Annotated in this window: 105 protein-coding genes and 2 pseudogenes (1 of these 107 running past the window's edge); 41 read left to right on the top strand and 66 right to left on the bottom strand. The window is 60.6% G+C overall.

All coding sequences use genetic code 11. The features are described from left to right. The 3 genes from UB31_RS28165 to UB31_RS28155 form a co-directional block, all read right to left on the bottom strand. Window positions 1–658 carry the 5' portion of a carbohydrate ABC transporter permease gene (locus tag UB31_RS28165; RefSeq protein WP_045013225.1) on the bottom strand. It extends 203 nt beyond the left edge of the window, so the window shows 658 of its 861 coding nt (coding positions 1–658); it begins with the start codon at window positions 656–658; its stop codon lies beyond the left edge, outside the window. After that, window positions 655–1,632, bottom strand: coding sequence for a carbohydrate ABC transporter permease (locus tag UB31_RS28160; protein WP_245306083.1), 978 nt, complete (start codon window positions 1,630–1,632; stop codon window positions 655–657). The genes UB31_RS28165 and UB31_RS28160 overlap by 4 nt, the downstream gene beginning before the upstream one ends. Window positions 1,633–1,696: 64 nt before the next feature. Further along, complete coding sequence (locus tag UB31_RS28155; protein WP_045013223.1) at window positions 1,697–3,265, bottom strand: ABC transporter substrate-binding protein; 1,569 nt, start codon at window positions 3,263–3,265, stop codon at window positions 1,697–1,699. Between the two features lie 336 nt (window positions 3,266–3,601). On the opposite strand from UB31_RS28155, the gene pdxR reads away from it, so the two are divergent. From pdxR to UB31_RS28140, 3 genes are all read left to right on the top strand, one after another. Continuing rightward, window positions 3,602–5,110 carry a MocR-like pyridoxine biosynthesis transcription factor PdxR gene (gene pdxR, locus UB31_RS28150; protein ID WP_045013222.1) on the top strand — a complete coding sequence of 503 codons (1,509 nt, stop codon included), beginning with the start codon at window positions 3,602–3,604 and terminating at the stop codon, window positions 5,108–5,110. Between the two features lie 190 nt (window positions 5,111–5,300). Continuing rightward, on the top strand, window positions 5,301–5,903 hold the full coding sequence (locus UB31_RS28145; RefSeq protein WP_245306082.1) for a pyridoxamine 5'-phosphate oxidase family protein: 603 nt from the start codon (window positions 5,301–5,303) through the stop codon (window positions 5,901–5,903). A 310-nt stretch (window positions 5,904–6,213) separates the two neighbouring features. Further along, window positions 6,214–6,939 (top strand): LuxR family transcriptional regulator, encoded by a 726-nt coding sequence (locus UB31_RS28140; RefSeq protein ID WP_045013220.1) that lies wholly within the window; start codon window positions 6,214–6,216, stop codon window positions 6,937–6,939. Between the two features lie 90 nt (window positions 6,940–7,029). Here the strand turns inward: UB31_RS28140 and UB31_RS28135 are convergent, their stop codons facing one another. Then, window positions 7,030–7,929, bottom strand: a complete 900-nt coding sequence (locus tag UB31_RS28135; protein ID WP_045013219.1) for a LysR family transcriptional regulator — start codon at window positions 7,927–7,929, stop codon at window positions 7,030–7,032. A gap of 121 nt (window positions 7,930–8,050) precedes the next feature. Between UB31_RS28135 and UB31_RS28130 the strand changes: the two genes are divergently transcribed. The 5 genes from UB31_RS28130 (at window position 8,051) to UB31_RS28110 (ending at window position 13,510) form a co-directional block, all read left to right on the top strand. After that, window positions 8,051–9,421: a 2-hydroxycarboxylate transporter family protein gene (locus UB31_RS28130; protein WP_045013218.1), complete on the top strand. Its 1,371-nt coding sequence runs from the start codon at window positions 8,051–8,053 to the stop codon at window positions 9,419–9,421. 18 nt (window positions 9,422–9,439) lie between these two features. Then, on the top strand, window positions 9,440–10,315 hold the full coding sequence (locus tag UB31_RS28125) for an HpcH/HpaI aldolase/citrate lyase family protein (RefSeq protein WP_245306081.1): 876 nt from the start codon (window positions 9,440–9,442) through the stop codon (window positions 10,313–10,315). A gap of 1 nt (window position 10,316) precedes the next feature. Beyond that, on the top strand, window positions 10,317–11,555 hold the full coding sequence (locus tag UB31_RS28120) for a CaiB/BaiF CoA transferase family protein (RefSeq protein ID WP_045013217.1): 1,239 nt from the start codon (window positions 10,317–10,319) through the stop codon (window positions 11,553–11,555). Between the two features lie 237 nt (window positions 11,556–11,792). Further along, window positions 11,793–12,425 (top strand): acyl-homoserine-lactone synthase, encoded by a 633-nt coding sequence (locus tag UB31_RS28115; RefSeq protein ID WP_045013216.1) that lies wholly within the window; start codon window positions 11,793–11,795, stop codon window positions 12,423–12,425. Window positions 12,426–12,565: 140 nt separating this feature from the next. Then, window positions 12,566–13,510, top strand: coding sequence for a LysR family transcriptional regulator (locus UB31_RS28110; protein WP_045013308.1), 945 nt, complete (start codon window positions 12,566–12,568; stop codon window positions 13,508–13,510). Here UB31_RS28110 and UB31_RS28105 read toward each other — a convergent pair. The 31 genes from UB31_RS28105 to UB31_RS27960 all read right to left on the bottom strand — a co-directional run bounded on the left by UB31_RS28105 (window position 13,489) and on the right by UB31_RS27960 (window position 41,776). Beyond that, window positions 13,489–13,725 carry a DUF2274 domain-containing protein gene (locus UB31_RS28105; protein ID WP_045013215.1) on the bottom strand — a complete coding sequence of 79 codons (237 nt, stop codon included), beginning with the start codon at window positions 13,723–13,725 and terminating at the stop codon, window positions 13,489–13,491. The two genes, UB31_RS28110 and UB31_RS28105, sit on opposite strands and share 22 nt — an antisense overlap. A 10-nt stretch (window positions 13,726–13,735) precedes the next feature. Beyond that, window positions 13,736–14,893 carry a TraB/TrbI/VirB10 family type IV secretion system protein gene (locus UB31_RS28100; protein ID WP_082078652.1) on the bottom strand — a complete coding sequence of 386 codons (1,158 nt, stop codon included), beginning with the start codon at window positions 14,891–14,893 and terminating at the stop codon, window positions 13,736–13,738. Between the two features lie 62 nt (window positions 14,894–14,955). Beyond that, entirely contained in the window at window positions 14,956–15,954 is a 999-nt protein-coding gene (trbG, locus tag UB31_RS28095; RefSeq protein WP_045013213.1) for a P-type conjugative transfer protein TrbG, read from the bottom strand. Beyond that, window positions 15,951–16,634, bottom strand: a complete 684-nt coding sequence (gene trbF / locus UB31_RS28090) for a conjugal transfer protein TrbF (protein WP_045013212.1) — start codon at window positions 16,632–16,634, stop codon at window positions 15,951–15,953. The genes trbG and trbF overlap by 4 nt, the downstream gene beginning before the upstream one ends. Next, window positions 16,634–17,821: a P-type conjugative transfer protein TrbL gene (gene trbL, locus UB31_RS28085; RefSeq protein WP_045013211.1), complete on the bottom strand. Its 1,188-nt coding sequence runs from the start codon at window positions 17,819–17,821 to the stop codon at window positions 16,634–16,636. The genes trbF and trbL overlap by 1 nt, the downstream gene beginning before the upstream one ends. After that, a complete protein-coding gene (gene trbK-alt, locus UB31_RS28080) occupies window positions 17,821–18,192 on the bottom strand; it encodes a putative entry exclusion protein TrbK-alt (protein ID WP_050044853.1) in 372 nt (123 codons plus the stop codon). The genes trbL and trbK-alt overlap by 1 nt, the downstream gene beginning before the upstream one ends. Beyond that, window positions 18,192–18,923, bottom strand: coding sequence for a P-type conjugative transfer protein TrbJ (gene trbJ / locus UB31_RS28075; RefSeq protein ID WP_045013210.1), 732 nt, complete (start codon window positions 18,921–18,923; stop codon window positions 18,192–18,194). Before trbJ ends, trbK-alt begins: the two co-directional genes overlap by 1 nt. After that, on the bottom strand, window positions 18,920–21,361 hold the full coding sequence (gene trbE / locus UB31_RS28070; protein ID WP_045013209.1) for a conjugal transfer protein TrbE: 2,442 nt from the start codon (window positions 21,359–21,361) through the stop codon (window positions 18,920–18,922). Before trbE ends, trbJ begins: the two co-directional genes overlap by 4 nt. Before the next feature lie 3 nt (window positions 21,362–21,364). After that, window positions 21,365–21,634, bottom strand: coding sequence for a VirB3 family type IV secretion system protein (locus UB31_RS28065; RefSeq protein ID WP_045013208.1), 270 nt, complete (start codon window positions 21,632–21,634; stop codon window positions 21,365–21,367). Further along, window positions 21,634–21,897, bottom strand: a complete 264-nt coding sequence (locus UB31_RS28060; protein ID WP_502691289.1) for a TrbC/VirB2 family type IV secretion system protein — start codon at window positions 21,895–21,897, stop codon at window positions 21,634–21,636. Before UB31_RS28060 ends, UB31_RS28065 begins: the two co-directional genes overlap by 1 nt. A 62-nt stretch (window positions 21,898–21,959) precedes the next feature. Then, window positions 21,960–22,880 carry a P-type conjugative transfer ATPase TrbB gene (trbB, locus tag UB31_RS28055; protein WP_045013206.1) on the bottom strand — a complete coding sequence of 307 codons (921 nt, stop codon included), beginning with the start codon at window positions 22,878–22,880 and terminating at the stop codon, window positions 21,960–21,962. A gap of 188 nt (window positions 22,881–23,068) precedes the next feature. Further along, entirely contained in the window at window positions 23,069–23,509 is a 441-nt protein-coding gene (locus UB31_RS28050; protein WP_045013205.1) for a CopG family transcriptional regulator, read from the bottom strand. A 9-nt stretch (window positions 23,510–23,518) separates the two neighbouring features. Then, window positions 23,519–25,510: a conjugal transfer protein TraG gene (locus tag UB31_RS28045; protein ID WP_045013204.1), complete on the bottom strand. Its 1,992-nt coding sequence runs from the start codon at window positions 25,508–25,510 to the stop codon at window positions 23,519–23,521. Window positions 25,511–25,740: 230 nt separating this feature from the next. Then, window positions 25,741–26,439, bottom strand: coding sequence for a YkgJ family cysteine cluster protein (locus UB31_RS28040; protein WP_045013306.1), 699 nt, complete (start codon window positions 26,437–26,439; stop codon window positions 25,741–25,743). Window positions 26,440–26,497: 58 nt separating this feature from the next. Beyond that, entirely contained in the window at window positions 26,498–26,917 is a 420-nt protein-coding gene (locus tag UB31_RS41710) for a hypothetical protein (protein ID WP_063775645.1), read from the bottom strand. Window positions 26,918–26,984: 67 nt separating this feature from the next. Then, window positions 26,985–28,241 (bottom strand): arsenic transporter, encoded by a 1,257-nt coding sequence (locus tag UB31_RS28030; protein WP_045013203.1) that lies wholly within the window; start codon window positions 28,239–28,241, stop codon window positions 26,985–26,987. Beyond that, complete coding sequence (locus UB31_RS28025) at window positions 28,241–29,515, bottom strand: MFS transporter (protein ID WP_045013202.1); 1,275 nt, start codon at window positions 29,513–29,515, stop codon at window positions 28,241–28,243. Before UB31_RS28025 ends, UB31_RS28030 begins: the two co-directional genes overlap by 1 nt. A gap of 32 nt (window positions 29,516–29,547) precedes the next feature. Continuing rightward, window positions 29,548–30,003 (bottom strand): DMT family transporter, encoded by a 456-nt coding sequence (locus tag UB31_RS28020; RefSeq protein WP_082078650.1) that lies wholly within the window; start codon window positions 30,001–30,003, stop codon window positions 29,548–29,550. A 51-nt stretch (window positions 30,004–30,054) separates the two neighbouring features. After that, the gene (locus UB31_RS28015; RefSeq protein WP_045013303.1) at window positions 30,055–31,167 is read right to left on the bottom strand and encodes a metallophosphoesterase family protein; all 1,113 of its coding nucleotides are present in this window, start codon (window positions 31,165–31,167) and stop codon (window positions 30,055–30,057) included. Window positions 31,168–31,238: 71 nt separating this feature from the next. Next, complete coding sequence (locus tag UB31_RS28010) at window positions 31,239–31,889, bottom strand: hypothetical protein (RefSeq protein ID WP_045013201.1); 651 nt, start codon at window positions 31,887–31,889, stop codon at window positions 31,239–31,241. 170 nt (window positions 31,890–32,059) lie between these two features. Beyond that, window positions 32,060–33,403 carry a sigma-54-dependent transcriptional regulator gene (locus UB31_RS28005; protein ID WP_045013200.1) on the bottom strand — a complete coding sequence of 448 codons (1,344 nt, stop codon included), beginning with the start codon at window positions 33,401–33,403 and terminating at the stop codon, window positions 32,060–32,062. After that, window positions 33,400–34,893: a sensor histidine kinase gene (locus UB31_RS28000; RefSeq protein WP_050044851.1), complete on the bottom strand. Its 1,494-nt coding sequence runs from the start codon at window positions 34,891–34,893 to the stop codon at window positions 33,400–33,402. Before UB31_RS28000 ends, UB31_RS28005 begins: the two co-directional genes overlap by 4 nt. 122 nt (window positions 34,894–35,015) lie before the next feature. After that, the gene (locus UB31_RS27995; protein WP_045013199.1) at window positions 35,016–36,779 is read right to left on the bottom strand and encodes a relaxase/mobilization nuclease domain-containing protein; all 1,764 of its coding nucleotides are present in this window, start codon (window positions 36,777–36,779) and stop codon (window positions 35,016–35,018) included. 235 nt (window positions 36,780–37,014) lie between these two features. Continuing rightward, window positions 37,015–37,926, bottom strand: a complete 912-nt coding sequence (locus UB31_RS27990; protein WP_245306080.1) for a lytic transglycosylase domain-containing protein — start codon at window positions 37,924–37,926, stop codon at window positions 37,015–37,017. Continuing rightward, window positions 37,923–38,432 carry a S26 family signal peptidase gene (locus UB31_RS27985; RefSeq protein ID WP_045013300.1) on the bottom strand — a complete coding sequence of 170 codons (510 nt, stop codon included), beginning with the start codon at window positions 38,430–38,432 and terminating at the stop codon, window positions 37,923–37,925. Before UB31_RS27985 ends, UB31_RS27990 begins: the two co-directional genes overlap by 4 nt. Beyond that, a complete protein-coding gene (locus UB31_RS27980; RefSeq protein ID WP_045013299.1) occupies window positions 38,429–38,893 on the bottom strand; it encodes a DUF2840 domain-containing protein in 465 nt (154 codons plus the stop codon). Before UB31_RS27980 ends, UB31_RS27985 begins: the two co-directional genes overlap by 4 nt. Before the next feature lie 367 nt (window positions 38,894–39,260). Beyond that, on the bottom strand, window positions 39,261–40,148 hold the full coding sequence (locus UB31_RS27975; protein ID WP_156175592.1) for a replication initiator protein A: 888 nt from the start codon (window positions 40,146–40,148) through the stop codon (window positions 39,261–39,263). 17 nt (window positions 40,149–40,165) lie between these two features. Further along, entirely contained in the window at window positions 40,166–40,444 is a 279-nt protein-coding gene (locus tag UB31_RS27970; RefSeq protein ID WP_045013197.1) for a helix-turn-helix transcriptional regulator, read from the bottom strand. 132 nt (window positions 40,445–40,576) lie between these two features. Further along, the gene (locus tag UB31_RS27965; protein WP_349643876.1) at window positions 40,577–40,984 is read right to left on the bottom strand and encodes a DUF2285 domain-containing protein; all 408 of its coding nucleotides are present in this window, start codon (window positions 40,982–40,984) and stop codon (window positions 40,577–40,579) included. 172 nt (window positions 40,985–41,156) lie between these two features. Further along, entirely contained in the window at window positions 41,157–41,348 is a 192-nt protein-coding gene (locus UB31_RS42700; protein WP_082078648.1) for a transcriptional regulator domain-containing protein, read from the bottom strand. A gap of 140 nt (window positions 41,349–41,488) precedes the next feature. Continuing rightward, a complete protein-coding gene (locus tag UB31_RS27960) occupies window positions 41,489–41,776 on the bottom strand; it encodes a DNA -binding domain-containing protein (RefSeq protein WP_045013195.1) in 288 nt (95 codons plus the stop codon). 230 nt (window positions 41,777–42,006) lie between these two features. On the opposite strand from UB31_RS27960, the gene UB31_RS27955 reads away from it, so the two are divergent. Continuing rightward, a complete protein-coding gene (locus UB31_RS27955) occupies window positions 42,007–42,234 on the top strand; it encodes a helix-turn-helix domain-containing protein (RefSeq protein WP_045013194.1) in 228 nt (75 codons plus the stop codon). 60 nt (window positions 42,235–42,294) lie between these two features. Here the strand turns inward: UB31_RS27955 and UB31_RS27950 are convergent, their stop codons facing one another. The 6 genes from UB31_RS27950 to UB31_RS27925 form a co-directional block, all read right to left on the bottom strand. Next, window positions 42,295–42,618 (bottom strand): DUF736 domain-containing protein, encoded by a 324-nt coding sequence (locus UB31_RS27950; protein WP_045013298.1) that lies wholly within the window; start codon window positions 42,616–42,618, stop codon window positions 42,295–42,297. 529 nt (window positions 42,619–43,147) lie between these two features. Beyond that, the gene (locus UB31_RS27945; protein WP_050044849.1) at window positions 43,148–43,687 is read right to left on the bottom strand and encodes a hypothetical protein; all 540 of its coding nucleotides are present in this window, start codon (window positions 43,685–43,687) and stop codon (window positions 43,148–43,150) included. A gap of 182 nt (window positions 43,688–43,869) precedes the next feature. Beyond that, window positions 43,870–44,322 carry an ester cyclase gene (locus UB31_RS27940; protein ID WP_045013193.1) on the bottom strand — a complete coding sequence of 151 codons (453 nt, stop codon included), beginning with the start codon at window positions 44,320–44,322 and terminating at the stop codon, window positions 43,870–43,872. Between the two features lie 199 nt (window positions 44,323–44,521). Next, window positions 44,522–45,460 carry a DUF2493 domain-containing protein gene (locus tag UB31_RS27935; protein ID WP_045013192.1) on the bottom strand — a complete coding sequence of 313 codons (939 nt, stop codon included), beginning with the start codon at window positions 45,458–45,460 and terminating at the stop codon, window positions 44,522–44,524. 320 nt (window positions 45,461–45,780) lie between these two features. Beyond that, entirely contained in the window at window positions 45,781–46,830 is a 1,050-nt protein-coding gene (locus UB31_RS27930; protein WP_045013191.1) for a DUF7146 domain-containing protein, read from the bottom strand. A gap of 1 nt (window position 46,831) precedes the next feature. Next, window positions 46,832–51,181 carry a strawberry notch-like NTP hydrolase domain-containing protein gene (locus UB31_RS27925; RefSeq protein WP_045013190.1) on the bottom strand — a complete coding sequence of 1,450 codons (4,350 nt, stop codon included), beginning with the start codon at window positions 51,179–51,181 and terminating at the stop codon, window positions 46,832–46,834. 238 nt (window positions 51,182–51,419) lie between these two features. On the opposite strand from UB31_RS27925, the gene UB31_RS27920 reads away from it, so the two are divergent. Both UB31_RS27920 and UB31_RS27915 read left to right on the top strand, forming a co-directional pair. Next, the gene (locus UB31_RS27920; RefSeq protein WP_045013189.1) at window positions 51,420–51,614 is read left to right on the top strand and encodes a hypothetical protein; all 195 of its coding nucleotides are present in this window, start codon (window positions 51,420–51,422) and stop codon (window positions 51,612–51,614) included. Then, entirely contained in the window at window positions 51,611–51,949 is a 339-nt protein-coding gene (locus UB31_RS27915) for a hypothetical protein (protein ID WP_045013188.1), read from the top strand. Before UB31_RS27920 ends, UB31_RS27915 begins: the two co-directional genes overlap by 4 nt. Before the next feature lie 142 nt (window positions 51,950–52,091). Here the strand turns inward: UB31_RS27915 and UB31_RS27910 are convergent, their stop codons facing one another. From UB31_RS27910 to UB31_RS43050, 6 genes and pseudogenes are all read right to left on the bottom strand, one after another. Further along, the gene (locus UB31_RS27910) at window positions 52,092–54,221 is read right to left on the bottom strand and encodes a ParB/RepB/Spo0J family partition protein (RefSeq protein ID WP_045013187.1); all 2,130 of its coding nucleotides are present in this window, start codon (window positions 54,219–54,221) and stop codon (window positions 52,092–52,094) included. An 840-nt stretch (window positions 54,222–55,061) separates the two neighbouring features. Then, the gene (locus UB31_RS27900) at window positions 55,062–56,654 is read right to left on the bottom strand and encodes a phosphotransferase (RefSeq protein ID WP_045013185.1); all 1,593 of its coding nucleotides are present in this window, start codon (window positions 56,652–56,654) and stop codon (window positions 55,062–55,064) included. Next, a complete protein-coding gene (locus tag UB31_RS27895) occupies window positions 56,651–58,816 on the bottom strand; it encodes a hypothetical protein (RefSeq protein WP_156175590.1) in 2,166 nt (721 codons plus the stop codon). The genes UB31_RS27900 and UB31_RS27895 overlap by 4 nt, the downstream gene beginning before the upstream one ends. Window positions 58,817–59,021: 205 nt before the next feature. Continuing rightward, window positions 59,022–60,080, bottom strand: coding sequence for a hypothetical protein (locus UB31_RS27890; protein ID WP_045013183.1), 1,059 nt, complete (start codon window positions 60,078–60,080; stop codon window positions 59,022–59,024). 60 nt (window positions 60,081–60,140) lie between these two features. Next, window positions 60,141–60,488, bottom strand: a complete 348-nt coding sequence (locus UB31_RS27885; RefSeq protein ID WP_045013182.1) for a hypothetical protein — start codon at window positions 60,486–60,488, stop codon at window positions 60,141–60,143. 538 nt (window positions 60,489–61,026) lie between these two features. Continuing rightward, window positions 61,027–61,149: pseudogene (locus UB31_RS43050) on the bottom strand (antirestriction protein ArdC); the annotation flags it as partial. Between the two features lie 481 nt (window positions 61,150–61,630). Here UB31_RS43050 and UB31_RS27880 point away from each other — a divergent pair. Beyond that, window positions 61,631–61,894 (top strand): hypothetical protein, encoded by a 264-nt coding sequence (locus UB31_RS27880; protein ID WP_045013296.1) that lies wholly within the window; start codon window positions 61,631–61,633, stop codon window positions 61,892–61,894. Window positions 61,895–61,921: 27 nt separating this feature from the next. On the opposite strand, the gene UB31_RS27875 is transcribed toward UB31_RS27880, so the two are convergent. After that, on the bottom strand, window positions 61,922–62,536 hold the full coding sequence (locus tag UB31_RS27875) for a hypothetical protein (protein WP_045013181.1): 615 nt from the start codon (window positions 62,534–62,536) through the stop codon (window positions 61,922–61,924). A gap of 172 nt (window positions 62,537–62,708) precedes the next feature. Next, window positions 62,709–63,641 carry a non-homologous end joining protein Ku gene (gene ku, locus UB31_RS27870; RefSeq protein WP_045013180.1) on the bottom strand — a complete coding sequence of 311 codons (933 nt, stop codon included), beginning with the start codon at window positions 63,639–63,641 and terminating at the stop codon, window positions 62,709–62,711. 145 nt (window positions 63,642–63,786) lie between these two features. Between ku and UB31_RS27865 the strand changes: the two genes are divergently transcribed. Genes UB31_RS27865 through UB31_RS27845 form a run of 5 tightly spaced genes read left to right on the top strand, consistent with a single transcriptional unit; the run spans window position 63,787 to window position 66,733 of the window. Beyond that, window positions 63,787–64,185, top strand: coding sequence for a hypothetical protein (locus tag UB31_RS27865; protein ID WP_197090865.1), 399 nt, complete (start codon window positions 63,787–63,789; stop codon window positions 64,183–64,185). A 46-nt stretch (window positions 64,186–64,231) separates the two neighbouring features. Then, a complete protein-coding gene (locus UB31_RS27860; protein WP_045013178.1) occupies window positions 64,232–64,681 on the top strand; it encodes a hypothetical protein in 450 nt (149 codons plus the stop codon). A gap of 3 nt (window positions 64,682–64,684) precedes the next feature. Beyond that, window positions 64,685–65,410 carry an SOS response-associated peptidase gene (locus UB31_RS27855; RefSeq protein ID WP_045013177.1) on the top strand — a complete coding sequence of 242 codons (726 nt, stop codon included), beginning with the start codon at window positions 64,685–64,687 and terminating at the stop codon, window positions 65,408–65,410. Next, window positions 65,407–66,510 carry a DNA polymerase IV gene (gene dinB, locus UB31_RS27850; protein ID WP_045013176.1) on the top strand — a complete coding sequence of 368 codons (1,104 nt, stop codon included), beginning with the start codon at window positions 65,407–65,409 and terminating at the stop codon, window positions 66,508–66,510. The genes UB31_RS27855 and dinB overlap by 4 nt, the downstream gene beginning before the upstream one ends. Then, window positions 66,476–66,733 (top strand): hypothetical protein, encoded by a 258-nt coding sequence (locus tag UB31_RS27845; RefSeq protein ID WP_045013175.1) that lies wholly within the window; start codon window positions 66,476–66,478, stop codon window positions 66,731–66,733. The genes dinB and UB31_RS27845 overlap by 35 nt, the downstream gene beginning before the upstream one ends. Window positions 66,734–66,876: 143 nt before the next feature. Here UB31_RS27845 and UB31_RS27840 read toward each other — a convergent pair whose 3' ends face one another. The 4 genes from UB31_RS27840 to UB31_RS27825 form a co-directional block, all read right to left on the bottom strand. Next, entirely contained in the window at window positions 66,877–71,343 is a 4,467-nt protein-coding gene (locus tag UB31_RS27840; RefSeq protein WP_156175589.1) for an NACHT domain-containing protein, read from the bottom strand. Between the two features lie 655 nt (window positions 71,344–71,998). Continuing rightward, entirely contained in the window at window positions 71,999–73,366 is a 1,368-nt protein-coding gene (locus tag UB31_RS27835; RefSeq protein WP_045013173.1) for an exonuclease domain-containing protein, read from the bottom strand. Window positions 73,367–73,379: 13 nt separating this feature from the next. After that, window positions 73,380–73,895, bottom strand: a complete 516-nt coding sequence (locus tag UB31_RS27830) for an ImmA/IrrE family metallo-endopeptidase (RefSeq protein ID WP_045013172.1) — start codon at window positions 73,893–73,895, stop codon at window positions 73,380–73,382. Then, the gene (locus tag UB31_RS27825) at window positions 73,892–74,260 is read right to left on the bottom strand and encodes a helix-turn-helix domain-containing protein (protein WP_245306075.1); all 369 of its coding nucleotides are present in this window, start codon (window positions 74,258–74,260) and stop codon (window positions 73,892–73,894) included. Before UB31_RS27825 ends, UB31_RS27830 begins: the two co-directional genes overlap by 4 nt. Before the next feature lie 120 nt (window positions 74,261–74,380). On the opposite strand from UB31_RS27825, the gene mblB reads away from it, so the two are divergent. The 10 genes from mblB to UB31_RS27770 all read left to right on the top strand — a co-directional run bounded on the left by mblB (window position 74,381) and on the right by UB31_RS27770 (window position 87,479). Then, window positions 74,381–75,514, top strand: coding sequence for an anti-phage 6A-MBL system MBL-fold protein (gene mblB, locus UB31_RS27820; protein WP_502691286.1), 1,134 nt, complete (start codon window positions 74,381–74,383; stop codon window positions 75,512–75,514). A 23-nt stretch (window positions 75,515–75,537) separates the two neighbouring features. Then, window positions 75,538–77,814: an anti-phage 6A-MBL system cap2_3 protein gene (cap2-3, locus tag UB31_RS27815; protein WP_197090864.1), complete on the top strand. Its 2,277-nt coding sequence runs from the start codon at window positions 75,538–75,540 to the stop codon at window positions 77,812–77,814. Next, window positions 77,811–78,992: a patatin-like phospholipase family protein gene (locus tag UB31_RS27810; RefSeq protein ID WP_045013168.1), complete on the top strand. Its 1,182-nt coding sequence runs from the start codon at window positions 77,811–77,813 to the stop codon at window positions 78,990–78,992. The genes cap2-3 and UB31_RS27810 overlap by 4 nt, the downstream gene beginning before the upstream one ends. Continuing rightward, complete coding sequence (locus UB31_RS27805; RefSeq protein WP_050044848.1) at window positions 78,989–79,942, top strand: ComEC/Rec2 family competence protein; 954 nt, start codon at window positions 78,989–78,991, stop codon at window positions 79,940–79,942. Before UB31_RS27810 ends, UB31_RS27805 begins: the two co-directional genes overlap by 4 nt. Window positions 79,943–79,951: 9 nt before the next feature. Beyond that, window positions 79,952–81,496 (top strand): T6SS phospholipase effector Tle1-like catalytic domain-containing protein, encoded by a 1,545-nt coding sequence (locus UB31_RS27800; protein ID WP_045013167.1) that lies wholly within the window; start codon window positions 79,952–79,954, stop codon window positions 81,494–81,496. A gap of 353 nt (window positions 81,497–81,849) precedes the next feature. Continuing rightward, entirely contained in the window at window positions 81,850–82,581 is a 732-nt protein-coding gene (locus UB31_RS27790; protein ID WP_045013165.1) for a hypothetical protein, read from the top strand. A gap of 374 nt (window positions 82,582–82,955) precedes the next feature. Then, window positions 82,956–83,894: a hypothetical protein gene (locus UB31_RS27785; protein ID WP_245306074.1), complete on the top strand. Its 939-nt coding sequence runs from the start codon at window positions 82,956–82,958 to the stop codon at window positions 83,892–83,894. A gap of 181 nt (window positions 83,895–84,075) precedes the next feature. After that, on the top strand, window positions 84,076–84,330 hold the full coding sequence (locus UB31_RS42265; protein WP_197090872.1) for a hypothetical protein: 255 nt from the start codon (window positions 84,076–84,078) through the stop codon (window positions 84,328–84,330). A 13-nt stretch (window positions 84,331–84,343) separates the two neighbouring features. After that, window positions 84,344–85,090: a DUF3223 domain-containing protein gene (locus tag UB31_RS27775; RefSeq protein ID WP_045013163.1), complete on the top strand. Its 747-nt coding sequence runs from the start codon at window positions 84,344–84,346 to the stop codon at window positions 85,088–85,090. A gap of 31 nt (window positions 85,091–85,121) precedes the next feature. Continuing rightward, window positions 85,122–87,479 carry an nSTAND3 domain-containing NTPase gene (locus tag UB31_RS27770; protein ID WP_245306073.1) on the top strand — a complete coding sequence of 786 codons (2,358 nt, stop codon included), beginning with the start codon at window positions 85,122–85,124 and terminating at the stop codon, window positions 87,477–87,479. A gap of 47 nt (window positions 87,480–87,526) precedes the next feature. Here the strand turns inward: UB31_RS27770 and UB31_RS27765 are convergent, their stop codons facing one another. Together UB31_RS27765 and UB31_RS27760 are read right to left on the bottom strand one after the other, a co-directional pair. Next, the gene (locus UB31_RS27765; protein WP_045013162.1) at window positions 87,527–89,998 is read right to left on the bottom strand and encodes an AAA family ATPase; all 2,472 of its coding nucleotides are present in this window, start codon (window positions 89,996–89,998) and stop codon (window positions 87,527–87,529) included. Then, window positions 89,995–90,240, bottom strand: coding sequence for a hypothetical protein (locus UB31_RS27760; RefSeq protein ID WP_045013161.1), 246 nt, complete (start codon window positions 90,238–90,240; stop codon window positions 89,995–89,997). Before UB31_RS27760 ends, UB31_RS27765 begins: the two co-directional genes overlap by 4 nt. Before the next feature lie 633 nt (window positions 90,241–90,873). Between UB31_RS27760 and UB31_RS27755 the strand changes: the two genes are divergently transcribed. Then, a complete protein-coding gene (locus UB31_RS27755; protein WP_156175587.1) occupies window positions 90,874–92,766 on the top strand; it encodes an esterase/lipase family protein in 1,893 nt (630 codons plus the stop codon). Between the two features lie 170 nt (window positions 92,767–92,936). On the opposite strand, the gene UB31_RS41700 is transcribed toward UB31_RS27755, so the two are convergent. Together UB31_RS41700 and UB31_RS39965 are read right to left on the bottom strand one after the other, a co-directional pair. Beyond that, complete coding sequence (locus UB31_RS41700; RefSeq protein WP_156175586.1) at window positions 92,937–93,104, bottom strand: hypothetical protein; 168 nt, start codon at window positions 93,102–93,104, stop codon at window positions 92,937–92,939. Between the two features lie 9 nt (window positions 93,105–93,113). Further along, the gene (locus UB31_RS39965; RefSeq protein WP_156175585.1) at window positions 93,114–94,220 is read right to left on the bottom strand and encodes a hypothetical protein; all 1,107 of its coding nucleotides are present in this window, start codon (window positions 94,218–94,220) and stop codon (window positions 93,114–93,116) included. 451 nt (window positions 94,221–94,671) lie between these two features. Between UB31_RS39965 and UB31_RS27745 the strand changes: the two genes are divergently transcribed. From UB31_RS27745 to UB31_RS41695, 4 genes are all read left to right on the top strand, one after another. Next, complete coding sequence (locus tag UB31_RS27745) at window positions 94,672–95,274, top strand: hypothetical protein (protein ID WP_045013159.1); 603 nt, start codon at window positions 94,672–94,674, stop codon at window positions 95,272–95,274. 324 nt (window positions 95,275–95,598) lie between these two features. Next, the gene (locus UB31_RS27740) at window positions 95,599–96,444 is read left to right on the top strand and encodes a GIY-YIG nuclease family protein (RefSeq protein WP_156175584.1); all 846 of its coding nucleotides are present in this window, start codon (window positions 95,599–95,601) and stop codon (window positions 96,442–96,444) included. A 10-nt stretch (window positions 96,445–96,454) separates the two neighbouring features. Further along, complete coding sequence (locus UB31_RS27735; RefSeq protein ID WP_045013157.1) at window positions 96,455–97,207, top strand: DUF3800 domain-containing protein; 753 nt, start codon at window positions 96,455–96,457, stop codon at window positions 97,205–97,207. Between the two features lie 802 nt (window positions 97,208–98,009). Beyond that, window positions 98,010–98,183, top strand: coding sequence for a hypothetical protein (locus UB31_RS41695; protein WP_156175583.1), 174 nt, complete (start codon window positions 98,010–98,012; stop codon window positions 98,181–98,183). Between the two features lie 402 nt (window positions 98,184–98,585). Here the strand turns inward: UB31_RS41695 and UB31_RS27730 are convergent, their stop codons facing one another. Then, window positions 98,586–99,935, bottom strand: a complete 1,350-nt coding sequence (locus UB31_RS27730) for a tyrosine-type recombinase/integrase (protein ID WP_007614457.1) — start codon at window positions 99,933–99,935, stop codon at window positions 98,586–98,588. A 567-nt stretch (window positions 99,936–100,502) separates the two neighbouring features. On the opposite strand from UB31_RS27730, the gene UB31_RS42260 reads away from it, so the two are divergent. Then, window positions 100,503–100,778 carry an AbrB/MazE/SpoVT family DNA-binding domain-containing protein gene (locus UB31_RS42260; protein WP_045003440.1) on the top strand — a complete coding sequence of 92 codons (276 nt, stop codon included), beginning with the start codon at window positions 100,503–100,505 and terminating at the stop codon, window positions 100,776–100,778. Further along, a complete protein-coding gene (locus UB31_RS27720) occupies window positions 100,765–101,154 on the top strand; it encodes a type II toxin-antitoxin system VapC family toxin (protein WP_045003442.1) in 390 nt (129 codons plus the stop codon). Before UB31_RS42260 ends, UB31_RS27720 begins: the two co-directional genes overlap by 14 nt. A 209-nt stretch (window positions 101,155–101,363) precedes the next feature. On the opposite strand, the gene UB31_RS27715 is transcribed toward UB31_RS27720, so the two are convergent. The 3 genes and pseudogenes from UB31_RS27715 to UB31_RS27710 all read right to left on the bottom strand — a co-directional run bounded on the left by UB31_RS27715 (window position 101,364) and on the right by UB31_RS27710 (window position 104,090). After that, a complete protein-coding gene (locus tag UB31_RS27715; RefSeq protein WP_045003444.1) occupies window positions 101,364–102,041 on the bottom strand; it encodes a membrane protein in 678 nt (225 codons plus the stop codon). A 215-nt stretch (window positions 102,042–102,256) separates the two neighbouring features. Next, a pseudogene (locus UB31_RS42690) lies at window positions 102,257–102,346 on the bottom strand (transcription elongation factor GreA); the annotation flags it as partial. A gap of 166 nt (window positions 102,347–102,512) precedes the next feature. Beyond that, the gene (locus UB31_RS27710; protein WP_050044846.1) at window positions 102,513–104,090 is read right to left on the bottom strand and encodes a M20/M25/M40 family metallo-hydrolase; all 1,578 of its coding nucleotides are present in this window, start codon (window positions 104,088–104,090) and stop codon (window positions 102,513–102,515) included. 155 nt (window positions 104,091–104,245) lie between these two features. Between UB31_RS27710 and UB31_RS27705 the strand changes: the two genes are divergently transcribed. Next, a complete protein-coding gene (locus UB31_RS27705) occupies window positions 104,246–105,187 on the top strand; it encodes a LysR family transcriptional regulator (protein ID WP_197087249.1) in 942 nt (313 codons plus the stop codon). Between the two features lie 269 nt (window positions 105,188–105,456). Here UB31_RS27705 and greA read toward each other — a convergent pair whose 3' ends face one another. The 3 genes from greA to UB31_RS27690 all read right to left on the bottom strand — a co-directional run bounded on the left by greA (window position 105,457) and on the right by UB31_RS27690 (window position 106,982). After that, window positions 105,457–105,939, bottom strand: coding sequence for a transcription elongation factor GreA (gene greA, locus UB31_RS27700; RefSeq protein WP_045003446.1), 483 nt, complete (start codon window positions 105,937–105,939; stop codon window positions 105,457–105,459). Window positions 105,940–106,007: 68 nt separating this feature from the next. Further along, complete coding sequence (locus UB31_RS27695; protein WP_045003447.1) at window positions 106,008–106,490, bottom strand: hypothetical protein; 483 nt, start codon at window positions 106,488–106,490, stop codon at window positions 106,008–106,010. Window positions 106,491–106,616: 126 nt separating this feature from the next. Next, window positions 106,617–106,982 (bottom strand): hypothetical protein, encoded by a 366-nt coding sequence (locus tag UB31_RS27690; RefSeq protein ID WP_045004182.1) that lies wholly within the window; start codon window positions 106,980–106,982, stop codon window positions 106,617–106,619. Window positions 106,983–107,261: 279 nt separating this feature from the next. Between UB31_RS27690 and UB31_RS27685 the strand changes: the two genes are divergently transcribed. The 3 genes from UB31_RS27685 (at window position 107,262) to UB31_RS27675 (ending at window position 110,713) form a co-directional block, all read left to right on the top strand. Beyond that, the gene (locus UB31_RS27685; protein WP_045003448.1) at window positions 107,262–107,498 is read left to right on the top strand and encodes a DUF3551 domain-containing protein; all 237 of its coding nucleotides are present in this window, start codon (window positions 107,262–107,264) and stop codon (window positions 107,496–107,498) included. 332 nt (window positions 107,499–107,830) lie between these two features. Next, on the top strand, window positions 107,831–109,372 hold the full coding sequence (locus UB31_RS27680; RefSeq protein ID WP_045003449.1) for a peroxidase family protein: 1,542 nt from the start codon (window positions 107,831–107,833) through the stop codon (window positions 109,370–109,372). A 336-nt stretch (window positions 109,373–109,708) separates the two neighbouring features. Continuing rightward, complete coding sequence (locus tag UB31_RS27675; protein WP_045013291.1) at window positions 109,709–110,713, top strand: methyltransferase; 1,005 nt, start codon at window positions 109,709–109,711, stop codon at window positions 110,711–110,713. Between the two features lie 114 nt (window positions 110,714–110,827). Here the strand turns inward: UB31_RS27675 and UB31_RS27670 are convergent, their stop codons facing one another. Both UB31_RS27670 and UB31_RS27665 read right to left on the bottom strand, forming a co-directional pair. Next, a complete protein-coding gene (locus UB31_RS27670) occupies window positions 110,828–111,346 on the bottom strand; it encodes a hypothetical protein (RefSeq protein ID WP_045003451.1) in 519 nt (172 codons plus the stop codon). A gap of 40 nt (window positions 111,347–111,386) precedes the next feature. Then, window positions 111,387–112,934, bottom strand: a complete 1,548-nt coding sequence (locus UB31_RS27665) for an acetolactate synthase large subunit (RefSeq protein WP_045003453.1) — start codon at window positions 112,932–112,934, stop codon at window positions 111,387–111,389. A 282-nt stretch (window positions 112,935–113,216) separates the two neighbouring features. Here UB31_RS27665 and UB31_RS27660 point away from each other — a divergent pair, with 282 nt between their 5' ends. The 3 genes from UB31_RS27660 to UB31_RS27650 all read left to right on the top strand — a co-directional run. Beyond that, window positions 113,217–113,795 (top strand): L,D-transpeptidase, encoded by a 579-nt coding sequence (locus tag UB31_RS27660; protein WP_045003455.1) that lies wholly within the window; start codon window positions 113,217–113,219, stop codon window positions 113,793–113,795. A gap of 83 nt (window positions 113,796–113,878) precedes the next feature. Beyond that, window positions 113,879–114,694, top strand: a complete 816-nt coding sequence (locus tag UB31_RS27655; protein WP_045003457.1) for a DUF2927 domain-containing protein — start codon at window positions 113,879–113,881, stop codon at window positions 114,692–114,694. A gap of 89 nt (window positions 114,695–114,783) precedes the next feature. After that, on the top strand, window positions 114,784–115,343 hold a 560-nt coding region (locus tag UB31_RS27650), incomplete at its 3' end, for an IS5/IS1182 family transposase (protein WP_045009489.1).

Raw genomic sequence — 115,343 nt, 5'->3', positions numbered from 1 at the left:
ATTCCGACCAGTTCAAAATAAAGATGAACAAGGTCGTCGCCAACAGGCCGCCCCGAATGAGAGGAATGGTGACAAAAATATGCGCCATCAGCCGCGACCGCCCGTCAATCATGACCGCTTCTTCGATTTCACGAGGGAGGTCATCAACAAAGCTCTTCAGCATCCAGGTCGAAAACGGCAGCGTACCGGCAACGTAGATCGCGATCAGTCCCCGGTACGTGTCGATCAATCCCACGTTCGAGTAGATAATAACGAATGGCACCGCAATCGCCGCTGGCGGAAACATCCGTCCCGACAGGATAATCAAAGGCGTCGCCTTTCCCCCGTTCGCGTACCGGGATATGCCGATAGCCGCGCAAAGGCCTATCACCACCGATAGAACCGTTCCGGCAACCGAGGCGAGAAGCGACCCGAACACTGAATTTGTCGCGGCCTGGCTTACGCCGCCAACGCCATAGGCGCGGATCGCGTCCGGGTCGAACAGCGTCTTGAAATTGACCATAGTGGGATGCGATGGAACCCAGATCGCGGGCGAGGCGTTCCAATCCGTCGGCGGCTTGATCGCGGTCATGACGATCCAGAACACGGGAAACAGACTGATAATCAGTGCGCCGAACAATACGAAAGCCAGCGGCCAAGTGAGCTTGCGCCCCGTCATCGCCTCGCCTCCAGTAGTTGGTTGCGGATCGGCGCAAGCAACAAGTGGATCAAGGCTAGGGTGCCGAGAAGAACGAGAAATGCCGCCGCGGCGCCGTAGGCAAGTTGGAAGTCGGCGAACGCGAGCTTGTAGATGTAGAGGCTAATAGTCTCGGTCGACGTGCCCGGCCCCCCCCGCGTCAACATGAATACCTCGTCGAACAGTTTTACGATCTCCATCGCTCGGATGACAAAAGCGACGATGATGACCGGCTTGAGCATCGGCAGCACGATCCGCCAGAACACCTGACGCGGCGTGGCCCCGAGGATAACAGCGGCACGCACCGGATTTTCCGGTATTGCATTGAGCCCGGACAACAGGATCAGAAAGAACAACGGCGTCCAATGCCAGACTTCCGTGATGATAACCGCCGAGATGGCGAGCGGCGTGCTCCTGAACCATTGCGGCCCTGCCCCTGATCCAAAGACCAGCATCAGCAACTGATTGATCGGGCCGTTCGACTGGAAGAGCATCCAGAAGGTATAGCCGACCACAACGGGAAGGATCATCATCGGCGTCAGAAACGCTGAAAACAGGATTGCCTTGCCCCTGAATTCGCGGAGAAACAACACCGCCAACGAAAGGCCCAATACGAATTCAAGCGCCAAGCAGACCGTCGAGATAAGCAAGGTGCGCACCACGGCCTCAACGAACCGCGTGTCGTAAACCAGCAGTTCCTTGTAATTGTCGAACCCCACGAGCGTCGCCTGCAGTAACGAGCCGTGAGTTGGCGTCCAGTCGGTGAAGCTCATGTAAAAGGCGACAACAAGCGGAACGACCAGCACTAATAGCGAGACAATCTGGCCGGGAAGCATCAAGAGCTGTCCAAGCCGGTTGCTAGGCAGGCTGCCGCGCGCCGAGGTAGCCTCCTGCACGTCCTCTCGCGCCAAGGCGGAACTGCCCGATGATACCCGTAACTCGCTCAAATCGTTCACCGTGTCAGATCCAGATAGCGTTCACCGGCGCAAGACGACGCCGATGAACATTGTTGATAAACACTCAGCTCCACTTGCTCGCGCCACTGGCTTTTCTGATCGGCTCGGCGAGATTCTTTGTGAGCGCCAGCCAGGACTGCTTCACCTTGTCCTTGCCGATACGTCGGGTAATACGGTCAAACGCTCGTGAAGCGTCGTCGAGCGCGACCTTCGGCTTCTTGTCTCCGGTCATGCAAGCATGCACCTCCTTGTCGAGCGCGTCCTGGTATTCGAACCCACCCGGCAGACAGAAGTCTGGCACGGTGTTGACCATGTTGTCGTACAGGGTCTGCAGGTATTCCGGCGAATACGCATCCTTCAACCGCTGCGTGGGCGCCAGCATGTGGTTCTTGCGATAGGGATCGGAATAGCCACCGAGATACGGAATGGCGTCCGCCGAGATGGTCGGCGACGTCATCCACTGGGCGTAGGCGTAAGCGAGTTCAGGATTTGCGGAATATTTGGAGACCGCGTAGCCGTAGCCCCAGCAGAACAAGCCGGCGTAGAGCAGACTGCCGTCCTTGAGTTTGTCGGCCGGCATGACCGTGGCCGCAATTTTTCCTGTCGTGGCCGGTCCGGTCGACGGCGCCTTCGAATATTTGTAGCCCGACGGCCAGACGATGTTCATGAAACCCTCGCCACGACCGAACGCATTGTAGTTCGACGACCAGATGAAGCTGAACGCATCGGGATGGAGATACTGATTGACCGCCAGCATATCTTCCAGGGCGGCCAGACCTTCATCCGAATTGAACGTCGGATTCATATCCTGGTCGAAGTACAGCCGTCCCTTCGAGATCAGCCGCTGCATGAACATCCATTTGACATAGTAGCGCGACCGATATTCCAGACTGCCATAGAACTTGTTGGCGGGGTCATGCATGAATTGTGCAAGATTGTAATACTCACCCCACGTCTTCGGCACGCCCAGCGGATAGCCGAATTTGTCGGCAAACGCCTTCACTTTAGCCGGATTCTTCAGGTGATCGTCGCGGCACAGCAGCGTGATCTGATCACCGTCGTTCAGAAGTCCGGCGACGCGGCCGTTATAGAGCTGGGCATGATGGCTGGCGGGAAAGACGACTCCCCATTCCTTGTCGAAGATCTCGGGGTTGTGCTTCTCGACCCAGTCGGTGAGATCGAAAATGACGCCAGAGTCGATCCAGTCCGGATAGGACATCGCCGTCGGCATCATCACGTCGTAGCGGCCGGTCTTGGCAACCGCCTCCTGCATGCCCTTGGTATGAACGACTTCATCGGGCTCCTCGATGAACTCCAGCGTGATGCCGAGCTCGTTCTTCCACTTCTCGACATAGGGCGTCATGTTGCCGATCGAACCGGTCGGGATCAACAACGTCAGGGTCTTCTTGGTCGCCTTTGCGGCCGCTTCCTTGGCGAGCGCCCACGCCCTCTCTTCCGATCCGCCAATGGCTGCGAACGCCTTCGACGCGCCGAGCGGCGACTGCAACACAGCGTTGGCGACAAACGTCGAGACGCCAAGCATGGTCAGAGAACGCACGAAACTGCGTCGATCGATTTCGCCGGCCTCATACTTTCCAATCGTCGTTTTGATCTCATCAATGTTGCGGTTCATGTCATCCCCTGCCGATAGGCTTCCGATGGTGGTTTGCACAACTTAGTGGCAACATGCTCAAGTCATCACGCATCCCGGCGAATGCGCGTATTTGATCATCCCGGCCGAGACACTTTCAGCCGAACAACCGCGACCCTAGACACCTGTCGGATAGCTCTCCATCAAAGCGAAACGAGTTGCTTCCGACCGGCCCTTAGCTCATCTTGTGAAATTAACGGTATGCGAAACATCCGGCAGCGAGCAGAACCATTTTGATTTTAAGATTGGTACCAATCAATTTGTGCTCGCGGCCGACGGAAGCACGATCGACGCGATTGATACGGTGGGATTTTCTTGATGTCTAAGACAGCAGTCACCGGATCATTGATCGGATTTCAATTGGAAGACGGCTCTGCTCTTCCAAAGTATCAGCAGATCGCCGACCACCTGCGCGGTGCTATTGAGAGTGGGCGCATACCGGCGGGCATCAAGTTGCCGTCGACGCGCGTTTTCGCCGAGGAGATCGGCGTATCGCGCAACGTGATCTTGCAGGCTTTCGATCGACTCATCGACGAGGGCTTCCTGTCCAGCCGTATTGGCGACGGGACTTATGTACTGGAGCCCACTGGCAGGCCTGGCCGGTCGCCGCTCGAAAGAAAGTCTTCATCAACCGTGGGAGAACGATATCCGTTCAGATCGTTGTCACGCAGGGGCAAGAGCCTTACAGCGTCGGCCACGGATGCCTTCCCGGAACGTCCGACGACATTCATGCCGGACCTTCCGGATCTGCGCGAATTTCCAATCAAAACCTGGCTACGCCTGCTAAACGAGACGTCGGGTCGGCTTCGCGGTGAGATTCTCGCCGATACATCCAATGCCGGCTACGAGCCCCTGCGGCGGGCTATTGCGCGGCATCTCAACATCTTCCGCGGTATGACCTGCACTTCTGAGCAGATCATTATCACCACGGGTTCTCAGCAGAGTCTTGATCTGGTCAGCCGCATGCTGTTCGACCCCGGCGATCCAGTTTGGCTCGAAGAACCCGGTTATGTCGGCACCCGTTCGATATTTAGGGCCAATGGCGCTTCGCTGTGTCCTGTCGAGGTCGATGCCCAAGGCCTCTGCGTCGAAGAGGCGCTTGCAAAACACCCTTCGCCGCGCCTGATTTTTACGTCGTCTTCGCGTCACTATCCCTTGGGCGCAACGCTTTCGCTCCAGCGACGCTCTGCCCTCATCGAACTTGCGAGCCGTTGCGGCGCCTGGATCGTCGAAGATGATTACGATAACGAATTTCGCTATGCCGGTCACACGCCCACCTCGATCCACGGGCTGGACAGCGGACAACGCACCATCCATCTGGGGACGTTCTCGAAGATTCTTCTTCCGTCATTCCGCTTAGGCTACGTCGTGGTGCCGCCGGACCTTGCCGAACCCTTTGCCAAGGCGCGGGCCGTGGTCGATCGCCACGCCTCGCTCATTGAGCAAATGGTCCTTTCGGAATTCATGCACCGTGGTCTGTTCGTCGCCCATATCCGACGGATGCGAAGCCTTTATAGAGCGCGCCAGGTTAGGCTGATTGGTGGACTAAACGATATTTTCGAGAATAGGCTTCGTCTTTCTTCAACCGACACCGGTATGCATGTCATCATACCGCTCGACCATGCCGCTGACGATCAGGAGATCGCGCGCAAAGCTATGGACTATGGCGTTGTGCTCCGTCCGTTGTCACCCTACTACGCAGGTCGAACGAAGCGTCAGGGGCTTCTGCTTGGCTTTTCAGCTTACAACGTTGACGAAATTGAACAGGGACTCGCGCGCTTGTCCAAACTAAGAACGACAATAGATCCCGTGCTTGCGATTTTATAGTGAGCTTGGCACCAATTGGCTCCGTTCATTTTTTGTAAATGGCTCCAAGAGGCGGACCCTGTTTTAGGTATATCAATTTCGCGGGAATCGGCCCGTGATGGCGGTGTAGAACAACATGAATGCGAGCAATGAGACTTCCAAGCCCGTGGAAGCACCGAGTGAGCGGACACGACTGAAGAGGTATCATTGGTTGGCTAAGTACGACCGAGATACGATCAATGCGATTATCGACGCCGGTATCGTCTGCCAGATCGGTTATGTGATCGATTCGATGCCCTATGTGACGCCGACCAATCACTGGCGTATCGATGACTACGTTTATTGGCACGGCTCCTCTGCCAGTCGGATGCTGAAAACGCATCAGGAAGGCATCCCAGTCTGCTTTAGCGTCACGCATTTGGATGGGATCGTCTTCTCCCGCGCGGCATTCAACCATAACGTCAATTTCCGTTCAGTGATGGCGTTCGGGAAGGCTGAGTTCTGTGAGGACAAGGTCAAGCGTCATGCACTCGAGGTCTTTACCGACAGGCTGGCACCTGGTCTTTGGGACTATGCACGCAAGCCGGCCGAGCAGGAATGGAAGGCGACCAAGCTCATCCGAATGAAGCTAGACGAGGTATCGGCCAAGGTCAGCGACGGCCTTCCCGATGAGGAGCCGGAAGATTACGCCTCCGATAAGTGGGCCGGATCAGTCGGGCTGCGGCTGGTACAGCTTCCGCCCGTTCCGGATCCGAAGCTGCGGGAAGGCATCGAACTGCCAAGCTTCATCAAGAATTTTCGCTATCTAAAATAACGCCTGCCTTTTGGCCGAAAGATCAAAGGCAAGTTTCCATAATCGCTAACTATGCGAATCGATCCAACTTGAGAACGGCGTGAGCCACTTTCACGCCAGTCCGGGTGATCCATACTGGAGACCACGGCCTAACGACAGGAGAACGAGTTGGCGTCTCGAGGCTGATTTGAGCCGCCCCTTTGGCTTCCGCTCAAGCGTTCGTTTTAGGAACTTCACGACTGCCGGAGACGACCGGTACCAGCGATTCTTGGCATCACGAAGTGACGCCCCTCCTAGGATCGAGACTGGAGTTCAACTAGCCGGCACAACCATGCATCGAATCTTCCAAAGGTTTGTGGACCGACTATCAAGCTCTCCAAGTCCAGATGTTCTTCACCAAATCATGGACGAGGCTGCGACGGCGCTTGGCCTTTCGTGTTTCGCATACCTTTCAGTGCCGCAGCGCCCAAGCGCCGAGGCGCACCTCATTTCGAACTATCCCACAGCTTGGACCACCCAATATTTGAAAAGCCACTACGAGCGCTTCGACCCCGTAATCACTCGAGCGCTCGGTCATCCAGAACCCTTCGAGTGGGGTCTCGAAATAGGCTCGATGACCCGATCTAAGGCGGAGCGCGAGTTATTTGAGGAAGCGGCCAAATTTGGCATCCGCCACGGATTCACGGTTCCAATTCATGATTATCGTGGTCCGGTGGCCGCTGTGACCTTTGCTGCCAACGACCGGCTTCCGCAGTTCGAACGCGCGATCAATGAGCACGCGAAGGCCCTTCAGCTTATGGCGATGTATTTCCATGCCCATGCCCGACGCCGGATCGGTGCTAGGCAGATGATCCATGAGGTATCGTTGTCACCGCGCGAACTGGAATGCCTTGAATGGGCCGCTCAAGGCAAGTCAGCCTGGGAGATCGGGCGTATTCTCGGCATTTCTCGACATACCGCGGCCACTCATCTCGATAACGTCAAGACTAAGCTCGGCGTTCGGACCATCATTCAGGCTGTCGCCCGCTTCATGGCATCAAGATCGACTATTAAATAACTCCTCCGCTTTGGAGTGTATAGCGGACTAACGTCGGACATTGCGCCAAGTGCGAAAAGTACCAGGAACGGCCTTCAACTCTTGACTTGATCATCGCCGTACCCTCGACAACTGCGTCTTGACTATGGCGTAGAGCGCGGTGGCCGCCGGAGTAAGGGTTTCATTCCTGCGGCAAACCAGTGCAATCGTACGATAAAGTACAGGTTCGACGAGCGGCACCTCAATGAGGCCTGTCGTCACCGTCGTTGCGTTCATTGCAGCCGGCAGAATAGCAGCTCCGACGTTTTCCCGCGCGAGCGCGATCGCGCTTGGGGTGCTCTCGACGACGAAACGGCCACGGAGGTTCAAACCCGCCTTGGTCAATTGGGTTTCGACGATGCGACGATTGCCGCTGGATCCTCCTAGCGTGATCAGATCGATGCCTTCCAGATTAGCCCATGTCATCTTTCTGAGCTTTGCAGCGGGATGCGATCGACTGCAAACCAGAACAAACGGGTCCCGCATCAGCATGTCCTCCACCAGATCCGGGTGCGGGTCCTGCTGGATGTGGATACCAAACTCCGCCTGCCCCTGATGGACGGCCTCGGTAACGAGTGCACCGGACCGCTCCAGTAACTGAACACGGTTTTCCGGATACTTTCGCGCATAGCGGCGCAACGCCAATGGCAATTGCCGGAAGGCCACGGATTGCAGGGTCGCGATCTTGACGTCGCCGACGCCGAGCCGGGACGAAGTTCGCAGCCGATCGAGACCATGGACGAGGTCGTCAACGATGCGTCGCGCCAATGGGAGAAAGTCCCTGCCCATCGGACTCAACGCCGTCGAGCGCGTGGTCCGGTCCAGCAGCCGCAATCCGACAAATGCCTCGAGGGATTGAATGCGCCGGGTCAGCGCCGTCTGTGTAATGAAGAGATGCTCGGCGGCGCGATTGAAGCTGCCGAGTTCAGCGACATGAACGAAGGCCTGCACACCATCAATGGGTATTTTCATGCGAAATACTCATAATAAATTGCGATTATTGCATTTTACGCAACCATCGCCCTCCCGCAAGATGATTCGAGACGACCGGGCTGACAACCGGGCGCGCAAATGACCGGTCAGGGAGGGAACGATGACGACCAACGCGGTTGCCGACCCACACGCGGCAACCCGTAGTGCGCCGGCGAACGGGAAGCACCGCGCGAGCGCCCTGCAGCGTCTGATGGAAATCAGGGTCGGCATCATCCCCTTGCCGATCTACGCGCTCCTGGTCGCGTTAATCGCGGCATTCTCCATCAAGGGCAAGATTTCCGGCGAGGTGACGGTGATGATCGCCATCATTGTGGTCGGCGGCTTCACATGCGCCGAGATCGGGCGGCGGATTCCAATCCTGAATGTCATCGGTGGATCGTCCCTGATGACGATCTTCCTGCCATCGTTTCTGGTCGCACATCAGCTTCTTCCGGCGCCGCTCGTCCAGCAGGTGACGACGTTCACCAAGTCGACCAACTTCATTTATCTGTTCATCACCGCTGTCGTCGTTGGGTCGATCCTAAGCATGGACCGGCGCGTCCTTATTCAGGGGTTCGTCAAGATTTTCATCCCACTCGCGGCCGGCTCGGTTGCCGCACTGGCCGTCGGCGGCACGGTCGGTTGGATTTGTGGCATCGGCTTCTGGCGCTCGATACTCTATGTCGTCGTTCCCGTGATGGCCGGCGGCGTCGGTGAAGGCGCCATTCCGCTGTCGATCGGCTACGCCGAAGCACTGGGTCTCAATCAGGGAATCGTGCTCGGTCAAATTCTGCCGCTTGTATTTTTCGGCAACCTGGTCGCTATCATTTGCTGTGGCGCCCTGAAGTCGTTGGGCAAACGACGTGCCGATCTCACCGGGAACGGCCAGCTCCAGCCGGTCGGAAACGGCGCCGCTGATGACATCAGCGAAAGGGCGCATTCGAGCGTCACCAACATCGATGTCGCCACCGTTGCCGCCGGAGGGATCACCGGCATCGCCATCTATGTTTTCGGTACGTTGATCTACAGCCTGATCGGCTTGCCGGCGCCCGTCGCCATGCTGTTCCTGGTGGTCATGGTCAAGCTCCTCAAAGCCGTGCCGGCCTCGCTGGAGGAAGGCGCGCGCGTCGTGTTCCGCTTCTTCGTCACCGCCGTCACCTATCCGCTGCTGTTTTCGACCGCGGTTGCACTGACGCCCTGGCATGAACTGGTCGAGGCGTTTCATCCGGCCAATTTGGTCACGATCATCGCGACCGTGCTGACTTTGACGGCGACCGGATTCTACGTCGGCAAGTGGCTGAAGATGTATCCGATCGAAACCGCGATCGTGAACGCCTGCCACAGCGGCCTCGGGGGCACCGGCGACGTCATGATCCTGACCGCAGCCGAACGCATGGAATTGATGCCGTTCGCACAGGTCGCGACCCGGATCGGTGGCGCCATCACGGTGACGCTTGCGATCATCGCGATAGCTCACTTCAAGATCCTTTGACCAGGCAATATGAAGACAATGACCATGCTGATGCGAAGCAAGCTGTTCGTCCCTGCCTCACGCCCAGAACTATTCGGCAAAGCACTTGCGTCGGCGGCCGACGCCCTGTCGTTCGATCTCGAAGACGCTGTCGCCGAAAGTCAAAAGTCGCAGGCCCGCATCGACCTTGCCGCGTTCCTGCTTGGCCTGCCGTCGACCACAGGCAAGACTATCGTTGTCAGGGTCAATGCGTTTGGCACGCAGGAGTTCGACGCTGACGTGGCCGCGCTTGGCGGTCTCCCCATCGACGTCATCAATCTGCCGATGGCAGAGGATGAAGACGCCGTTGTTCAGGCCATTGCCAGGATCGAACACAGCGAGACGCCGGATCGGCCGCAGCGGGGCGTCAAGGTCCTGCTCAATATCGAAACACCCAGGGGATTGCGCAAAGCTGCAGAACTCGCCGCGGCACATCCGCGGGTGATGGGCTTGCAGGTTGGCTACGCCGATCTACTCGAGCCTTGCGGTATCGGACGGTCCGACAGCGCCGCGGTTGCCCATATCAGGCTCGTAATACGGCTCGCCGCCGCAGAAGCCGGCATTCCCGCCTATGACGGCGCTTTTGCCGCCGTCAAAAACGTTGAAGGCTACCGTGCGGAATGTAGCGCCGCGAAGCAGCACGGCTTTGCCGGCAAGAGCTGCATCCATCCAAGCCAAATCGCCGTCGCCAACCAGATTTTCATGCCAAATTCCGACGAGATCGCCTGGGCCCGAAAGGTTGTGACAGCGGCGGCGGAAGCCGATGCCCGAGGGATCGGCGCCTATCTCGTCGACGGTCACATGATCGACAAGCCGTTCGTCGAGCGCGCCCGCGCCGTTGTCGCCCTGGCCCAACGCACCAAACAGGACTCATGACATGAGCAAATTGCATTCACGCGACTACCAGCCCGATTCGCGTGGCACGCTCGATGGCATCCGAGTTCTCGACATGTCGCGCCTGTTTGCAGGAAACGTGCTGACGCAAATTCTCGGCGACTTCGGTGCCGAGGTGATCAAGATCGAACCGCCGGAAGGCGACACCTTGCGGGCATGGAAAATGGAAGGCATCGAGACACACTGGAAAGTCTACGCGCGAAACAAGAAGAGCCTGTGTCTTTCCCTGCGCGACCCGAAAGCCGTCGAGATCATCCGCAAACTGGTGCCGACCGCGCACATCTTCATCGAGAGTTTTCGGCCCGGCGTGCTGGAAAAGATGGGACTGTCGCCCGAGGCGCTGCATGCGATCAACCCTTCGCTTATCATCATTCGCATCTCCGGCTGGGGACAGGATGGCCCTTATGCGCAACGGCCGGGATTCGGAACCGTGATCGAGGGCGTGTCCGGCTTTGCCGCGATCAACGGATTTGCCGATCGGGAGCCCGTCCTGCCGCCGATGTATCTGGCCGATGGCGTCGCGGGCATCTATGGGGCCTCTGCCGCCATGATCGCGTTGCGCGAAGTGGAAATGAAGGGAGGTCGAGGCCAGACGATCGACCTGCCGCTGCTGGACCCGCTGTTTGCAATTCTCAGTCCGCAGGCGGCCAACTACCGGCTCACCGGCAAGGTGAAGCCGCGCACCGGTAGCCGCTCGACCAATTCGGCGCCGCGCAACGCCTATCGCTGCAGCGACGGCCACTATGTCAGCCTGTCTGGCTCGATCCAGAAGATGGCCGAGCGGCTGTTCCGGGCGATCGGACGTCCCGAACTCGTCGACGATCCGCGCTTCCGCACCAATGCCGATCGGCTGCGACATGCGGATGAACTGGACGCCATCATCGGTGAGTTCATCGGCAGCCGAACGCAAGCGGAAAACGTCGCCTTCTTTGAGAAGGCCGAGGTCACAATTGGTCCGATCTATGACACGCCGCAGATCATGGCAGATCCCCATGTCATCGCGCGCGAGATAATCGCCGACTATCCGGACGCGGAAATGGGCCAGATCCCGATGCATCATGTCGTGCCGCGTCTCGATCAAACTCCCGGATCCATTCGAGCCGCAGCACCCACACTGGGACAACACAATCGCGAATTGCTGCATGAGATCGGGGTGAGTTGCGACGACTACCAGGCCTTGCAGAAGGACGGGGTCGTATGCGGCGGGATGCCGCCCGGTTAATAGCGGTACCTCTGTGACTGCCGAATGCGACCACGATAAATCGAAATAATTGAGCGTAAAACGCCAACACCAAATTTGGTGTACGGACAATCGTCCAGGCAGTGGCCCGCGTCATGGCATCCAAATTGATTGGACAACGACCCCATCCGCTGAGTCACCTCCCTTAGTTGCAGGAGGTGACTGATTCATCTTGCTTGCATTCAATGGTCGCGGTCATCCCAAAACAGGAGGCGGTTCATGATGCAACTCATTACAGCTGACTATTACAGTACGTTTGTCGACGCAGTTACGGAAATGCACCGTCTGCGGTACCGCGTGTTCAAGGAACGACTGGATTGGGACGTTCAGTTCAGTGGCGATATGGAGATTGACGAATTCGATGCACTTCACCCAGCGTATTTGATCCAGCGAGCACACGACAACCGTGTGCAAGGCTGCGTGCGCCTGCTCCCTTCTGCCGGCCCCACCATGCTGCGCGATACTTTTCCCGTGCTATTGGACGGAGCGCCGGCCCCCGATAGTCCGGCCATCTGGGAGAGCAGCCGCTTTGCCCTCGATCTTCCTCCTGACACGCCGAAGGCAACTCACGGCCTAGCAACTGCCACCTACGAACTGTTCGCGGGCATGATCGAGTTTGGTCTGTCGCGACAGCTCACCGAAATCGTCACCGTCACAGACGCGCGAATGGAGCGGATCTTGCGCCGCGCCGGATGGTCCTTGCGGCGGATCGGGAAACCTCGCGCACTGGGCAGCACTCTTGCGGTCGCGGGATATCTCGAGGTTTCAATTGAAAGTCTAGCGCGTGTCCGTGCCGGCGGTGGCCTTCAGGGCCCCGTGCTCTGGGCGCCGGTCGGGCTTGCCGCAGCGTAGACGACGCTAAGGGCAATGATGGCCGTCGAACAGGAACGCTCTCAACGAGGGAGCGGCCCCGTCGCCGCCAAACGCTGCTTGGCGACAGCGAGTCTATTTGCGTCGCAATCTTGAGTATTAGGAAGAAAGTGGTGAAGCACATGGATCACGACTCCAAATCGAAGAATGCGTCCCTTCGTAACGCTGTGGATCTGGTGCATCTCCGATATGCCGTCGCGGCCGCGGATCACGGAAGCTTTCGGCGCGCGGCCGAGGCTCTCCTACTTAAGCAATCGAAGCTGAGCCGTTGCGTTCGCCAGCTTGAAGAACGCATCGGGATGATCGTATTCGACCGACCGAGTGGTGGTGCGCGGGCCACACAAGCGGGCCGCGACTTCCTTCGCATGGCGCGGTCTATTCTAGAACAGATGGACACGCTAACGGCGAGCGCGCACAGCGCGGGCCGCGGCGAAACCGGACGACTTGCGATCGGCTTCTATACTTCCCTGTCGGCCGGCAATCTACGTGCTACGCTAGTCGATTATGCACAACGATTTCCGCACATACAGGCCCGCATGATTGAGAGCTCGCGAACGCGTCTCACCACCGCCCTCCGCAATGGCGCGATAGACGTCGCGATCGTCACAGGACAAACGCCGCTCCTCGACAGCCAAATCATGTCGCTTTGGAGCGAACGCATTGTGGTTGCTTTGCCAGAAATCCATCGACTCGCTGACGGCGAGACCGTCTATTGGACTGATCTGAAGGACGAGACGCTTCTGATTAACCGGCATGATCCCGGACCCGAGATCCAAGACCTCCTCCTCGCCAAGCTTGCCTCACCAGGAGACCGGCCCAAGGCGCTTTTTCATGACACGAGTTTGGGGAATATTATGAGCCTCGTGGGAGCCGGATTCGGTGTTAGCCTTGTGAGGGAATCTGATATTGGCGCCAATTTCTCTGGTCTGATTTATCGAGAACTCCGCGATGGGGTCGGCCCGAGCTGGGTCGGCTATTCAGCGCACTGGAGGACTGACAATGACAATCCCGCCCTGGCTAGTTTTCTGAAGATGCTTGGAAAGCGCTATCCTTCACCTGCCGTTTGATTCCTGCGTCGCGCCCTTGCGAATGCACGGTCCGTTGCCATGAACCGCGCCAGCATCGGAGCGACCAGCTTCAGCGGATCCGGGATTGGCTGTCCGGTTTCGCGCGCAAGTACTTCGGCGTAGGCAAGTAGATCGCGGTGCACGGTTGCGGGGCATTCGACCGTCAGCTTCACAGGCTTGTCGTCCGTGATGGCGCCGAGCTTGAGCTTTGCCATGTTTATGTCCTTACCCTTTGTAAGGCTCGAGCACGAGGTCACGATTGACAATCACACGCACCGGGAAACCAGGCCTGATCGTCAGCGTCGGCTGAATGTTGAGATTGCGCTGAACGACTTTTTGTCCGGTCTGGTTTAAGCTGTCGCTCGATCCGCGGCGGAGCGCCTGGATGATGTCGCCATTGTTGCCAGTATCAGAACCCGCTCCAAGTTCACTACCAACGCCAAGCAACGTGGACAGCAGTGCAGCCTTGAACAATGCGCCCCAGTGATTGTCGACATCATCCTCGAGTCCGGAATAGCCTGCCGTATCAGCGCCCGGTTGACGCTCCAGCACAATTGAACGACCGTTAGGCATGATCAGACGGGTCCAGACCAGCAGCACACGTGACTGACCAAACGAAACCTGGCTATCATAGACGCCGATCAATCGGGTCCCCTGGGGTATGAGAAGGAAGCGCCCGGTCGGGCTGTCAAAAATGCTCTCCGTCACTTGTGCCGTGATTTGCCCGGGGAGATCTGAGCGAATCCCGGTAATCAACGACGCCGGAATAATATTACCAGCCTGCACCACGTAAGATGAAGCCGGTGCCACAATCCTGTCCGGGCTTGTAGTACGCCGGTCGACGGAAGCATTGACGAAGGCAAGTTTGCGATCCTGGCCGTTCTGCGTGAATGTCTCGTCTGCTGCGGATTGAGCTGGTTGGGTTGATTGGCTCGACGTGGCCGCCGCAGCACCAACTGATGCCACCTGACCGGTCAAGGAGGCCAGTTCGCGAATGCTGGTGGAGGCAAACAACTTGCTCAGACGCGCGGCCTCGATCTCCTGCCCTATGCGCTGTTGCTCCCCATCAACCGAAGGGATCGCCCCCGAAGGCGCATTTTGCGCGTTCAGCATTGGACGACCAAGATCGCCGGGTAGCGCGGGTCCAAGCGGCGGGGCCTGGCGGGGCACACCGGCATAGTCTCGCGGGAGGCCGCTCAGTCCGTCAGCCACATTGTGATGATCGGTGGTGTACAGCTCTGACGGCGCGGATGTGCGCGACCGATGGTTCTGCAGCGCCCAAAGTACGGCCCCGCAGATCGCAAGCGATCCGATCGCAGCCCCTCCAGCTAGGACTTTTCGGGAGAGCCTGGTGACGCGGGGGCGCTCCGCGCGCAAACGCATCGATGCCGCCCGGTCTGGCTCGTTGTCACGTCCCGGTCGAATGTCGTGTTCCGGCTCCAGACTCACCGCAGCCTCCCGTCGGTGCGGCTAATGCGGACGGTCTGCTGATGTTCACCTCCCATGCGGAGTTCAGCCGCGGCGAACAGTCGGTCCACAATGTAATAGTTCTGCCTCACGCGATAATTGACGAGCTGACCATCCCCCTCCGGCCCGATGACGAACAATGGCGGCGCCTCTCCCTGTGCAATCCCGCTCGGCATCTCGATGTAGACCTTGGATCCGTCGTCGAAAGCAGAGACCGGACGCCAGGGTGGGTTGTCGCCTTCAATCGCGTAGCGGAACCGCAGTCGCGAGATATCGACGCCCTCAACAATGGGTGTTGCGGCCTCAGCACTCGCGTTCTGACGGCGCAGCGCGATCAGTTGGTCCTGCGCATATTGCCAAGATACCGACGCCATGTAGGTCTTCTCTGCAGAGCGAATCTCGAGAAGATAGGTACGCCGGTCGGTATTGATCACGAGATTGGAGACGAGGTCAGGTCGCGTCGGTTTGACCAGGATGTGAATGCGCTTGGTCGGACCTGCCCCACTCTCGGTGTCGCCGATGATCCAGCGCACCGTATCCCCGGCCGCAACCGGGCCGGACCCGACCAGTTGCTCGCCCTCCTGCAAGGCGACATCAGTCACTTGCCCTGGCGCCGCATAAACCTGATAGAGCGCGCCCGGCGAGAAGGGATAGACCTGCACTGCGTTGATGTAGCCATTACGGGTCGGCTGCACCCGGGCTGCGGCGTTGGCCTTTTCGACACGTTTGCGCGGATCGCCAGATTCTGGCTTCGAAGGCGCGCCATGCAGCGGCTTGAGCTGGCCAGGAAGCGGCAGCAGCTTTGGTAATTCGACGACCTCGACCGGCTTGGGCGGATCGGCTGATAGCACGGCCGGCTCTGCGTCGTCGTAGGAGATCTGCGGTGGGGGTTTTAACGGAACAGCGCAGCCGGCAAGCGCGGAAACTGAAAACAGCAGAACCGGCAATGCGGTTTTGCGAATGGAAGATGATCTCATTGCCCCAGCTCCTTCGACCAGTTGATGGCGTTGACGTAGACCCCAAGAGGATTCTTGCGCAGACGATCGGCATCTCGCGGCGTATCGATCACGACGGTAAGGATCGCGGTCCAGCGCTCGGTCGCGTTCAAGCTACCGTTCTCGTAAGAGCGTTGGATCCATGCGACGCGGAACGAGATCGGTGAAGCGCGGATGACGCTGGCGACCTCGATGGAGATCTGCAGCTTACCCAGGTTGGCAAAGGGATCGTTGGTGCGCGCATAATCGTTGAGGGCAGCGGCGCCGCGGTCCGTGGTAAAGTCATAGGCCCGCAGCCAGTCCTGGCGCAGCACGATGCCGTCGGCTGGCAATCCGCGTACGTCCTCGATAAAGCGCGCCAGGTGGAACGCGATCTCCGGATCGGTCGGCTGATAGCTGCCGTCGGCCGGCGCCACAGCCTGGGCCTGACCGAGGTGATCGACCTGAACTACCCAGGGCGTCACCGTGCCGCGAAGGGATTGCCAAACGAGACCTGACGCCAGACCGCCGGATAGCATCAGACAACCAAACGCCATTAATCGCCAGTTCTTGGCCTGAACGCGGGCCGAGCCGATGCGCTCATCCCAGACTTGTGCCGCCTTCTGATAAGGAGTTTCGGGTTCAGGCATACGCCCGTAGCGAATGGATGGACGTTTGAACATCAGCTTTCACCTTCGGAGAGATCGACGGACGAGCCGCCACCCGCATGATCGCCGGAGCGAACGGAATGGGTTGCCGCGGAGGCGCCATGGCTCATGGTCTGCGCGCGCTTCATGCGCGTTGCCCACGGTGGCGGCCCGCTGGCAGAAGGTGACCCCTTGGAGGCTGCACCCTGCCCTTGCGTAACCGCACTCGACATTGCTCCTGCAGTACGAGGGAGAGGGCTCGCGGTATTTGAAGCTGCAGCGACAACTGACGCACTGCCTCTGCTAGCACCAGCCAGTGCTCCGCCTGCTGCTCCCGCAGCGAGCCCGGCACCAGCCACGCCCGCGGCAACCACGCCACCCGCAGCGACGCCCGTACCAATTGCGGCGCCAGCGCCGAGTTGCGGACCTCCGGAGACGATGCCGTTGGCGATACCGGGGCCGAAAATGCCGAGGCCCAACAGAGAAAGCGCTGCCAGCACCATGGACATGGCACTTTCGATGGTCGGCTGATTGCCCCCGAATCCCGTTGTAAACTGAGAGAATAAAGTCGAGCCGATACCGACGATGACGGCGAGCACCAGAACTTTGACACCCGACGAGATCACGTTGCCGAGCACACGTTCGGCGGCGAACGCCGTCTTGCCGAACAGGCCGAACGGGATCAGCACGAATCCCGCCAATGTCGTCAGCTTGAACTCGATGAGGGTCACGAAGAGCTGGATCGCCAGGATGAAGAAGGCCAAAAGCACGGCGATCCAGGCGAACAGCAGCACCACGATCTGCACGAAGTTCTCGAAAAAGCTGATGTATCCCATCAAGCCGGAGATCGAATCGAGGATCGGACGTCCGGCGTCGATGCCTACTTGTGCGACACGACCAGGGCTCAGGAAATCCGAGGTAGACATGCCGGTACCGGACGCCTTGAGACCAAGCCCGGCAAAACTCTCGAAGACAATGCGGGCTAGATTGTTCCAGTTGCCGATCAGGTAAGCGAACACGCCGACGAACAGCGTCTTCTTCGCCAGCCGCGCAATGATGTCCTCATCCGGAGCCCAGCTCCAGAATATGGCCGCGAGAGTGATGTCGATCGCCGCAAGCGTTGTGGCGAGGAATGCCACCTCACCGCTGAGCAACCCGAATCCAGAATCGATATAATTGGTGAAAACCGAGAGAAAGTTATCGATAACGCCGGTGCCGCCCATCAGTGTGCCTCACCCTGCTGAGGTCCGGCTTCGCGTGGCACGACCCGGTCCTGGTTCTTCACGGGCGCGGCGGGCGCCTTCAGGACCGGGGCGGCCGGCGACTGCGGAGATGTCGCCGACCCAAAGAATTGACGACGGTTCTCGGCCCACGTCCGCCGGCAGGCCTCGATCGCGGCGGTTTCATCGGATGTGATCGTTCGGCAGCGGGCGAGTTCTTCGACGAGCGTCTCCGCGTCGCCGTGCTCAGGTGGTGCAAGAACGACGGCCTGTTCGCCATGCCGGCTCCGCACGATCGTTAACGCGACGATCAGCACGACAAAGCCGACGGCTGCGATCCGCACGAACTGACGAGGTGTGAGGTGCGACATCATTAGTGGAACATCTGAATAGTGGTGGGCTGATAGCCGACGCCAGGTATGAGGAAGCGGCGGAGCTGTTCCCTGCCCTGATCCTGCGCGGTGGTACGCTGGGCGGCTTCCAGACTCTGCGCCCGCCCTTGAGCTGCAACAGCCGCAGTGAGGTCAGCGAGTTGCTGGGCCTGCAGCGCGACGAGCTGATTGCCAGCCTGCGTTGCCTGGAGGGCGCCGGTGGCCGATTGACTCGACGTCACCAGCGCCGACATCTGGGTACGATTGGTGTCGAGATTTCCGACAACACCGGCTTGAACCTTGAGTGCGTCCTGAAGCGCGGCGACTGACGTCTGCCAGCGCGACTGCGCGTTTGATATCAGCGTCTGGTTGGAGAGGGACGCCGATGCCGGCGCGTAAGTCGTGGAAAACGCGTTGTTGATCTGCCCGACGTCGTACGCGATCCGCTGCGCCTGGTTCAGAAGCTGTTGGGTGCGCTGGATTGATTGCTGAAGCTGTTGCAATGACGAGAACGGTAGGTTGGCGAGGTTCCTCGCCTGGTTGATCAGGGACTGCGCCTGATTCTGCAGCGACGTGATCTGATTATTGATGTGCTGCAACGCGCGAGCGGCCGTCAGCACGTTCTGCGCATAGTTGCTGGGATCGAACACCACGACCTGCGCCGAAGACGGCTTACCCACTGAGACGATCGAGAGCGCGATAGCCGACGCCATCACAAGATGACGGATCCTCATGACAATGATCCTCCAGCCGAGAGATTTGGGATGATTTCGGCAGCCCACCCGACGCCGCGGTGAGCAAGCCAGCCCGCAACGAAACTGTCGCGGCCATGTTCGGCGAGGACCTTTTCGATCGCGGCCTGATCCGATTTGGATGAGGCGGCGGTAAAGGCCAGCGCGACCTTGCCGAGACCGAGCTCGAACAACCGGTTGCCGCGCCGCGACTGGCAGTAGTAATCGCGCTTCGGCGTTGCCCGGGCGAGGATCTCGATCTGACGGTCGTTCAAGCCGAAGCGGCGGTAGATTGCGGTAATCTGCGGCTCGATCGCCCGCTCATTCGGCAGGAACAGGCGCGTCGGGCAGCTTTCGATGATGGCGGGAGCGATGGCCGAACCGTCGATGTCCGACAGAGATTGCGTGGCAAAAATGACCGCCGCATTCTTCTTGCGCAGCGTCTTCAGCCATTCACGGAGCTGTCCAGCGAAGCCTTTATCATCGAGCGCAAGCCAGCCTTCGTCGATGATCAACATGGTCGGCCGGCCATCGAGGCGTCCCTCAATCCGATGGAAGAGATAGGCGAGAACCGCGGGCGCTGCAGCGGTCCCAATCAGGCCCTCGGTTTCGAACGCCTGGACTTCGGCCTCGCCCAACCGTTCGGCCTCGGCATCGAGCAGGCGGCCGTAGGGGCCACCCAAGCAATAAGGTTGTAGCGCCCGCTTCAGTCCCTGTGATTGCAGCAAGACCGATAGACCGGTCAGCGTGCGCTCGGCGATTGGTGCAGAAGCAAGTGATGACAGCGCAGACCAGAGATGATCTTTTGCTTCCGGCGTGATGCTGATCTTTTCCCGCTCGAGGATGTTTGCGATCCACTCCGCTGCCCAGCCGCGTTCCGCCGCATCGTCGATCAACGCCAGGGGCTGGAGCGCAACCGGCTCGCTCGCATCGTCAGACAATGCGCCACCGAGATCGTGCCAATCGCCATTCATCGCGAGCGCGGCCGCACGGATCGAGCCACCGAAGTCGAACGCAAATACTTGGGCACCCGCATAACGCCGGAATTGCATCGCCATCAGCGCTAACAGTACCGATTTGCCCGCGCCGGTAGGACCCACCACCAGCGTATGTCCGACATCGCCGACATGCAGCGAGAATCGGAACGGTGTTGAACCCTCGGTCTTGCCGAATAACAGAGGCGGTGCATCGAAATGCTCGTCACGCACAGGCCCGGCCCAAACCGCCGACAGCGGGATCATGTGGGCAAGATTCAGTGTCGAGACCGGGGGTTGGCGCACGTTGGCGTAGGCGTGTCCCGGAAGCGACCCGAGCCAGGCTTCCACGGCGTTGACGCTTTCCGCCATGCAGGTGAAGTCACGCCCCTGGATGACTTTCTCAACCAAACGGAGCTTTTCGTCGGCAACCCGAGGGTCAACATCCCATACCGTCACGGTCGCTGTGACGAACGCCTGCCCGATCGCGTCTGATCCGAGCTCCTGCAGGGCCGCATCGGCGTCCATGGCTTTGTTATGGGCATCGGTGTCGACGAGCGCGGAGGCCTCGTTGGTCATCACCTCCTTGAGGATCGCGGCGATCGATTTGCGCTTGGCAAACCACTGCCGCCTGATCTTGACGAGCAGCCTGGTCGCGTCGGTCTTGTCGAGCATGATCGCCCGGGTCGACCACCGATAGGCGAAGGCCAGCCGATTGAGTTCGTCCAGAATCCCCGGCGTCGTGGCGGTCGGGAACCCGACGAGGGTGAGAACACGCAGATGCTTATCACCGAGCGACGGCTCAAGACCTCCAGTCAGCGGCTGGTCCGCCAGCAATGCATCGAGATACATCGGGATCTCGGGCACGCGAACGCGCTGGCGGTTGGTCGAGACGGTTGAATGCAGGTAGGTCAGCGTTTGCGTGTCATCGAGCCACCGGATCTCGGGCATGAAGCCCTCGACGAGTTGGAGAACGCGGTCGGTGCGATCGATAAAGCCGCGCAAAACCTCGCGGGCATCCGCGCCTTCTTGACGATCGCGTCCTTCGTAAAGAAAGCGCTCGGCCCGGGCGGCATCTTCGGGTGGCGGGAGATAAAGGAAGGTCAAAAAATAGCTCGACTCGTAGTGGGCGCCCTCCTCCTCGAATTCTTCACGGCGTTCCAGGTCAACCAGCGCCGATGCCACATCCGGAAATTGACCCTCGGGGTACCGGCCGGCGGCATGACGCTGCGCTTCGACGAAAACCGCCCAGCCCGAACCGAGCCGTCGGAACGCGTTGTTCAAGCGGCCGGCGACGCCGACCAGTTCGGCCGGCACCGCGGAATCCAGATCCGGCCCGCGAAACTTAGCGGTGCGTTGGAACGAGCCGTCCTTATTGAGGACGACCCCTTCATCGACCAGTGCGGCCCAGGGCAGGAAATCTGCCAGCTGCGTGGTCGAGCGGCGGTATTCTGCGAGGTTCATCATCGTTCAAATCCCCAAATGACCGGCGATGCGAAGGTGCCGGCGCACCACGTCGACAAATTGTGGATCTCGCTTCGCGGCCCACACCGCCGCGGCCTGCCCCATCACTCCCAACAGGATTCCAGCGATCCACAGCCGCAGACCGAGACCGAGTGCTGCCGCCAGCGTGCCATTGAGGATGGCGACCGCACGCGGCGCGCCGCCAAGCAGGATCGGTTCGGTCAGGGCGCGATGCACCGGTACGCTGTAGCCAAGGATCGGTTCGGAGCCTTCCATCACACCAGCACTCCGCCACCGAAGGAGAAGAACGACAGGAAGAAGGAGCTCGCCGCGAATGCGATCGACAGACCGAACACGATCTGGATCAGCCGCCGGAAACCGCCCGACGTATCGCCAAAGGCCAATGAGAGGCCGGTGACGATGATGATGATCACAGCCATGATCTTGGCGACCGGACCTTCGACCGATTGCAGGATTTGATTGAGGGGCTGCTCCCACGGCATGTTCGAACCGGCCGCCCAGGCAGGAATTGACGCCATAGCGATGGTGCAGGTGATTACCGCCGTTGCGGCACAGCGATAGATACGACGAAGTTCTTGGGTCATGGTTGATCTCCGGCAGCGTGAAGGACGTAGTCGCTATTCGGTCCAAGCCCCTCGACGCGGGCGAGTTCGGCGAGACGACGGTTGGAACCGCGGCCGGCCAGTACGGCGATGAATTGAATGGTCTCGGCGATGAGCGCGCGGGGTACGGTGACGACCGCTTCCTGAATCAGTTGCTCCATCCTGCGGAGCGCGCCCAGTGCAGAGCCCGCATGGATGGTGCCGACGCCACCTGGATGCCCGGTGCCCCAGGCCTTCAGCAGATCGAGTGCTTCCGCACCGCGCACTTCGCCGATCGGAATGCGATCCGGCCGCAACCGCAGCGCTGAGCGGACCAGATCGGAAAGTGAGACGACGCCGTCCTTGGTGCGCAGCGCAACAAGGTTCGGGGCCTTGCATTGGAGCTCACGGGTGTCCTCGATCAGTACGACCCGATCGGTGGTCTTTGCGACCTCCGCCAGCAGCGCATTGGTGAGTGTGGTCTTGCCGGTCGAGGTGCCGCCGGCCACCAGGATATTGCGGCGATCGGCAACGGCTGTGCGCAATGCTTCGGCCTGGCCCGCACGCATGATGCCGGCGGCGACATAGTTATCGAGGGTGAAGACCGCGACCGCGGGTTTGCGGATTGCGAAGGCCGGCGCCGCCACGACCGGTGGGAGCAAGCCCTCAAACCGCTCGCCGGTTTCGGGTAACTCAGCCGAAACGCGCGGTGAACCCGGGTGCACCTCGGCACCAACATGGTGCGCCACGAGACGCACGATGCGCTCGCCATCATTTGGCGACAAACGTTCGCCGGTATCCACGAGACCACCCGCCAACCGATCGATCCAGAGCCGACCGTCGGGATTAAGCATGACCTCGACGACCTCAGGATCTTCCAGGAACAGCGCAATGGCTGGACCAAGTGCTGTGCGCAGCATGCGCGCGCCACGCGAGGTTGCTTCTTGATTGAGATGATGGATTGCCACTTGTGCCCCCCAGCGTGGCGACCGCGAGGTGCGGTCGTGATGTCGGGGATGAGTAGAAGAGGCAGGAAGTGTGATCGCGCAACAAGATCAGATCGGGCGTAGTGCTCTGGCGTAGAAAGGCAGGGGAACGGCGGTATCGCCTAAGAGGAACTATCTGTTCGGTCTGAGGCGCCTTCCATAGGAATCAGCTCTTGCGATATTTCCTGAGCCAGGCTTTGGCCCTTGGCCAGCCGTCGCCCGAGCGCCTCGACAAAGCCCTCATAACGCTCGCGGCCCTTGGCCTGGGCGGCCGGCTGCGCCGTATCGGGCAACGGTGGCGTGACCGAGAGCCAGAAGCGCACAAAGAGCGCTAATGCTTCGTTCGAGATCGTGACGTGTCGTTCCAGACGTTCGACCTGTCGCGTCAAGCGATCAAGCCTGCGGCCGAGCGCCGCCTCCATCCGCTCTGAATTGTCCGGCGACAGATACGAGGAGAGCGCCGTTTCAACCACCAGCGCCTGCGGCACGCGCTTGCGATCGGCGTAATCGGCGAGTTGTCGAGCGAGATCCGGTGGCAAGCGAAAGGTATGCTTGGTTCGCATTTGCCGGCCTCAGAGCTCCATTCCATCGCCGGGGTCAAGCGCTGCCTGTCGCGCCAACCCACGAGCCTGCTGACGAAGCGCGCGAGCGCGCAAGACATCATCGTCAGGATCATCCTCTCCGAAGGCGAATTCAGGCGCCGGCTTCGCTTGCTCCGGGACGATTTCCTCGTGTTGAGGGAGCTCCGGCTCCCGGCGGATGCCACCATTCGCGGGATCATCGATCTGTGTCTCGACCGAGGAGCTGACTTCCCGGCCAGCACTAACAACGGGAACCGGCAACAAGCTCCAATCGTCGACCGAGCGAGTACCGGCTTGCTTCGTCGCGGCAGGCGGCGCCAGCACACGTTCGGTCAATCTCGGATCTTCGAAATAACGCGCCTTCTTGGCACGGATCGGGGGGACGCCTGAGACCAACACCAGTTCATCGTCGGGTGGGAGTTGCATCACTTCGCCGGGCGTCAGCAGAGGTCGCGCCGTCTCCTGTCGTGAGACCATCAAGTGGCCGAGCCAGGGGCTGAGCCTGTGGCCGGCATAATTCTTCATCGCTCGCATCTCGGTCGCAGTTCCCAGCGCGTCCGAGACGCGCTTGGCGGTGCGCTCGTCATTTGTCGCAAAGGACACGCGCACGTGACAGTTGTCGAGGATGGCATTGTTTGGCCCGTACGCCTTTTCGATCTGGTTCAACGACTGAGCAATCAGGAAGCTCTTGAGGCCATATCCGGCCATAAACGCCAGCGCCGACTCGAAGAAATCGAGCCGGCCGAGCGCCGGAAACTCGTCGAGCATCAGCAGCAACCGATGGCGACGTCCCTTCGCGTGCAGATCTTCCGTCAGACGCCGACCGATCTGATTGAGGATCAGACGCACGAGTGGTTTGGTCCGGCTGATGTCGGATGGAGGCACGACCAGGTAAAGGGTCGCAGGTCGGTCACCTTCGACCAGATCGCGAATGCACCAGTCGCAGTGGTGGGTTACCTTCGCCACGACGGGATCGCGATAGAGTCCGAGGAAGGACATCGCGGTTGAAAGCACGCCGGATCGCTCATTCTCGCTCTTGTTGAGAAGTTCCCGCGCGGCCGAGGCGATAACTGGGTGCGGCCCGACCTCGCCAAGATGCGCCGTCGTCATCATGGCCCGAAGTGTGGTCTCGATCGGCCGTTTCGGATCGGAGAGAAAGCCGGCAACACCCGCTAGCGTCTTGTCCGGTTCGGCATAGAGGACGTGGAGAATGGCGCCGACCAGCAAGGCGTGACTGGTTTTCTCCCAATGGTTGCGACGTTCGAGCGATCCCTCCGGATCAACCAGGACATCGGCGACGTTTTGGACATCGCGCACCTCCCATTCGCCGCGACGAACCTCAAGTAACGGATTGTACGCTGCCGACTTGGTATTTGTCGGATCGAACAGCAGCACACGGCCATGCCGGGCACGAAAGCCCGACGTCAAACCCCAGTTCTCGCCCTTGATGTCGTGAACAATGCAACTGCCTGGCCATGTCAACAAGGTCGGCACCACCAAGCCAACACCCTTGCCGGACCGGGTCGGCGCGAAGCAAAGCACATGTTCCGGTCCATCGTGACGCAGGTAGTCGCGCTCGAACTTGCCGAGTACGACACCGTCTGGCGCGGCGAGACCGGCGGCACGAATCTCGATTGGAGACGCCCAGCGAGCCGAGCCGTAGGTGGCAGCGATCTTCGCCTCGCGTGCCCGCCAAACCGACATTCCGATGGCGGCTGCGGCTGAGATAAAGCCGCCGGAAGCGGCGATATAGGCGCCCTCGACGAAGACTTGGGGCGCGTAGGCGTCGTAGGCGTACCACCACCAGAAGAAAGCCGGCGGGAGGTAGACTGGTACGCCCGGCACGAGTTCGAACCATGGCTGTCCGAGTTGTGGTTGGTAGCCAAGTTTCCAAGCCACCCATTGCGTCGCCGCCCACATGGTGACGAGCACGATTGCAAAGACAACAATGATCTGACCCCAAAGGATCTTGGTCGCGGACATGGCTAGCCTGGGATCAAGTGCTGCCACCCGCGATAGACAAGAGTGGAAACTCAAAAGACGTGCGTCGTGCTGCAGTGGCGTACAATTCGGACGGTTGCGGTGACCAAGGTTAGGGCGTGAACCATCATAAGCTCGAGCAGCCGGCGGACGTCTGCTTTGGTGCGCATGCCGGACTCAAGTCGGACATTGCGCACTTCCGAAAAGTGCCAAAAGCAGACCAGTGCACTAATTTATTCTTCTATAGAAATCAGCCACGCCTCGATTCTCCTGATGTGACCATCTAGTTCTTGTTCGATAGTCTCTTGTCCGAGGCCTCTTATCCCGCCAGCGTCCGCAACGGATGCGTCGATATCCACCCACATAGACGCTAGCTTTCCCGGCGGCAGTTCGTCGATTGCCGCACGCCGGTCTGACCGTCGATCCAGCTCTTCAGGATCGAGTTTTTCGAGCATGTCTACCATTTTCTGATACAGCTTGCCGTATCGCTCGCTAATTTCGAAGAACGGCCCGAGTTGCTGGTGCTCCAGATAGTCTTGCACCGTTCCTGATCGGCCATAAACGCCTTCGGTCCTGGGATGCGGCGTCAGATGTCCGAACGATTCATTCCCATCCGGCGTGACCCATCGCGCCAAGGGATAAAGGCGGCAGGCCAGCGGCCGATCGGGATGCACGCCACAGCCCCGCTCGCCGAGGAAGCCGCAATCGCCGTTTTCTTTCGGCCGCAGGACTGTGCCGCCTGCTTCGGTGTGGTTTTCGATAAACTGCGTCGTCGTGATGCCGAGATACCGCGCGAGACGCAGGATCTCGTAAGGGTTGACGCGGATTGCCTTGTTGCGGCAGCACCGATTGCAGGCGTGACAGGCGTAGGAGAACGGACTGTCACGATTCATGTCGAAGTCGACGCGGGAAACCAGATCACCGTAGGCCATGATGTCGCCTCCTGGCGGCATGCGGGACAACGGACCCCGCGCAAGACGTATTATTGCTTTATTGCTTCACCGGGAGAGCCCTGATCTTGTCGACAATCTCCTTGGTCAGATCGGCGCAGGCGCGCATCGGCTCATCCTCCGCGCATTTAACGTCCACAGACGTTGTACCTTCGCTATCGACGTCGACCCTGATGCGGCCGGCCTTGCCTTCCCGACGGCTTTCCTTGCCTTCACCTTTCCCTTCGCCTTTTCCTTCGCCCTTGCCCTCACCTTTGCCTTCTCCCTTGCCTTCTCCCTTGCCTTCTCCCTTGCCTTCTCCCTTGCCTTCTCCCTTTGCTTCCATCTTTCCCTTGCCCTGGCCAAAGGCATTGGAGCGCATGCCAAGCGCAACGCCGAGGGCGGCAACGCCCGCCGCAAGCGTAAGGGTGGTGCGGCGGGACACGCTAGTTCGGTTCGGATTGTCGTCGCCATTGGTCATCGTTGTCTCCTCTGGTTGATCGCCCCGACATGGGCGCGAACGGTTGGATGGCTGGTCCTGCGGGCATTCACGACGACACTGCGGAGAGTGCGAGGAGCGAAAGTAGCAGTGCGGGGGGCATCACCAGCAGGCCAAGCCTGAGAAACCGCAATGCGTCGACATGCTGGCCCTCGCGCCGCAGGGCGATCAGCCACAGGATGGTGGCCAGCGAGCCCGTCACGGAAAGATTGGGTCCGAGATCGACTCCGATCAGGATCGCACCGGTGACATGAGCAGGCACTTGCGCCGCCTGGCTGGTGGTCGCCGCAATCAAGCCCATCGGAAGATTGTTCAGCAAGTTCGAGGCCAGGGCGATGGCGATGCCAGCGATCCAGGACGTGGCCTGTGGCGACGCCGTTGCAGCTTCTTTTAGAACGCGCGCGAGTGCGGGCAGCGCACCGGTCCGGTTCAGGCCTTCGACGAGAATGAAGAGCCCGGCCACCAGCGGCAGCACCGACCACGAAACGCCCCTGAGAACCGGCAGCGGCGACCGCCGTCCGATCGCCAGCACAAGCACCGTGACGGCCGCCCCGGCGACGAACGTCGGCAATCCCAAATCGCGGCCGAACGCCGACGACGCGAGCAGCACGACCGCGGTCAAGACGATGCCGATCAGCGCGAGCGTGCCGCCGACCGTCAGCGGTGTGATGTTCTCGACCTCCGCGACCGGTGCTTCAAGATCACCTGCCTGCGCCAGCCGTAGCGCCAGATAGGTTGCTGCAATCGCCGCGATTGAGGGCAATGTGAACGTGTGCAGCCATTCCAGCAGTGGCGGCATCTGCTTGCCGAACACGACGAGATTGGCGGGATTGGAAATCGGCAGCACGAAGCTCGCCGCGTTGGCGATGAAGGCGCAGATGAACAGGTACGGCAGCGGCTCGACCTTGGCCGCGCGTGTCGCCGCATAAACCGCCGGCGTCAGCACCACTGCGGTGGCATCGTTCGAGAGCAGAACCGTGACGATCGTGCCGACGATGTAGACAATCAAAAAAAGACGTTTGGCCGAACCGCGCGAAAACCGAACCGCCTGCGCCGCCAGCCAGTCGAACAAACCTTCCTTTCGTGCCACCTCTGCCAGCAGCATCATGCCGATCAGGAAGAGATAGACGTCTGTACCTTTGGCGGCCGCCGTCAGTGCCTCAGTCCATGGGAGCAGGTTCAGCAACACCAGGAGCAGCGCGCCCGCAACCGCCCAGATGAACTCTGGCAGGTTCCACGGCCGCGCGATCACGCCGAAGGTGGCAAGACCGGCAATGCCCCAAGTGGCCGCGTTGACGCTGTCCATCACCGCGCTCCTACCGCCAGCGCGCCGGCAGGCGCCGCGCCCTGCGAACCATTCGGGCGCGCGCAGGCAGGCCTAAGGATCGACGCGAAACCAAGCCATAGCGCGGCGGATCCCAGTGCAAAGCTGCCGAGGATCAAAAACATCGGGCCGTAGCCGATACCTTGCGCGATCCATCCGCCGATGGCCGGGCTGAGCGATGCGCCAAGGCCTTGCACGGTTATGACGGCGCCATGTCCGACATTAACGCGTCCGGTGCCGCTCAGGATACGCGCCACCAGCCCCGGCACAGCCACGCTCTGAAGTCCGGCGCCGATGCCATCGAGGATCTGCACCGGGTATGCGCCCCATTTGTTCATGACATGGGCAGCGATGACGCCACGAATCGGCAGGGCGACAAAGGAAATCAGCAGCACCAGCCAGTAACCTTTTCTGTCGGCAAGCCGCATGGCGATCAGGGATGCGAGGATCATCGTGACCTGCGCGACGACGATGGTCATGGCGACGAAGCCGGCGGGGTCGCCCTGCTTGTTGGCAACGACGGCAAGACCGTAGAGCGGCAGCATCGCTCCGTTGCCGAGATGAAAGCAGGCCAGCGCCGCGGCAAGGATCAACAACGGCTTGCATTCGAGAAGCACGGTGATGCCGCCGACCTTGCCGGTCTCGTCGCCAGTCTTCTTCAGGCCGCGGGCTTCATCGTCATCAATGGCGGCGCCCGGAATCATCAGCACGGAAATAATTGAGAGAATACCGAACAAGGCGGCAAGCCAGAACACAGCGGTAAAGCCGAACTGCCATCCCAGCAGGCCCGAAAGACCGGCTCCCACCATGTTGCCGGCATGATTGAGCGCCTGATTATGTCCGATCTGCCGGTTGAACCCGGTTTGACGCACGATGCCGAGCGTGATGCCTGACACCGCGGGACCGATCGCGGCGCCGGCGATCGCGGTTGCGACCTGCGATAGCGTGACTAGCCAGAAGTTCTGCGAAAGCAGAATCAGACCGGACGCGATCAGGGTGCAGATGCCGGGGATAATCACGTAGAGCTTCTTGCGTCTGGTCGCATCGACCAGCGCGCCTGCAGGCGTGGTCACCAGCATGCCGGCCACGCCGCCGACCGTCATCACCGTTCCGATCAGTCCGCTCTGCCAGCCATGCGCCAGCAGGAAGACGCCGAGAAACGGACCGATGCCCGCCTGCATGTCGGCCATGAAGAAGTTCAGCGACAGCAGCGGCCAGAGGCCTTTCGAGGCCGGCCTGTTCGAGGCTTGTGTCACGTTGCGCTCCGATCTTCGACGTCTTGCGAAACCTAGAATTTCGATATCAGCGTGATCCCGGCGACCATCAGCGCCGCACCGGCAACACGGCCCGCACTGAACTCATGGACTTGCATGCCGAACATTCCGAAGCGGTCGATCACCAGCGACATCAGGATGTTCGCGGTGATGGTCAGTCCGGCGAACGTGCCGGCGCCAACCATGCCGACGAACAGCAATCCGGCGACGACCGCGAACGCGCCAACCAGGCCGCCGAGAGGCGCCCACCACGGCATCTCAGCCAGCCCGCGCTCGCTCGGCAGCGGATGCGGAAGGCACATGATGAGACAGACCAGAAGGGCAACGATCGGCAGGAACGAGACGAGGCTCGCGAGCCATGGGTTTTCCAGCGAAACGCGCAGCGTGTGATTCATCGGCGGACCCCACGCCTGCAACGCGCCCGCGACGAGGATGATCGGATAGAGCCAGGCCGGACTGATATTCTGCATCTCGCAATTCCTTCGCCCAAAAATCCTGTGCCCACGTGCAAGCTGTACGGTTCACCATTTCCTTCCATTCCTGTTCGGCCCGAGCTGGGTTCCGAACAGATGCCGCTCCGGCCACGCACCGATGTTGGCGGCATCGCTGCCGGTCGGTTTGTTGTCTCCCGCCACATATGGCGCCACTTCGATAGTGTCGGTGTCCTGATTGCGCTGCTGATCGGTCATCCGAACGCTCAGCCGGAACGGCCAATCTGGAGCCGTGAGGTCGGCGCCGAACAAGCCGCTGTCGCCACCAAACATCGGGTGCCAGGCCTGATCATCGATCCTGAATTCGGCTTGCGCGATCGGAACGGCGCCCCAGGCCGAGGCTCTGACCTCGCGACGGGCGTTTGCCTCGCCAAAATGCGGCGCGATCGCCAGCCGTCGGTCGGACGGCGACGTGATCATGACGAACGGCCAGGGCGAATCGAGCGGCTTGAAGCGCCAGCTCACCGCGCCGCGGTCGATGGCCGCAAATGTGAAGCCGACGTCGCCTTCCTCGATTTGTCCCGTCGAGCGCGTGGCGGTATAGATAGTTCGGCCGTCGCGACTGATCTCGTTGTAGTGGGTGTGGCCCATGCTCACGAGCGCGACGGGGCTTTCGTCGAGCATGGCAGTAATTTCGGCCGCCTCCTCTCCGAGATCGGCGGGATAGGCGTGCATGAACACCGCAGCCGTTTTGCCGTCGCGCCGCGCCGCGTCCAACTGGCCGCGCAGCCAGACCAGACGCACGGCGCCGAGCCGGAAGTCCGGACCACCAGTGCCGCGCGACACGACATCGAGAAAGATGCAGCGGCAACCGGATATCTCAATGACGTAGGGCAGCTTCCGGACGTGAAGGCCACCGTAGAAATTGTCGAGCGATTTTGGCTTGAAGTCGTGGTCGCCCGGGATCCCATGCCATGGCGCGATCAGGCGCGACAACTCGTCGTGGACGATGCGGAATTGCTCCGGTGCGCCGTCGTCGGCGTTATCACCGGGCAAATAGACGAAATCAATTCGTCCATTTGTATTGCCGTTCACCTCATCGACAATGCGGCGCAAATCGACATGGTTCTGCAAACCGGCTTCGGTGATGTGCAGATCTCCGATCTGAAGGAAACGCAGCGGCTTTTCAGTTGTGTCGGTCATCGCATCGATCTCTGGGTTATCAGGGCACATCGCGGAGCAGCGATGGGTTTCCATCGCCGCAGACGCGGCAATCATTCGGCGTGCGCGTGTTTCTCGTCGTGTTTGGGTCCGTGCTTCTTGCCCGGCTGCTTCGGCCCCTTGTGGTCCGGACCATGCTTGGGCTTCTTCGGGCCGACCGTCTTCATCGTTTCGGCGGAGGCGCCGATCTGGCGAGCTTCGACGACCGTTCCGAATGAGGTCGTTGCACCGTCGCCGGCCGCGACAATCTCCGCTCCCTGCGTAAGCAGCGCGGAAAATCGCTCGGCCTCATGCGGCGGCAGCCTGATGATGCGGCCGTCCTCGAGCACGACGCCGCGGGTCTCGCCCTTCGGTCCGTGAATCGATCGCTTGACGATGCCTTGCACGCTCATCGGGCCATGCTTGGCCTTCTCGAATGCCGCATTGTCTTCGCGCGCGTCAGGGCCATCGTCGAGGATGCGGCCCTTCGGCGTATCGATCGCAACGGCGGCGACCATCTGGACGCCGCGCGGCCGAACCCCGCGCACCCTGACCTCGCTGCCGGGACGGACGTCGCGCAGCAGCCGCGCCGATAGATGCGGCGGCACATGCACCTCCTCGCCGTCGGTCAGCAGAAACCCGTCGGCCTCGCCATGCCTATTGACGAGAAACTGGTCCACGGTGCCGGTGATTTCGGGCAGATAATCAGGGTCGATCCAATGCATTACAAACTCCTTGCGTTCGACTGCCAGTCAGTCCTGACAGTTACTTCGCAAGGCGCGTGCCAACGGCTAAATATCTGATAAATATAGGATTATTAGCGGAGCCACCGATCAAATCCGTCGTCTTTCCCGACGACAGCCGTCACAAAAGCGGACGCTTTGACGCCCCCACATCAATCCGGACTTTTGCGTTTGCCCAGCCCGTATTTCTCGGCCTTGGCGTGCAGAAGCTGCCGATGGATGCCGAGGCGGCGCGCAGCCTCGGCGCGATTGCCTTTCGATTCCGTCAGCGCTTCGGCGATCAATCGGCGCTCCAGGTTTTCAACCGCGGACGAAAGATGGCCGTCGTCGACGCCATTCTCTTGCGTATTCGCGGCCGACACCGTCAGGAAATCGAGATCGCTCGCCGCCACGATATCGCTGCGGCACATGACCGCGACGCGTTCCATGGCGTTTCTGAGTTCACGCACGTTGCCGGGCCACGCATAGCCGGTCAGCCGCTCTCCGGCCTCGTCGGACAACTGCTTTTTTGGCGAGGATGCGATTGCCAGAAAATGCTCGGCGAGCGGCAGGATGTCTGGAACGCGTTGGCGCAGGGGCTGCAATTCGATCGGGACCACGTTGAGCCGATAGAACAGATCCTCACGGAAGCGGCCCTGCTTCACCCATTGCTCGAGATCGCGATGGGTGGCCGCGACGATCCGGACATCGACCTTTTGCGGCTTGCCACCGACCGGCGTCACCACGCGCTCCTGTATGGCACGGAGTATCTTGGCCTGCATCGCCAGATCCATGTCGCCGATCTCGTCGAGGAAAAGCGTGCCGCCGCTGGCCTCGCGGAAGGCGCCCTTGCGCTCAATGATGGCGCCCGTGAAGGCTCCTTTGACGTGACCGAACAGTTCGCTCTCGAGCAGATCCGGCGGAATTGCCGCGCAGTTGAGCGCCATGAACGGACCGCTTCCGCGAGCGCCGACGCGATGGATCGTTCGCGCAACGACTTCCTTGCCGGTACCGGTTTCGCCGGTGATGAGCACCGTGGCGTCGCTGTCGGCGACCAGCCCAATGGTCTTCTGCACTTCGCGCATGGCGGGGCTCGAACCGATCAGGCTGTCATCAGCGTCAGGCGGACACGCGGCCGGCAATTTGGTGGCGCCTGGGCGGATCATGCGCGCCAGCAGCGACGCCAGATCCTCGCGGCCAATGGGTTTTGTCAGGTGGTCGAAGGCGCCGAGTCGCATCGCCTCGATGGTGTTGGCCGCCGTGGCATAGGCCGTGATGATCGCGACCGGGACATTTGCGCCATCGGCGGCGGCACGCAGCCGGGTCAAGACCTGGAGACCATCCATGTCCGGCATCCGCAAATCCAGCAGCACGGCGCCGGGCGTGTTGGTCGCTGCAATGGTCAGCGCCTCGCGTCCGGACGCGGCCACCAGCGCTTCATATCCGAGATCGCGCACGGCCTCCGAAAGTCCGTCACGCAGGTTCTTTTCGTCGTCGACGATTAGTACGGCGGTCATGGGTGCGATCCGATCGGAATCTCCAGAGTGAACGTGGTACCGTCGGTGCGGTGCTCGACGGATGCACGGCCGCCGTGGGCGTCAGCCACCTCACGAACCATCGCCAGCCCGAGTCCCGTTCCGTCCGGACGGCCGGTAGCGAAGGGTTCGAACAAATGTTCGCGGATACTCTCGGGAACGCCGTAGCCCGTATCCGACACCGACAAGCGAAGAATGCTGCGTTCGATCTCCGAGCGCAGCACGATCGGCGCGCCGTCCTGCGAATTCTGGATCGCGTTGAGAATCAGATTGTCGAGCGCTCCCCCGACCGCGGCCGCATCGAATTCGGCCGGCGCTGAATTGTCCGCCACGTCGACGGTAATCGGCCGGCGTCCGGCCTGCTCGCGAAACAGGGAAGCATGGGCGGTAAGAAACGCGCGGATATCCATGACGGGCTGACGCCTGATTTCGGTGCGCTGCACCGACCGAAGCAGATTTTGCAGCAAGTGATCCATTCGCCCCACCTGCTCGACCACGACCTGCAAGGCGTCCGTCGATCTACTCCGATCGGCTTCGCTGGCAAGCGCATTCTCGGCTTTTAACCGCATCGCCGCGATCGGGTTCCGTATTTCATGCGCGACGCCTGCGGCGACCCGCCCCAGTGCCGCCAGACGCTCGCCTTCCGCGACGCGCTGCTGGAGGCTCTCGGTTCGGTGGCGGGCTTGCAGGGCCTTAGCACCGGCGCCGTTGATGGCCGCAACGATGCGATCGAGATCGCGTTGCCCCGTCAATTGCAGCACCGGCAGGTCCTCCGCGCCGGAGGCCAGCGCCGTTTCCACGGTCCGCAACCGCTGCGACCAACGCCAGAGCACCCGCGCAAGCAGCGCCGCCGACCCCAACAAGACAATCAGCAAAAACGCCAGTCCGGTGGTCGCCAGCAGAAACGGCCGGCCGCCGACCGTGATGACACGGGTCATGGTCCAGGCGGCAATTTCCGTCCCCCCGGCTCCAAGCGGGCAGGCCTGCATCAGCAATATCTGCGAACGCGCGTCGCGTTTCCATTCCACCGGACGGTGGGCGAGGATCGCGGTCTCGACCACCTGACGGATGGTCGGCTCTTCCGCCTGCGGCAGGTCCGTTTTCTGGCCGCTGCCCTCATAGCTGGGGAACGCATAAGCGAGCGGACCGGAAGACGCGTTCCAGACACCGCCTTCCACGCCCGCAAACGGCTCGAGCGCGCGTCTTACGGAAGACAAATAGTCCGCCGCAGCCGCGTCGCCGGTCCCGGCAGGCGCCGGCACGCGCATCTCACGAAGAACCGCGTCGCAGGCCCGCGCAAGATTTGCCGCGGCCCGTTCGGTTCGCTGGCTCGTCGTCTCCTTGTAAAGCGCGATCAGCATCGCACCCACAACGAGAGCGGCTACCAGGAACAGGCTCCAGCAGACGGCAAACCAGGCGACGATCGAGCGTGGCAGACTGAACTCCTCCTTAAAATCGGCGTGCTGGCCCATTTCGAGGAATCCGTACCTCGAGAAGCCAGCTCGATCCTCGTTCAAGGTCTACTAAACCTCAAAATAACGAGAGAATTCCAGAGATATTGCAAGGCCCGTGATCCAAAAATCGATCGGATTATCTAAAGCCCCAGCCCGCGCTTTCGACCCAAGCCCCAATCAACGCCGCCCTTGGACGTCATCACGCCGGCGACCTGGCGACCAAGATGTTCCTCAAGTGCTGGTCTCCACGGCACGAGTTGGAAGCCGAGCCCGTTGTCGATCATCGCAAAGCGGCCCGAACTCAGCGTGAGACGTTCGCGGTAGACACCCGCGACATGTTCGCCCTCGACCGACGGGCGGTAGGTAAGTCCGGTCTCGGTGGAAAGCTTTGCCGCGGCGGCGGTCAGGTCCCGTTTCCGCAACGTGTCCAGCAGATCTCGGGCGAAGATGACCCGCTGTCCCTGTCGGCGAGCGAGCCCTTCGCTGGCGAGATATTCGACACGACGATCCATCGCCTCACGAACCTCCGCGCCAAATCCACTTCCGCTTAGTGTGGCTTCCTTTGCAAGAAGCTGGCGGTCGATCCAGGTCGCGCCTGGTGCTGCGACTTGCGCTTCGATCGTCAGATCGGATCGCGTCGCGAGTGAGGAGCGTTTGCGCCCCTGCCCGTCTTCGTAGGCCCGCATCTCGACCACCGCGCCAGGTTTGGCGTCTCCGGTCACCTCCAGATCGGAAAAAACGAGGTGGTGCGTGCGTCCATCGACACCTTCGATGACCGCATAGGCCGTACCTCTCAGTTCGTCATGCAGCCCCCGAGCCACAAGTCGACCCTGGACCGGATCGGCGGCTTGGTCGCCATGCAAGGCGAACCCTGTCAAGTCGGGCTCGCGTCCGGCACCTGTGATCGCGCGATGCATGGTTTTGATGATGTCCCCGCGTACCGAGATATCTTGCAGTGTTCCCTCAATTCCAGGCTTCAACGTCCAGCATCCAGGAGCGACTTGCTCGGCGAGGCCGAGCCGCTCAAGCTTGGCAGCTCGTCCGACCATCAACCTTCGCAACTCGGGATCGCTATCCGGAACACCTGGTCTGAGATCAGCCACACCGGCTCCATCATCCGCAGCGCCACGGAGTACCCTGTCGAGCCCGGTCCAGCGCTCGGCCTCGACTTCCTTTTCCAAGGCGAAGCGAATTTCCTGCTCGGAGCGCGGGCCTAGTTCCAGGGTGACGCGTTCCCCAGCACGGGCCCGGAAGCCGCAGCTAATGTAGTCGCGGCTGATGACCAGGTCTCTGCCGTCATCGGCGCGGCCGCGCACCAGGACGTGCACATGAGGATTGTCGGTGTTCCAATGATCCACCGCCACCCAGTCCAGCCTTGTATCAAGGTCACGCTCGGCGTCGGCCATCAGTTCGCGGGTAAAGGTGCGAAGGTCCGCCATCTCGGGCGCGTCCTCAGGCGAAACTGTGAAACGGAAATGATGCCGATCATCCTCGCACCGCTCAGCAAAGGCCTTCGTGTCAGCATCCTCCGTGGTCGCACCGAACATTCGCGCGTTGGCGCCATCGCGGGTCACACCTTCGCGTTTGAGATACGCGACGTGTTTCGAAAGTGGCGCCGAGCGAAATCGCTTGCCCTGATGGCGAACGATCCGAGCCATGATGACGACCCGCCGACCTGGCGACCGCGCAGCAAGTGAGAGCGCGGCACGCCGGCCCCGTCCAAACGTCGAACTACCCCTACTCCTGCCGCGCCCAAACTCCTTGCCCGTATGTCCGGCCTTCCTGGCGGCCCGCATCACCTGGCCGACGAAGCTCTTTGGACGTTTGGCGCCCCGGTTTCCGTGCCGGATGCGACCGGGCCGAACATTGATCTCGTCGTCTCGTACCGTCACGGCCGTCGACATCCGTAAAACGATGACCGATGGCGCTCGATGCGTTGAATTCGTTGAACTTTGCGATCTGGGCGCCAGCAGTCAGCCCTGCCCCGATGCACAAAATTCTCAATCCAACCAACCACATGCCCCAGACGAATGTCGGGGCTTTTATCTTGCCATCCGTGGCTGGTATCTCCCCGCACCCACTGCATCTCATCAGAACACGCAATGACCAACGACAAATTGCGATGAAGCACGATCTGGATCATTGCGATCGGGCCTCACTGGCATGGTGTATAAACAAGTTGCCCGACTGCGGCACGAGAGCGGATAGATCGACAACAGGACGAACGTTTGATCGACGGTCTGGCCGCGCATTAGACGATGGACGCTCGTCGGAAGAGCTGCTCGCGGAACGCACAACGAATAGCGGTGAGCGAGCCAACGTGAGTGTTTCCGTGACAGCAACAATCTTTCCGTTAACTCGTTTGCCTCCGATCATTGGTGCAAGTATGGCGACATAGTCCTGGGTCTCATCCGGCAATGAACGACCGGTCGCCAGATGGTTCTCGTAGCGTGTCGGCCCTGCATTGTACGCGGCAAGGAAGCCCGGCGCGCCAAATCGTTGGTAGAGCTCGCGGATGTATGCGGTGCCGGCCAGAATGTTGTCGCGGGGAGCGTAGGGATCGGCGCCGAGATCATATCGAGCGCGCAGCTCTGACCACGTCAGTGGCATGATCTGCATCAGTCCCATTGCACCCTTTTGCGATCGCGCCCGCACTTCGCCAGCACTCTCGACGCGCATTACCGAACGTATCCAATGCTCCGGAATAGCGAACCGTTTGGATGCCTCGGTGATAAAACCCGCCAAGGGATCGATGGGTCGACCCTTCTCCTGATGCGTCACCGACACCGCTCGCTCGGCATGTGCCGCCACACTGAACTGCATTGATGATGCGAAAGTCGCCACAATGCACGCCATCGCCCCGAGACATCGCAAGGCTGCCATCGTGCTCGCAGCCGTCAAGGGTGAAGCACTATCGCGCCGGCCTCGCGGTCCCCCTGGACCGCCGCTGCGCGCGATGGCCGTCACAGACATGGTCGGGACGGAGGAATGGTGCTGCATTCGATCGAACAGAGGAATGACAGTCTTTTCGGAGCGGACGATCACGATCACTCCTCCCCGGTCCACACAGGCAGTGCCTTACCAATGACGGAAGAGTTCGGAACAAAGCCAAAGTAGCGACCGTCCAGCGACTCTTCCGATTGCCAGTTCATTAGAAAGAGCTCGTCCGGCTCAACGGAGTGACATCCCTGCCAGACAGGCAAGGGACGGCCGCGGCTGTCGCGTGACAGCGCATCTCCCATGTCGATCCCGTCGACGGAGATCGTCAGCCCTTTCCTGCAGACCGTCTGTCCCGGAAGCGCCAGCACGCGTTTGAGCATTGGAACGCCGATCGGCAGATAGCCGTTCAAATCGAGAAAGGTCGCAAGCGGCTCGGGCGGTCGGACGGCTACGAGTTCGGTAACGGCAAGCCTGCCGACGGGCTGCAACTGGTAGAGACCAATCGGAACGCTCTTCGAGGCGTTCCAAATGTAGGCTGGCGTCGCCTCTCCCATCGTCGACAGGACAAGAGCCACGGCTGTGAACGTCATTAGAATTGTCGCAGTCCGGCCTCTCATGGCGAGACTCTCCGCCGACGCAGCCATGCCTGATGGCGTCCGCGGGTGTACGGCCGTGGCGTCTCATTCACCGACAAGCGGTTATGGACGTGATGCCAGTATTCCGGCGCGACGTCGGCCGGATGGATGTCGAGCGCCTCCACCGCGTCGATCACTTGCAGCACACGCTCGACTTTCGGCCAGCCGGTTAGCCGTAACAAGATGTCACCACCAGGCCTTACCCAAGGCACCGTTGAATAGCGCTGTCCGGGCGTCGCGGCGCGCAGAATGTCGATACGCGACATGACCGTGCCGAAGTCGTTGGACGCCCATCGAACGAACGCAAAGACAGTGCGGGGCGCGAACGACAGAATACGCCGGCGCCGGTCAATGATCTGTTCCGCCACCGCGCGGCCGAACCGAATTCGATTCTCGATACGCTTTTCGAGCCACAACAGCTCGACCGTCGTGAGGTCAGTCACGTCGTCCTCCGGAGTTTGCAAAAATGAGAGATTGCGGAAGGGCAGATTCGGACGCGCACCGGGACGATCGCATCTGGATCGCGCGAGCATCCTGCCCTTGGCGTACCTGTCTCGACCGCTCGTCGGTGACTGCTTTGGCCAAGCAATCGCCCAGCAGATGCGTGTGGCTTTGCAGCCAGATCGCTATCCACAGTCAACCGGAAGGCGCGATCCGTTAGAAGGAATCCGAAGGATTCCAGGTTAGGAAAGTTACGGGGCGAACTAGGTATTGAGCGCCAAGGAGTTAGCTCCGATTCCGGTCCCCGATAGCACGAGGATCGGGTCCCCGATGGCACGACAGTCGCGGTCCCCGATAGCACGAGATGATTCACAGAGCGCCTCCTGACGGAGGAACGAGCCCGCGTTTGCGTAACCGCTCCGCTAAGGCATCGATCAGAACGGGCGCGAAGTTCAGTCGCTCTGCACCGCCTGGGTCATGCGTGATGACAAGCCGGTAGCCGGGCAATGTCTGGCGATGGACGATCTCGCGCAGGTCGTAGGCGAAATGCTTGAGCGGTGAGAGGCTGCCGGACTTGGCGTGGAGATGTACAAGATTAAAACTCCAGCCGCCCTCCTGGCGACCGCCATGCTTGCGCACCAGACGGTAGAGCCAGCGCTCCAATCCCCCCGTTAGGTCGAAGTACGCGCGGTCGATCGTAAGGACGAGCGCCTCATTCAAGACGCCGGTATAGAACCAATCCGGCAAGATCAGCTCTAGTCCTCTGGCGTTGCCGTGCACATCGGCTGTCTCTTTCCATTCATTGATCCAGGAGAACCGATGCCGCCGACGTTCCGTCGGCTGGCGGATCGAGGTCATCACGGTGGTCGATTGCAGCCGGTCGAGCGCTGCCTTGAGGCGATCGTAGTCCCTCACGCTGGTGCCCCGACCGACAAAGGTGAGGATTTCGTACGGCGTAGCCGCCATCAGACGGGATGTCTTCAGACCGGCGTCGCGGGCCTCCACGATCTGCGAGGCGGCCCAGATCAGAACATCCGCGTCCCAGATCGTCGCCATACCGTGTTCCGGCACAGCTTCAACCCGAATGGTGATGGTCCCGGCGCGGAAATCGATCGGTGCGACGCGCCTGGACTTCGCCAGCGAAAAGAATGGATAGGCCATCAGATCCTGCGCATCGCGTGGCGCCAGGTCGCCCGGCAATGCGCGAAACAGGTCGAGTTGGTCACGCTCTGATCGATGTCTTCGAGATGCTGACACATTGCATTCCAATCGCGTCAGCGCCGCTTGCCGGCATAGGGAATGGGTGCGGCCTGCCGTTTGGCCGGCAGCACCGTTCCGTTGCCGGGATCGGAGGTTGATGTCTTAGTGCCGCGGTCAGCCCAAGCTTTGAGGTCGTCGAGCGCGTAGACGACGCGACCGCCGATCTTTCGATAGGCGGGGCCCGTTCCGTAGGTCCGGTGTTTTTCCAGGGTGCGGCCGGAAAGGCTGAGGAATCGCGCGGCTTCGGCGGTACGCAGGTATCGTGGCGGCAAGCCGTCACTCGGATCGGACATCTGAAAAGCTCCGTGGTCGTCTGGAGCGCCAGCGAGGTCGGCGGCGCATCGACGGGCACAATGGCGGAGCAGAGCCTGGAAGGGGGATGCCGAAGATAAGGGGGCTCGTTTTCGGCACCCTCGAGAGAGCGGCTATTTCTTTGCAGATGGTGGACGCAGCAGCGCGCGATAGCCGCCACGCATCAACGCGAAACCGCTCTGAACCAAACGAATAGTCCGATTGCGCAGATCGTGCGTCCGCCAGTCGCGTTCGGAAATGCGCTCGGCGCCGAACAGTACTTCTGCAATTTCGCGATATGTGCTGCCGTCCATGCGCGCGTCGAGCGCGCGCAGGGCGAGCGCCAGTCGCCGGCGTCGGCTCTCCGAGAGCGCATGCAGCGGCGCTCCTGGAGGCTTGCCGTTAAGGGCTCGCCACAGGCGCCTGCCTGCATCCGCGCGGAATTCGAAGTCGCGGTCAAAGGGAAGTTCAACCGCATAGGTAACTGCAACAACCGGCGCTTCCTTGAACCAAACGCGATGCTCAACACCGCGTAGATTCAATACAACATGCCATCCGTCAGGGCCTTGCCGAAGCTGGCCTTTGTTCAGGTCGCTGAGATCCAGACTGACGTGCGAATGCGAGCCTACGAGTGACGCAGGCCGCACTGGGACCACCGTCGGCAGGACCTCCGGCGCCCAGAAGATGGTTTGTTCAAGGAAAGATTGATGGGGATCAGCTGCGAAAAGCCAACCCCCAACGATCGCGAAACTCCGCGCTTACGGTGAGATCGGCTGGCGAGGCACTCCGATGCTCTCGTTGAAAACCGGGGTTGCGGCGCAGGCATTCCCACGCGAATCCGGCTAATTCGGTTTCTTGAGCACGATTATAGAAGGAATCCGACGACCTCCAGTTGAACTCTGCCATATGCTTGTCCTCATCGCACTACGAGATTGCGGCGCGATGATCTTGGGGAGCAATGGTTGAAGCTAGTCCTCGATTCTGCATCACGTGATGCAGTTGATCGAACGCCGCATGAGAAGAGAGAGTTTTTCTAAAAAATCATTTCAGAGATTAGGATTTGAAGCGCCGCCCCGCAACAATTGGCGATATCCATGCTCGGTCATCCATTTTGCGCGGGCCAGATGCGTGTCGAACGCGCGCCTCGCGCGATCCGGCTCATGCTGCGGATCAATATGTAGCACCAGCTTCGCCACTTCGCGCCATTCTGCTCCCTCCGCGTCAGCATCAAGCATTCGCAGATAGGTTATAATGTGCTCCTCGTCGTACACCGTGAGAACGGAGTCCGCTGGCGCTACGTCGGCGACGTCGGGATTTGAAGGCGGTCTCTTCATGCGTGTGCCATAGAGCGAATGACTCTAAATTCCCCGTAAGCCATTTTTGCCTGACAGACTTACTTTTGCCCTATTTTTATCAACGCCGCCAGCGCGATTTGATTGTCCATCAACATCGCATCGGGAGATGATCGATCCTCCTCCGCGTATTAAATCGAATAGCATATCCTGGGACGAATAGGAACGATCGTTCCTAGAACGATCGTTCCGGTTCGGGTTCCCATGTCGCTATGGATCTCAAAGAGGTCATGGCGGTGAACATGCGTCGGAAACGCCACGATCTACAAATGACGCAAGAGGAGCTGGCCGAGCGCGCCGGCTTAAGCGCCCGTTACGTCGGCGCCATCGAACGCGCCGATGTGTCGGCAAGCGTCACCGTGCTTGGACAAATTGCCGAAGCATTGGGAGCGGAGCCGGGAGACTTGCTCAAGCGAGCCGGGCGCGGGAGCAAATCGTAGGCCGCTTCAAGCCGGCCGTGAGCGCCCCGCCGATGAGCGGGGCGCCGCACTCGGCCCGGCTCAGTCGCCGTTGGGCTTGCGGCTGCGGGACCAGATCAGGGTGTAGGTCTCCGCGTCTTCGTCGTCGAAGAGGTTGGCGTAGATCGGAGCGTTGAAGCTCGGATCGTCGAGCTTGACCGAGAGATAATCGCGGCCCTCGTTGGAGCGCTTTGACCAGGCGGCCCCTATCTCGGCGCGACCGACGTAGACCCGGTGGCTCGGAGCGTTGTCGTTGGTCCGGTCGGTCTCGGGGACGATGCGGACGCCCTTGGTCTGGAGGCTCAGGGTGACGATTTCGCCCTGGAATTCCTGGCCGGATTTCTTGAATGAACCGATGTTAGCCATGTCACTTCTCCTTGCTGTTTCCGAGCCCGCGACCACCGCGGCCTCGATGGCGATCTGAAAGCCGAAGGCGATCGACGCCGCACCCGCTTGGGCCGCAGCGCAGCGGAGGATGGCGGCGGTGAGACTTTCTTGCTTCGCGAGGAATGGGCGAAGCCCAGGGGAAGAAAGTCTCACCGCCGCCATTGCGGTTCAGGCGATCGAGGCGCAGCCGGCCTTCGGCCAGATCTAGCCAATGAGAGGCTAGGTGCTCGCGTGCGCTGAACAGCATTTGGGAGACGTGCCAGCGAACGATCGGCTCAACAAGAAGGCCCGCATTCCCAGCGAAGGAAAGGGAAACCTGGCGTGCAAAAAGGCGGCCCCTTGTCTCCGAACCGACTGAAGCCAGCGTACCCGCCAGTACCCTCGGGAGCAGTCTGCCGACGAGATCACCCGGCTCAATCGAAGCGCGAGAGAGGAGCGCGATGTCGCGATCAGCAACGCGGCCCTGATATCAGCGCCGTGCCAACCGAGAGATAACAGACTCGCATAGTCACCCGCCCGCGGTCGTCGCCCCATTCGGTGGCTGAAGAGGGCCGAGTGCAGCGCCCGGTCTAAGAGCGGGGTCGGTCTGCATCGACACATTCGCCCAAGCGATCCCCCCGACTGCGATGGCGCCAAGCACGGCGAACGACTCCCGCCACCATTCCGAGGGGATATCGAGGTGTGCAAGGGCAAGGGTCACACTATAGCCGGCGTGTGCCGCTGGAACCGCGAATAGTAGCCCAATGACCAGGCGGCAGATCGGAGAGCGCGCGACGGAGAACGCGTACCGCCCGACCACGAATGTGAAGCCGGCCGTAACGAAGCCAACAACGCTGGCACCGAACGGACCTGCTCCGGCTTGAAATGAGTAGATCCCCACCGTCATGCCGACGAAGAACGGCAACGCGTGGATTGCGAGCGCGAACAGTGCCCAACAGAGGGCACCGAGCCCGACAACATTGAGAAGAACGCCGACGATGATCATCGTGATGGGTCCCGTGACAAAGGTTGCAAGGGTCGCGCCTTCCACCACCACGACACGTTCCAAGGGATAACCGATCCCGCCCGTGTTTGGAATCCCTTACGGTCAAGTTTCAGGCATGAACAAGCAATGCAGAAGAGCAGCCGCGGTCGCTGATAGAGACGGACATTGAACGGGGGCGCTGACGTGTCGCCGTTGCCGGCCTTCGAGACGGCAATCAGGAAGGCCGGCTTTTCGATAGTCGTCGGCTAAGCGGCAAGCTTGATCAGCCCGAGCTGCTGCAGCGCGGTGACGCCGTCGTCGAGCCCGATTTCCTCGGTGATCTTGCCGTCTTTCAGCTTTAGAACAGTCGTACCGGTGAATCGCATTTTCCGTCCGGTGTTCGCGGGCAAGGAGCCGGCCAGGAAATCGCCGAACGCGGGGCCGGTGTGCGTCCCGCCACCTTGCCAGCGGCCGACGACATAGTCGCCCTCCGCGATTAGATCGGCGGCGCCCCAGAAATTGAGATCGGGAAAGGCCTTACGGAAATCCGTCATGAAAGCCTTGATGTCTTCCCGTCCCCGACGTGGCTCGTGCAGTGAGTACTGAAGGAGCATATCCGGCGCGGCGAGCTCGTCGACGATTCCGAGATCGCAAGTCTCACCCCAGAACTTGGTGAACCAGCGGCCAACGATGGCCTTGTTTTCATCTTCATTCGACATGCTCTGTCTCCTCTTTGCTTCGTCGTCTCAACTGACGATCGGATCAATCGATACGATGGACTTTGGAGCCGAGACGTTCGGTCTGCCACCCGATTTCCGTCCTCTTCCCAAGGCGGCAAGGGCGACCGGAAAAACAACCGTCACAGCTGCACAAGCGAGTGTGGTGCGTACATTATATTCGAAGTGGGAGGGGTGGCGCTTACGCGCCACCATTGCCGAATTTCCAGACGGGGATGCCGAGCTTTCGTGCCTTGTCGGCCAGGTTCTCCTGAATGCCGGTGCCCGGGAAGGCGATGACGCCAATCGGCAGCACATCGAGCATCTGATCGTTGCGCTTGAACGGTGCTGCCTTGGCGTGTTTGGTCCAATCGGGTTTGAAGGCGACTTGCGGAACCTTGCGGTGGTCGGCCCAGCGGGCGGCGATACGCTCGGCGCCCTTCGGCGAACCACCGTGCAAGAGGACCATGTCTGGATGCTTGGCGTGGACCTGATCGAGCTTGTCCCAGATCAGGCGATGATCGTTGCAGTCCAGGCCGCCGGTGAAGGCGATCTTCGGCCCGGCAGGCAATAGCACTTCGGTCTCGGCCCGGTGTTTGGCGGCGAGGAAGTCGCGACTATCGATGACAGCCGAGGTCAGGGCGCGGTGGTTCACCATCGAGCCGCTGCGCGGATGCCAGTGCGATCCGGCGTGGCGTGCGAAGTGGTCGGCCGCCTGGTCGCGGAAGTATTCCATGCTGTTACGCCGTTCGATCAGCGTCATGCCCTCGGCAGTGAGGCGCTCGAGTTCGACCGAGCGGATTTCGGAGCCATCCTGGTCGCGTTGGCTGCGCTTCTGCGCTTGTTCGTTGTCGTCGAGTTCGCGTTCGATGCGCTCGTTGGCGCGGTGGAAGAGATTGACGGTCGACCACAGCAAGTCCTCAAGGTCGGGTTCTAGGCGTGTTTCGCTCAAGCTTGCGATGAGTGCGTCGAAGATGTCGGCGACGGCGGCAGCGACGATACGGGCTTCGGGTAGAGGTCTCGGGTCGGGTTCGTCCTTAAAAGGGCGGTAGCCGTGAAGTTGGAGTTCGGTAAGGACGTGATCAGTTGGGGATGTGGCGTATGGCTGCTCGTAATCGGTATCGTTGCGCTCGATCGTCATGGCGGCTTTCCTTGATCGGATTGGTCGCGCTCATCGCGGCCTTCATGGCGACGAAAGGCGGCGGGCGGACCGGACCTGCACCGCCGAGCGCAGCGACAGCGGCCGTAGCGAAGCGAAGGATGGCGGGAGCCGGCTATTTTGCCTCGCGATGTAAAGCGCCCTTTAGGGCGCGACGGAAAATAGCCGGCGGACGCCATTGCGTGGCCGGACCGCTTGCCGCAGGGTCGCCCTCTCAAGAAGGCCGTGAGCGCGGCCCTCTCCGAACAAAGAGAAGCCTGAGGATCGGCGGCGCAGTCAGAGCAGAGTAAGAGCTTCGTCCCCTATCCCGTGGAAACCATCGTACTCAAGAACCGGGCCACGTCTTCAGAGGCGAGCTGCTTGCGTAACGCTGCAGGTAGCGCGTTGATGTCAAAATTCCGCAGATCCTCGTTGAAATCTTCACACTGCGGCGACAGCACCATCGCTTCGATCCCGGCCGACTGCGCCCGGTCGAATAGTCCTGCCACCGCACCATCGCCCGCCGGATCGTTGTCACGGACGACATAGAGCCGACGAAGCGTTGCCGGGAACAGGATGGCTCCGAGATGCGCAGCCGAGAGTGCCGCGGCCATCGCCATGCTGGGCATGACGCAGCGGAGCGATAGCATGGTCTCGATGCCCTCGCCTGCTGCCATCACGTCACTTGCCGGACCGAAGCGGACCGCGTGCCCGAGAAGGTGACCCATCGCCCGGCGTGGGGTATCGACAGGTGCCTTGTCGCGCCCGGACGGATCGAGCCAGGTGCGGTGCGCGCCGGTAATGTGACCCTGAAGATCGGTGACAGCCGCAATCATAGCCGGCCAGGTTTCCGTCGAGGCGTCTGCTTCGGGACGGTAATAGCAGCGCGGATGGAATCGCAGGCTGTCGATGCCACGCAGGTTAATAATGCTGCGTCCCCGCAGGTAAGTCTCCACAACCGTGCCGGCAATCGGCTGCGACATGCCGAACAGACGCCGTGCCGATTCCGGTGAGCCGGACTGTACTGGCGACAGATGCGGTCGGTTGTCGAACCCCGGTTCGGATCGTGGCAGGCTCAGGAAGCGTCGTGCTTCCTCAGTGACATCGTGGAAATCGACCAACCCGCAACTTTCTCGGATCACGTCGAGGAGGTCGCCGTGCTCACCGGTTGCCGCGTCGGTCCATTTGCCAGCCGGACGCCCGCCGACGTCCCTGCTTTTCAGGCGGACGAACATCGAGCGGCCGGACGTGTTCCTGACGTCGCCGACCAGCCAGTAATTGCCGACGCGACGCCCGTTGGAGAGATAATGACGGCACACCGCCTCGGCCTCACGCGCGAGGCGATGTGCCAGCTCTGCCGCACTTCGCGGCATGTTACGCCGCCGCCCGATCGGCGATGCGGGCAATTGGATAGCATTCCAAAACCTTGGCCAGGATCGCAGGACCGGTGGCATCGACTGGGACGAAGAAACGCAGCTTCCACGAAATGATCTCGCCGAACAGACCGTAGGCGCGCAGCCGATCCCGCATTGGCTCGGAGAAACCGGTTAATTCGATCCGGTTCGCACCCATCACGCGGACGCGCCTGACCTGGAGTCCTTCGGCGAGATCGAGAATGGTCTTGCCATCGATCAACGCAGTGAAGGCGGCGTCGGGGGAAAGATTCGACGTTCCGGCTTCCAGCGCGCTGGCGACCCAAGCGGGTGAGACCTTGCGGCCGATGATGCGCTCGCCAGCGTCGGTCTGCAGCCGATACACCCTGGCCGACTCGTGCGGCAGGCGCTTCCAGATTGGCAACAGTAAACCAGCGACGATGTGGATCTCGCTATCCGTGAACTCCGGAATCTCGGCGACTTCGGCCGCCCAGGCGCGGGCGAAAGTGTCGCAGTCGGCTTCCCGCCAATGGGTTTGCGGCATCATTGCCTGCGGCATGGTGGGATGTTCCATCGGGCGGATGAGGCGTACCCGACGTTCGACTTCGCCGTCGTCGAGCATCAGACTGCGGGCCGGAACCTGTACGGCCGCGCGGCCCGACTGGCTGTTGACCAGAAGAACTCCGCGGGGATCGGAGAGGCGCCTCAGCGCCTCATCGAGCGTGACCGGCCGGTTAAGTTCGCGCTGGGTGATGGTCAGCAGGCGCGTCTCCGCAGAGGTGCGGGGATGGGTGTAAAACGTCTGCCGGCCGGCGACGACGAAGCTCTCGGCCATCAACGTCTCCAGTCCGACATCATAGGTGCCCGACGCGATTGCGCACTCGATCCGCGCGGTCAGCAACTGCTCGAACGCCGTAAACAGGATGTTCTGGAGATCGATGGTCAGCGCCAACAGCCTGTTGAGGAAGGTAGTGATCGGCGGCAACTCGTCCTTGATGCCGTTGTCATCGGTTAGCTTCAACCCGGTCGCGTCTTCGAATGCCTGAAGCGAACAATCCCTGACCTTTCCGGTGACCAGCAGGAGATAGAGCTGGCGCAGCGCGTCGCGCGCGTAGTGACTTTCGAGATTGTCTTCGGGGCGGAACAGGCCCTGCCCGCCGGTCTGGCGCTGTCCCTTTGTGATGGCGCCCAACGTGTCGAGACGCCGCGCGATCGTCGAGAGAAAGCGCTTCTCGGCCTTCACATTGGTGGCGATGGGCCTGAACAGCGGCGGCTGCGCCTGGTTGGTACGGTTAGTCCGGCCCAATCCCTGAATAGCGGCATCGGCCTTCCATCCGGCCTCCAACAGATAATGTGTGCGCAAGCGCCGGTTCCTTGCAGAAATCTCCGCGTGATAGGAACGCCCGGTACCGCCGGCGTCGGAGAAGACGAGGATGCGTTTGACGTCATCCATGAACGCCTGGGTTTCGCCGAGATTGGCGGAGCTGGAGCGGTTCTCGACGACCAATCGATCGACGCCATCACCCCCTCGCTTGCGGACAATCCTGCGGGAGCGGCCCGTCACCTCGGCCACGACGTCGGTCCCAAAACGCTGCACGATCTGGTCGAGCGCACCATGAACCGGCGTCAACGACGCCAGCTTCTCGATCAAACAATCACGACACGCGACGGCGTCGCGGCATTGCACCGGCTGGCCATCTCGGAAGGCCGGTCGCGACGACAAGTTACCCTCGCTATCGGTAAAGGGCTCGTAGAGTTGGGTCGGGAAGCTGTGCGCCAGATAATCCAGCACATATTCGCGCGGCGTGATATCGACCTGGACGTCGCCCCATTCCTCTGTCGGGATTTCGGCAAGCCGGCGTTCCATCAACGCCTCGCCGGTTGAGACGATCTGGATCACGGCGGCATGGCCATCCCTCAGATCGCGCTCGACTGACGCGATCAGCGACGGCGTCTTCATCGCCGTGATGAGATGATTGAAGAAGCGCTGTTTCGCTGATTCGAACGCCGATCTGGCGGCGGACTTGGCCTGCGCGTTCAGCGTGCCGGTCGCGCCGGTAATGTTCGCAGCCCGCATGGCCGCGGCAAGATTGTTATGAATGATCGCGAAGGCGCCGGCATAGCTGTCATAGATACGGATTTGCTCGTCGGTGAGCTGATGCTCGATCAGCTCATACGCGATGCCTTCGTACGACAGCGACCGCGCCGTGTAGAGACCGAGCGCCTTGAGGTCGCGCGCCAGCACCTCCATCGCCGCGACGCCGCTCGCCTCGATCGCCTCGACGAACTCACTGCGCGTCGCGAACGGAAAGTCCTCGCCGCCCCACAGCCCGAGGCGCTGGGCGTAGGCGAGGTTATGAACCGTGGTGGCGCCGGTCGCCGAGACATAGACAATGCGCGCGTTCGGCAGCGCATGCTGAAGGCGAAGCCCCGCACGGCCCTGAAGCGACGCGGCCTGGTCGCCGCGTTCACCCTTGCCGCCTGCGGCATTCTGCATCGCGTGAGACTCGTCGAAGATGATGACACCGTCAAAATCGGCGCCCAACCATTCCACGATCTGTTTGACCCGCGAAGCCTTCTCGTCGCGCGCGTCGGATCGCAGCGTGGCGTAGGTGGTAAAAAGGACGCCCTGCTCCAAACGGATCGGCGTACCCTGGCGGAATCGCGAGAGCGGCGTGACCAGCAGCCGTTCCATGCCGAGCGCCGACCAGTCGCGCTGTGCGTCCTCGATTAGCTTGTCGGACTTGCTGATCCACACCGCGCGGCGTCGGCCCTTCAGCCAATTGTCGAGCAGGATACCGGCGATCTGGCGGCCCTTCCCCGCGCCGGTGCCATCTCCCAAAAACCAGCCACGCCGGAATTGCAAGGCATTGTCCGCATCCTCGCGCGCCGCGCAGACCAGGTCAAAGGTCTCGTCAACGGTCCATGATCCCGCAAGGAGCTGGGAATGCGCGTCCCCCGCGTAAATGACGGACTCAAGCTGCGCATCAGACAGCAGACCGTTGGCGATGATGTGAGCCGGAAGGTGCGGCCGATAGGACGGGACCGGCGGCGCCACCGACGCCATGGCGGCTGATTGGACCAGCTTGGTGGGATGTGGCTGAGAGCCGGGAATACGGATCGATTGAAGTGCATATTCTTCGTAAAGCGCCTCGGTGATCCGACCGCTCTCGGCCGGTGTCCAGGCAACGGTCTCATAGGCAAGTTCAGCCCCTGCCGGATCCGCTGCGGGAGCGGCGATGCCGGACGGTCGCATCGCATGGACGCGGACGGTTCGCGGAATGCCCGGACGAGCGTTGGGCGAAGCGGCGACTGGTATCGCGATCGGCAGTCGGGCCGGAACGTACTCCGTGACCCATCCCAGCAGCGTGGCAACGTCCGGCGCCACGCCAAGAAGCGACAGGAATGTCGTCGCATCGTCCGCAGGCAACCGGTCGATCACGGTCAGCCGCGCCTCAATGGTGGTGCCGTGCTTGGCGAAGACGCCACCAGCAATGGCTGCGCTGAAGACGACGCGCCCGCGTTCCTGCAACCGGCTGAAGACATCGCGCCAGACCGGATTGTCCGGGGAACAACTCGTCCCGGTGATTGCGACCAGCCGACCGCCTTCGGGGAGCCGCGCCAAGGCCGACGCGATATGCCGCAAGGCAGCGTCGGCCATGCGGCGATCGACGTTGGCGAGAGCCGAGAATGGTGGATTCATCAGCACGACGCTTGGCGTGATGGCGGTGTCGAGATGATCGTCGATCTGCGCGGCGTCGAAGCGTGTGACGGCGATGCCGGGAAAGAGAAGTGAAAGAAGTCCAGCGCGGGTTTCGGCGAACTCGTTCAGAACGAGCGACGCACCTGACAGCTCGGCCAGGGCGGCGAGCAAGCCCGTACCAGCCGAGGGCTCCAGCACAACATCCGCCGGCGTGATCGCCGCCGCGCTGCTCGCCGCGAAACCAAGCGCGATGGGCGTGCTAAACTGCTGAAGCGCCTCGCTCTCTTCCGAACGGCGGGTGTGGGTGGGTAGAAGGCCGGCGACCTTTGCCAGCATCGGCAGCATCGCGGCGGGCGAATCGGCACGCGCGCGCATGGCCGGACCGAACTTGCGAAGGAACAGGACGGTGGCTGCTTCACAGGCGTCGTAAGCCGTCTTCCAATCCCATCCACCATCGGCGTCGGAGGCACCAAAGTTGTTTTCCATCGCTGTGCGCAAAATCGGCGCATCGACGCGCTGACCGCGCTCTAGATGCAGAAGAAGATGTTGCGCGGCGCTAACGACCGCGCCAGCCTTGTTCAGAGAAGTGGGCGTAACGGAAAGCGGCGCGGCCGCAACGGCGGCCACGGATGCGGGAATGATCGTCATGGAGGAAGCCTCGGAGAGCGGGGAAGGATCGAGCCGTAGGGCGCTCTCTCGACCGCGCCGGCTCAAACCCATCCCGGCCCGCCTCTCCCTCTCACAGTGACGCTGACGGCGACTGGCCGCCAAGAAAATGCGGACCGAGTGGCTGCGCACCACGGAAGCGAAAGGAAATAGCCCCCTTTCGTCTCATGAATCGGCGCGCTATCTTTCTCCACATCGAGAATCGCAACGAAGTGACGAGATGAACGACCAAAGGCTCAATCGACCAGCCACGACGCCAGCCGAACGAGAGGCGCTGAAAGTATTCGGGCAGGTCAAGACCGAGAAAGCCGTAAGCGAGCACGAAAAGGCTCAAAAGGCCTTTCACGAAAATCGCGAACGCTTGAAAGCATTGCGATTGGCCCGGGAAGCCGCCGAAGAGGCAAAGGGAACATGACGCCCACGCTTTTTCCTTCGATCTTTACGATCGAGATCGGCGGCAAGCCAACGGTGACGTTCGAAGCAAAAGGCCTCCGTGAAGCAAGCGAGATTTGCAACGCGCCGTGGCTACGTGAAGATTTCATGTCAGCACATTCCAATGGCGCGCCGTTGTGGGACGGCAACGCCCTGCTGAAAGAACGCGTGAGTTATGAGGACGAGATCGCAACATTCGGAGATGCTTGCAAAGATGCTCAACCGTCTGATGGAATGTTGATGGTCTATCTCATCGAATTGGACGACGATGACACCGCAGAGAATTCCGAACCCAGTTCATTTGCGCAACAGCGCTGAGAGGCGATGGCAATAGATTGGTGCGAGCCGGATCAGGGATGACCTTGGAGCTCCTCGAAAGAAAAGGCCCGGCACTGAATGCCGGGCTTGGGACGGACCAAGGATAAGAAGATGTGGGTTGGGAGCCCCCACACCTGGAAGACTATTCTGCCGCAATGATGTGCGGCCGGTCGTCGTCGGCCTCGGTGTCAGCTTCGTCCTCGCCGGCCGCGAGGAACTCCGGTAACGTTTCGGGATCTGCAGCCGGCTCTCCTATCGTGCCCACCTCATCGAGACGAAGTGGTTCAGGCAACCATCCGGTCCCTTCAAGCAGTCTCTCGGCCTCCCGCGCCATGTCGCCCTTCTTGAGGTGGTCGATGAGCTGCACCGATCGCTCGCCCTTTACCTCGCGTACGGCCTCGAGAATGCGAGGTTTGGTGACCCGGCCGAGATAGTTGTCGACGGTCGGCTTCCAGCCCACTGCTGCCATATCGAGACCGACGGCGCGGGCAAGAACATTGGCGTGATCGAGCCTTCGGCGTATGCCGTGGGTAGAGACGCGGCCCTCATTGTAGCGGTTTGCGGGCTCGTAGAGCGCATTGACCGCGGATGACGCACAATGTGCAAACAACGCGGCCTGCTCTTTCCCGTCAAACGTTGTGAGCACGTCCCACAGATCGGATTCGTCCTTGGGTAGGCGGGCTTTCCATCCGTCATTGCGCCTGTCGATAGCTTCCGCTGATGCACTCTCCTTTAAGCCGGGCGCTTGAGCAGGGAATGTCGGGGTCCGGATGGCGATTTCCAGGCAGTCGCTCGACGACGAGAAGCGGTAGAAGGTCGCCAATACGAAATTGTGCAGCACCGCCTGGAAGGCGACGGCCGGATCGTTCGCCAGCGCGTTGCGCAAGGCCAGTGTGCGATGCGCGGTCAGCTCGATGATGAGCCGATCCGGCAAGGGCTTGACCGTGTCGTCGTCCTCCTCCTCGACGGGCTCGGTTGGCGCGCGCGCGCCGCCGACAGTAATGACCGCGCGTTGGATCACACCATTGGTCGCTGGTTCGTCGCCGTTGGTCTCTCCATCGCCTTGCACTACGCTCTCGGGCTCGACGATGTTGGGAGCCTCATCCTCCGGCCGCACGTAGCCACGGTCGATCGCCAGCAAACCCTCGGCATGGATGCTGACGAAGACGCCGGCGCGGGCGATATCGGCCGGATCGTAGATAAGCGAACGAGCTTCCAGGACGGACCGCGCCGCTTCGATCTCTCCGAGGCGCTGATCAATCTCGTCCGGCAATTCGTCGGCGTCCTGGTATTCCTCCTCGATCTTGACGTGCTCGGTGTTGAGGGCGTCAAGTGTCGCCCGCTCCTCCTCCGTCAAATCAGCCGGTTCGCCCTCAATCTCGCGCAAGCCGTTGGTGTGGCCGTATGGGAAATCGAGCGCCACCGCAATCCACTTCCAACCTTCGGTCGCGATCGTCTCGGCCTCCGCCTTCAGCTTCTGGGTAACGAGACGATCGAGCATGGGCACATCCTGCAACCAGCCGCCATCGTCGTGTGCGAACAAATCCCGTAGGACGGTACCGCCGGCCTGCTCATAGACATCCAGCCCGACGAACTGGGCACGACGGTCGGAGGCGCGCACGGCGTTCTCCGTCAGCATCCGCCGGATCTGATATGGCTCGTCGTTGCCGGATCTGCTGACATTGTCCCAGGCCTGCTTCTGACGCGCCTGGTCGGCCGTGACCGAGAAGGCCATCAACTGTTCGAGCGTCATGCCATCGTCGGCATAGACGTCGTGCAGTTGCGGCGACACTGACGCCAGACGCAGGCGCTGCTTGACGATCGCCGACGAGACGAAGTGCCGCGCGGCGATATCCTCTTCACTCATGCCACCGTCAAGCAGCAGCTTGAACGCGCGGAACTGATCGAGCGGATGCAGGCCGACCCGCTCGTCGTTCTCGGCAAGGGAATCGTCCTCGGCGATGCCGCCATCCCTGATAACGCAGGGGACAGGTTGCGTCTTCGCCATACGCTTCTGCCTCACCAGAAGTTCGAGCGCACGGTAGCGGCGTCCACCGGCGGGCACCTCGAACATGCCGGTCTCCTGGCCGTCGGCATCGACGACCCCACGAACGCTCAGGCTTTGTAACAACGTGCGCTGAGCGATGCTCTCCGCCAGTTGCTCGATCGAGACGCCGGCCTTCACCCCGCGGACATTGGACTGGCTCAAGACCAGTTTGTTGAAGGGAATGTCGCGGGAAGGACTTAGTTTAATTTTCTGAACGCTGGCCATGTCGGATTCTCCACGACGGGCCGCCGAAAGACTCTCTCTCGACCTCCTACCCGTCACAGGCAACCCGACACTCCTCTCACTCGCTGACGACGCGCTACACCACTGAAGGCGGACACTGAAACGACGCACGGATCACGCGGCCTCCTCGTTGCCCTCAACGACGGAACCCATCGCGGGCCGCAGAAAGGCGAGCAGGAATTCGGTGGCCCTCGATGCCGCGCTCTTGGCGCGCACGACAGCGCGATGGCGATGTCATTCTCGGCCGATCCCAGACATCGCGACCGCTGGTGGTTACGTCAACCTTTGGCCGATCCCGACATATTGCGAAGCCGCACCAACTTGGACGCTGAAGGTGCGCCTGAAGGCCGCGCTGAATGCACTCTCGGACTCGTACCGCAGCGCCTCGGCGGCTATTGCAACCGGGTCGGCCACAAAGACGTTCGTGATGCAGCTATTCTCTCTGTCCGCACTCACCATATTCCTTCGCGAGGACCCACGTCGGCCTGGACACGCGCCTTCTCGATCCCAGTTTTGAAGACCGACAGTTTCGCACTGAGGTCGGCCAACCCGCCGGCGAGAATTCCTCAAACAAGAAGGCATCGATAACCTCCAACCGCCCAAATCGCGAGAGAGTTGCTCAGGGATGCGGTTCAGCGCGTCCTTGGTCACTACCACCGGTCAATCTTTGCCGTCGATCCGGCCGGTGAAATGGCGAGCGCCGAAGCAAGTTCGCTTGCGAGCTATGTAGAATGCTGATGTCCGAGACCAATGGTCCCGCCAAAAGAGCGTCGCGTTTTTGCCTCGCTCTTTCATGGAGTTTCCGAAGACAGAATTAATCTTCTAACTTTCCGCACAGCGCGCCGAAGCGAGCGCAGCAGCAGCAAGGACCTTCTTTTGGTCAGTTCGCCAGCCTGCCGAAACTCCGAGAAGCTTCAACGAATGCAGTCCGACGGCGACAAAATAGTTCAAAGTCAAGGGCGTACTGAACCGCGCGATTGCCGCCTTTCGTAATTCCCGGATTGGCTCGACATAATCCGGCGCCCCCGCAATGACCTGGTCGTGGTCTCGGAACAGTTTCATCTCCATCTCAACAAGATCTATGAGTTTAAGATCCGGAAATGCCGACTTCCGAAATTCAAGCCGAATCGAAGATTCAAGGGATACGAAGTCTTTATAGCAGTGATCGAGGCCGGCATACTCGAAATCAATCATCGCGAGGTTGCGACCCGAGCTATCGATGAAAATGTTATTTGCGTTCAGGTCGCCGTGACCAAAGCACAGTTCAATTTCTCCAGCCCCCTTCTTGGCAAGGGTTCGACGGAGTGATCCGCATTCAAACGTTCCAAAGCGGATTGCATCCGTTGATACGGTGCTCGACACACCCTCGTCGGCGCCAACCTCCGAAAGAACCGCGCGCAAACCGGCTAGCCTTCTATCATCCTTAGATAATTTGTACTCCTCGGAGTTTGAAAAGTAGTCGTCGAGCCGCTGCGGCTTGGCTTTCTTCAGCGTGTACCAACCAGTCGTGTTCGACGAAAAAATACGTTGAACTGCCGTTGTAACGGCAGCCGCATCGCCTTCCTTTAGCTTATCCGTAAGTGTTACCACTCCATCGGCACGACCAAACGCGAACGCGTAGCAAGCTCCCGCCCATTCCCCTGCTTCCCCGTAACCGATCAGATCAACACGCATATCGTGCGACAATTGCAGGCGCACGAACGAATTGTACCGTGTCGCCTCGTTAGAGACATTCGCTTTCCGGCTGAATTTCAGGACGAATGGAATATTTTCGTAACGTGTGGATCCGAAGAACTCTAAGCGGAACACACTCGACCCTGAAAACCCACCGGTCAGTTTATGTAGGCGAACCTCAATGACTTCATCGTCAAGTTCGTCGTTCAGGAAGCCGGCGATGCATTGTTCAATGATCGATGTGAGCTCGGGCTCGACATTTGTAAACTCAGGTCGCACTGCGGGTGTCGTGAAGCTTAGATTTCCAAATGGCAAACGCTGCACCCGCGATGCCAATGTCTTTCCAAGGTAGTGCTGGTATTCAATATTCGAGAGATGCGTTTTGGTGATGAGCATGTCAGGGTTCGGTATGCGCACCCCGAGCTGATCTATACTGAAGGTCGCCTGACTGTAGAGCGCAAACACCGTGTCGGTGTGGTGCGGCTTCAGGCGACTGATCTGCTCAATGCCGAGATTATCTCTCGCCTTCCCGGGGCCACCTCCGCTCACTTCGAAGACGTTGTCAAATATTGCGACATGAGGCCGCTTCTTCAGAAGAGAACCGATGTACTCGAAATTCTCTTCGACTTGAATGTCGATTTCGACACCTGCGGCAGCGAACGCAGCCTTCCAAACCGCAACGAAACGGCTTTTGCGATCGCGATCGTCCTCAACGAGCAGAACTCGAAAGTGACGCTTCATACTGCACCCTCGTTGTCATTTAGAGGAATGGAGAATGCTACTCCGAAGAGTGAATTGCCAAAACCATCATCTATCATTGGAGCGGCAGATGCACTGCCACCGACCATCCGCAACTGAGCCGCCAACAAAAACAGGCCGAAATGATAGGTTGCAGATCGGCCATCTTTGATCGGCGAAACGCAGACCTGCGAAAGGCGCGCGGCCTGCTGCAATGCGCCTTTCGGGCGGTAGAGGATTTTCATCGTCGCGATCTTAGAGGGCTCATCATAGTCTGTCTCAACACTGACGTCTTCAACCAGCAGGGGTGAATGACCAACATTGGAGCCCAAGGTGTCGAGTATTTCCAGGACCAGCCCGTAAGAACGCGGCGAGGCGTTATATTCCCGCCCCTGCTGACTGACCTTCTCGCAAAGGGACCGTGTAAGAGGAGAGGTTGCTAGGGTTGGCACTGCGCTCACCATCGCCTCGGTTAGTTCATTGATATTGTCGACATTTCGGAAGCGGTTTTCGCTATCCTGAACGACAGAGTACGACGACAAGAGCGAGCGGAGTTGGCCCGCGCGCTGTTCATCCGTCTCCTGTATCTCTCTGATAATCGCTTCGATTCGGTGACGGGCCGCATGTACGTAGGACATTCGCGACAACCACGAACGATCGTTAGCCAGCTCGATCCTCCGGATCACTTCACCGCATGTTATCGAGACGCGCTCGAAATATTGTCCTTCCGTAACCAGTCTCTTCGCCCGGGACGAGGCGAATTCGATCACGGCACTCTTGGTGCTACCCACCCAAATTGGCCTGGCGTGAGCGGCATCGCTGAACTTGCCGATGTCGTTCGTGAGAAGCGGCCGCTCGGTAATTTCGGCCGAGTACTGATCGCGATGCTCCTGCCATACGGGCTGGTCAGCGGTATATGACTTTACGCATAACGACACGTCGTTCGCCAGAGGGATGGTAACGTGGCGAAAAGTCGACGGAAAGCCCACCGAAGCGATTTCGACAAATTCCAGGGTGAAGGGATCAAACCGCCAGACCGCTATTTTTTCAGCTTGGCTCGCTTGGATGACTTCACGAAGGAACGGCTCCAGAATGCTGCGGATTTCGCGTTCCAGGGCGGCCCGCGTCTCGACTGGCGACGTCCCCAGGCGCTCTTCGGCGTCCTGCGACGCCCTCATGACCTTGAAAAGGGGATCTTCACGTTCAGCGGATGCCTGCTCGCGCAAGCTCGTTGATATGAGCTTCGTTGCATTGTGAACCGCATCGAGACTGAGCCGATCGCCGCCCTTTAGGAAAATAAGAACTGCTTGCCGTGCAACCTGAAACGCTGTGTCTTGACTACCCCGGTCTAAGAACAAATGCTCTTCAGTAAGCGTATTGATACAATAATATATCTTGGGCTTGCTGATGTAACCGTAGTTGATCGACTTCCTCGCGATCGAACCAAAAAGGTCTTTCAGAAAATCTCTGTTCTTCGCAATTCCTCTCAAAACCTTGGATGAGCCGCGATCAATATCGATGATATCTTCTATTTTCTGGACATCATCCAGTTTCAGAAACGGATTTTTCTGAAGTCCAAGCAGAATGTCTATGCCCAATCGCCGTCGGATTTCACCAAAATGGTGATCGTAATCGATGATATCACGCCCCGTCTTGCTGCTTACGAACTCACGAACAAACCTCCTGGAGACACTTTCAATGAAGTGTTCTCGAGAACCGCTGACGTGGTAAAACACTAAAAAGGTGCGGCGGACCTGCTCCACAAAGAACCGGCTGATCTCAGGATGCGGCACCCAGCGCACGACCGCGCTCTCGGAAAGAATTTCCTCCGTATATTCCTCTGCGACCTCTGAATCTCTTTTCTGTAGGTCGGTCCTGTGGCCGAACCTCCGAACTTCTCCATCGCAAACCTCGAACGCAAGGTAAGGAAAAAGCAAATAGGGGGATTCGGCAGCATGCGGGTCGGAGAAATGGCGCCGCTGCCTCATATAGAATAACAGCTGTCCGTTCCGAGGTATCGCACGCGCTATTTCCGCAATCACCTCGTCGACGATGTACATTTTGTTTGAACTAAGCAGCTCATCTTGGAGATACAGAATGGATTGCAGGTTATCTTCCACGGCAAACTCATTTAAAATTGCAACCAATACGCGAATATTAGTCAATTACAATTGACCTGGCGGCCAGGTAAAGAGCTAATCGTGGCGGCCAATCACAACTTTCCAGGCTTTTAGAATATCGCTGCTATTTGCCGATTGACCCCAGCGTTCAGCTGACCCAGCATTTGAGACCGCACCGTGGGAAAGTACCGACGTCGTCGCAGATCGGTTAGAACATGACTCGTATTGGTTGGGCGGGTCGGGGAAAGCATCACATTCCTGAACCAGGGACAGCGCTCCGATTGCCATTGCTCACGGCGTTTCCGACCTGAGATGCGAAATGGGTTTGCGACGTCGCACCGGTTGGCGGACCAAGCGTAATAATCAGATCATGAGTTCTTGTGCGGCCTGCACCAAGAAACGCTCCGGCCGTGTTCGCCGAGAACTTTATCAATTTCCAAGTTGGCGTGATGCTACCGCTTGTGACGACAATGAATTTGATTTCATATGTCACGGTATCGATCGTGATGTCGGGGTTGGCGCTTGGCTTTTCGCCCTTGCTCTTCGGGACGGCCTTGGCACCCGCATCCTTGCCGCCGCCGCCTAACGCCTGCGGCGGTGATCCCTCGGACGGCAACATATTGTCGACCATCATCGCACCCAATAGCCAATTCCGGATGCCGAGGTCACTTTCGAGAATGAATGGCGAACTCGATGCAGGCTTGAAATCCGGAAAATCCCATGGATCTCCTCCGTCCTTGCAGGCCGATCCGCGATGCTTGTCCATGAGGCTGGCGACCGAATAATAAGGGTCGAACTTATCGATGCGGGTAGACGACGAGGACAGCGTTCCCCCCAAGCCGAGCGAGGTCGATTGGGACGTTGTGAAAGAATTGCCGGCGCCGAACACCTGGGTCGCGTTTGGCAAAATCTGCGTGAACGTGACACCCGGGATCAAGGACGATACCTCGTCCACTTGCAACGATAGGCTGACCTGCGCCTGCCAATCAGATGGGATCAAGCCGGGTTGCTTTTTGAGAACCTTGCCTGCCACCGTCTGCTCAGTCACCGGAATGCCGTTGACCGGATCGTTGACGGCCTGCACGGCATCTCGCAGTTCGCAATAGACCTTTTTCTTTATCTCCCACTCGATCTGCGCCGCACCCGGTATTTTTGGTTGTTTCTGGTCGGGATCCGGCGGCCGGTCTGCATCCCACACCTCCTTGATGTCCGGCACGGCGAGACCGCATCCTTCGACACCGCAGGAGACGACTGCTAAGACCAAAATGCGCAGATTTCGGGCAATACCGGAATACAAATCGATGGCCATGATACTGCTGCTTTTTTGGATCCTAGGATCAGACGCGATCGCCGCTGGAAGACAGTATTTTCAAGGGGACTGAGGCTTGTAGGCGGCGATCTGCCGGCTCACCTGCGCGAGCTGCGCCCCGGTCAGGCCGCAAGTCGCTTTGAAGTTATCGACTTTAACACAGCTAGCTTCGGCGTCTTTGGGAACGACACCGTTCGCAGTTGCGCCGGGACTATGCTTCTGATTTTCGGCCTGAAATTGATCGACCATCTTCTTTAGGTCGTTGATCTGCAGGGCTGTCAGGCCGCAGACCTGAGGTGCTCCATCGGCTTGAGCACATTCGACCGGTTGGCCCAGGGTCGGCGCGACCGCGATGGACGATGCAAAAATAGCCAACGCCGAAATGACGCCGATCCAATAGGATGCCATGTCTCCCCCAATGCGCGGCCGAAGACCCCAAGAGCCAGCCGCGCCCAATATCAAAAAATAGTTTGACAGCTAGCCGTGCTAGATCTCAAAATTCCTTCCGGTAGAGATCTTGCAATAATACACGCTCGCGCGCAATCTTCGATTTTACTTTGGGAATATACTTATCGACGGCGGCTCCATTATGCGGCCGACCGCCTTCGTCGAACTCCGATGCTTATCGCCCCCAACTCCGGCCGCGGGTATACCAGTCGCTCGCACTCGAAGGAGTCTCTCCCGAGCTCTACACCTTCCGAACCGTGTTTCGCGACGCCTTAAGGTCACGGGCGATCTCCTTGATCATTTCGCCCTTGATGAAGTGCTCGCGCCGTAAGCGTGCAATCGTCTCCACAACCATATCCCCAACCACTTGCTCTAGTCCAACGCAGGCAGCGTACTAGCAGAATGGTGGAGGTCAGTTTTGGATGCTGATCTCTGGCCTAGGGGCAATCTTGCATGCCGAATGGCACTCCCTCCTATTCGCGCAACACCAACTGATGCATCACGCGGCCTCCTCGTTGCCCTCAACGCGGGAATCGATCCCGGGCGGCAGAAAGCCGAGCAGGAAATCGGCGGCCTTCGATGCCGCACTCGCGGCGCGCACGACGGCGCGATTATGTGCGCGAGAGGCCGAGCCTCTTAGCGAAACAAACGTCAATGCGAGCGCGAAGCGCTCTCCATGAACAAGGAAAAGAGGCACCCGCAGGAGGGTCAGCATAGCGCCGACGCGATAGCGGCGGGACCCGGGACCGAGTGCAGTCGCGAGACCGGTTAAGAAGGCACCCGAACGAAGGGCAGTGATAGCGACGCCGGAATGAAATGACGGCGGGACCGAGGGCGAGTGCCTCCGGCGAGCGACTCATGATCGCGCGAGGGATCGAAGCCGGATGGCCGAGACGCCTTGCGGCTCGGTTCACGAGAGCCCGGTGCGGCACTTGCCGCACGCGCCCAAACGAAATGCCAGGAAGACTAAGTTCAGGGACTGGGTGTCTGCGCGACAAAGATTCGAACCAAACCTTGAGCTCCCGCCGTTGCGAATCCCAGCCATGTGTTATTGGCCGGAACGAATGACGGACAAAACGATTCGCCGTTCAGGAGCCATTTCCATGCTGATGACAAGTGCACGAGGGCCGGTGATTCGGACGATGCGTGGATGGGCGATTGACGTGCTCCAGGAAGCTGGCGCCATCCGCGAGTGCGAGGAGCACGGTTGGATGCAGGACCGCGCCGATCCGCATGCAAGGGAGCGGGCCTTCGATATCGCCCGCGTAGACCCGCCCGCGGGCGTCTCCCCTGATGCAGCGGCGGCCGAGGTTCGCGACGTGCTGAACTCGATCGGTGATACCTGCCCAGAATGCCCTCCTGATTAGAAGGACCGGCGCCGAGCATGACGGAATCTAACCCCGCGCGCGCCGCAGCGTAGCTTCCAATCGCGCCTTCTCCTTATCCCAGCGGGCTTGTTCGGCTTGCGATCTCTTCTCGAGAGCCTCGACCTCGGCCTGGATGGCGGCGGCCCGCCTCGCGTGCTCTTGCTCAGCCCTGTCCAGCGCAGCCTGCGCCTTGTCGACCGCCTGCTGCCGGCGTTCACGGTCCTTCTGCCTGGCGGCCTCTTCGCTCGCCCGTTGACGCTCGCGCTGCTTCTGCTCCTTTTCGAAGGCGAGAGCGGCCTTTCGTTCCGCAGCCTTGTCGACGGGGCGAGAGGAAGGCTTCTTCGCCTTATGGCCTTTCGACTTGCGGGCGGCTTTCGTTGGTCCGCCGTCGCCAAGATCGGTGGGCAGTTCGGCATGTTCGCTGAAAGGTCGGTCGGTTCCAACCGGGCGCCTGAGAACGACGCCGGGCTTTGCCATGGTCGCGGCGATAACGTCCGGGTCGTGGCTCTCGTTCGCCGCGCCCTGGTGGAAGAGATTGCTGTCTGCGCCCCACGCTTCCAGCGCGGCTTTCATCGACGGCGCAGCAATCGCCAGATCGAAGAAGCCCAGCGAGGTCTGGTAGGTCTTCAGTTTTCTCGCCATGAGACGCTTCTCCGCGCTGACGCACTGACCGCTGCCATGCGATCAGCCGTGCTGTCTAGCTCGGGAGCAGAGAACTTCCAAAGCGGGCGAACAAAGCGGCCGGCCCGGGAATTATCTCGACGCATCCGGCGTGTTGAAAGCGAGCTTCCCGTGAACCCACCGCAAGGATACCTTAAGCCGACTTCCGCTGCGGTTTGGCCGCTGGCTTCCTTGCCGCGGCCTCCTTGGCCGGTTTCTTGCCGGCAATCGGCATCAGCATTTCCTTCTGCCCGGCCGCCGCCTTGCGCGCCTTCTTGGCTGGCTTCTTCGGCGCCTCTGTCGCTGCCGCCTTTTCACCGCCAATGCTCTTGCGTAGCGCGTCCATCAAATCAACGACATTCTCGCCACGCGGTCGCGCTTTCGCGGTGATGGGTTTGCCGGCGCGCTTCTGGTTGATGAGATCGAGAAGGGCGGTTTCGTACTGGTCTTCGAACTTGTCCGGCTCGAAGTGGCCCGCCTTCTGGTTGACGATGTGCCTGGCGAGATCGAGCATGTCCTTGGTGACTTTGACATCCTGGATTTCGTCGAAATACTCGTCCGCGGAGCGCACCTCGTAAGGATACCGCAGCAAGGTTCCCATCAGGCCTTTGTCCATGGGCTCGAGGGCGATGATGTGCTCACGGTTGGTCAGCACCACCCGTCCGATGGCGACCTTGTTCATCTCACGGATCGTTTCGCGGACGACGGCGAAGGCGTCGTGACCGACCTTTCCGTCCGGGACCAGATAGTAGGGACGGATCAGATATCTCGGGTCGATCTCGCTGCGGTCGACGAACTCGTCGATCTCGATGGTTCGCGTCGATTCCAGCGCAACGTTCTCGAGCTCCTCCTTCGTCACCTCGATGAAGGTGTCGGTGTCGACCTTGTAGCCCTTGACGATGTCCTCGTTGGCGACTTCCTCGCCGGTGTCGGCATCGACCTTGGCGTACTTGATGCGATGGCCGGTCTTCCGGTTGAGCTGGTTGAACGAGACTTTTTCGGATTCCGACGTGGCCGGATAGAGCGCTACCGGACAGGTGACGAGGGAAAGACGCAGGAAGCCTTTCCAGTTAGCGCGGGGGGCCATGATGGGGGAACTCCGGTACTGATGCTGGATTCAAGACGAATGGCCCGGCTTGGTTCCGACATCACGCCCCTTCCAACGGGAGGATTTTTTCACGGAGCGGGCTCGATCGGACTCGACTTTTGTTCTCTTTATGTTCTAATTCGGAATGTCCGACCGACCCGCGAGCTGGCGCATGCCGACCCCAAAGCAGATGGAAAAGCTGGCGGCTGAGGCCGTCGCCCGGAGGCCGGGCCCCTCCGCCGCGACTCCGGATGCGCCGCTCCCGGCCGAATATTGGGAATCGGTCCTCAAAGACCCACGCGCCGACGCGACCGGGGCCGAGATGCGGCAGCGACGTCTTTCCGAGATTCAGCGTCACATCCTGCGCATCTCCTGCCGCCGCTGCGAGCGGACCGTGGAAATCCAGACCGCCGATGCAGTCCGATTGTACGGCGGCAACGCGGTCTGGAAGGACGTCGCGCAGCGGCTGCTCGACAACACCTGCCAGCAGCGTACCGGCAGGCATGAAGAAGACGGGTGCTGGCCAGCGTTCGAGACGCCGTAGTCCGCTCCGGATTGCCGATCCGATCTCTTTGCGCCTGGATGTCCGGATGGCCCCGAAGTATCACCCTACGCCCCTGTCCGGCGGCGATCGCAAGGCTCTAGCGAAAGAGCTCGGCCAGGCACGGGCGATGGCCAACATCCTGGCCGCCCAATCGGCGGAGATGCGGGCCAAGGGCGAGGCGATGATCCAGCAAGCTGACAGGCTTCTTTGCGAGAGCTGGAACGAGCGGATGTGGTCAGACGGCAAACCGATCGATCCGTCGCCCACCATCGACCAGGCCGTGAACGGAGGCTTCCCTTGGCTAGAGATCAGGTGCGCGCGCTGCAAGACGCCGAGCGACGTTGACCTCGCGGCGATGAAGCATCCGCCGACCACCTTCGTGCACGACCTCGCCGGCCGGCTGCGCTGCCGCAAATGCGCCAAGGCGGGCCGGCGTCCTTCCGCAACTCTGCTACAACTAGGTTGGCAGCCGCGCCACCCTCGGACCGAAGCCTGACCGATGTGCAATCTCTACTCGATCACGACCAACCAAGCCGCGATCAGCGCGTTGTTCCGCGTCGTGAACCGATACGTCGGCAATCTGGCGCCGATGCCCGGGGTTTTTCCCGATTACAAGGCACCGATCGTGCGCAACGGGGCCGAGGGCCGAGAACTCGCTACGGCGCGCTGGGGAATGCCGTCGTCGTCAAAAGCGTTGATGGACGCCACCAAGAAACGAGCGGAGAAGCTGCAGGCCAAGGGCAAGACCGTCGATTTCAAGGAATTGCTGCAGATGGAGCCGGACGGCGGCACGACCAACATCCGCAACGTGAAGAGCAAGCACTGGACACGATGGCTGGGAGCCGAAAACCGCTGCGTGGTGCCGTTCAACTCCTTCAGCGAGTTCAACAAGGCCGAGGGCGGTGACATCTGGTTCGCGCTCGATGAGAGCCGTCCGCTCGCCTGCTTCGCCGGCATCTGGACCAACAGGACTTCGGTCCGGAAGGTCAAGGAAGGTGAGACCACCAATGACCTCTACGCGTTCCTCACGACGGAGCCTAACGCCGAGGTCGGCGCCATTCACCCTAAGGCGATGCCTGTGATCCTGACAACGCCGGAAGAAGTCGAGATCTGGATGACGGCTCCTCCGGACGAGGTCTTGAAACTGCAGCGGCCGCTTCCGGACGGGTCGCTCAAAATCGTCGCCCGCGGCGTCAAAGAAGATCCGCCTGAGCCGACAACGTGACCGAAGAGGACGATGACCAGGCGCCCCCCTCGCCCCGCCAACGCAAGGTCATCCACGTCGACATGGACGCCTTCTATGCGTCCGTCGAGCAGCGGGACAATCCGGATCTCCGCGACAAGCCGGTCGCCGTCGGCGGATCCCGGGAAAGAGGCGTCGTGGCGGCAGCCAGCTATGAAGCGAGAAAGTTCGGGGTGCGGTCGGCCATGCCGTCTGTCACGGCAAGACGGCAATGCCCCGATCTGATCTTCGTGAAGCCGCGTTTCGAGGTGTACAAGGCGGTCTCCCAACAAATACGCGAGATCTTCGCCGAGCACACCCCGATTATCGAGCCGCTATCGCTGGACGAAGCCTACCTCGACGTGACCGAAAATCTGCAGAACATCCCGTTGGCCCGGGACGTCGCGTTGGCGATCCGTGCGAAGATCAAAGAGGTAACCGGGCTCAACGCTTCCGCTGGCATCTCCTACAACAAGTTTCTGGCAAAGCTCGCCTCCGACCACCGCAAGCCTAACGGCCAGTACGTAATCACGCCTGAGATGGGCCCGGCATTCGTAGAAACCCTGCCGGTCGGCAAATTCCACGGCATCGGACCTGCGACCAGCGCCAAGATGAATGCGCTAGGCCTCTACACGGGGCTCGATATGCGCAATCAGTCGCTCGAATTTATGCAGATCAATTTCGGCAAGGCTGGAAGCTATTACTATTGGATATCGAGGGGTGTCGACAACCGCGAGGTCAGAGCCGACCGTGTGCGGAAATCCGTGGGCGCAGAAAACACCTTCTCCATTGATCTCACTGAGTTTGAGGCGATGGTGTCGGAACTGCAGCCTTTGATCGACAAGGTCTGGCGGCATTGTGAAGAAAAGGGCTCGCGGGGCCGGACAGTAACGCTGAAGGTCAAATTTGAAGACTTTGAGATTATGACGCGGAGCAGGTCTGTCCCCGCCGCCGTGTCGAGCAGAAGCGATCTGGAGCGCTTGGTCGTCAGCCTGCTCGAGAACGAAGCGCCTCTTCCAAGACCGGTGCGACTCTTAGGCATCTCACTCTCATCGCTACAAACCGAAGATGGCGCGGGGCCGCAGCTGGATCTTCCAATCTGAAACAGTGTGCATTCTCGCTCTCGCGACGACGAAGTTCGTCCTCCTCGATCTGATTAAGTTTTTCTGCGTGCTGTCGGCGATTGTTGTTACCCGTATGCTGCTACAGATCTGCGTGGCGAACGAATTCTTCGGAGACAACAGTTTGTATGGTCATAGTCTTGGGCCGACGCTTTTTCAGGCATCGATTTACCTTGCCGATGCAGGGCGCATCCGGCTGCCGTAGCGAACTTCTGTCTCGTGCGGGATACCGGTGGAATTCGCTGCAGCAATCGCTTCTTAATATTTCCAGTCCGCCGCCCGTTCGACTAATCGCCCCGCGCCTCAGATGGTAAGGGCTGAAAAGATTGGCCCTGCCGCCTGCGGTGCTCAGTTGTCTGACCAAGGTCTTGCCAATTGGTGGCCGACGCGGAGCGAAAACATCGTGTCTTTCAGGTGCCGCTCCGACTGCTTCGCCTTGTCATGAACCCGCTTCCAGCTGAGGGCGATAAAGTCTTTCTGCTTCTGAGAGCGCGTGTTCAAGCGCGCCCGGATACACGCCGCCGCGACGGGAATTGCGTTATTTTCGCACAAATGGACGAACAGCTCCCAAGCCACAAAGAAGCTTTCGTCATTCTTTGCGGCAAGCGCAACATCCAGCCATCCCAAACATCTCCGCGTTTTCTGGAAACTTTCTTTGGCCTGCCGGTAGACAGTCTCGATCCAGCCGTCGAGCGGGGCCTTCGCCAGCTCATTTTTCCAGAGGGCGCGCACGGCCGCCGTGTCGTCTAGAAAGCCCGTGATCATGATGGCTCTCCCGATATCGCCGGAAGCCTCGGCGGTGCTGAGTAGCTCTTTGACAAGCGAGACCGCCCAAGCGCTCCGCTTGTGGCGGACGATGAAGGTGGAGAGAGTCAGAAGTTTCCAGTCGTTGTTCGCGTCCATGATCTGCTGGCGGCGCAATTCATTGACGTGCTCGCCGTCTTCGCTCTCAAACGGCATCTGTTCGATATCTTCGCCGGCTTTAAACATTCCTTCGGAACGGCTCAGTTTCGTCCAATATTGCGCTCCCTTGGCCGGGTCCAGGTCCAGGAACGCCCGCGTGAGATCCACTCTTGGAAATTCATAGCGTGCGAAGGCGGGATCGTCGTCAGGCGCAAACAACCGGTCAGCGAGTGCGGTAAGTTCGCCCGGCTTTTGCTCGACCAGTTTCTTCGTCGCTCCGAAGTGGTTGACCCTGTAACCGAGCATCGCGCGTGACGCCGGCGGATTCAATTCCCGTTCGACGGCATCTTTCAAAAAGGTATAGAACGCATAGGCACAATCCGGCAGGTATTTGACCTTGCGCCATAAAATCATGCTCCATTCGTTACCCGCCCGCTCAGACATCGCTTTGAAGGTCTTGGGTGTGGTAAGCATCGCGAACAGCGATACGCCCGCGCTGTTCTCCTTGGCAGAGCGGTCCGGAGCGGCCGCCCAGGCTGACCGCAGATGTTGCTTTGCTTGGAACACATCTTGGGCATTTAATGCTATCAGGAAGGCAAGTTCGCGTGTGCTTGAGTCCTCGTGAATTACGAGTTTGGCTAGCGCTTCCCAATTCTTCGGAAGTTTTTTCGGCGCGCTGAGCACGAGATAGACCAACCATCCGGCTAGCCGGTCGATGGGTTGATCCGGTGCAAGCCGCGCCCCCAGACGCTTCACCTGTGCGGGCGACGGAGCGCGCAACACATGTTCCAATGACAACAGAACGGAGCGGGGGGCGCCGAGTTCCTCCCACAGCGTGATCTGATCCCGAGGCGCATTTCCAAAAAAGGCCGCAGCCATCAGCGCATGGTCAATTTGATCGAGGTCGCTCTGGCGTCTGTCCTTGCGGCGCCTTGTCAGGACCGTTCGTATCTTCTGCTGAATCGGTGGCGTCAGCAGGAGCAACAAGCTTTCGAGTGAGAATGTAAGACCAAGGAGACGCGTCTCATCGCGACCACTGACGGAAAGCAGCAGGCGCCGGTAGAGTGCGACAAGGTCTTTGGGCGCCCAGCGCGCCAAGGCCGGCATGGCCCGTTCCAGATCAAGGCTTGCAGTCGTGCGGCCACGTCCATCGCCAAGCTTCGAGACAGGAAAGGAACGGGCGTACCGGCTCAGTCGCTTCATATGACCCGGCGCGACATCCGCATGGGGATCGATCGCGAAATCCGAGAGAATGGAGATGGCTTGCAATTCGTTTGACGGCTCGTCTCCTGAGAATGTCACGATGCCGTCGATCAGCGACGCGTTGTACCTCCAAGCGTTCGGTTGGTGCGGCTGACATTGTGGCCTGATGGAAGCGAGTTTGCCGGTGGCGGCGGGCCCGCCATGCGCTTCAAGCAGGTGGATGGCCATTTCCCTTACCCCCGACGAGGGAAAGGCCAGCAATTCGTCGATGGTCTGCAGAAATATCGGGGTCGAGGCGGCTGCGTCGATTGAGTTGACGCGCAGCGACCATGCGACATCATCGAGGTGGTTTGCGCTGCCCATCACCGCGCGGCTGAGTGCCCATCCACGCCAGAGGGGCGCCTGTGCCGCGCGCGGCAGATACGTCGCTATCGAATTGGCGCGGTAGAACACCCAGCTGGCACTGGTGCCATCCTCGACACGGAGAAGATCAAGGTCCGCGACAGCCTTGGAGCCGATATCGCGTCGCAACCTGTCAAGGCGTTCTTGCGTTGCCGCGAAAGCCTCAGTCCTCAACTGCGGGCTTGGGTTATAGCTGATAAACTGCCCCTCCCGCGGATCTGGCCAATATGTCCGCGCGCATTTCGCAAGAAACGTGATCACTTCCGTTTGGCGTTCGCCGTCGCCGCCGACGTTAGCAATGCTCTTGATGAGGATCTCATCGACGGAAGAGCCGCCCGAGCGCTGCAACCATATGGTTTCGGCGACATCGAGCAGCGGCGCCGGATTGACACTGCCGATCCGCCAAAGATGCTGAAAATGGGCGTTCGAAAAATTGTGCGAGCTGATCCACCGCCGCAGCAGCACGCGGATAGCGGGGGCGGGATAGGTGGGATCGAGAAAAGTCAGCGAAATGACGGCGGCGAGTATGTTGACGCCAAGGGTCTGGTCTTCTGTCGGACCGAGAAATCGGTCCACGCTGCTGTCGACTTCTTCCTCTGTCGTGAGCGATTTAAGCTCGCTGTGCAACGCCAGGCCGATCGCCAACGGCAAGACGGCCTCGTCCATTTCGAATTGAAGTGTTCCAGCCGGGCGAAACCAGACGCCCGACGTCACGTCATCGAGCGCCTGCAGGATATCTTTCTCTGGCTCACCCGTGAAGCCGGACAGCTTGTTCTTGAGCGCGACCCGGGAGAACGTACTATTGATATTCCAGGTGCTCTGGATGTCCCGTCCGAGATCCGACATGAATTCACGGAATACCGCATCATCCATCACGGACGTATTCAGGCGCGCGCTGAGCCGATGCTGAATGTAACGGAGCATCAAGTGCTCGGCTGAATGCGCCGTCCAGTCGTGCTCCCGGTCGAACATTTCCGCAGCCACAGCAAACCAGCTCGGCCATTTGATCAGGCCCAGGACGTGCGGCGCGAACGACGTGCGCTTCTTTCCGTGCCCTGCGAGCAGCGCATCCAGTTCAGAATCATGGAAATGGCTGAGCTTTACGGTTGCGGGGCGAGGCTCTAGGAACTGGCCAGACCGGAAACTGGACTGCCAGTGCGGGGGCCGGTCGGTCAGAACGATCCGGATTGCACCCTTCCAGTCCGTGTCAGCAGCTTCCGCCAAGAGTTGCTGCACAAGCGACTGGCCTGTGCCCTCATTGGTTCCGTCGAGCATCAGCCAGATGAAGGGCCCCTCCTCGGGATGCGCCAACGCTGCTTGGCGCCAGCGCTGAACGCGTTTGGTCCAAAACGACGCGGTTCGGCCTGGTACGGACACCCATTTGGCAAGCGCCGCGCCAAGAACGTTTGCGAGCGACCCGGACGTGAGCTCGCGGGCGGCGAACCAGACGCGTAGCCGCGAGGGGTCGCGCTCGCCTTCCCGTTGCCACCAATCGAACAGGAGCCAGGTCTTGCCTGCGCCTTCGTCACCCAGAACGGCGCAAACCGGGGGCGCGTCCGCGTCCTTCGACCATTCTTGGAGCTCGGTGCATTCCTTATCGCGCGGCGCCCAGATGCAACCGGGCGCGCGAAGATCAACGCTATTCTGCAATCTCGATTTGGAATCGGCGCGCGTTTGCAGCGTTTGGCCAATCCGCGCCCTTACGGCGTGGGCGGCGAAAACCCGCCCGAGATCGGGATGTTGCACATCGCGCAGGAAAGCACCCCTTCTAGCTTCGAACGCCGGATGATCGGCGATTTTACGGATGGACTGGGCGAGCTTCGATCCCAGCACCCGTTCGACCGTGTGAGGCGCAAGCGCCAACAGAAACGGAAGGGGCGCTAAGACGTCGTCGCGTGAGCGCCAGTCGAGCACAAGCACGCCAAGTCCTTGCTCCTCGCCGATCTTCTTAAGCGCGCCGACATCGTCAGCGGAAACCTCTTTGCTGGCGGCAAGAATCCAGAGCTCTATGGGGCTTCCGGACCGGGTGGCCGCATCGACCAGCTTCTTTTTCAGATCATCCAGCGGCAGGGTGGTTGTTTCCTGATAGCGCTTGGCCTCAATACCAACCGCGATCTGGCCGCCAGTCCCGTCGGCAATAGCGTCGACGCCACCTTGCGTGGAGGATTTCTGAATTCGCCCAGAGATGCCGGTGGCTTCGATAAAGGCATCGCGGATGAACCCTTCAAAGCCGTCGGGTCCGCTCGCGCGAAGCCGCAAGAGCGCACGCTGAAGGGAGGAACAAAGCCTTTGCAGGTCGGACGGCACTATCGCACCTGGCGAAAGGGACGAACCAGCGATTTGAGCATCTTGATGCCTTCGTCCCGGGCACCTGGCTTGGGCCTCTAGGGGTGATCCTGAAAGCCGTGTGAGAGAGGGCCCGCCAGCGAGCGAACATTCGCTTCGTCGATATGGGCCTGATTCTTGCGGGCCACGCAACATGGCGAAAGAGTATGACCGGCGGCCAGGAGACCGCGAAGCAGGAGCGATGCCGTCGACGTTGCGTCGGACGGCAAAGCCACGCTGGATACTGATCCCAACAACGAAAATGTCGAAGCCTGCCTTGTGCATACGGCGCGCTTCGATCCACCGGAGACCCCGAACGGATGGGCTTGGCGCTCTGAACCAGACGTCCACACATGAGACGAGTATTCGGGCACAGGGATGGGGCGAGCGGACGGAACTCGACGATCACGCATCGAGTCCATCATCCAGGTTCTGGATGCCAAATTCCCGGGCAAGTCCCTGCCGATCTCAGCCAGCGGCTCGCCGTTCTGGACCGCGACGAACTGAAGGATGTGCTGAGTAGGAGTACCACGGCGAAATGGGTCGAAAAGACCCACCCGGCCTCCATAGCGGTAACTCTGGGGCGCTGATCCGCAGGCTGGGCCGGCCTGCAGCGAAATGCAGCGAGGCGTCCCTCCTACCGCAGTTCGAGGTAGGCTTGCTTGAACGTGTCCGACACCTCTGCGTCGATGGTCGCGAGTTCCGACAGGGCGTGAGCGATCGTCGTCCACGGCGGAGTGGCGTGGTTTCCTTCTCCGCGCCGACGGGCCGCGATGTCGTCCGCAATGACGCGTCGCTCGGCCTCCTCGAAAAGATGCGGGCTTTCGAAGTAGATGAGCCGGCGGGCAAGACGCTTCAGGCGCTGGTCGCCGAAGCGGTGGACGAGCTCCGGCCTTCTCTCCCATGGACTGGCATGGAATTGTCGGCACAGTTCGCGATCGGCATCGGAAAAGAAGTTGCTCCCATAGATCTGCAACTCGACGTGCTCCGACACCCCGTAGATTGGCTCGGCAGAGGCCGCGGCGCGCGTCAGAGCCGCCATGAACTCCTCGTCGGCGCGCACCGACGCCGCCCGCCGCGTCAGTTCGTCCTCCGTCAGATCGAGGAAACGGTCGGCGTCGATATCCCACAAAGGATAGAGCAGCGGGGAGCCGTTGACCTTGAGCCGTCGGATCGGTCGCGGCTCCTGCGTCATCCGTTCCGCGAGTGCCGCGTCGTTGAGCTTGCGTAGACCGTCGATGTCACACTCGAGGTCGAGACAGTAATGTGCGTTCGCGTCGTTCGGACTGACGCCGACCCTCGTCAGGAAATGCATCACCCGCGGACTTCCAAAGAAATCGAAATAGGCGAACGCATCCTCGTCGCGCACGAGGTCGACGACCGCTGCCTTCGAGGAGAAGCGGAGGAAGGTCGACCAGAGCCCGGGCGCTCCGTCCCGGACGAGCCGGCACAATCCGAGCATGGCGTCGACGTCGGACTCGGCGTCGTGCGCCTTCCCCTGCGCGATTCCGTTCGCGGCGGCGAGCGCGCCCAGGCGATGGCTGAGACGTCCGTCGATCTCGACGCCGGGATGAATCACCGTCGGGTGTAGCGTCGTCGCCGCCCGCATCAGATTGAGCACGTCGGCGCGCGCGTTGCCGTTCGTGTTCGTCAGGAAAACGGGATGCAGGCATTGATAGAACGCCTGCCGCAGGAACTCCTCGTCGAAACGGATCGAATTAAAGCCTAGGAACGTGGCGGGACACCACAACGCCAGCGTCTTGGCGATCTCGCACACCATCGAGTAGTGGGACGGCCGCGCCGTGCTGTTCGCCTCGTCGAGCGTAATGCCGGTGACCTGCAGCGCCCTCGGCGACGGGACGACGTGCGGCATGAGGCGCGAGCGCGTCTCGAACCTTTGGGTTTCGACGAGGTCGACGTCGGTCCTGACGGCGGCGAATTGAAGAATCTGGTCGAAGCGTTTGTGCAGACCGGTCGTTTCCACGTCGTAGAGAATGAACCCCACCGGAAGTCTCCGACTAGATCTTTTCCAGCCTGAATTGGAAGGCGGCGAGACTGACCCGGAATCGCTTCGCGAGCGCTATGAGGTACTCGTCGTCGTGCAGGTCGCGGGTGGATTCGGACAGCGCCTGTCGGACCCACTTGGCCGGCATTAGAAGTTCGGACGCGAATGCGTTCGCCTGCACCTCGACCGGATCGGTGCCCTCGGCGGAAATCTGGTCACGGGGGATGAAGTGCTTGCTCTTCTTGTCGACGAGAACCGCCGCGTCCAGCCTGGAGCGGTGAAGCACGATGTGGCCGAGTTCGTGCGCGATCGTGAATCTCTGCCGGTTAGGATGATGGTTCGCGTTGACTCCGATGACCGGTTTGCCCTCGCGTAGGAAGGCCATTCCCGACAATTCGTCGTCGAAAGGATTGTATTCGATCCTGACGCCAAGCGCCTTCGCCAGTCTCTCCACCGGTACCGGCGGTGCTTTGACCCCCAGCTTCTCGACAAGGACGCGCGCCTGCTCCCGGGCAGCGTGCTCGCTCATGTCTTTCCTCCTCCCTTGCGCCTGACGTACTGCTCGATCTCTGCCTTCTGCACGTCGCTGATGTCGCTGCCCTCAAGCCTGAGCGGTCCGCTCGCTTGTTCGAACGAGAAGCTCTCGGGAACGAGATCGGTGATCGAATCGGCTCCCAGGGCCGTGGCCAATCTGTAGATCTGATGCAGCATGAGTTTCTGTCGGCCGCTTTCGATGTTGGCGAGCGACGCCCTGGTCAATCCGATCTGGTCGGCCACTTCGGCCTGCTTCAGGCGAAGGTGTTTTCTCCGTGCCGCTACCGCCGCGCCGACAATCCGGTAGATCTCCAAATCAGCCATGTCGGGCACAGAATCGCAATTCGAGGCCGCGGTCAATGGCGCAAACCTTTTTGTGCTTAATACAAAACATTACCGAAATTTAATATTGTACAGATGTTGGCTTGGGCCGACTCGGGATAGAGTTCTTGCCATCGAAAACGACTTGAGGGGCGCCTGATGGCCATCCTGACTTTCTTTCCGCTCGGCAATGCCGACTGCACGCGTATCGACTTGAAGGACGGCCGCAAGATCCTGGTCGACTACGCGGACATGCGTATTCCGGGGGACGCAGGTAACACCTGCATCGACTTGCCGACGGCCCTCGACGGCGACCTCAGGGCAGTGAAGCGGGACTACTTCGACGTCGTGATGTTCACCCACCTCGACGAAGACCATACCAAGCGGGCCGGCGATTTCTTTCATTTCGAGCGCTTCGCCTCGCGGCAAGGCGAAGGCCGGATCAAGATGAATGACCTTTGGGTGCCTGCCGCCGCGCTCACCGAGGAGGGGAGCACCGACGACGCGCAGATCATTCGCCAGGAGGCCAGACACCGCTTCATCCAGGGAAAGGGCATCCGCGTCTTTTCGAGGCCCGAGCGTCTCCGCGATTTCTGCAAGCGGAACGGAATCAGGCTCGAAGAGCGCATGCATCTGATCACGGACGCGGGAAATCTGGTGCCGGGCTACGACGACCTGAACGCCCCCGGCGGCATCGAGATCTTCGTCCACAACCCGATGGCATGGCGGCTCAACGACCGGGAAGTCGAGGAACGCAACGAAGATGCGGTCGTGTTTCAGGCCGTGTTCCGCGAGGCGGGCGTCGACACCAGGGCGCTGTTCGCTTCCGACGTCAACGACGTGACGCTGGGCCACATCGTGCAGACGTCGAAGACCCACGGCAACGAGGACCGGCTTCGCTGGCACGTCTTCAAGATTCCGCATCACTGCAGCTACAAATCGCTGAACTGCGCTGACAAGGGCGTGGACAAGACCGTGCCCACGGACGACGTTAGGTGGTTGTGCGAGAATCAGGCCGAGCGCCACGGCATCATGGTCTCTACGAGCGAGTCGATTCCCGGCAAGGGGTCCGAGCGCGACAGGGACGTCCAGCCGCCGCACCGTCAAGCGGCCGCGTACTACCAGGACGTCACCGGCGCGATCGACGGCCAGTTCGAGGTGACCATGGAGAACTCGCCGCGGCGCAATCCCAAGGCGTGCCAGATCAGCATCACCGCGGCCGGTGCATCCTTTGTTGCAATGGCCGCGATGCCGGTCGACTACGCCTCGGCTAGGCCGATGCGGGCCGGTTGATGCCGTTGTGTCCGGTGCAGCAGATGTTCGGCGAGGCCGTGGACTGGAAAGCCCTCGCTCTTGTCCGCGCCCGCGCCGTCGCCCGGCTGGTGTGCGAGGGCGGCACGCAAGGGTATCGTTTCGTCGAGGCGCGGCGCTCCGCGTCCGGAGATGAAACACTTCTCGTGAACGTCCACGTCGACCGGCCACAGCGTTTCGTTCATCCGCTGAAGGCGACCGAGCCGATGGCGCTGCACTTCCCGGCACAGGATCGGGCACCGGTGATTCTCGCCCTCCGCGACGACTTTCCCGATGTGCCGCATACCAATCCCGGCCATCGGTCGGATCCGGTGTCCCTCTGCATCGACGACCGTCCCTGGCAGGAAATCAAGCTGAATTGGACGCCCTCGGATTTTCTGGTGCGGATCCACATCTGGCTGGCGAAGACGGCGCGCGACGAGCTGCATGGAGATCAACGCGCGCCCGAGCCGCTGTTCGTGGTCCCGGGCCCGGTGGTCATCGTCGGCAGGGAGGTCATCGACGCCGCCCACGCCGGTCCGACGGAATTGGCGGTGCACAGACCGGACGGCGAACTCTCTCGTGAGGTGCTGGTGGCGACGTCGCCTTCGGTCGCCTTTGCAGGGCAGCGGTTCGGAATCGCCCTGATCGCCCTGACCGCGGCCCGACGCGACATGGGTCCCTTGCGCTTTCCACCCCGCACGCTCGGCGAACTTGCCGACGAACTCGGCGAGATCGATCTGCGGGGCGTGTTGCGCGAAAGAATTCTCCAGTGGGTCACCAATTCCTACGCCGCTGGACGGAGGCCACAGCGGGATCCGGAGCAGTTGGGCTGGCAGTTAGGCTTGCTGGTGGGCTTTCCCGTTGCGAAGGAAGGCGGAGCGGAGATCGGCATCCTCGAACTCAGAGTGTTCTTTTCGACCGCCACCATGGCCGAGATCGGCGTTGCCCTGGGCTGCCTGGACCGCGGGCCGGATGGAATTCACGGTCGACTTCTGACGCCGTCGGACGCGGGAGCGGCGGCATCGATCAAACTCGTCTGCGGAGAGGTGCACTACGGACTCGACCGAGACCTCGCGGCGCTAGTTTCCGGCGAGCCGGCGACGGATAGCCGCCGGGTCGCCCTTGTCGGCGCGGGCACGGTGGGATCGCACGTCGCCGCCAATCTCGCGCGCGAGGGACGCTTCACCTGGGACGTGATCGACGGCGACTACCTTCTGCCTCACAACGTTCCGAGGCACGTCTTGCCGGTGATGGAGGTAGGCCGTTCCAAAGCCGGCGGCTTCGCTAGGTTTCTGGAAACCGCGCTCGGGTTTCCCGATCGCGCGGCATACTTGGTCGCCGACGTGCTGTCCGAGGACACAGCGACGAAAGCGGCGGTGCAGACCGCATTGGGACGCGCCGACATCATCATGGACGCTTCGGCATCGATCGCAGTTTCAAGATTTCTGTCCTCGACGCCCGACACCGCGCGCCGCATCAGCTTCTTCTTCAATTCCGAGGGCACCGATGCCGTGCTGCAGATCGAGCCCCGCGATCGATCATCGTCGCTCCGCGATCTCGAAGCGCAACACTACGCCATGACCGCCGAAGAACCCGGCCTCGTCGGACACCTCCGCGCCTCTCAGCACAACATTGCGTATTCCGGCGCGTGCAGGCAGGCCACCAATCGGATGTCCGAGAGCCAGGCGGCTCTCCTGTCCGCCGCCATCTCCCTCGAGATCGGCAACGCGCTCAGGAACGAGGAAGGCGAAGTCGTCGTCTGGCGGACACTGCAGGGACGGGTGGACTGCATCCGCAGCGCGGCGATCGGATGGCGGCGTCTGGCGATCGCCGATTGGTCCGTAGCCCTCTCCGAAAGCGTCGTCGAGTTCGTGGCCGGACGGAGGAAGGCGGCGCTTCCGTCCGAAACGGGCGGCGTGCTGTTGGGCGTCCTCGACATGGAAGCGCGGTCGATCCACGTCAGCGTGGCCCTGGACGCGCCGTCCGACAGCAAGGGAGATCGAACGGGGTTCGAGCGTGGAATCGCCGGCCTGCGGTCCGGCATAGGGCGCACGACCGAGGCAAGCGCCGGTCAGCTCGTCTACGTCGGCGAATGGCATTCGCACCCCACCGGCCTTGCGGCCACCCCGAGCACGAAGGATTTGTTGCAGCTTGCCGAGCTTGCAGAACTTCTCGACATGAACGGCGTGCCGGCGCTGATGGCGATCGTCAACGACGACGGGGTTCGGGTCCATTGCGCTTCGCTCAGCGACGGCGCCGCGCCGGTGTCCGTGGTCTTGGTGAAGGAAGCCCGCGGATGAACAACGACGCGAACGCGCCTCAGAAAGCACGGATAGGATTGGCGCTGTCCGGAGGCGGGGTCAGGGCGGCCGTGTTCCATTTGGGCGTGCTGAAGCGGCTTGCCGACGAGAGGCTGCTGGAATCCGTGTCGGCGATCTCGACTGTGTCCGGCGGAAGTCTGTTGATGGCGGCGATTGTCTCGCGGGCGGACATGGGGTGGCCCTCGTCGAGGCGGTTTGCGGACGAGATCTATCCCTCACTGCGGACGTTGCTGACGAGCGTCGACCTATTCAGTTTCAGCGCCATCGGCTGGGCCGGATTGAGGCGGTTGAACGTCAGGCTTCTGAAAGAACGTGCGGTCGTTCTGGCCGAGTTGCTTGAGACCCGTTGGGGCGTCAGCGGACGCGTCTGCGATCTGCCGGATGCCCCGGTTTGGATGATCAACGCGACCTGCATCGAGACCGGCAAGAACTGGCGGTTTCAGAAGCGCGAGATGGGCGATTGGAGCTTTGGGAAGCATTACTCGCCCGAAGTGCCTCTCTCGGTTGCCGCGGCGGCTTCGGCGGCCGTTCCTTACGCGATCGGCGCGATGCCGCTGACGCTGCCGGCCGAGGGCTGGTGGGGGACGGATCCGGCCACCAACAAGACGGCGGGCAGGAAGCAGCCGCTTTGGCGGACTGTTCGGCTCTGGGATGGCGGCGCCTACGAAAATCTCGGGCTTGAACCGCTCTACAAGCCGGGACGCGAACTGATCAACTGCGATTTCCTCGTGTGCAGCGATGCGTCGGGGCCTTTGAAGCCGCCCGGCCGGTCCGCGGTGGGCGCGCTCTTGCGGGGTCATCTGGCCGGTCCTCGACTGTTCGACATCGCCAGCGATCAGATCAGGTCGTTGCGCAGCAGAATGCTCGTCGCCGATCTGACGTCCGGAAGAATAGCCGGCGTGTTGGTGCGAATGGGAAATTCGGTCAGGGGTCTCGACGTAAAGGCGGACAAGACCCGGCCTCTGGGCTTCTACGACCGTGTCCAGCCCGATGCCGAACCGTCGGTCGCCATCGAGTATCCCACGGACCTGAAGTCGTTGAGTGCGGCCGACTTCGACCGGCTTGCGAGACATGGTTTCGAAGCGGCCGATACGACGATGACGACCTATGCCACGGCCGCTTTTCCGCAATCGTTGCGTTGGAGTGAAACCGCATGATGAAAAGCATCGTAACGCGTTTCCGCGCCTATCAACTCGGCGTTCCCGGTTCGTCGTTTTCCTACTTCGCGGACGGACACTTCACGGTCATCGAAGGGCGGCTTACCGAATTGAGCAAGGTCGCGCTCGTATACGAAATGCGCCGGTGCGGGGTCGAGTTCGCCAATAGCCTCCACATCACGAGTTGGGACGCGGATCACTGCAACATGCACGAACTGCAGGAACTGCTTGATCTCGTTCGGCCGCTCAGGATCGAATGTCCGGGGTACGACCCCTATACCGACCATGGCGAAGGCTGCCTCGAGATCATCGCCGCCTACAAGGACGCGCAGGCGAAGGCGAACCGGGTTCCGACGATCAAACACATCACGCCGCTCTATATCGACAAGCTCGATAAGGCCGGGTCGGAAGCGTTCGAAGATACCTACTACAATCCGATGCACATCGACGGCAATTGCCCCAACAACAATTCGACGGTGAAGCATTTCCGGAAGGGAAGCTTCAACGTGCTCAGTCTGGGCGACGTGGAATCCCCCAACATCTCCGCGCGCCTCCGGCGATCGCGGATCCTGAAAAGTGAAACCGACGTGATGATCCTTGCCCATCATGGCGCGGACAACGGCTTTACGACCAAGAAATTCCTTGCCCGCCTGGAACCCCGTTTGGCCATCTGCACGTCGAACTACGCAAACCAGTACGACCATCCGCGTCAGGACATCAGGGACATGCTCTACGAAGAGGACATCAGGCTGATGACGACGAAGACCGGGGATGTCATCGTGAAGTCGATCGGAGATCACATGGGCGCCTATCGCGCGGTCAACCTCAAGGGCAATTCGAAGGAAATATCCTCGACCATGGATTTCCGTTCCAAGAAGGGCCGCATCCTCTCGTACAACGACGACACTTTGCGGCAGCGCTATCAGGGCCGCAGGCGTTACGGTCCCTAGGGAGTCATCATGTCCAAGAACATCGTCGTCTTTTCGGACGGCACGGGGCAGGACGGCGGCGCACGTCCCGAACAGCGCATCAGCAACATCTACAAGATGTACCGCGTCTCGCGCGATCATCCCGACGATCCGATCGATCCTTCCCAGCAGGTGGCGTTCTACGACGCCGGTCTCGGTACCGACATCGGCTCGACAGCGCTCACGGCCCCGGTTCGCTTCGTACAGAAGCTGCTCGGGTCGGTGATGGGTGCCGGCATCAAACGCAACATCGCCGACTGCTACGAGTTCATCATCAATCACTACAGGCCCGGCGACAGGATCTTCCTGTTCGGATTCAGCCGGGGATCCTACACGGTCCGCAGCCTGGCCAACCTCCTGATGCTCTGCGGCGTTCCGACGAAGACGCCCGCCGGTCCGCTCATGCGCTTCCGCAAGGACGTCCGCGACATCGCGTGGGAGGCCGTCGACTCCGTCCTGGAGCACGGCGCCGGACATCCACGGGCGGAATATGAAGCCGAACGGCTCGAGCTCGCGCGCCGATTCCAGGTGAAGTACGGGTCCGGCGACGGATCGGATTCGAATGCCGCCCCCTACTTCATCGGCGTGTTCGACACCGTCGCCGCGCTCGGCGCCAGCGGAATGAGGCGCGTCATGATACAAGCCGGGCTGACCGCTGGTGTCGCGGTCGCCGGCCTCGTCGGCGGGTTCGTGCCCGCGGTCGTTCTTTCGGCGCTCGCTTCCTGGATCTTCGGCACCGGCTTCATGTTCGTGGGATTCGCCCTCCAGGTTCTTTTCGCGGCGATCGCGGTAGCCATGTTCTGGCGCTGGCAGAAGAAGGCGAAAGTGAAGACGATCACCGACTACCCGACCCCGGGGCAATCGCAGTCGCATGTGGCGGAATGGAAGGGCGAGAACTTCGACAAGCTGTTGAGCAGGCATGTCGCGTTCGCGCGTTCGGCCAATGCCATCGACGAGACGCGGCTGGATTTCGACCGGGTCGGCTGGGGCGGCAGTGAGGAAGGCGCGCCGCTTTTTCCCGGCCATGCGCGGCTCATCCAGCTCTGGTTCGCGGGAAACCACTCCGATGTCGGGGGATCCTACCCGGAGCCCGAGTCGCGCCTTTCGGATATCGCGCTCGCCTGGATGTGCGAGCAGGCGACTTCCGTGCCGGACGGGCTCAAGACCGGACCGATCATGGTCGACGGACAGAAGATGCCGACCAGCGGCAGCACCGGACCGCAACTCAACATATACCCCGCGGCGGACGGCGTGCAGCACTGCGAGATCGCGGGCATGCGCGACACGCTCGATGCGTACGCGGCGAAACTTCCGAAATGGCGGTGGTTGCAGAGCCGCATCGCGGGCATGAACTGGCCCGCCAAGGTCCGCGATGCCACGCACGACGCACCGGTCCATCCGACCGTCCGGGCGCGTTTCGAGCTCGCCGAAGTGACGCAGTGCGCCAGCGTCGGCCCCTACAGACCCGCGGCGCTTCGGAAGCATGACGATTTCAAACAATTGTACCCGCCCCTCTCTAGCGGCGCACCGGCCTGATGCAGGAAGGCGATCTCACCGAGTTCAACGTTAGGAGCTGTATGGCGACGGGCCGTCGAACAGCATGGGAAGAAGCAAGGATTTGGCGTTCGCTTCGGGTTCTTTCGCACATTAACCGGGACGCGCGCTTTCATGATCGGTTCTATCTGGCCCGTCATCGGGACGGCTCCGTCTCGGGCTTGTTCGGGCCGTCGATGAACGGCTTGAATGACAAGAGCTTGGTTTTGGTCGGAGAGCTTGAGGAGATGACGCTGAGGCGGCTACGCGGCTGTCTTGAAGGGTGGGCGTAAGAGATTGAGGCAGAGCACGGTGGCTAATTGCGGTGGCCGGCACAAGGGCAAGGATCAACAGCAATGATGCCGTTCCGCTGGAAGAATTGCTCTGCCGACATAGAAGCTTCGAGACACGAAATCACGATCCGATCTTATTTTGACGACCTGATTCTTCCTGCGCTGGAGACCCTACACGGGCGAATAGATGAATTGGGCCGGAGCGACTCGCCCGGACGTGGATTTGCTCGAGCTGACATGCAGGATGTGCTGTGCGAAACGAAGTTGGCGTTCGCTCTCTCGATCCAATCGATCTGGGAACGACAACTAAGAGCGTATATACGTGGGTGCGCGCGCGAATTGCGGCCACGCGAGACGACGGCAAGCAAGGTGGAGAAGGCGAACTGGAAGGACTTGTGCAAGCTGTTTCGCGAGCTGCGCGGCATCAAACTCGAGTCTTTCCCAAGTTTCGACACGCTGGACATTCTCCAGCATTTAGGTAATGCCTGCCGGCATGGCGACGGCGAGTCTGCCAACAAGCTATCACAGCGCTGCCCGGATCTTTGGCAATTGTCATCGCCATTGCTACCGGGGTTCGGCTCGACTTCTGCATCGAAGCCGGCGCAGGTCGCAGCGATGGATATTCCCGTCGATCGACTTCGCAGTTTTATTGATGCTGTCGCGGATTTTTGGCTAGATGCCGAGTACATCTACAATGAGAGCATCGACCGCAAGCACCCCAGCCTGGAGGCGCGCCTCGTTCGAGAGCGAGTGGAACGACGCTGGGTGCCGCAGACCCCTGTGAAAGGCGGCTGAAGATGACGGACCTGGAATTAATAGCCGCGCTCGATTCCCTATGGTGCATTCCGGCTCCTGGGCCCAGCAATTTGTTGTCCACGCCCGCCTTCGTTGCGTTGGTTGATCTATGTGAGGCGCGGTATGGGGGCGGCAAGGCGAGGTTCGCCCTGAGCAACGCATTGCGCTCCTTAGGACTGCCCTGCATGTTGCCCGTCGGACTTTCCGGTCAAGCGACTCTGCCTCGGGACGCAGCGAGAGCTCTCAATCAGGCGTTTGAACGACGGACAACTGTCCGGCGGTATATGTGCCCACTGGACCTAGCAGATGCATTGCCTTCCTTGAACTTCGGCCGCGCGCGCGTCGGCGCATTCAGCGCTATGGAGCTTGAGAGGATGTTCGACGCGTCGCGGTTGCTGCGCAACTTCCCCGGCAAGCCTTTGGAAACGACGCGCCTCGCACAGTTTCAATGGCTTAGTGTTGAAGAGGAGGTTGAGGTCGACTCGCGGCCGGACGCACGCGCGGTACCGGGACTCTTTATGGACCTGAGCCGGGACCTTGGTGAGATCGAGCCCCACCTCGGCCGATTTCCGCCGGCGGTTGAAGACGCCCTGTTTTTCTTGCTGCTGGCGCCATGGGAGAAATGGTCGACTTTGCCGGAGGTTGATTGGCGAGGGTTCCGAGTACCATGGATCTGCACCGTGGATGATGACCTGTTCGTCCGGCCCGATCCCGCCCCAAGCGCGGACAGCCTCACCCTCGAACCGTGGCTCGTAGAAGATCGATCGGGTCAGGAGATCGAGCTGGAACGGCCAACGAAGCTGCCGCTCGATGAAGCGGCCGAAGCGGGACTTTTGGACTTTACCGACGAGGCGTGGAGGAAGCTCGAAGCGGCGCGATCTACCCCCCTCTTCGAAACGCCCATCGCCCATTTCATTGTGCGCGCCTTTCTCGCGGACGGCATGGATGAGGTTATGGCACATATGACCGCGATCGAAGCGGCCCTCGGCCTGGAGATGGACCATAGAAAGTGGTTGAGGCCGAAGGCCGACCCGCACAAGAAGGTGTCAGCCACAGATCGTGTGGCCGCGCGGATGGCCGCCTTGTTGAATAAGGCCGCGAGCGGCCAGAGCTACAAAGACCTTTTCGAGCTACGAAGCAGCTACGTACATGGACGAGCAGGCCTACAGAAGGTGTCGACGCCCTTCCGGGTGCGCGCACGTGGCCTCGCGCGCGATGTCGCAAGCGCGTTGGTCGATGTCGCGGCGCAGCCTGTTCGCCCCCGGGCCGATGCTCTGAATGAGCTTCTGGACCGAGGCCTTCGATTCCCTTGAACGCCTGGAGGACGATCGTTCGCGATGACCTGCATTTGTGCCCGTAGCTCGCGCTCAAGATTAACGCCGCGGCGACGCGCCCGTCGGCCGTACCGCCGATCGCCACAACGGGAATACGCAAAGCCTCCATTGCCATATTAGTCGCTTGCTGCAAGGATTGCGAGCGCTCGAGGAACAACCTGTGGATAGCAAGACGCTTCTCAATATCTACGGCGTACTCGGCGCGGCGCTGTTTGCGTTCGCTTTCAGTTTATTCTGGCTGGACGATGCTCTTCATCGCGCGGGGCGAAGGGAGATCGCCTCCTTCGCGGCGACGTCGATGCGAAAGATGACAATGCGCGGAGATTCTACGAACGCGAAACGATTTCTGCCATTTCCCGATCAACCAATGAAGCTGCTCCGGCCGATGGTCGGCGTTGCAGCGCTGTTTAGATGAGGGCAGGGGGAGGATGGCAAAAGCGATTACTCTATCAAGCGGACGATCGTGGAAAACGCAGACGGCGGCCTTGGCCCATTTCAAGCAAATGCTCCACCGTTACGCGGACGATCAGGTCGTGGAAGGCCGCGACGATCAAGATGATCTGCTTGCCCTTCTCGAACGCTACGACGCTATCATAGCCCATGGTCCGGCCAAGATCGGATCTGGGGTTGAGTATTTTCTTCGGCGACGCAATGTCGGAGAGAATTTCTCGACGCCCGGATTTTGGGTTCACAGAACAGACGGCACCGACACCGACTTCAGTTATATCGATGCGGTGAAGGGACAACCGAAATCCAACGCTCAAGAGTTCTACGACGCTTGCAGGGGTGCTGTCGCAGCTGACCTTCTCGCCGCAAAGAAGCGTCATTTCGAGACCCATGGCGATAGCTCTGGCCGCGTACCGTGCGATCTTTCCGATGAGATGATTTCATTTGGGGAGGCTCATTTGGATCATGCGTATCCGACATTTGGGCAACTGGTCGTAGGTTTCCGCGCGGCCCGCGGATGGCAGCACGGCGTCCCTGCCGGAATACTCACACCCCCCGCCGATGCCCAGACGGCTACCAGCTTTCTTGACGCATCTGTCGTTGACGCTTTTCGGCAATTCCATAGCGGCGCTGTGACGTTGAGAATCGTGTCGCGTGCGACCAACCTGGCAATGTCGGCGGAGCAACGACGGCCGAGAATTAAGCGGCCTGTCCACCTGGAGGCTTAGGGAGCGAGCGAATATCGAAATGACTTTGCCGATGGAAAAGAACGATCTCATCACTGCCCGGGAGATGCCCAATCCCGATGCGGTGGTTGCGACCGCTCGAGCTGAAGGGCCGTGGAGTGATCTGGCCCTCCACAGCATCGGCTGGAAAGCATTTCAGGATCTCTGTTCGCAGGTATGCGAGGAAGTTCTTCACCGTCCTGTCGCAATATTCCGCGAAGCGCAGGATGGTGGGCAAGACGCTGTCTTTCTCATCCGATCCGCCGACGATGCCGCCTCACAGGTCGGTAGCGTGCAGTGCAAGCATTCATCGAACGCCTCACAACGACTGAAGGCGAGCGACCTGACCCCTGAACTGGAGCACGTCGAGCAACTCGTCGCTGGAGATCAAGCCCATACTTACATTTTCATGACCAGTATGAGCGTCGATGCTCCTGTCGCGGCGGAGCTCCGTAGGAGGCTTCATGCGTTAGGCGTTAAGAAGGCGCACGTTCTTGGAAAACAATATCTCGTAAGAGCAATACGTAGCAGCGCGCGCCTTCGAGCGCTTGTGCCACAGGTATATGGTCTTGGCGATCTCTCGGCGATTCTTGACCAGCGCCTGGTCCAGCAGACGCGCGCGTTGCTGGACCACTGGATACCAAAGCTAAAGGTCTATGTCCCGACTGCTGCACACCGGAAGGCCGTCAACGCTCTAAACGAACACGGCGTCGTCTTACTGCTCGGCAATCCATCCACCGGCAAATCGGCGATCGGCGCAATATTGTCGACGATCGCCTCTGAGGACATGCGCCATACTGTTCTCAATCTCACGAGCCCTCGAGACTTCGATGCCGGGTGGAATCCTCACGATCCTGGCAGATTTTTCTGGATCGATGATGCTTTTGGCTCCAACGTCGTTCGCGAAGAGTATGTCCAGGATTGGGCGTCCACGTTTCGCAAAGTCCAGGCCGCAATCAGCCGGGGAAATCGCTTTCTCCTGACCTCTCGGCGGCACATTTATGAGGCAGCCAAATGGCGGCTCGGACAGCGCAATCTGCCTATGTTCGTTGATGGCCGCGCGATCGTTGACGTTGGTGACCTGAGTCCATCTGAAAAGGGCCAAATCCTCTACAACCACATCACGTTTGGCGCCCAAACACAGAGCTGGAAGCGCAGCGTTAAGCCCTATCTGGAAGAAGTTGCGGCTGTTCCCGAATTTCTCCCGGGAATAGCAGAGCGCCTTGGAGATCCATCATTTACGAAAAGCTTGGCGGTCACAGAGGGGGAGCTGCTACGTTTTATGCGAGAGCCGAAAGAGCACCTGATCGACACGATCAATGCTCTCGATGATCCGCTGCGCGCCGCACTTATTCTCGTCTATGTTCATCAGGGCGCAATGCCGCACAATGCAATCGACGCGGCTGCGGCGTCCGTTGTGAGCGAGCTCACCGGCGTGGCGGCGCCGCGTATCCGCGATAGTCTGGCCGAGCTGAAGGGATCTTTTCTTCGAACGGCTGTTGTTGCAGGCACCGAAACATGGTCCTTCGCACACCCGACAATTGCTGATGCGCTGACGAGCATCCTGAGAGAACGACCGCATTTTATAGCGGCGCTCCTGCGCGGAGCGAGCATTGAGACCATTCTCGGCACTTTCGTTTGCGAAGGCATGCGGTCAATGCAAGATGCTCCGATAATCCCCGCAACGTTGGATGACGTCTTGGTCGCTCGGTTATCTCGAATTCCGAACGAAACGTCGATCAATTGGTCGATGTTCCGATTTCTCGCTGAACGCGCGAGCGACAAGGTCTTTGAACGAGTGGTCGTCGCCGACGATGAAATTCTTCGGCGTGAGTCGTGGCAGAGCCATCGCGTGTCTCACGATCCGAAAGTTCAGGCGCATGCGCGTGCGTATCGTCTGGGGTGGCTGGACGAATATGACCAAACGCAGACAGCCGCACGCCTTCGAGAGGCCGCTTTACGGGACTTCGATCTCTCGTTCTTTGAGGAAGGCGATATTCTTCGATTGATCCCGGCGGCTGAGGTGATTTCGCTGGGAATGAAGATGCGCTCAAAGACGCTGGTCGAAGCTCCGGAGCGAATTCAGGCTGTTGCCGAGGACGCGGACCTCGATGAGGATCCGGAATCTCATTTCGAAAACTATTCGCGCGGCCTAGAAATATTGAGCGAGTTCGAGGATCTGGACGCCTCAACAGAGGAATTAATTGATGAGGCGCGCCAGGCGATGGCGGCAGCCGTCGAAGATATTACGGAGCGCAAGGAGGCCGAGGACAAACCCGACCATAAGGCTGAGTGGAACTACATGTCTCCAGTTCCGCGCGAACAAGAATCGAAACCGGTTGCACCTGCGGCTCCTGCGAGGCGATCTATTTTCGATGACGTTGATCGCTAATCAGGCCGAGCTCATCAGGGCCGGCAAGAGGACCTCACCACCGATGCTCAAAACTTTTGGCTAAGCGAGCGATAGTAGCGGTACTGACCCGAGCCGGCTGGGTGCTCGAACTGAAAGCAGCTTGCGAAATTCTCAATCGCCTGCATCACCCCTTTCAAGGAAGGAGCAGTGAAGGCGTGGGTCTGACCAGTGGACCAGTGGGACAGGTAGTTGCTCACGATGGTCGCTACAGCGGTGCCGAGACCGGTGATCTGGGCAGGCTCCAACACCAGGCGGCGAGCAGCATCGTGGAGATCGACAGCTGCCTTGATGGCGTCGATCAGGTTCTTTGCCATATGTTTGTCGTCGTTAAAAGCAATGGCAATCGGTACGGGTACGCCGACCTTTGAGATGACTTCCTCGAGTTTGAACTCCAGATACTGCCTGATCCGCGGAGCAGCATCGTCCGTATTACCGGTGTCGAGAAAGGCGTGGGTTGCATCGCGGACTTTGTGGATCGCACCCGACTGCGGCAGGACGGCCGTCCGCGCGGTGCCCTGGATGCATTGATGCCACCAGTCTCCCTCATTCGCGTTAGTGTTGAACAGCTTTTCGAGAACGGTGTCATGGCTCAGCAGAACCACCTGTGGACCGCTGGGGACGCCGGGGCGGGCAAATTGTCCTTTGATCACGTTCATCAAATGAAACTGGTGCCCGGAATCGAGGCTCGATGTCACATCATCGAGAATGAGAAACTTGGCCCCCGCCCCGTAGAGCGACGCCGCTGCCAAGTAGACGCTGATCGCAAAGGCGTTGCGATAGCTCTCGGAGAGAACGGCTTGAGCTGAAATGTCTGGCAGGGTCCAGAATTGTGCGAGGGAGATAGAGAGATCCTCGCTACCGACACGCTTCTTCAGTGCTGGCACGACATCGGTGAACATGATGGCCGCGAAGATGGTCCGCGTGACCGGTTCGATGGCGATGAGCCGACGCGCACTTGTAGCGGATTCAGAGCTGGCGAACGATGAGCTCGCGGCGTCGAGAAAGGTCTTTACCCGGGCGATCCGCGCAAGTTCCGCGCCGACGTCGGAATGCCCCTTCATGGCGGCGCGCAAGTCCGACAGATTGGTCTGAAGACGACGTGCGGCTTCAGCCTTTTCGACAACGGCCGTGAGTTTGTTGGGCAAGCTCTTCTCCAGAGCCATCTTACTATCCGTGAGCTCTGCGACCTTCGCGTCGGCGCGATCGGTCAGCGTCTTCAGCCATTCAGTAACGGCACGTGCACGCGTGCCGTCGAGGGTTCCCTTGACGCCGATGTCCTTTGCCTCGGCAAGGTGGGCCTGCTCTTCAGGTTGGCGACCCAACCGCTCCAGGTCGTCGAGTTGATTCCAGCCCCTTTCGGTCCACTCTTGAACCAGATTAGCCGAAGCCGCCTCAACCGCCTCGAAGTCGGCGATTTTACGACGGACATGATCGAGAACCGAATTGGTATCCGATCGATCGCATGCCGGGCAGACGCACTTATCCGCCCAGGAGTCATCGGCAAGGATGGTTTCGCTGAGGCCGTAGAGCTGATGGAATAGAACCCCTTGGGTGACCTGCAGCGCAACGTCGCGGGCGTCCGCTAGCTCGATCAGACGCCCGGCATCCTCTTCGCTTGGCGCGGTTTTCGCCGCGTCAATCCAACTCGTTTGATCGCGGAGGATTTTCGCGAGCTGTTCCCATGCCTCACCACCCTCGGCGGTCTTTGCGGCATCGACGCAAGCCGACGGGTCGATCTCCTCGAACGTGCGACCCTCGCAAAGCGGCCTAAGCAGCTCGACGCCATGAAGGGCGGAATGAGCCTTCGCGAGCATCGTCGTTTCGGCTTCCGCCGGATCATACTCGTCTGCGACGAGCGCCGTGTAGGCCTCCTTGATGTTGGCCCGGGCGCGCTGTGCGGTAACGGTCGCGCTGTTTTGAGTGGCCTCCTTGGCGGCCACGCCGAAGTGGTTGTTGAATGCCTTCGTGTTCGCGAGCGACGCAAGGCCCTGTCGCAAGGCGGAGTAACGCTTCAGACCGAGCAGTCCGGCAAACGATCGACCACGCTTCTGCGGTGAAAAGTCGATGAAGTCCTGAAAGGTCTTTCCGTCAAGGAGGACGAACTCGCGATTGATATCAGCGAGAATGGCGTCTCCATCTGCGCCGTTGCTCGCCGAGACAGTCCGGGCGCCTGCGGCATCGCGCTGGACGGTTATGGTGACCTCCGCGCCACCGGCGGCCGGCTCTAAGGTCAGAGCGACGGTCCCGACGCCACCAGTATGGAAGCGGTTAAGATAGTAGGATGGTCCCTTTTCGGCTGCCGGTAGATCCTCCAACTTCGGAATTCGACCGGTAATCGCATAAACGATGGCGTCGAAGATTGATGTCTTTCCGACACCGTTGGGCGCGGAAATCGAATTGACGCAATCCGGTTTGAGCTTGAGTACGAGCGGTGCACCCTCGTTGTTGATGCCGCGAAACCCTTCGATGGAGACCTTTTGAAGATACCAACCGCTCATTGTGCGGCGCCTTCGCTGGAGGAAGGTTGTTCGGGCTCGACGGGCGCGGTCACCGCGTACAATGCGTCAAGCAGTTCGTCTTGATCGAATGGGATTTCTAGGCTGATCTTCGAAAGCGATGTGGATAAGACGCTTGCCAGAGATTCATCGATTGTTTTGAGTGCGCTCGTGAACGCAGAAATATTTTGATCGACCGTTTGATTGTCATCGATGTCGAACGCAGTTAGCTTGTCCTTCGCCATTATAGCCCCCGGCGTATTATCCCCTTCGAATATCTACTCGATTCTGAAGTTGCTAGCACACCCGTCTTTCCGCTGTCATAGGCCCGTACGGCAGCTTTGGACGAGATGGAGCCCGTGCCAGGCATGGAGGCCGAGCGCCTCGATCGGAAACAGACTCGCCAGCCAGCGGCACCGCCAGATCCGGAATGCGGATCCCGAGCAAGGTCGCTGCCGGTCGCCACTTTGGGGCGCGACCTCGGGGCAGCTGTAGAGGGTGAGCGTGGTAAGCCGGACGTAAACTGCGAGTAGCCAGCTTCTCCCTGCGAACTGGTAGCGAGGGTACCAGCCGCGGGTTCGGATCCCGCTTGCGACGAAGCGGCTAAGCAGGAGCAATACTTGTACTTGTGTGTACTCATCTTGCTATGCTTTGCGATCTTCCATCCCACTGATTCGTGCCGGCGATGAGCATTCTCTCAGGCGATCCGATTACCCAGCTCGCATTTTCGATGTTCGAGAACAGAGGTGTCGAAGGACAATGCGCTTTGCCTAAGAAATGAAACCTTCCCGGTCTTACCGGGGTAAGCACCTTCATGAGCATTTATCGACTAATTCGAGCAAGTTAGTAGCGCGCACTGGGGCTGGACGAGCCATCCAATGTCTAATCTCATCAAATTGGCTTCCTGGAAAGACGGAGCAACCAGCGCAGACAGAAGCACGCTCAACGTGGTTTTTGTCCACGGATTGAATGGGCACGCCTATAACACGTGGCGGAGCGGAATGAATGATGCATCTGCCGATCCCACCTTCTGGCCTCTCTGGCTTGCGCAAGACCTCGCGGACATTGCAGTTTTCACTTTGAGCTATGAAGCTCCGATCTCAAATTGGATCGGAACGTCGATGCCATTCCAGCGACGAGCAGCAAATGTATTGCAACGGTTGCTGTTGGAGACATCCCTGCAAAGCAAACCCACGATCTTCATCGCTCACAGCCTTGGTGGACTTCTCATTAAGCAGATCATGCTCGATCTGGCGAACCGGAAAGACGCGAGCTCAGGAGCACTGCTCGATCACGTGCGGGGCATCATTTTCATGGGGACCCCGCATACCGGCTCTGGGAAAGCTACGCTCCTTGAGAAGTTGAGCTTTCTAGCCTGGCCATCTGACATGACTTTGGCTTTGAAGCTCGATGACCCCGTTCTCGAAAAATTAAACAATGACTATCGCAACTGGGCCAAGGGGAGAGCCACAGGCTTATCACATTTGGCATTTTACGAGACGCAGCACACTCCTGCTGGTATCATCGTAGCACCTGGTGCATCCGACCCTGTTCTTGACGGAGTAACCGCTACTCCACTAGACAAAAACCACACTAATATCTCGACACCGGTCGATCGATCCGCGCTCGAATATCTTCTCATTAAGGACTTTATCGGACGTGTCGCTTCACAGTCGCCGCCGCCGGACCCTCGCGCGGAGCTGGAAGTAAACTTCGGGAATTCGGTCCCTCCAGAACATCGTCTAGTGAAGGAACCCCTGCCTCCAATTGCAAGGTCGCAGCCGGTTTTTGCCTTTCCAAAGATTGTTCGCGTTGCAACGATCCTTGCGATCGGAGCGTCAGTTTACTTTCTCTTCCGACCTGTGCCGCCTCCGGGAAGAGAACCGTGGGATAAGACTATCCCCTCAAAGCTCACGTTTGGGCTCACGCGGACGGACTTTGTGAAGTCTGTCTTGGGCGAGCCAAATCAGAGTGCACTTTTCAATTCGGTTTTCGATAGGGATGGATGCCGCATCTCAATCATCCACACCAGTAAAGAACCTGCCCAAGTCGTCTCCGGTACCGTACAGGGCGACACAGTCTTGGCCACCATAATATCTCATGACCTGAATTCGTCCGATTGCAAGGCAACCATACGTCCGCCTTTTGAATTGATCGTCAAAGGCTCCGCAATCGGGAGTCCAAATAAGACGCTCAAAGAGGCAACCTTCCAAGATTTTGGGGCTTTGCAGTCGCTTGATACGACGGACGATCCACTTAAGCATTCGTTCCACTGCGAGCCATTACTCGCTTATGTCGGGGATTATATTATGAGCCAGGGAGCCCTTCGGCTTCGGAAAAGCGCGGGAGATATTCTAGGTCTGACCTGTCGGATTCATCAAAATTGGGGGCCGCTAGGCCAATACGATATGCAGATTTGGCGACGCGCCCCGGATCCTCCGGCGAAGGATGACAAACTCGCCGCGTTAGTCGGTCAGCTTCGACAGAATTACCTCGTAACCAACGGCTGCTATATCGACTGCAAACCGACCGATTTTCAACGCACGCAATATTACACTGACCTCACGCTGAACGATGTACTTCAGGCGCTTGCGCCAGCTCGCGTAGACGGAGTCGGGTTCTTTCCTGCGGATCCGATAGCAGGCCGGATGGTCAATGCAGCCTTATGTCCAAGTTCCGAGTGCGGTATTTATTTGAACCTGCCGGCTCCGCAACCACCTGGACCACCAATCGAAGCGCCGAAGTCCTTACCTCAGAAGAAAAGTCGATAGCGGGCAGCTTCGCTCGACATAGAGCATGGGATCGCAATCCAATCTCCCAGAGTGAGCTTTTGTACCAGCTGCTGGACCCAACGGGGCCACGTGAGCATGGGGACGGCAGGCTACGAGCTTGCCAACAGCGCTTCCGGTCCGTCCGATTTGTACGCTGCAGCGCGCAGGAGTTAGGCAAGCAGCCGGCCGACATAGTTGAAGGTGACCGCGGCCCGGCCCGTCTCCTCACCGAGCCGCAATACGACATCGATCCACGATCCCAAGGCGGCCGCATCGACGCTGTCGGGTGTCGATCCCGGAACGGTCTTTAAATGCGACAGCAGGGAATAACGACGCAAGACCCGCGTCTAGCGCGTCGCCTCTATCGCGTCGGCCATCTCGTCGACGGTGCTCTTGAAGCGCGCCGGATCGTGCAGGGCGGCCTTCACCTCTTCTGCCCATTCCGATCTCGTCGACATCCACTCGACCATCTTTCCGGCATCGATCCCGCGATTGCGGGCGAGATAGAGCGACGAGACCTTCGCCGGCACTGACTCGCGCACGCAGTTTGCACTTTCTGGATGGATCATTGAAAACACGCGCCAAGCCCGGGAAACGGCGATCAGTTGTCCATCCTCTGCGAGCTTGGACAACATCTCGAGAATGGGCCCCGACGGCGTGATGTGCGTCTCCGAACCTTTGCCGACGACGGCTTCCGCCACACGTGTAGCCTGCTCGATTCCGGTTGCGGAAAGCGCCACGGCGAGCGCTTCGATCGCTTCGTCGCCTCCGACGCCAGCGAAATACTGCGCGCGGTCGGTGAACCCTTTGGCCGCGTGCGCGGCGACCTCGTCCTTGTCCGCAGGCAGGACCCGCAGAATGTCATCTTCGTATTCGAATATGCCGGCCGCCACGAGGGAGGCAAAATCCTTCTCGAACCGAGGATGCTCCGCATCGTCGCCAAAAAGGCTTGCCATGTCGCCGGAAACGACGAGCGCCAGGGTGTCCGGCTCGAGCTGCGGGATCAATCTTTTGTCGCCTTTTCCTCCGAGCAAGAGAGAGACGACCATCGATTCCCGCAACCGCTGTCCGGGTCCGGAGCCAGGCCGAAGCAGAGCGGATTTGCTTCGGTGAATGACGGACGATGACAACACGTAGGGCACGACGGCGCGATAGTAGTCGTGCGAGAGTCCGTCGCCGTCCACCGTCTCCAGATTCCCCTCATCCAACCAAAACAAAGTGGGTATCCAGCATGGCTGGGGCAGACACGCGATCAGTCTGCGGCGAAATGCGCCAGCATCGACAGGTCGATCCGAGCCTGCCAACGATCTGCTGAGGTCGTGCCAATCTCGAAAGCCGCCTGCGATCGCGGCGGCTTTCTGGCAGCGATTAAGCGGAAAAATGATCCCGCTGTCGCCGAACAACGTTTTGAGATTCTTCGCGAATTTCTTCGCGCCTTCGAGCGTCGAGAACATGCGAGCGTCCTTCATCTCGGCCGGGTTAAGACGCGCTGCTCGTCTCATCGGCCGAATGAGGGGAATCGGACGCGAGAGCTAAGTGAAGGAGTAGTCGTTGGACCAAAAGTCCTTTGCCAAGGCAGCGGCCTAGCCGACGAAGGCGACTTGAACCGAATCTAGAGCCGTTCGCCGATTTTTTCAAGAATTAGGAGTGAATTGTCCCGTGATCTTTGCTCGTCCGGCATCCGGTCCCGAGGGAGACCTCCGACGTCAGCGACCTTGCCGCACGTTCCAGCGCCGCGGGTGGCCCGAACCGGACTGCCGAATTATTATTGGTCCGATTCGCGTTCAAGGCGAATTATTCTCGGTCAGTTTGCAATTATTCTTGGCTTCGACGGAATTTTTCTCAGCAGCGGAATCGGGCCACGCGACCTAAATAGGCGTTGGGGTTGAAGGAGTCCCCCTGCACATGAGCGAAGCCATGAAACGACGTGGCCGGCCGGTCGGCACCGATTTGAAGTTGGACAAGATCGCGCTGGAGCAGGTGGCCGACGCGATGATCGCGAATCCGGCGTTGAAACCGATGACCGCGATGAAGGCAATCTTCGACACCGGAGCATTCACCGGACCCGGCTATCGGCAACGGCTGACCACCGTGACCCGCTGGCAGGCCAAATGGAAGACGGTCGGCGAGCAGACGCTGGCCGAGGCGCGCTGGCGCGCCGAGCGCAAGTCTTCGCGGCCGGTCGCGAGCGCCAATTTCGAGGGCCTGGTGGCATTCGGTAGCGGCTACCGCCCGCCGGAGGGCCTTCTCCGAGCCATCGAACAAGGCGCAACAGCATTGGCACGGTACGAAAAGGATTTCGGGCCCGCCATCGAGATGCACCGTAAGGCGACCGAGGCAGTGAAGCACCTCGCCCCGCTCCCGGATCAGGTTCGCTTGCAGGTGATGTTCGATTCGATGCCGCGCCAGTTGGCGATGCCCTCAGCTCGGGAGCTGGAGATGATCAAGCAAGCCTTCGACTCTCCTGCCGTGAAGGCGATGCAGGCCCTGTTCACGAAAAAGGACTGAAGTCCTAGCGAAATGAAGGGCCGGGTTCCGCAACGTCCGTGCGGCGGCTCGGCCCGAGAACCGATATCGATGAGGGGCCAAGGCTGGCGCGTCGCGACGATGCCGTCCCCCGGACGAGCCATCCCTGTGGGTAGGATCGCAACAACTCAGACGGCAAGGCCAAGCAGGCGCGAATCACACTCGGCTGGTCCCGCCCTTGCCTTGGGCGTCCTTATCCCCAGCCTAGACGTTTCGCGGACGCTCCATGGAGTGCTCCCAGCCTGTAGATTGACTAAAATCTGCTACTACCCAAAAGAGATTCGGTCCCTCGGTTGGAGTTAGGAAGTGTTGGAAAAGGAGCAAGCGATCCAGGCATTGGCCGACAGGCTGAAGCGCTTTGATGCCCCTCTTTCATTGCCGGAAGATTGGATCATCCTCTGCGACGATGATGATCTGCGCAATATGTCAAGGGCGGCGGCAAAGGCGTTGCTGGCGAGGGCAAAAAATGAGACAGCGCGTCGATGGCTGTATGCCCGGTTTGATCCCACCGACATGGATCTGGAGCTTTTTGAGAAATCCGAATGCAGCGACGATACCCAAGTATTTGACGACAAGCTCCTGAAGCAACGAGCTCTCAATTCGATCGATGATGTGGTGTCCACTGTCACTGCATTGCGAAACACGTACGCAAGTCTTGCGAGCGATTTGACACAACCGTTGGCTCGCCAGGCAACGGTGGCGGCCCGTGTCGCGTATGGCTATCCAGAAGAACGTCCGGATCGAACCGATTGCTTCGACGAAGATGTGCGTCGTCAGTGCCGACGTACCATCAATGAGATCTACAGCAGCGAGGTGAAGTTCTCCGGAACCGTGGTCTACCTGATCAGTACCGACAATCCGGAATTCGTGAAAATCGGCTTTACGACGTGCCTGGAGAGGCGGTTGAAGTCGTTACGGACGGCCTCGCATGTTGAGCCCACTATCCACCTGACGATCGAAGGCACGCGATCATTGGAACGCGAGCTTCACACACGCTTCGAAGCGGCTCGCTACAGCCGCGAATGGTTTCGGCTGACGGACGCCATCAAGACGTTCATTGCCTCGGCGGGATCATCTGAAGTTCGCGCCGGGGACGCGTCCACGTTGCAGCGGAGGATGGTCAGACGTTCACGGCACCTCCTCTCAAACTAGGGGCACTGCCGTGATCAAGATCTATGTCGACGAATCCGGGACCCATGGTGACGCGGATGTCGTAACCGTCGCTGCTTACGCCGGTCGGCCCAAAGCCTGGCGGGAATGGTCGCGGGAATGGAAAAAGGCGAAACGCCCTATCAAGGTTTTCCACGCCGTTGATGCTGCGAACCGCGTGGGCGAATTCGAAGGCTGGTCGCCCGATGAGCGCACTGAACTGGTGAAGACGCTTCTACCGGTCATCATGGGCAACAAAATTGCCGGAGCGGTGATCGCGCTCAACAAAAAGGAGTTTCGCGAAGCCACCGAGGGCAAGGAAGAACTGCTGAAGGCTCTCGGCAATCCATACACGACCTGCTTTCACTGGCTGGTGCAGTCGTTGCTCGAACTTCTGAAGTCCAACAAGAAAGAAGCTCTCAAGTTTGTTCACGAGAACAACAGCTACGAGAAAGAGGCCGCTGCTTCATTCGATTTCATCAGCAAGAACGCGAACCCAAACAAGGTACCGATGAGACTGCTGTTTGGCGGCAAGCTTGAGCAGATGCCGTTGCAGACGGCGGATATTCTGGCCTACGAGGCCTACAAACGATTTCAGGAACCAGGCAAGCCAGAACGAAAACCCTGGCAGATCCTCAAGCCAAAAGTCGTCGCGGTTCATATCGGGAAGCATAACATGGGCCAGATAGTTCAGTCGCTCGAAGAGGTCGTAAAGAATATAACGGATCAGTCCGGGCCCTCGGCGCAAAAGAACATGGCTTCCTGACAGTTCGCCGATCTGGTCACTTCGCCGGGGCGACATGACCTAGGTTGTGAGAAAGCCCCTGTCGATCTCTCGGGCAGGGGCTCAGTTTCCGCCACCGTTGGTCCTTAGCTTTGGAGCGTTTCCATCCGGCGCGATCCGTTGACGAGCCCAGCATCCCAGCGATCCCAAGTCGTCCCGCGGATTTCGAGTTAGAGCAGGGTTTGCTTCCGGTCGGCGCGATTGCGGAGACCAAAATGGCATGGGGCGCGCCTGCTGCCGTGGAGCATGCTATCTGCTGCACAGCTCCCGCTTGGTCTCACCCTTCACGCTAAGAGCCGCAGACTTCGCCGCGCCACTTGGAAGGTCACGGGCCCCACCCCATCACTACGAATGAACGTTTTTGGAACCAGATCGATCTTGAGGTTGCCGTGGTAGCTATGCGGTAGCTGGCGATTGCAGCATTTCGTCGATGACGGTATAAGTTATTGATTTTATTGGTACAGTTGGGTGGGCTCGAACCACCGACCTCCTGTTCCACAGCCAGAGGCATGGCACGACGATCGTCGGTTCTGCCGTCAGCGGCGCGGGTGTCGTTCATTTCAACGTCGGCGACAGCCGGCTGTATCGTCACTCGTCTTCCGGTCTTGTCCGACTGAGCCACGACGACGTACCGATAGGTACGAGCGGACCCGGCCCGCGTCGGTCTTCACACCTCATCACCCAGTCCCTCGGCGGGCGCGTCGCAAACACCCGCATCTGGCCGCACCTCGGCTCGACCGGGCCGCTGACGATCGGGGAGACCCTCCTGCTTTGCAGCGACGGATTGACCGACATGGTCGGTGAAGACGAAGTGGCTTCGGTTATCGATGCCGCCAAAGGCGTGGAAGACTGTGCATCCGATCCGCTCTCAAATGGCGGACGCGACAACATATCGATTGTCGTTGCAAGGATACTAAGCGCCTACGATCCGTCCCATTTGTACGCCGCAGCTACCTAGCAGCCATACCCGCACTCTTGATTTCTATCTTGCTGGAGACGTCTACGATATCTTATTGCCCCAGACCGATCATGGTTCGGGGCGGAGGCATGAGCGGCAAGGACGAAAAGACTCGGATCGAGGCATTAGGGTCGCCAGGCAGTCGGAAAATCCCACGTGTGGCGAGGCGCCATCGCAAGAACCGGGGCATGCCACCGCCCGCGACGTTCGATATCGAGACGCTGCCGGGCAGCTCTAATTTGACGGCTTTGGAGACGGCCGCGGTCATCCGGCGCACGCCCGGAGCGCTGGAGCAGTGGCGGCGCGATCCGAACCACCCGCTGAAATGGCGCTACGTCGATGGCCGCCCGCTTTATCGTGTCGATGCGGTGCGCGACTATTTGGCCGGATGCGTTAAGACCACTAAGCCGCCCCAGCCGCATAATGCTCGCGGAGACGGCCCAGCAGCTCGGCCTTGATGGGGTCGAGCGGATTCGTCCGCTGCAACCGCACGACCTTGCCGGCCCGTTTCGCACCGACCAACTCCGCGATGTAATCATGAGCCGCTTCGAACGCCATCTTGCGGATGATCCACTGTTCGTCGTGATTGTAGACCTGATCGATTCCACGCGGCTTTTGCCCGACACACAGCCGCTGGATTTCGTTGTCGTAGCCGCAGCGCGACATGATCGTTCTCAAGCTGCGCCTTAAATCATGCATGGTGAACTTGGCGACACCCGCTTCCCTGATCAGACGGTTGACCATCTTGGTGAAACCCGACATCTGGCCGCCTGTTTTCGGTGACGGGAAGACATAGTCGGACGTCGCGCGCTGGAAATGTTTCGCTGCCGCGAGTACCTCATCAACGAGGTGGGTGCGCGGCACATCGTGGTGCAGGCCCATCTTGGTCCATGCCGCATCGAAGGTGATGCGGTCATCCATGATGTGCTTTCGCCACTCGATCATGGTTGGCTCGCTGCGGCGCGGGCCACCGAGCAGGCACATCCGTGCTAATTGCCCAAAAGCCCCGAGCTTGCCGGATGCGTGCCAGACCTTGATGATCTCCTCATCGATCAGCGCGCGGCCCTTCGTTCGGCGCCCGACCCTCTGCGCACGGGTTTCCTTGGGCGCGCGATAGCCGGCGAGCACGTTGTGCTCGACGTAACCTTCACCGACACACCATTCGAGGAGTGTGTGCGTGTGCTTGCGCAGGTCCTTGGCCGCGCCGCGCTTACCGGTCTTGGTGATCTTGTCCACTGCCGCCATGATTTGCCGTCGCGTCAGCTCGCCGATGGCGAGATCGAAATGATCCTTGAGACCGCGTCGCAGCGCCGACATTGCTGGTTTCCAGTTGACGACCTGGCGTCCGGTCAAGGACGTTTCGTAGGGGCCATCTTCAATGATCAGGATCGCCAGCGTCGTGCATTGCTTGTCGGCGAGCTTTTGCCGCATTACCTCGCGCTTGGCGTCGTTCGGATCCACCCCCTTGACCACCTCGGCAGCGGCGATGGTAGCGGCCTGGCGTGCGGCCTTCTCGTTGAACTTGGGCCATGCGCCTAGCGTCTTGCGTTGGGTGCCTTTCATCCCAGGCTTGGTGAACATGTAGACCCAGGTCCGGCCGCCAGTCGCGCGCATCCTGATCGCAAGCCCTGGCTGCTCTGTGTCGTGGAGATAATGCTGCGACTTGCCCGACGGCAGCGTGGACGCACGGATCGCCGCGTCAGTGAGCTTCAGGTGGTTCTCGGGCCTGAGATCTTTACCGTTCGTTTCCATCGATCCTGCCCTTCTTCCTTGTGCCCCGGGGCACATCGAGGGGAGACCCAAAAACGGATCAGGAACCGTTCCCTTCGCGTTCCCGGCTCTGGTGTGCCCCAAGGGAAAAACTCACCGAGGGCACAGCCAGGGCATACAAATTGTAGTAAGGCCTGCTATGGCCCGTTGTGGCCCCATATGGCCAGAAATCCCTGCTGCGAAAGGGTTTTTAGAACTTCACTATGGCCAAATTTGGTTGGCTGTGGTCTACGGATTGTGGTTCACACGGGAGAGGTCCAAGGTTCGATCCCTTGTGCGCCCACCATTCATCTTCCTGAACCTGGACCAGTTGCGGATAGTCATCGACGCCTTGTCGGCGTTCGAGAATGTCCGATCAAAAATGTCGAAAACAACCCCATGCACAGTAGCCGTCGCGAGCCGGATCAATGGGTTGCGCCTTTTCCGAATCCCTTTGCTCCGTCGGGCAAAACAGGGGCAGGATGGCATCATCTGCGGCGATCGGAGTTAGCTCCGCCCTTGCCCGACGCGTGAGCTCGGCCTATCTTACTTGCGTCTTACCGAGGATGTCTGATGGCTGCCGACAAGTTGACAACGACCGTCTCAACCAAGGGCCAGGTCGTCCTGCCGAAGGCGATTCGCGAAGAGCAGCGCTGGAGGGTGGGTACGCGGCTCACGATCGAGAGCACACCGGACGGAGTGCTTCTGAAGCCGTCCTCGCCGTTCCCGACGGCCAAGCCGGGGGACGTCTTCGCGTCGCTACCCTATCGAGGCAAGCCGAAGAGCGTGAAAGAGATGGAGGCGGGCATCGCCGCAGAGGCGCGACGACGTCATGCTCGCGATTGATACCAATCTAGTCGTTCGCTACCTGACGGGCGATCATTCCCAGCAATCGGCGAAAGCCAAAGCCGTCATCGACGGAGAGGAGGTCTTCGTCTGCACGACTGTGATGCTGGAAACTGAATGGGTACTGCGCAGTGCGTATGGTTTTGACGCCAATCGCGTGTGCAAGGCGCTCCGGGGTTTCGGCGGGCTTCCCAACGTCGTGCTCGAGGATCCCGGGCTGGTCGCATTTGCTCTGGATCGGATGGACGACGGCATGGATTTTGCCGATTCGCTCCACCTTGGGCGGGCGGCATCCTGCGATGCCTTCCTGACGTTCGATCAGCGATTCGTCAGATCGGCGAAGGCGATGGGCTTGGCAAAGGTCCGGTTGCCATAAACGCGTTTGCGCTGCGCGAGGGCGCGCCACCACGCGATGCACTTCTCGCGCGTGGCGTCAGCGAGCTACGTCACGAGATCACCGCGACATGTCCGAGGCGAACGGCAGCGGACCAGATCGTGTCCAAGCAATTCGCCACAGCAGTGAGCCTCAGGTAGCCACGGATTGAGGTTCACACGGGAGAGGTCCAAGGTTTGATCCCTCAACCTTCAAGCAGCCCGATCCGGCCGCAAGGCCGCGTAGAGGCCGACGAGGGTCCCGATGGCCACCAGCGCTGCCGCCAGAAGCACCTGCAATTCCCCGTCATCGGTGGCGCCCACGGACGACACAAGCCTGGTCACGACGACGAACAAGATGCCCACTGAGGCTGCTGCACCGACGCAGAGATAGGCGAGCTCTCGCGTCAGGTTGCGGCCGAGAAGTCCGAGTGCCGTGAAATACATCGCGCAAGCGTTAGGATGAACGAACAAGGCAACGCGCGCGTAAGGACCGTAGGCGTCGAGGAGGGACTCACACCGGTTCAGCGCCGCTTTCGAAGCAACCCGCTGCAAGAGCGGTCTGAAAAAACGAGCCTGTCCGTAACTTAAGACGGCGCCCGCGATGATGGCCAGCCACGCCACGATAAAAACGGAGACATCCGCGGGCTTCGGATTCAGCGCCACGGACATCAAGATGAGGGCGGTTCCGGGAAAATAGCCAAAATACGGGAAGACCGACTCCAGGAGCACGCAGACGAACATGAAAACCGGAAACCATGATGAACCGGTCGCATCCTGGACGATGGCGTTCAAGTCGAAGAGATTCGTCTTGTACAGGACGAGGTACATGCACATGGCCAATCCAGCCAGCGCGTAAAACGGCAACGCCCCCGACAGAAACCGTCTCATCCAGCCATCGCGCGTTGTTTCGCGGGCACAGCGGAAACGATCGATATCAGCACAAGACAACCGAAACGCATGGCAGGCCGAATTCCGGCGCGGCTGCCGGGGCTCTGCTTCCCTCGTGCTTCAGGTCCCATGGACTCCGTTCCGGACAGCGACAGTGCAATGGAAATCAGGATAGCACCCTTTGCCCACGCAATCCCCCTCGTCCTCACCGCCCCCTACCTGATCGATAGAATCTCGATCTCTTGCGCGCCTGAACCGACGACGTCACCGACGACCTTCCCGATCAGCAACCTCGCAACCGGGGATGTGCCTCGCCGCCCGACAAAGGACCCCCCGACCGGCGTGACGCGCCGCTCACTCTTTCAAGTGAGCCGACCGCGAGCAGTGCGACTTCTCGTGAGGTGTAGTGCGAGCAGGCGCAGAAGCGAGGCAAGAAGGCCTGACTGGAAACACCGGCGCTCCCGGAACCGCTCAGAACCCGTGCGTCATCAAGCCGTAGACGGTTCGCACGCCGCTCACGTAGTTGCCCATGCGCAGGTTCTCGTTGGCTGCATGCTGGTTGTTGTCCGCATTCACCAGCGGGATGAGGACGAAAGGCACCTGCAGCACGCGCACGATCTCCGCGGTCGGCACCGTGCCCCCCACCATCCGGATGCGAACGGGCTCGGGCGTGGCGCCGAAGGTGTCGATCAATGCCTTGTAGGCCCATTGGCCGATCGGTGTGTCGATCGGCGAAGCCGCGGCGTTGGCCCCCTCGCTGCGGTAGGTGAAGCTCGCAAGCTTGTCGTAGCGGCTTCGCTCTTCGTCGGTCGGCGCGTCCTTCACGAGGTGATAGCCCTGCTTCTCGATGTGCGCCTCGATCAGCTTGCCGAGATAGGGTGCATCGGAGTCCGGAGTGGTGCGCAGGTCCATCTCGGCCACGGCCTTGTCGGGGACAATGTTCGCGACCTTGTCGCCCACCGCGGCGGAGGCCATGCCGCGCACATTGAGCGAAGGGTACTGCATCGCTTCCTGGTAGTTGGCGCCGACCCCGTCGGCCCGGGCAATACCCAGACGCCGCTTCAGCTCGGTCTCGTCGTCGGGCACGGCGGCCATGATCCTGCGGTCGGCCTCGCCGATCCTGACGCGATCGTAGTAGCCGGGAACCGTCACCCGCCCCTGGTCGTCCTTCATTGACGCCAACAGGCTGGCCAGCCGCTGGGCGGGGTTGGGCGCGTAGTTGCCGTAATGCCCGCTGTGCAGCGGCACCTTGGCGCCATACACGGTCAGCCGCGCATCGGCCGCGCCGCGATTGCCGAACACCAGCGTGGGTCGATTGGTGGCGTGCATGGGGCCGTCGTGGATCACGAAGGCATCGCAGCGCAGCAGGTCGCGGTGCGCCTGCATGACCTTGTCGATGTACGGAGAGCCCTTTTCTTCCTCGCTGTCGAGGATCACCTTGACGTTGATCGCCGGCTGGCCGCCGCTGGCCTTCAGTGCATCGATGGCTGCCAGCAGCATCATGATCGGGCCCTTGTCGTCCGCCGATGCCCGTGCGAACACGCGCCACTCCGGGTCAAGCGGGCCGTTGAAGAGTGGGGCAGCATCGATCTCCTCCCAGTCGCCCCTGTCCGTCCTGCGCTTGAGCACGGGCGTCCACGGACTCTTCTGCGCCCACTGCGCGGGAATCACCGGCTGGCCGTCGAGGTGCATGTAAAACAGCACGGTCTTGCGCGCGGGGTCGCTGCCCGGGTATTCGGCATAGAGCATCGGCTTGCCGTTGTTGGGCAACTGCCGTGTCGTGAAACCGCGCTTGCGGAAGGTCAGTTCCAGCCAGTCAACGTTCTTGCGGATGTCCTCCGCCACGGTGGCATCGTCGGGCAGGGACAGCAGTTCGAAGTACTCGCGGTAAGTCGCCTGCGCGTAGCGCTCGGCCTCGGCTGGGGCGAGTTCGGTGCCTGCGGCACCGTGCCCCATGAACAGGCAGGCGGCGGGAAGCAGCGCGATGAGGCTGCGCCGGCGCCGGCGGGTCTGCGAGGAAGAGGCGGTGGAAGTAAATTCAAAGGGCATGGACAGCACCAGGCAACAGCACGAAGGAAGGGCTTCACGAAGCATAAAAAGCCGCCACCTTTTCCACAATTACCGTTTTCCTGAGGTATCTTTGCGTTTCCTGCAAATCGGATCACCCCACCACCATGCCAAGCCGCCGTCTGCAGGAAACCTCGTTGCGCTATTTCCTCGAAGTGGCCCGCAGCGGTTCGCTCACTGAGGCGGCCGCGCGGCTGAGCGTCAGCATCTCGGCCGTCAGCCGTCAGGTGGCGGCGCTGGAAACGCTGCTGGGCGTGCCATTGTTCGAGCGCCGGCCACGCGGCATGGTCCCCAGCGCCGCGGGCGAATTGCTGGCGGCGCATGCCCTGCGGGGCGCGCTGGAGGCGGAGCGCGTGCTGTCGGACATCCAGGCGTTGCAGGGGCCGCTGCGCGGACGGGTGCGCATTGTCAGCTCCTCGGGCTTCGCCAGCGAGTTCCTGCCGCGCGCCATCGCGACGTTTCGGGTGCAGTATCCGGGCGTCCAGTTCCTGCTCCATGCGGTCGGCCCGACCCAGGTCAGCGATGCCGTGTTGCTCGGCGACGCGGACATCGGCCTGACCTACAGCCGCGCCGCCGTGCGCGGCATCCGGGTCGAGCATCGCCAGCCGGCCTCGGTTTTTGCGATCATGCGGCCCGACCATGCGCTGGCCGGGTCGCGCAGCGTGACCCTGGCGCAGATGCATCCCTTCCCCATCGCGCTCAGCAGCGCCGACAACACCGTGCGCCAGTTGTTCGACGTGGGCTGCAGCAACCGGGGCCTCGTGTTCGAACCGGTGCTGGTCAGCAACCGCTTCGAGGCGCTCGCCAACTTTGTCCTGAACGGCGGCGGGCTGGCCATTGCGGGCGAAATCACCGTGCGCGAGCGCTTGCGGAGGGGCGAGTTGCACGCGGCGGAAATCCGCGAGCCCGGAATGCGCGGGCGCGCGGTCGAGTTGCATACGCTGGCCGACCGCACGCTGCCGGAGGTAGTGCGAAGCTTCCTTGCGTTCTTGCGTGCGCAATTGACCGAGGCGGGCGGTGCCCGTCCGCCTGCGAAGCGGGCACGCGCGGCCCGACGCGGCCGGCGCCGTTCCGGTTAGACCTACTTCATCGCGCCTGCGTCCCCTTAACCATCTTGTAGCCCAGCCACATCGCCAGGAAGATCGGGATGCCGATGTAGGTGGCCAGAACGCCGATGCGGTCGTTCAGGAAGGCCGCATCAAGTTTTGAATGAAGCTAACCGGCGGCACTCGGGCCACCCCCACGTAGCCGGGGAATATCGACTGAGCCGAAAAATCGTGACTTCAATGACGAGCCATCTTCATACGAGAGAGTGTGCGCCTACCATTGCGGCCACCGCAAACGTGGCCTACGCGATCGATAGAATCTCGATCTCCTGACTGCCTGAACCTGCAACGTCGCCGACGGCCTTGCCGATCAGCAATCTCGCGACCGGAGCAACGAACGAAATCGATCCTGCCTTCGGATCCGCTTCGTCCTCGCCGACGATCCGATAGGTCTGCACGCGGCCATCGGCGCGGCTGAAGGTCACGGTGCTGCCGAAGGCGACCGTCTCGGTCGAGGCCGGATCGGGAATGACCTGCGCGGTGCGCAGCCTTTCCGTCAAATAGCGGGCGTCGCGCAAGGGCACCGCCGACTGCCGGCGCTTCTCGTTGACGTCCTCGATGCGCTGCGCGGCTTCATAGGCCTCGCGTGCGTCCTGAAGCTGCGCCTGCAACGCCTGGAGGCCTGCCTCCGTCACGAGGTTGGGATGCGGCGAGATCGGACGATCCGGCAGCAACGTTTCGGAGGCGGTCTCGGCACTCTCTTCTTTGGTAAAGGCGACGCTCAACTCAAAATCCCATCGAACTGTTTCGGATGGCGGCGGCGCATCCGCGCCGCAGCTGGTGGTGTCCCGGATTATATCTCAAGTTCGACGAAACGACGGAGCTTGAAGACGAGATCCGGCAATGCCTGGCGGAACCGCGTGGCGTTCCGGAACGTGGTCGAGAACGGCGCGAAGGTGACCATCGCGTTCCAGTGACGATAGCCGTAGACGGTTACCGAGACGCCAGACGCCGGAAAGTCCTCGATCTTGCGCAACTCGCCGAGAACGAGATCGGCAATGGCTTCCGCCGGCAACCGGCGCTTGCCATCCGGCGTCAGGGATTGACTGGCAGCCGCGGCCGGCGTCGCAGCGGTCACTGCTTCAACGGATGAGTCCTGTAGCTTCGGAGACTCCGCTTCGGGGATTTGCGCCACTTCGGCGACCGTGCCACCCGCCGGCACGGCTTGAACGAATCCATCAAGCGGCGGGGGCCCGGCGGCCTCTGCGCGCTTGTTGCCTCCCAGGATGCTGCTGATCATCGCCACCAGGCCAGCATCCTTCGCATCATCACTCATCACGTCCCCCGGGGCTTTGGCCTACTCTAGCACCGTTACAGCAGACCGCCACAGGGCACGCCAATCAGCGTCGAGCTTGCTCCCCTCGCGCGGCGCAACGCGAAAATCGCGTCGCGCCGCGATCCGTCACTGCTTCTCGAACGGAACGTATTGCTGGTACTCCTTCGGCACCGAGTTGCGATAGCGTGCCGGAACGGTGCCGCTATCGATCGAATGATCGAGCTCCTGCTGCGTCATCCTCTTCGGCAGCTTCTTCACTGGCTTCTTTTCGGCGCTCTTCTTTGGGCCGGTCGCCGGGCTTGGTGTGTCGGTGGCCGCGCTCGGCGTTGTCGTCGCGGCCGGCGTGGAGGTCGCGGCCGGCGGAAGCGGTGCGGTGGTCGCGGCTGCCGGCGGAGTGTCGCCCGCAGCCGGCGCGCTCTGCGCCAGCGCAAGCGGTGTTTGCATGATGAGCGCCAGCGTTGCAGTCGCAGCCAGCAAATATGATTTTTGCATCAGAACCTCCAAAATGCCTGATCTTCAATGACGGAAGCGTAGTCCCGCGGGATCGGCGCGTGCAAGTGTACTCAAGATACCGGAACCCGGTTTCGAACTGTGGTCGAGATCACATAACCCACAGCGGCTTGCATCATCATAGCGCATGTCGAACGCAGCACGCGCTGCAGAGACAAGGACGGGTACGACAAAGTGTCGGGCGAGTCCCCGGAACACGGGAGGCCCGGCTGATGTTCCCCGTCCACGCGTTCTCGCAACCGTTCTCGAAGGGAGACTGACATGCGTCGCACCATCCTCACTCTCGCGTCACTCGCAGCGCTGATCGCCGCGACCTTCCCTGCGGCCCAGGCCGACGCCGGAAACGACAGATACTGCCTGCAAGGCCGCAGCTGGGGCTATCCCGGCAATTGCCAGTTCGCGAACTATCAGCAATGCCTCGCCGCGGCCTCCGGCACGTCGGCCCATTGCGGCATCAATCCGAGCTACGCGTTCTCGCAACGGCGCGACTATCGATGATACGAGGGCGTGCACACGCCGCTACAATTTTTACGCGAATACGATTTTCGCCACGACAATCGCTTCGCCGATTAGGTCGGCGAAGCTGACATTGCTTCCACTCGCTGTCGTCGATGACGAGAATGTTATTCGGCATCGACGCGAGAAAAATTTGCGAAGCGCATCCGCAGCTTGGTCGCAACGCTTGCTCATGGAACCGCATCGATGTCGCGCGATGTGTGAAGCAGCGGCTTGTGACGCCGAATTCCCCGATCTAGCCTCGCCTGCATATTTTATGACGAACAACTTTAGCTTTAGTCGTTATCCGCCGTAACTTTTCAAGGAGGTTATTGATGAGCAGCCGTCACGCTATTACTCCGCGCGGTCTGAACGCCACCCGTTCGTCGCTATCGCAGGGCCGCTTCGGCCGCATGTTCCGCAATCTGACGCCGGCGAAATTCGGTCCCAATGACGCCGACAACGTCGCCAACCTCTCGGCGCTGGCCGACAAGATGGTCGGCGATTTCGACCCGCCCAAGGACAGCCCCGATGCCGAAGAGAGCGGGATTCCCGCGCTCTACACCTATTTCGGTCAGTTCATCGATCACGACATCACCTTCGATCCCGTGAGCTTGCTGACCAAGCAGCAGGACCCTGACGGGCTCGTCGATTTCCGTACCCCCGCGCTGGATATGGACAATCTCTACGGACGCGGTCCGGGTGACCAGCCCTACATGTACGACAATGCCGGCAAGTTCCTGCTCGGCGAAACCTTGACCGGCGCCGGCGTATCCAACGCCAACGATTTGCCGCGTTTCAAGGGCCGCGCGCTGATCGGCGATCCCCGCAACGACGAGAACAGCATCGTCTCGCAGTTGCAGGGGCTCATGCAGCGCTTCCACAACCGCATGATCGACGACAATGACGGCCTCTCCTTCCAGGACGTGCAACAGCGTGTCCGCTTTCACTACCAGTATGTCGTGCTGAACGACTTCCTGCCGCGCATCGTCCATGCCAGCGTGCTGGATGATCTCATGACCGCGGGCCGCTACGATCGCAGCAGGCTGGCTTACTACCACTGGAAGAATTTTCCGTTCATGCCGGTCGAATTCTCCGTCGCGGCCTATCGGCTCGGACATTCGATGATCCGTCCCGGCTATCGGCTGAACGACGCCGACAACATGCTGCTCCAGATCTTCCCCGATCCCAACAACCCCGACAACAACGCTCTGACCGGCTTCCGCTCCATGGGTCCGGGACGCGCCATCGACTGGGGTCGCTTCATCGACATCGACACGCGCCCTTACGGCGTCGAGGACGACACCACCAATCCCGACAACAAGCGGCGGCTTCAGTTCGCCTATCGCATCGATACGTCGCTGGTCGATCCGCTGCGCAAGCTGCCGCCGGAGGTCGCCTCCAATCCGGCATCGCTGGCGCTTCGCAATCTCGAACGCAGCTGGCGGCTTGGCCTGCCCTCGGGCCAGGCTGTCGCCAGGGCGATGCACCTGACGCCACTGACCGACGAGCAGATCACCATCGGCAGGGCCGTCGACTCTCCCGAAGCAGGCGATCCGCAAGTTCCGATCGCGTCGATCGCGAATGGCGCCTTCGCCGGCAACTGCCCGCTCTGGACCTACATCCTCGCCGAGGCGCGTCAGTTCCAGACCGCCGTCACGATCCCGGCTACCGGTGCGCCGGCGAGCGGCATCAATACGCCGCAGCTCGGCCCGGTCGGTGGACGCATCGTCGCCGAAGTCTTCCTCGGCATGATGTTCGGCGACAGTTCGTCCATGCTGTCACTCGATCCCAATTGGGCGCCGGTGACCGGCAGCAATTTCCAGCTGAAGGATCTTGTTGCCTATGCGCTGGGCCAGGGCGATCCCTTGCATTAAGCTGGTGAGGATCGATGATGCAAGGGCTGCTCGCGTCACGCGGGCGGCCTTTGCCGCTAAAAGCGTGATGAAAATAGGTTCGCAGGCTGTCCGTAGTTCACCTCTCCCCGATGGGGAAAGGTGAACCACGTCCTGAGCGCGCATCGATTCAACCAAAACTCAGCCAGCTCTAGGGCGTATCCTGATAACTCGTCGCGTCCGGTTTGCCCTCAGAAGGCGACATTGAGGCCGACATGCCACCATGTCGGCCTTGGGGCCATAAGGAGACTTGTTCAACGGGCATCCGCCGAGCAAAGTAATTTGCGTCTTAGCTTCCTCTCCCACGGAGGTTCTTCAGTGACATCCAACCCTTGGCTCACTCTCCTCGGACTGATCAACGGCTTTCAGGTCACACAGGCAATTCATGTCGCGTCAACTCTTCGTATCGCAGACCATCTGAAAGGCGGCTCTCGTTCGGCAGAGGAATTGGCGCCCTTAACGAAAAGCCATGCAGGCGCTCTCTACCGACTGCTGCGGGCGCTCGCCGCAGTGGGCGTTTTTGAGGAAGATGAAAACCGAAGGTTTGCGCTGACACCAATGGGAGATTGTTTGCGCACTGACTCCGCGACACCGATCGGCGCGTGGGCGGAGTGCGTCGGAAGTCCCTACGTTTGGAGCACATGGGGCCATCTGCTGTACAGCATTCGAACCGGCGAGAATGCCTTTCAAAGTCTCAACGGTAAGGACATTTGGAATTATCGCGCCGAACGTCCGGAGGAGAGCGCGGTCTTCGATCGCGCCATGACGGAGTTTTCGCGCGGCGGCGCTGAAGCCGTTATCGGCGCGTATGATTTCTCCGCTTTCCATCATGTTGTGGATGTGGGTGGCGGACGCGGCTTAATGCTGGCAGCCATTCTTACCGCTCATCCCCGGATGCAAGGCACGTTGTTCGATCAGCCAGGGGTCATTGCCGGAGCCGAGGCGGTTCTGGAAGCGCACGGCGTCGTCGACCGTTGCCGAATGGTAGGCGGAAGTTTCTTCGAATCGGTACCTGAAGGCGGAGATGCCTACGTGATGCGGGTGGTGATTCACGATTGGGACGATGACGAAGCGATCGCCATTTTGAAGGCGTGCCGGCGTGCGATGCGGGAGACGGCGAAGTTGGTTCTCATCGAGCGAATTATCGCGCCAGCGAACGAAGTACCGGCGACAAAATTCATGGACCTCCACATGTTGGCTTTGCCGGGTGGGCGGGAGCGGACTCGTGACGAGTTCTCTGACCTGCTTGCCAAGTCTGGCTTCGAGCTGGCGCGCGTTGTGCCAGCGGGTAGAATCAATGTCATCGAGGCCCGGCCATATTGAGCACAAGGCGGCCCGGCCTCGGTGACATCCGTTCCGGGTCATAAGCAGTCGATGCTGGCCAAGCGGAGCGACTTCCGCTTTGTCCTTGAGATCTGACGTTTGGGAGTACACGCCCTAATGCGCGGCTCCGAGGCCGAGCTCCGCGAGGCGCGTCGCGAACCAGAGCGAGTTTGGTTGATCCACGACACCGCCGACATAGACCTCGGACATCGTCACACGCTGCTTGTCGAGCACCAGCAGCACGCCGATCCAATAGGCGAACCAGACATGCGGGTCGGTCAGCGCCTTCAGCTTGTGCTGGTCATGCTCCACCGGCGTGTGATTGCTCGCCTTGCGGATCTCGACGGTGAGCAGATTGTTCGGGATCTCGCGCTGATGCACGACGACGTCGGGATAGATCGACTTGCCGAGATGATCGTCGGTCGAGATGATCGTGCCGTGCGGCAGATGCAGCGTACGCTCGCCGAGCCGGTCGTAATTGCAATCGACGGCCCAGCCGGAGAACTGCCGCTCGAGATAGACGGCGAAGCGGTGCGTGATGGCACGCTCGCCGATGTCTTTCTCGAACAGGAACCCTTCGTGCGCGTAAAACTCCCGGAGCGCCGCAATCACCTTGTTCAGCTCGGTCTGCATCGTGCCTCCGGGCCTTTGGCGCTCCGTGTCGTAAGCGCCCTTACATCTGAACTTCGATCAGCCGCGGGCCCGGCTCGGCGACGGCTTCGGCCAGCGCCTTGTTGAACTCGTCCGCGTTGGTGACGGCGCGGCCGGGCACGCCCATGCCCTTTGCCAGCGCCACGAAATCCAGCGTCGGCCGGTCGAGCTTCAGCATGTCGTTGGCGCGCTGGCCGGGCTCACCGGCACCGACATTGTCGAACTCGCCACGCAGGATCTGGTAGATGCGGTTGGCGAACACGATGGTGACGATGTTGAGGTTCTCTCTAGCCTGCGTCCACAGCGACTGGATCGTGTACATCGCGCTGCCGTCGCCGACCATGCAGATCACCTTGCGGTCCGGGCACGCGATCGCGGCGCCGATCGAGAGCGGCGTCGAGAAGCCGATCGAGCCGCCCATGTTCTGGAGCCAGTCGTGCGGGGCGGCGGCCGCCGTCGGCGGGAAGAAGGCGCGGCCGGTGGTGAGCGACTCGTCGACCATGATCGCGTTCTCGGGGATCGCGTACGCGATCGCCTGCGCGATCGAGGCATGGGTCAGCGCGCCGGTCGGCTTGACCAGCTCAGCCAAGGCCTGCGGCTTGACGTCCTTCGCGCTCGCCTTCACGGCGCCGGCAAGCGCTTCCAGCGCTGCGACCGAATTCTCGCCCCAGGAGGTCATGCGATGCACGTCGCAGCCGTCGGGCTTGAGCATGCTCGGCTTGTTCGGATAGGCGAAGAACGCCACGGGATCATCGGACTCGACCAGCACGATGTGACGGAATTTCGCCAGCATCGGCAGCGCGTTTTCGATCACATAGTGGATGCGGTCGATCGAGAAGCGGCCGCGGCCGCGCGCCATCTTCGGGCGGAAGGTCGGGCCCATGACTGTGCAGCCGGTCTTGGCGGCGATGCGCTCGGCCAGCGCCAGGCCCTTTTCGCTCAGCGCGCTGCCGGTCATCAGCAGCAGCGTGCCCTCGCCGTCGCCGTGCAAAATCCTGGCGGCCTGCTCGACCGCCTGCGGCGAATAGCTCGCGCGCTGCTGCTCGGCCGGCACCTCGGCGATGCCGTCGGCCTCGTTCCAGGCGGTGTCGGCAGGCAGGATCAGGGTCGCGATCTGCGGTGGGGCGCTCTTGGCGGCGGCGATCGCCGCGGCACCGTCGGCGGCGACCGATTTGGAGTTCGGCGAGGTGCGGACCCAGGACGACATCGGCCGGGCCAGGCCCTCGATGTCGGAGGTCAGCGGCGCGTTGTAGTCGATGTGGTAGACCGCGTGCTGGCCGACGATGTTGACGATGCCGGAATTCGCCTTCTTGGCGTTGTGCAGATTGGCAAGGCCGTTGGCGAGGCCGGGGCCGAGATGCAGCAGCGTCGAGGCCGGCGTGCCCTTCATGCGGAAATAGCCGTCGGCGGCACCGGTCACGACGCCTTCAAACAGGCCGAGCACGCAGCGCATGCCGGGCACGCGGTCGAGCGCTGCGACAAAATGCATCTCGGAGGTGCCGGGGTTGGAGAAGCAGACGTCGACCCCACCCTTGACCATCGTCCGCACCAGGCTTTCCGCACCGTTCATCCGTCAGCTCCCAACCGGCAATGTCCAATAATCCGTCCGATCAATCATTGTTCGCCGCCTCCGTCAAAGCAATAGGCGGCATTGCTGCCCTGCCCGGCCCGACGACGCGGCGGTTTGGATAATGTTTTTTCGGCAGACCGGCGCGGCTTCCGAATTTGGTAACGCCATTCGTTAAGGATGGCTTATTCGTAAAGGATCTGCCTCACGGGGGCGTGGCTTGCGGAAACCCCGCAAATATGGCCTCTGGCTCTCGTTGAATCGATTTTTTTGCTGGGGGAAACAATGATCCGGTTTTTTGCCGCGCCGATCGCCGCCATCGCACTGCTGACGGCCACCGCCGGCGGCGCACGCGCCGAAGAATTCGACTCGCGCGACATCATGGGCGGCGGCCCCAACTTCTTCCGCGGCGGCTCGAGCCCGATCCCCCGCACCACCGTGAACTATTCCGGCAATTACGCCCCCGGCACGATCGTGGTGAACACCTCCGAGAGGCGGCTCTATCTGGTGCTCCAGAACGGCCAGGCGCTGCGCTACGGCATCGGCGTCGGCCGCGACGGCTTCCGCTGGGGCGGGGTGCACAAGATCACCGCCAAGAAGGAGTGGCCGGAATGGACGCCGCCGTCGCAGATGATCGCACGCCGGCCGGACCTGCCGCGCCACATGAAGGGCGGCATTGAAAACCCGCTCGGCGCGCGCGCGATGTATCTGGGCTCGACGCTCTACCGCATCCACGGCTCCAACGAGCCGGAGACGATCGGCCAGGCGGTGTCCTCGGGCTGTTTCCGCATGACCAATGACGACGTCACCGATCTCTATGGCCGCGTCGGGGTCGGCACCACCGTGGTCGTGCTGAACAACTAGCGCTCGGCCACAGCGGGAACCCGCAGGGCGCGTGAATATGCGGACTTGTGCGCAGCCAACGAATACGGCAGCGTCGCGTAACGATGAGCGCATTAAACTCGCCCTCGCTTTGCCTTCGCTTCGCCCTGCTGGCGCTCGCAGCGCTCACATTCGCCGGTGACACCGCTACCATGGCCGCGGCAGGCGAACTGCCCGCGATCGCGTCGCGCCAGCGCGCCGAGAAGAAGAGCTTTACCGACGCCGAGATTGTCGACGGCTTCCTGAAGACCGCATTCGGCGCTGAATACCACCTCGCCGGCCGCGTCGACCGCATCCGCAAATTCGACGGGCCGGTGCGGGTATTTGCCGAGACCGACCGCGCCGATCGCAAGACGCAGCTTGCCAAGGTCGTGGCCGACATCGGCACCCGCGTGCAGCATCTCGACATCGCCATGACCGACACCAGCGAGGCGGCGAATGTGCGGGTGAAGCTGGTGCGCGACCGCGATCTCTACCGCACCATCACCAGCTTCTACGGCGCCGAGAGGGCGCGCGAGATCCGCACCTCGCTCGATCCGCAATGCCTGTCCGGCTTCCGCAAGAACGACAATTTCGAGATCGAGCATTCCGACGTCATCCTCACCGTCGACAATGGCGACTTCACCTTCCTCGACTGCGCCTATGAGGAGCTGCTGCAATCGCTCGGCCCGATCAACGACACCGCGAGCGTGCCCTGGACCATGTTCAACGACAATGTCTCGATGGGCTATTTCGACGTCTACGACCAATACATCCTCAATGTACTCTACGATCCCCGCATCAAAGCGGGGATGACCGTGCTTGAGGTGAGGTCGGTGCTGCCCGAGGTGCTCGTCGACGTGCGCGCCTGGGTGAAGCGGGTGAATGATCTGAAGGAGTGACGCCCTCTTTCCCTCTCCCCTTGTGAGGGCTTTGCATAATCGGCTGCACGTGATTCTTTGAATCATGGCTGATTCTAGCGAGGGGAGCCATGGTTGAGCGCAATGTCGGTCAGATGAGCTTGGCGGATGGCCTGGTTCGGGCACCGCGAAGCAGCATCCTGGATGAGGTGGAGGCTGTTGTGGATTGGGCGCCGCTGCGCTCGCTGCTTGGCAAGCGGGGCGGCGATGGTGCCGGCAACAGCAGCTATCCGGCGGAAGTCTTGCTTCGCTGCTTGCTCGCCGGGATCTGGCACAATCTGTCTGATCCCGCGCTGGAAGCGGCCATTGCAGACCGGTTGTCGTTCCGCCGCTTTGTTGGTCTGAGCCTGCACGATCAGACCCCGGATCACACGACATTGTGGCGGTTTCGGCAGGAACTCGCCAAGGACGGTCTGATCGAGAAGATCTTCACTGAGATCAATCGGCAGTTGGAGGCCAAGAAGCTGATCCTCAAGCAGGGAACGCTGGTCGACGCCTCGTTAATCGCGGCACGAGCCACTCCGCCCCGCAAGGCACGCAAGGATGGCGAGGATACGCCACCCAAACCATCTGCGGATCGCGATGCTCGCTGGGGCCGGAAAGGCAAAAAGAGCGTGTTCGGCTATAAAAT

Source organism: Bradyrhizobium sp. LTSP849 (genome assembly GCF_000938255.1).
GTDB lineage: Bacteria > Pseudomonadota > Alphaproteobacteria > Rhizobiales > Xanthobacteraceae > Bradyrhizobium.
This window is presented reverse-complemented; position numbering and strand designations above follow the sequence as displayed.

Bases quoted from the DNA above. Each gene is read 5' to 3' on its own strand.
- UB31_RS28115 (WP_045013216.1), top strand. From the start codon at position 11,793: ATGATGCAACTCATTACAGCTGACTATTACAGTACGTTTGTCGACGCA.
- UB31_RS27845 (WP_045013175.1), top strand. From the start codon at position 66,476: ATGGCGCGGGGCCGCAGCTGGATCTTCCAATCTGAAACAGTGTGCATT.
- UB31_RS28015 (WP_045013303.1), bottom strand. From the start codon at position 31,167: ATGACCGACACAACTGAAAAGCCGCTGCGTTTCCTTCAGATCGGAGAT.
- UB31_RS28045 (WP_045013204.1), bottom strand. From the start codon at position 25,510: ATGTCCGCGACCAAGATCCTTTGGGGTCAGATCATTGTTGTCTTTGCA.
- UB31_RS27955 (WP_045013194.1), top strand. From the start codon at position 42,007: ATGGATCTCAAAGAGGTCATGGCGGTGAACATGCGTCGGAAACGCCAC.
- UB31_RS27940 (WP_045013193.1), bottom strand. From the start codon at position 44,322: ATGTCGAATGAAGATGAAAACAAGGCCATCGTTGGCCGCTGGTTCACC.
- trbG (WP_045013213.1), bottom strand. From the start codon at position 15,954: ATGAGATCATCTTCCATTCGCAAAACCGCATTGCCGGTTCTGCTGTTT.
- UB31_RS27930 (WP_045013191.1), bottom strand. From the start codon at position 46,830: ATGCCGCGAAGTGCGGCAGAGCTGGCACATCGCCTCGCGCGTGAGGCC.
- UB31_RS27875 (WP_045013181.1), bottom strand. From the start codon at position 62,536: ATGGCGAGAAAACTGAAGACCTACCAGACCTCGCTGGGCTTCTTCGAT.
- trbJ (WP_045013210.1), bottom strand. From the start codon at position 18,923: ATGAGGATCCGTCATCTTGTGATGGCGTCGGCTATCGCGCTCTCGATC.
- UB31_RS27710 (WP_050044846.1), bottom strand. From the start codon at position 104,090: ATGCCCTTTGAATTTACTTCCACCGCCTCTTCCTCGCAGACCCGCCGG.
- UB31_RS28135 (WP_045013219.1), bottom strand. From the start codon at position 7,929: ATGAAAATACCCATTGATGGTGTGCAGGCCTTCGTTCATGTCGCTGAA.
- UB31_RS28000 (WP_050044851.1), bottom strand. From the start codon at position 34,893: ATGGGCCAGCACGCCGATTTTAAGGAGGAGTTCAGTCTGCCACGCTCG.
- UB31_RS28140 (WP_045013220.1), top strand. From the start codon at position 6,214: ATGCATCGAATCTTCCAAAGGTTTGTGGACCGACTATCAAGCTCTCCA.
- UB31_RS28040 (WP_045013306.1), bottom strand. From the start codon at position 26,439: ATGGCCTACGGTGATCTGGTTTCCCGCGTCGACTTCGACATGAATCGT.
- UB31_RS28155 (WP_045013223.1), bottom strand. From the start codon at position 3,265: ATGAACCGCAACATTGATGAGATCAAAACGACGATTGGAAAGTATGAG.
- UB31_RS27785 (WP_245306074.1), top strand. From the start codon at position 82,956: ATGTTCGACGCGTCGCGGTTGCTGCGCAACTTCCCCGGCAAGCCTTTG.
- pdxR (WP_045013222.1), top strand. From the start codon at position 3,602: ATGTCTAAGACAGCAGTCACCGGATCATTGATCGGATTTCAATTGGAA.
- trbF (WP_045013212.1), bottom strand. From the start codon at position 16,634: ATGTTCAAACGTCCATCCATTCGCTACGGGCGTATGCCTGAACCCGAA.
- UB31_RS27860 (WP_045013178.1), top strand. From the start codon at position 64,232: ATGGCCCCGAAGTATCACCCTACGCCCCTGTCCGGCGGCGATCGCAAG.
- UB31_RS27915 (WP_045013188.1), top strand. From the start codon at position 51,611: ATGACGCCCACGCTTTTTCCTTCGATCTTTACGATCGAGATCGGCGGC.
- mblB (WP_502691286.1), top strand. From the start codon at position 74,381: ATGGCCATCCTGACTTTCTTTCCGCTCGGCAATGCCGACTGCACGCGT.
- UB31_RS27950 (WP_045013298.1), bottom strand. From the start codon at position 42,618: ATGGCTAACATCGGTTCATTCAAGAAATCCGGCCAGGAATTCCAGGGC.
- UB31_RS27680 (WP_045003449.1), top strand. From the start codon at position 107,831: ATGAGCAGCCGTCACGCTATTACTCCGCGCGGTCTGAACGCCACCCGT.
- UB31_RS27715 (WP_045003444.1), bottom strand. From the start codon at position 102,041: ATGAGACGGTTTCTGTCGGGGGCGTTGCCGTTTTACGCGCTGGCTGGA.
- UB31_RS27910 (WP_045013187.1), bottom strand. From the start codon at position 54,221: ATGGCCAGCGTTCAGAAAATTAAACTAAGTCCTTCCCGCGACATTCCC.
- UB31_RS27765 (WP_045013162.1), bottom strand. From the start codon at position 89,998: ATGAGCGGTTGGTATCTTCAAAAGGTCTCCATCGAAGGGTTTCGCGGC.
- UB31_RS27760 (WP_045013161.1), bottom strand. From the start codon at position 90,240: ATGGCGAAGGACAAGCTAACTGCGTTCGACATCGATGACAATCAAACG.
- UB31_RS27695 (WP_045003447.1), bottom strand. From the start codon at position 106,490: ATGAGTGATGATGCGAAGGATGCTGGCCTGGTGGCGATGATCAGCAGC.
- UB31_RS28125 (WP_245306081.1), top strand. From the start codon at position 9,440: ATGACCATGCTGATGCGAAGCAAGCTGTTCGTCCCTGCCTCACGCCCA.
- UB31_RS27960 (WP_045013195.1), bottom strand. From the start codon at position 41,776: ATGAAGAGACCGCCTTCAAATCCCGACGTCGCCGACGTAGCGCCAGCG.
- UB31_RS42700 (WP_082078648.1), bottom strand. From the start codon at position 41,348: ATGGCAGAGTTCAACTGGAGGTCGTCGGATTCCTTCTATAATCGTGCT.
- UB31_RS27770 (WP_245306073.1), top strand. From the start codon at position 85,122: ATGGAAAAGAACGATCTCATCACTGCCCGGGAGATGCCCAATCCCGAT.
- UB31_RS27970 (WP_045013197.1), bottom strand. From the start codon at position 40,444: ATGTCCGATCCGAGTGACGGCTTGCCGCCACGATACCTGCGTACCGCC.
- ku (WP_045013180.1), bottom strand. From the start codon at position 63,641: ATGGCCCCCCGCGCTAACTGGAAAGGCTTCCTGCGTCTTTCCCTCGTC.
- UB31_RS28105 (WP_045013215.1), bottom strand. From the start codon at position 13,725: ATGGCAAAGCTCAAGCTCGGCGCCATCACGGACGACAAGCCTGTGAAG.
- UB31_RS28010 (WP_045013201.1), bottom strand. From the start codon at position 31,889: ATGCATTGGATCGACCCTGATTATCTGCCCGAAATCACCGGCACCGTG.
- UB31_RS27805 (WP_050044848.1), top strand. From the start codon at position 78,989: ATGATGAAAAGCATCGTAACGCGTTTCCGCGCCTATCAACTCGGCGTT.
- UB31_RS28130 (WP_045013218.1), top strand. From the start codon at position 8,051: ATGACGACCAACGCGGTTGCCGACCCACACGCGGCAACCCGTAGTGCG.
- UB31_RS27690 (WP_045004182.1), bottom strand. From the start codon at position 106,982: ATGCAAAAATCATATTTGCTGGCTGCGACTGCAACGCTGGCGCTCATC.
- UB31_RS27670 (WP_045003451.1), bottom strand. From the start codon at position 111,346: ATGCAGACCGAGCTGAACAAGGTGATTGCGGCGCTCCGGGAGTTTTAC.
- UB31_RS27900 (WP_045013185.1), bottom strand. From the start codon at position 56,654: ATGAAGCGTCACTTTCGAGTTCTGCTCGTTGAGGACGATCGCGATCGC.
- UB31_RS27775 (WP_045013163.1), top strand. From the start codon at position 84,344: ATGGCAAAAGCGATTACTCTATCAAGCGGACGATCGTGGAAAACGCAG.
- UB31_RS27880 (WP_045013296.1), top strand. From the start codon at position 61,631: ATGCTGATGACAAGTGCACGAGGGCCGGTGATTCGGACGATGCGTGGA.
- UB31_RS27720 (WP_045003442.1), top strand. From the start codon at position 100,765: ATGCTCGCGATTGATACCAATCTAGTCGTTCGCTACCTGACGGGCGAT.
- UB31_RS28065 (WP_045013208.1), bottom strand. From the start codon at position 21,634: ATGGAAGGCTCCGAACCGATCCTTGGCTACAGCGTACCGGTGCATCGC.
- trbL (WP_045013211.1), bottom strand. From the start codon at position 17,821: ATGGGCGGCACCGGCGTTATCGATAACTTTCTCTCGGTTTTCACCAAT.
- UB31_RS27685 (WP_045003448.1), top strand. From the start codon at position 107,262: ATGCGTCGCACCATCCTCACTCTCGCGTCACTCGCAGCGCTGATCGCC.
- trbK-alt (WP_050044853.1), bottom strand. From the start codon at position 18,192: ATGATGTCGCACCTCACACCTCGTCAGTTCGTGCGGATCGCAGCCGTC.
- trbE (WP_045013209.1), bottom strand. From the start codon at position 21,361: ATGATGAACCTCGCAGAATACCGCCGCTCGACCACGCAGCTGGCAGAT.
- UB31_RS27855 (WP_045013177.1), top strand. From the start codon at position 64,685: ATGTGCAATCTCTACTCGATCACGACCAACCAAGCCGCGATCAGCGCG.
- UB31_RS27935 (WP_045013192.1), bottom strand. From the start codon at position 45,460: ATGACGATCGAGCGCAACGATACCGATTACGAGCAGCCATACGCCACA.
- UB31_RS28110 (WP_045013308.1), top strand. From the start codon at position 12,566: ATGGATCACGACTCCAAATCGAAGAATGCGTCCCTTCGTAACGCTGTG.
- UB31_RS27800 (WP_045013167.1), top strand. From the start codon at position 79,952: ATGTCCAAGAACATCGTCGTCTTTTCGGACGGCACGGGGCAGGACGGC.
- UB31_RS27660 (WP_045003455.1), top strand. From the start codon at position 113,217: ATGATCCGGTTTTTTGCCGCGCCGATCGCCGCCATCGCACTGCTGACG.
- UB31_RS28050 (WP_045013205.1), bottom strand. From the start codon at position 23,509: ATGCGAACCAAGCATACCTTTCGCTTGCCACCGGATCTCGCTCGACAA.
- cap2-3 (WP_197090864.1), top strand. From the start codon at position 75,538: ATGTTCGGCGAGGCCGTGGACTGGAAAGCCCTCGCTCTTGTCCGCGCC.
- UB31_RS27890 (WP_045013183.1), bottom strand. From the start codon at position 60,080: ATGGCCATCGATTTGTATTCCGGTATTGCCCGAAATCTGCGCATTTTG.
- UB31_RS27810 (WP_045013168.1), top strand. From the start codon at position 77,811: ATGAACAACGACGCGAACGCGCCTCAGAAAGCACGGATAGGATTGGCG.
- UB31_RS27755 (WP_156175587.1), top strand. From the start codon at position 90,874: ATGTCTAATCTCATCAAATTGGCTTCCTGGAAAGACGGAGCAACCAGC.
- UB31_RS28030 (WP_045013203.1), bottom strand. From the start codon at position 28,241: ATGGACAGCGTCAACGCGGCCACTTGGGGCATTGCCGGTCTTGCCACC.
- UB31_RS27655 (WP_045003457.1), top strand. From the start codon at position 113,879: ATGAGCGCATTAAACTCGCCCTCGCTTTGCCTTCGCTTCGCCCTGCTG.
- UB31_RS27745 (WP_045013159.1), top strand. From the start codon at position 94,672: ATGAGCGAAGCCATGAAACGACGTGGCCGGCCGGTCGGCACCGATTTG.
- UB31_RS27790 (WP_045013165.1), top strand. From the start codon at position 81,850: ATGATGCCGTTCCGCTGGAAGAATTGCTCTGCCGACATAGAAGCTTCG.
- UB31_RS28060 (WP_502691289.1), bottom strand. From the start codon at position 21,897: ATGGCGTCAATTCCTGCCTGGGCGGCCGGTTCGAACATGCCGTGGGAG.
- UB31_RS27730 (WP_007614457.1), bottom strand. From the start codon at position 99,935: ATGGAAACGAACGGTAAAGATCTCAGGCCCGAGAACCACCTGAAGCTC.
- UB31_RS27985 (WP_045013300.1), bottom strand. From the start codon at position 38,432: ATGAGAGGCCGGACTGCGACAATTCTAATGACGTTCACAGCCGTGGCT.
- UB31_RS41710 (WP_063775645.1), bottom strand. From the start codon at position 26,917: ATGACCAATGGCGACGACAATCCGAACCGAACTAGCGTGTCCCGCCGC.
- UB31_RS27920 (WP_045013189.1), top strand. From the start codon at position 51,420: ATGAACGACCAAAGGCTCAATCGACCAGCCACGACGCCAGCCGAACGA.
- UB31_RS28120 (WP_045013217.1), top strand. From the start codon at position 10,317: ATGAGCAAATTGCATTCACGCGACTACCAGCCCGATTCGCGTGGCACG.
- UB31_RS27665 (WP_045003453.1), bottom strand. From the start codon at position 112,934: ATGAACGGTGCGGAAAGCCTGGTGCGGACGATGGTCAAGGGTGGGGTC.
- UB31_RS27830 (WP_045013172.1), bottom strand. From the start codon at position 73,895: ATGAGCGAGCACGCTGCCCGGGAGCAGGCGCGCGTCCTTGTCGAGAAG.
- UB31_RS27995 (WP_045013199.1), bottom strand. From the start codon at position 36,779: ATGTCGACGGCCGTGACGGTACGAGACGACGAGATCAATGTTCGGCCC.
- UB31_RS28005 (WP_045013200.1), bottom strand. From the start codon at position 33,403: ATGACCGCCGTACTAATCGTCGACGACGAAAAGAACCTGCGTGACGGA.
- UB31_RS28020 (WP_082078650.1), bottom strand. From the start codon at position 30,003: ATGCAGAATATCAGTCCGGCCTGGCTCTATCCGATCATCCTCGTCGCG.
- UB31_RS27865 (WP_197090865.1), top strand. From the start codon at position 63,787: ATGTCCGACCGACCCGCGAGCTGGCGCATGCCGACCCCAAAGCAGATG.
- trbB (WP_045013206.1), bottom strand. From the start codon at position 22,880: ATGCTGCGCACAGCACTTGGTCCAGCCATTGCGCTGTTCCTGGAAGAT.
- UB31_RS27885 (WP_045013182.1), bottom strand. From the start codon at position 60,488: ATGGCATCCTATTGGATCGGCGTCATTTCGGCGTTGGCTATTTTTGCA.
- UB31_RS39965 (WP_156175585.1), bottom strand. From the start codon at position 94,220: ATGTTCTCGACGCTCGAAGGCGCGAAGAAATTCGCGAAGAATCTCAAA.
- UB31_RS27925 (WP_045013190.1), bottom strand. From the start codon at position 51,181: ATGACGATCATTCCCGCATCCGTGGCCGCCGTTGCGGCCGCGCCGCTT.
- UB31_RS28100 (WP_082078652.1), bottom strand. From the start codon at position 14,893: ATGCGTTTGCGCGCGGAGCGCCCCCGCGTCACCAGGCTCTCCCGAAAA.